General features: G+C 53.5%; 103 protein-coding genes, 1 tRNA gene, 3 rRNA genes and 1 other annotated feature (2 of these 108 running past the window's edge). Of the genes, 63 read left to right on the forward strand and 44 right to left on the reverse strand.

Annotated features, from left to right (window positions below; genetic code table 11):
- The 3 genes from bamE to nadK all read right to left on the reverse strand — a co-directional run.
- On the reverse strand, positions 1-256 hold the 5' portion of the coding sequence (gene bamE, locus HV352_RS05775; RefSeq protein WP_003826401.1) for an outer membrane protein assembly factor BamE. The gene continues 89 nt to the left of window position 1, outside the view; the window shows 256 of its 345 coding nt (coding positions 1-256); it begins with the start codon at positions 254-256; its stop codon lies off the left edge, out of view.
- A gap of 149 nt (positions 257-405) precedes the next feature.
- Positions 406-2,067, reverse strand: coding sequence for a DNA repair protein RecN (recN, locus tag HV352_RS05780; protein ID WP_019077416.1), 1,662 nt, complete (start codon positions 2,065-2,067; stop codon positions 406-408).
- A gap of 85 nt (positions 2,068-2,152) precedes the next feature.
- Positions 2,153-3,031: an NAD(+) kinase gene (gene nadK / locus HV352_RS05785; protein ID WP_016154073.1), complete on the reverse strand. Its 879-nt coding sequence runs from the start codon at positions 3,029-3,031 to the stop codon at positions 2,153-2,155.
- Positions 3,032-3,153: 122 nt separating this feature from the next.
- Here nadK and grpE point away from each other — a divergent pair, with 122 nt between their 5' ends.
- A complete protein-coding gene (gene grpE, locus HV352_RS05790) occupies positions 3,154-3,747 on the forward strand; it encodes a nucleotide exchange factor GrpE (protein ID WP_003031221.1) in 594 nt (197 codons plus the stop codon).
- Positions 3,748-3,797: 50 nt separating this feature from the next.
- Here the strand turns inward: grpE and HV352_RS05795 are convergent, their stop codons facing one another.
- Positions 3,798-5,087: an HlyC/CorC family transporter gene (locus tag HV352_RS05795; protein ID WP_008785520.1), complete on the reverse strand. Its 1,290-nt coding sequence runs from the start codon at positions 5,085-5,087 to the stop codon at positions 3,798-3,800.
- 18 nt (positions 5,088-5,105) lie between these two features.
- Positions 5,106-5,897 (reverse strand): inner membrane protein YpjD, encoded by a 792-nt coding sequence (locus HV352_RS05800; RefSeq protein ID WP_003031224.1) that lies wholly within the window; start codon positions 5,895-5,897, stop codon positions 5,106-5,108.
- Between the two features lie 165 nt (positions 5,898-6,062).
- On the opposite strand from HV352_RS05800, the gene ffh reads away from it, so the two are divergent.
- From ffh to rplS, 5 genes are all read left to right on the forward strand, one after another.
- Positions 6,063-7,424: a signal recognition particle protein gene (gene ffh, locus HV352_RS05805; RefSeq protein WP_003031226.1), complete on the forward strand. Its 1,362-nt coding sequence runs from the start codon at positions 6,063-6,065 to the stop codon at positions 7,422-7,424.
- Positions 7,425-7,677: 253 nt separating this feature from the next.
- On the forward strand, positions 7,678-7,926 hold the full coding sequence (rpsP, locus tag HV352_RS05810; protein WP_003031228.1) for a 30S ribosomal protein S16: 249 nt from the start codon (positions 7,678-7,680) through the stop codon (positions 7,924-7,926).
- A gap of 18 nt (positions 7,927-7,944) precedes the next feature.
- Entirely contained in the window at positions 7,945-8,493 is a 549-nt protein-coding gene (rimM, locus tag HV352_RS05815; protein WP_003031230.1) for a ribosome maturation factor RimM, read from the forward strand.
- Between the two features lie 44 nt (positions 8,494-8,537).
- Positions 8,538-9,305 (forward strand): tRNA (guanosine(37)-N1)-methyltransferase TrmD, encoded by a 768-nt coding sequence (trmD, locus tag HV352_RS05820; RefSeq protein WP_016157187.1) that lies wholly within the window; start codon positions 8,538-8,540, stop codon positions 9,303-9,305.
- A 41-nt stretch (positions 9,306-9,346) separates the two neighbouring features.
- Positions 9,347-9,694 (forward strand): 50S ribosomal protein L19, encoded by a 348-nt coding sequence (gene rplS / locus HV352_RS05825; protein ID WP_002914145.1) that lies wholly within the window; start codon positions 9,347-9,349, stop codon positions 9,692-9,694.
- A gap of 127 nt (positions 9,695-9,821) precedes the next feature.
- Here rplS and HV352_RS05830 read toward each other — a convergent pair whose 3' ends face one another.
- The 4 genes from HV352_RS05830 to HV352_RS05845 form a co-directional block, all read right to left on the reverse strand.
- Complete coding sequence (locus HV352_RS05830; protein WP_109018339.1) at positions 9,822-10,304, reverse strand: OmpA family protein; 483 nt, start codon at positions 10,302-10,304, stop codon at positions 9,822-9,824.
- A gap of 10 nt (positions 10,305-10,314) precedes the next feature.
- Entirely contained in the window at positions 10,315-11,541 is a 1,227-nt protein-coding gene (dgcN, locus tag HV352_RS05835) for a diguanylate cyclase DgcN (RefSeq protein ID WP_047414892.1), read from the reverse strand.
- Complete coding sequence (locus HV352_RS05840) at positions 11,534-12,052, reverse strand: YfiR family protein (RefSeq protein WP_016157185.1); 519 nt, start codon at positions 12,050-12,052, stop codon at positions 11,534-11,536. Before HV352_RS05840 ends, dgcN begins: the two co-directional genes overlap by 8 nt.
- Positions 12,053-12,210: 158 nt before the next feature.
- The gene (locus tag HV352_RS05845) at positions 12,211-12,585 is read right to left on the reverse strand and encodes a DUF2799 domain-containing protein (protein ID WP_049271065.1); all 375 of its coding nucleotides are present in this window, start codon (positions 12,583-12,585) and stop codon (positions 12,211-12,213) included.
- Between the two features lie 215 nt (positions 12,586-12,800).
- Here HV352_RS05845 and aroF point away from each other — a divergent pair, with 215 nt between their 5' ends.
- The gene (gene aroF, locus HV352_RS05850; RefSeq protein ID WP_016154067.1) at positions 12,801-13,871 is read left to right on the forward strand and encodes a 3-deoxy-7-phosphoheptulonate synthase AroF; all 1,071 of its coding nucleotides are present in this window, start codon (positions 12,801-12,803) and stop codon (positions 13,869-13,871) included.
- A 10-nt stretch (positions 13,872-13,881) separates the two neighbouring features.
- Positions 13,882-15,003, forward strand: coding sequence for a bifunctional chorismate mutase/prephenate dehydrogenase (gene tyrA, locus HV352_RS05855; protein ID WP_016154066.1), 1,122 nt, complete (start codon positions 13,882-13,884; stop codon positions 15,001-15,003).
- A 101-nt stretch (positions 15,004-15,104) separates the two neighbouring features.
- On the opposite strand, the gene pheA is transcribed toward tyrA, so the two are convergent.
- The 4 genes from pheA to bamD all read right to left on the reverse strand — a co-directional run bounded on the left by pheA (position 15,105) and on the right by bamD (position 17,860).
- Positions 15,105-16,265 carry a bifunctional chorismate mutase/prephenate dehydratase gene (gene pheA / locus HV352_RS05860; RefSeq protein WP_016154065.1) on the reverse strand — a complete coding sequence of 387 codons (1,161 nt, stop codon included), beginning with the start codon at positions 16,263-16,265 and terminating at the stop codon, positions 15,105-15,107.
- A gap of 22 nt (positions 16,266-16,287) precedes the next feature.
- Positions 16,288-16,413: a sequence feature (Phe leader region), on the reverse strand.
- Complete coding sequence (pheL, locus tag HV352_RS05865) at positions 16,365-16,412, reverse strand: pheA operon leader peptide PheL (RefSeq protein WP_100250063.1); 48 nt, start codon at positions 16,410-16,412, stop codon at positions 16,365-16,367. It overlaps the preceding feature by 48 nt.
- A gap of 102 nt (positions 16,414-16,515) precedes the next feature.
- Complete coding sequence (gene raiA, locus HV352_RS05870) at positions 16,516-16,854, reverse strand: ribosome-associated translation inhibitor RaiA (protein WP_003031244.1); 339 nt, start codon at positions 16,852-16,854, stop codon at positions 16,516-16,518.
- Positions 16,855-17,122: 268 nt separating this feature from the next.
- The gene (bamD, locus tag HV352_RS05875; RefSeq protein WP_016154064.1) at positions 17,123-17,860 is read right to left on the reverse strand and encodes an outer membrane protein assembly factor BamD; all 738 of its coding nucleotides are present in this window, start codon (positions 17,858-17,860) and stop codon (positions 17,123-17,125) included.
- A 131-nt stretch (positions 17,861-17,991) separates the two neighbouring features.
- Here bamD and rluD point away from each other — a divergent pair, with 131 nt between their 5' ends.
- From rluD to rrf, 7 genes are all read left to right on the forward strand, one after another.
- Positions 17,992-18,972, forward strand: coding sequence for a 23S rRNA pseudouridine(1911/1915/1917) synthase RluD (gene rluD, locus HV352_RS05880; RefSeq protein ID WP_016154063.1), 981 nt, complete (start codon positions 17,992-17,994; stop codon positions 18,970-18,972).
- Positions 18,969-19,700 carry a purine nucleoside phosphorylase YfiH gene (yfiH, locus tag HV352_RS05885; protein WP_181635282.1) on the forward strand — a complete coding sequence of 244 codons (732 nt, stop codon included), beginning with the start codon at positions 18,969-18,971 and terminating at the stop codon, positions 19,698-19,700. Before rluD ends, yfiH begins: the two co-directional genes overlap by 4 nt.
- 129 nt (positions 19,701-19,829) lie before the next feature.
- A complete protein-coding gene (clpB, locus tag HV352_RS05890; RefSeq protein WP_047499529.1) occupies positions 19,830-22,403 on the forward strand; it encodes an ATP-dependent chaperone ClpB in 2,574 nt (857 codons plus the stop codon).
- Between the two features lie 416 nt (positions 22,404-22,819).
- A 16S ribosomal RNA gene (locus HV352_RS05895) occupies positions 22,820-24,361 on the forward strand.
- A gap of 85 nt (positions 24,362-24,446) precedes the next feature.
- Positions 24,447-24,522 (forward strand) — tRNA-Glu (locus tag HV352_RS05900).
- A gap of 220 nt (positions 24,523-24,742) precedes the next feature.
- Positions 24,743-27,649, forward strand: a 23S ribosomal RNA gene (locus HV352_RS05905).
- A 94-nt stretch (positions 27,650-27,743) separates the two neighbouring features.
- A 5S ribosomal RNA gene (gene rrf, locus HV352_RS05910) occupies positions 27,744-27,859 on the forward strand.
- Together the 16S, 23S and 5S rRNA genes with 1 tRNA gene alongside form the textbook arrangement of a ribosomal RNA operon.
- Position 27,860: 1 nt before the next feature.
- Here the strand turns inward: rrf and HV352_RS05915 are convergent.
- Positions 27,861-28,001 (reverse strand): hypothetical protein, encoded by a 141-nt coding sequence (locus tag HV352_RS05915; RefSeq protein ID WP_168188435.1) that lies wholly within the window; start codon positions 27,999-28,001, stop codon positions 27,861-27,863.
- Positions 28,002-28,142: 141 nt separating this feature from the next.
- Here HV352_RS05915 and HV352_RS05920 point away from each other — a divergent pair, with 141 nt between their 5' ends.
- Complete coding sequence (locus tag HV352_RS05920; RefSeq protein ID WP_016154060.1) at positions 28,143-29,441, forward strand: MFS transporter; 1,299 nt, start codon at positions 28,143-28,145, stop codon at positions 29,439-29,441.
- On the opposite strand, the gene HV352_RS05925 is transcribed toward HV352_RS05920, so the two are convergent.
- The 5 genes from HV352_RS05925 to trxC all read right to left on the reverse strand — a co-directional run bounded on the left by HV352_RS05925 (position 29,438) and on the right by trxC (position 35,160).
- Positions 29,438-29,761, reverse strand: coding sequence for a YfiM family lipoprotein (locus tag HV352_RS05925; RefSeq protein ID WP_047418353.1), 324 nt, complete (start codon positions 29,759-29,761; stop codon positions 29,438-29,440). The genes HV352_RS05920 and HV352_RS05925 overlap by 4 nt on opposite strands.
- A 44-nt stretch (positions 29,762-29,805) precedes the next feature.
- The gene (gene pssA, locus HV352_RS05930; RefSeq protein WP_003835350.1) at positions 29,806-31,161 is read right to left on the reverse strand and encodes a CDP-diacylglycerol--serine O-phosphatidyltransferase; all 1,356 of its coding nucleotides are present in this window, start codon (positions 31,159-31,161) and stop codon (positions 29,806-29,808) included.
- 114 nt (positions 31,162-31,275) lie between these two features.
- Positions 31,276-33,936 (reverse strand): protein lysine acetyltransferase, encoded by a 2,661-nt coding sequence (gene pat, locus HV352_RS05935; protein WP_016157179.1) that lies wholly within the window; start codon positions 33,934-33,936, stop codon positions 31,276-31,278.
- Between the two features lie 36 nt (positions 33,937-33,972).
- On the reverse strand, positions 33,973-34,671 hold the full coding sequence (gene tapT, locus HV352_RS05940; protein WP_019077411.1) for a tRNA-uridine aminocarboxypropyltransferase: 699 nt from the start codon (positions 34,669-34,671) through the stop codon (positions 33,973-33,975).
- Positions 34,672-34,740: 69 nt separating this feature from the next.
- The gene (gene trxC, locus HV352_RS05945) at positions 34,741-35,160 is read right to left on the reverse strand and encodes a thioredoxin TrxC (RefSeq protein ID WP_003037559.1); all 420 of its coding nucleotides are present in this window, start codon (positions 35,158-35,160) and stop codon (positions 34,741-34,743) included.
- A gap of 207 nt (positions 35,161-35,367) precedes the next feature.
- Here trxC and HV352_RS05950 point away from each other — a divergent pair, with 207 nt between their 5' ends.
- Positions 35,368-36,447: a tRNA/rRNA methyltransferase gene (locus HV352_RS05950; RefSeq protein WP_016157178.1), complete on the forward strand. Its 1,080-nt coding sequence runs from the start codon at positions 35,368-35,370 to the stop codon at positions 36,445-36,447.
- A 32-nt stretch (positions 36,448-36,479) separates the two neighbouring features.
- Here the strand turns inward: HV352_RS05950 and ung are convergent, their stop codons facing one another.
- Positions 36,480-37,169, reverse strand: a complete 690-nt coding sequence (gene ung, locus HV352_RS05955; RefSeq protein WP_016154055.1) for a uracil-DNA glycosylase — start codon at positions 37,167-37,169, stop codon at positions 36,480-36,482.
- Positions 37,170-37,486: 317 nt separating this feature from the next.
- On the opposite strand from ung, the gene grcA reads away from it, so the two are divergent.
- Positions 37,487-37,870, forward strand: a complete 384-nt coding sequence (gene grcA / locus HV352_RS05960) for an autonomous glycyl radical cofactor GrcA (protein WP_003037563.1) — start codon at positions 37,487-37,489, stop codon at positions 37,868-37,870.
- 112 nt (positions 37,871-37,982) lie between these two features.
- Here grcA and srmB read toward each other — a convergent pair whose 3' ends face one another.
- Positions 37,983-39,311, reverse strand: coding sequence for an ATP-dependent RNA helicase SrmB (srmB, locus tag HV352_RS05965; protein ID WP_016157176.1), 1,329 nt, complete (start codon positions 39,309-39,311; stop codon positions 37,983-37,985).
- Positions 39,312-39,441: 130 nt separating this feature from the next.
- On the opposite strand from srmB, the gene trmN reads away from it, so the two are divergent.
- On the forward strand, positions 39,442-40,179 hold the full coding sequence (trmN, locus tag HV352_RS05970) for a tRNA(1)(Val) (adenine(37)-N(6))-methyltransferase TrmN (protein ID WP_029139626.1): 738 nt from the start codon (positions 39,442-39,444) through the stop codon (positions 40,177-40,179).
- On the opposite strand, the gene nadB is transcribed toward trmN, so the two are convergent.
- Complete coding sequence (nadB, locus tag HV352_RS05975; RefSeq protein WP_047358259.1) at positions 40,164-41,786, reverse strand: L-aspartate oxidase; 1,623 nt, start codon at positions 41,784-41,786, stop codon at positions 40,164-40,166. The two genes, trmN and nadB, sit on opposite strands and share 16 nt — an antisense overlap.
- 305 nt (positions 41,787-42,091) lie before the next feature.
- On the opposite strand from nadB, the gene rseD reads away from it, so the two are divergent.
- The 12 genes from rseD to acpS all read left to right on the forward strand — a co-directional run bounded on the left by rseD (position 42,092) and on the right by acpS (position 51,730).
- Entirely contained in the window at positions 42,092-42,214 is a 123-nt protein-coding gene (gene rseD / locus HV352_RS05980; protein ID WP_223306697.1) for a rpoE leader peptide RseD, read from the forward strand.
- Positions 42,211-42,786: an RNA polymerase sigma factor RpoE gene (gene rpoE, locus HV352_RS05985; RefSeq protein WP_003037573.1), complete on the forward strand. Its 576-nt coding sequence runs from the start codon at positions 42,211-42,213 to the stop codon at positions 42,784-42,786. Before rseD ends, rpoE begins: the two co-directional genes overlap by 4 nt.
- 31 nt (positions 42,787-42,817) lie before the next feature.
- Positions 42,818-43,468: an anti-sigma-E factor RseA gene (rseA, locus tag HV352_RS05990; RefSeq protein WP_019077408.1), complete on the forward strand. Its 651-nt coding sequence runs from the start codon at positions 42,818-42,820 to the stop codon at positions 43,466-43,468.
- Positions 43,468-44,424, forward strand: a complete 957-nt coding sequence (gene rseB / locus HV352_RS05995) for a sigma-E factor regulatory protein RseB (protein ID WP_016154050.1) — start codon at positions 43,468-43,470, stop codon at positions 44,422-44,424. Before rseA ends, rseB begins: the two co-directional genes overlap by 1 nt.
- Positions 44,421-44,885: a SoxR-reducing system protein RseC gene (rseC, locus tag HV352_RS06000; protein WP_016157173.1), complete on the forward strand. Its 465-nt coding sequence runs from the start codon at positions 44,421-44,423 to the stop codon at positions 44,883-44,885. The genes rseB and rseC overlap by 4 nt, the downstream gene beginning before the upstream one ends.
- A 215-nt stretch (positions 44,886-45,100) precedes the next feature.
- Positions 45,101-46,900: a translation elongation factor 4 gene (gene lepA, locus HV352_RS06005; protein WP_003037577.1), complete on the forward strand. Its 1,800-nt coding sequence runs from the start codon at positions 45,101-45,103 to the stop codon at positions 46,898-46,900.
- A 15-nt stretch (positions 46,901-46,915) separates the two neighbouring features.
- A complete protein-coding gene (lepB, locus tag HV352_RS06010) occupies positions 46,916-47,890 on the forward strand; it encodes a signal peptidase I (protein ID WP_016154048.1) in 975 nt (324 codons plus the stop codon).
- A gap of 269 nt (positions 47,891-48,159) precedes the next feature.
- Positions 48,160-48,840 carry a ribonuclease III gene (rnc, locus tag HV352_RS06015; RefSeq protein ID WP_003037579.1) on the forward strand — a complete coding sequence of 227 codons (681 nt, stop codon included), beginning with the start codon at positions 48,160-48,162 and terminating at the stop codon, positions 48,838-48,840.
- Positions 48,837-49,742: a GTPase Era gene (era, locus tag HV352_RS06020; protein ID WP_003037581.1), complete on the forward strand. Its 906-nt coding sequence runs from the start codon at positions 48,837-48,839 to the stop codon at positions 49,740-49,742. Before rnc ends, era begins: the two co-directional genes overlap by 4 nt.
- 132 nt (positions 49,743-49,874) lie before the next feature.
- Positions 49,875-50,603 carry a DNA repair protein RecO gene (recO, locus tag HV352_RS06025; protein WP_016154047.1) on the forward strand — a complete coding sequence of 243 codons (729 nt, stop codon included), beginning with the start codon at positions 49,875-49,877 and terminating at the stop codon, positions 50,601-50,603.
- Positions 50,604-50,618: 15 nt separating this feature from the next.
- Positions 50,619-51,350 (forward strand): pyridoxine 5'-phosphate synthase, encoded by a 732-nt coding sequence (gene pdxJ, locus HV352_RS06030; protein ID WP_016157172.1) that lies wholly within the window; start codon positions 50,619-50,621, stop codon positions 51,348-51,350.
- Positions 51,350-51,730, forward strand: a complete 381-nt coding sequence (gene acpS, locus HV352_RS06035; protein WP_003037588.1) for a holo-ACP synthase — start codon at positions 51,350-51,352, stop codon at positions 51,728-51,730. The genes pdxJ and acpS overlap by 1 nt, the downstream gene beginning before the upstream one ends.
- 40 nt (positions 51,731-51,770) lie before the next feature.
- Here acpS and HV352_RS06040 read toward each other — a convergent pair whose 3' ends face one another.
- Both HV352_RS06040 and HV352_RS06045 read right to left on the reverse strand, forming a co-directional pair.
- Positions 51,771-52,031, reverse strand: a complete 261-nt coding sequence (locus tag HV352_RS06040) for a YfhL family 4Fe-4S dicluster ferredoxin (protein WP_003037590.1) — start codon at positions 52,029-52,031, stop codon at positions 51,771-51,773.
- Positions 52,032-52,086: 55 nt separating this feature from the next.
- The gene (locus tag HV352_RS06045) at positions 52,087-52,935 is read right to left on the reverse strand and encodes a MurR/RpiR family transcriptional regulator (protein ID WP_016154045.1); all 849 of its coding nucleotides are present in this window, start codon (positions 52,933-52,935) and stop codon (positions 52,087-52,089) included.
- 117 nt (positions 52,936-53,052) lie between these two features.
- Between HV352_RS06045 and murQ the strand changes: the two genes are divergently transcribed.
- From murQ to tadA, 4 genes are all read left to right on the forward strand, one after another.
- A complete protein-coding gene (murQ, locus tag HV352_RS06050; RefSeq protein ID WP_016154044.1) occupies positions 53,053-53,946 on the forward strand; it encodes an N-acetylmuramic acid 6-phosphate etherase in 894 nt (297 codons plus the stop codon).
- Positions 53,947-53,955: 9 nt separating this feature from the next.
- On the forward strand, positions 53,956-55,320 hold the full coding sequence (locus tag HV352_RS06055; RefSeq protein WP_101700139.1) for a PTS transporter subunit EIIC: 1,365 nt from the start codon (positions 53,956-53,958) through the stop codon (positions 55,318-55,320).
- A gap of 3 nt (positions 55,321-55,323) precedes the next feature.
- Complete coding sequence (gene yfhb / locus HV352_RS06060) at positions 55,324-55,959, forward strand: phosphatidylglycerophosphatase C (RefSeq protein WP_016157167.1); 636 nt, start codon at positions 55,324-55,326, stop codon at positions 55,957-55,959.
- Positions 55,960-56,049: 90 nt separating this feature from the next.
- A complete protein-coding gene (gene tadA / locus HV352_RS06065) occupies positions 56,050-56,514 on the forward strand; it encodes a tRNA adenosine(34) deaminase TadA (RefSeq protein ID WP_231040546.1) in 465 nt (154 codons plus the stop codon).
- 48 nt (positions 56,515-56,562) lie between these two features.
- On the opposite strand, the gene mltF is transcribed toward tadA, so the two are convergent.
- Positions 56,563-58,113 (reverse strand): membrane-bound lytic murein transglycosylase MltF, encoded by a 1,551-nt coding sequence (mltF, locus tag HV352_RS06070; protein WP_016157165.1) that lies wholly within the window; start codon positions 58,111-58,113, stop codon positions 56,563-56,565.
- A 257-nt stretch (positions 58,114-58,370) separates the two neighbouring features.
- Between mltF and purL the strand changes: the two genes are divergently transcribed.
- The 5 genes from purL to glnB all read left to right on the forward strand — a co-directional run bounded on the left by purL (position 58,371) and on the right by glnB (position 66,748).
- Positions 58,371-62,258 (forward strand): phosphoribosylformylglycinamidine synthase, encoded by a 3,888-nt coding sequence (purL, locus tag HV352_RS06075; protein WP_103766628.1) that lies wholly within the window; start codon positions 58,371-58,373, stop codon positions 62,256-62,258.
- 560 nt (positions 62,259-62,818) lie between these two features.
- On the forward strand, positions 62,819-64,249 hold the full coding sequence (qseE, locus tag HV352_RS06080) for a two component system sensor histidine kinase QseE/GlrK (RefSeq protein WP_049282310.1): 1,431 nt from the start codon (positions 62,819-62,821) through the stop codon (positions 64,247-64,249).
- Between the two features lie 22 nt (positions 64,250-64,271).
- On the forward strand, positions 64,272-65,015 hold the full coding sequence (gene qseG / locus HV352_RS06085) for a two-component system QseEF-associated lipoprotein QseG (protein ID WP_016157162.1): 744 nt from the start codon (positions 64,272-64,274) through the stop codon (positions 65,013-65,015).
- Positions 65,015-66,349, forward strand: coding sequence for a two-component system response regulator GlrR (gene glrR / locus HV352_RS06090; RefSeq protein WP_304412487.1), 1,335 nt, complete (start codon positions 65,015-65,017; stop codon positions 66,347-66,349). Before qseG ends, glrR begins: the two co-directional genes overlap by 1 nt.
- A gap of 60 nt (positions 66,350-66,409) precedes the next feature.
- A complete protein-coding gene (gene glnB, locus HV352_RS06095) occupies positions 66,410-66,748 on the forward strand; it encodes a nitrogen regulatory protein P-II (RefSeq protein WP_002914032.1) in 339 nt (112 codons plus the stop codon).
- 95 nt (positions 66,749-66,843) lie between these two features.
- Here the strand turns inward: glnB and hmpA are convergent, their stop codons facing one another.
- The gene (hmpA, locus tag HV352_RS06100) at positions 66,844-68,034 is read right to left on the reverse strand and encodes an NO-inducible flavohemoprotein (protein ID WP_047358255.1); all 1,191 of its coding nucleotides are present in this window, start codon (positions 68,032-68,034) and stop codon (positions 66,844-66,846) included.
- 326 nt (positions 68,035-68,360) lie between these two features.
- Here hmpA and glyA point away from each other — a divergent pair, with 326 nt between their 5' ends.
- A complete protein-coding gene (gene glyA / locus HV352_RS06105; RefSeq protein ID WP_181635283.1) occupies positions 68,361-69,614 on the forward strand; it encodes a serine hydroxymethyltransferase in 1,254 nt (417 codons plus the stop codon).
- A 78-nt stretch (positions 69,615-69,692) separates the two neighbouring features.
- Here the strand turns inward: glyA and hcaD are convergent, their stop codons facing one another.
- From hcaD to hcaE, 5 genes are read right to left on the reverse strand one after another with little or no spacing between them, the layout of a single operon-like run.
- Positions 69,693-70,895: a phenylpropionate dioxygenase ferredoxin reductase subunit gene (gene hcaD / locus HV352_RS06110; protein WP_181635284.1), complete on the reverse strand. Its 1,203-nt coding sequence runs from the start codon at positions 70,893-70,895 to the stop codon at positions 69,693-69,695.
- Positions 70,896-70,904: 9 nt separating this feature from the next.
- The gene (gene hcaB / locus HV352_RS06115; RefSeq protein ID WP_104651148.1) at positions 70,905-71,717 is read right to left on the reverse strand and encodes a 3-phenylpropionate-dihydrodiol/cinnamic acid-dihydrodiol dehydrogenase; all 813 of its coding nucleotides are present in this window, start codon (positions 71,715-71,717) and stop codon (positions 70,905-70,907) included.
- A complete protein-coding gene (gene hcaC, locus HV352_RS06120; RefSeq protein ID WP_016154025.1) occupies positions 71,714-72,034 on the reverse strand; it encodes a 3-phenylpropionate/cinnamic acid dioxygenase ferredoxin subunit in 321 nt (106 codons plus the stop codon). Before hcaC ends, hcaB begins: the two co-directional genes overlap by 4 nt.
- Positions 72,034-72,552, reverse strand: a complete 519-nt coding sequence (gene hcaF, locus HV352_RS06125) for a 3-phenylpropionate/cinnamic acid dioxygenase subunit beta (protein ID WP_016154024.1) — start codon at positions 72,550-72,552, stop codon at positions 72,034-72,036. The genes hcaC and hcaF overlap by 1 nt, the downstream gene beginning before the upstream one ends.
- Positions 72,549-73,910, reverse strand: coding sequence for a 3-phenylpropionate/cinnamic acid dioxygenase subunit alpha (hcaE, locus tag HV352_RS06130; protein WP_047416457.1), 1,362 nt, complete (start codon positions 73,908-73,910; stop codon positions 72,549-72,551). Before hcaE ends, hcaF begins: the two co-directional genes overlap by 4 nt.
- Positions 73,911-74,045: 135 nt before the next feature.
- Between hcaE and hcaR the strand changes: the two genes are divergently transcribed.
- Positions 74,046-74,927, forward strand: a complete 882-nt coding sequence (hcaR, locus tag HV352_RS06135) for a DNA-binding transcriptional regulator HcaR (protein ID WP_019077393.1) — start codon at positions 74,046-74,048, stop codon at positions 74,925-74,927.
- A 4-nt stretch (positions 74,928-74,931) separates the two neighbouring features.
- Here the strand turns inward: hcaR and HV352_RS06140 are convergent, their stop codons facing one another.
- The 4 genes from HV352_RS06140 to HV352_RS06155 form a co-directional block, all read right to left on the reverse strand.
- On the reverse strand, positions 74,932-76,014 hold the full coding sequence (locus HV352_RS06140) for a fimbrial protein (protein ID WP_131379782.1): 1,083 nt from the start codon (positions 76,012-76,014) through the stop codon (positions 74,932-74,934).
- Positions 76,005-78,500 carry a fimbria/pilus outer membrane usher protein gene (locus tag HV352_RS06145; RefSeq protein ID WP_075847641.1) on the reverse strand — a complete coding sequence of 832 codons (2,496 nt, stop codon included), beginning with the start codon at positions 78,498-78,500 and terminating at the stop codon, positions 76,005-76,007. Before HV352_RS06145 ends, HV352_RS06140 begins: the two co-directional genes overlap by 10 nt.
- Positions 78,501-78,552: 52 nt before the next feature.
- Complete coding sequence (locus HV352_RS06150; RefSeq protein ID WP_016154019.1) at positions 78,553-79,245, reverse strand: molecular chaperone; 693 nt, start codon at positions 79,243-79,245, stop codon at positions 78,553-78,555.
- Positions 79,246-79,321: 76 nt separating this feature from the next.
- Positions 79,322-79,894 carry a fimbrial protein gene (locus tag HV352_RS06155; RefSeq protein WP_016157146.1) on the reverse strand — a complete coding sequence of 191 codons (573 nt, stop codon included), beginning with the start codon at positions 79,892-79,894 and terminating at the stop codon, positions 79,322-79,324.
- 489 nt (positions 79,895-80,383) lie between these two features.
- On the opposite strand from HV352_RS06155, the gene HV352_RS06160 reads away from it, so the two are divergent.
- Positions 80,384-81,532 carry a 3-phenylpropionate MFS transporter gene (locus HV352_RS06160; RefSeq protein ID WP_019077391.1) on the forward strand — a complete coding sequence of 383 codons (1,149 nt, stop codon included), beginning with the start codon at positions 80,384-80,386 and terminating at the stop codon, positions 81,530-81,532.
- Here the strand turns inward: HV352_RS06160 and csiE are convergent.
- From csiE to HV352_RS06195, 7 genes are all read right to left on the reverse strand, one after another.
- Positions 81,527-82,804 (reverse strand): stationary phase inducible protein CsiE, encoded by a 1,278-nt coding sequence (gene csiE, locus HV352_RS06165; RefSeq protein ID WP_181635285.1) that lies wholly within the window; start codon positions 82,802-82,804, stop codon positions 81,527-81,529. The two genes, HV352_RS06160 and csiE, sit on opposite strands and share 6 nt — an antisense overlap.
- A gap of 248 nt (positions 82,805-83,052) precedes the next feature.
- The gene (locus HV352_RS06170) at positions 83,053-83,652 is read right to left on the reverse strand and encodes an SIS domain-containing protein (RefSeq protein WP_047358248.1); all 600 of its coding nucleotides are present in this window, start codon (positions 83,650-83,652) and stop codon (positions 83,053-83,055) included.
- Positions 83,649-85,286, reverse strand: coding sequence for an FGGY-family carbohydrate kinase (locus HV352_RS06175; protein ID WP_003847100.1), 1,638 nt, complete (start codon positions 85,284-85,286; stop codon positions 83,649-83,651). The genes HV352_RS06170 and HV352_RS06175 overlap by 4 nt, the downstream gene beginning before the upstream one ends.
- A 17-nt stretch (positions 85,287-85,303) precedes the next feature.
- The gene (locus HV352_RS06180; RefSeq protein ID WP_003037658.1) at positions 85,304-86,257 is read right to left on the reverse strand and encodes an ABC transporter permease; all 954 of its coding nucleotides are present in this window, start codon (positions 86,255-86,257) and stop codon (positions 85,304-85,306) included.
- Position 86,258: 1 nt separating this feature from the next.
- Positions 86,259-87,248 (reverse strand): ABC transporter permease, encoded by a 990-nt coding sequence (locus HV352_RS06185; RefSeq protein ID WP_008785467.1) that lies wholly within the window; start codon positions 87,246-87,248, stop codon positions 86,259-86,261.
- Positions 87,241-88,749, reverse strand: coding sequence for a sugar ABC transporter ATP-binding protein (locus tag HV352_RS06190; RefSeq protein WP_016154014.1), 1,509 nt, complete (start codon positions 88,747-88,749; stop codon positions 87,241-87,243). The genes HV352_RS06185 and HV352_RS06190 overlap by 8 nt, the downstream gene beginning before the upstream one ends.
- A 103-nt stretch (positions 88,750-88,852) precedes the next feature.
- The gene (locus tag HV352_RS06195; protein WP_181635286.1) at positions 88,853-89,836 is read right to left on the reverse strand and encodes an autoinducer 2 ABC transporter substrate-binding protein; all 984 of its coding nucleotides are present in this window, start codon (positions 89,834-89,836) and stop codon (positions 88,853-88,855) included.
- A gap of 420 nt (positions 89,837-90,256) precedes the next feature.
- Between HV352_RS06195 and HV352_RS06200 the strand changes: the two genes are divergently transcribed.
- Together HV352_RS06200 and HV352_RS06205 are read left to right on the forward strand one after the other, a co-directional pair.
- Entirely contained in the window at positions 90,257-90,895 is a 639-nt protein-coding gene (locus tag HV352_RS06200; RefSeq protein WP_181635287.1) for a DUF1007 family protein, read from the forward strand.
- A complete protein-coding gene (locus HV352_RS06205; protein ID WP_181635288.1) occupies positions 90,886-91,866 on the forward strand; it encodes a nickel/cobalt transporter in 981 nt (326 codons plus the stop codon). Before HV352_RS06200 ends, HV352_RS06205 begins: the two co-directional genes overlap by 10 nt.
- Before the next feature lie 68 nt (positions 91,867-91,934).
- Here the strand turns inward: HV352_RS06205 and suhB are convergent, their stop codons facing one another.
- The gene (suhB, locus tag HV352_RS06210) at positions 91,935-92,738 is read right to left on the reverse strand and encodes an inositol-1-monophosphatase (protein ID WP_016157140.1); all 804 of its coding nucleotides are present in this window, start codon (positions 92,736-92,738) and stop codon (positions 91,935-91,937) included.
- 118 nt (positions 92,739-92,856) lie between these two features.
- On the opposite strand from suhB, the gene trmJ reads away from it, so the two are divergent.
- The 11 genes from trmJ (at position 92,857) to sseB (ending at position 101,666) form a co-directional block, all read left to right on the forward strand.
- The gene (gene trmJ, locus HV352_RS06215) at positions 92,857-93,588 is read left to right on the forward strand and encodes a tRNA (cytosine(32)/uridine(32)-2'-O)-methyltransferase TrmJ (protein WP_016157139.1); all 732 of its coding nucleotides are present in this window, start codon (positions 92,857-92,859) and stop codon (positions 93,586-93,588) included.
- 217 nt (positions 93,589-93,805) lie between these two features.
- The gene (iscR, locus tag HV352_RS06220; RefSeq protein ID WP_005120405.1) at positions 93,806-94,297 is read left to right on the forward strand and encodes a Fe-S cluster assembly transcriptional regulator IscR; all 492 of its coding nucleotides are present in this window, start codon (positions 93,806-93,808) and stop codon (positions 94,295-94,297) included.
- Between the two features lie 167 nt (positions 94,298-94,464).
- Complete coding sequence (gene iscS, locus HV352_RS06225; RefSeq protein ID WP_016154009.1) at positions 94,465-95,679, forward strand: cysteine desulfurase; 1,215 nt, start codon at positions 94,465-94,467, stop codon at positions 95,677-95,679.
- A gap of 26 nt (positions 95,680-95,705) precedes the next feature.
- A complete protein-coding gene (gene iscU, locus HV352_RS06230) occupies positions 95,706-96,092 on the forward strand; it encodes a Fe-S cluster assembly scaffold IscU (RefSeq protein ID WP_002913991.1) in 387 nt (128 codons plus the stop codon).
- A 20-nt stretch (positions 96,093-96,112) separates the two neighbouring features.
- Positions 96,113-96,436, forward strand: a complete 324-nt coding sequence (iscA, locus tag HV352_RS06235; RefSeq protein WP_003835203.1) for an iron-sulfur cluster assembly protein IscA — start codon at positions 96,113-96,115, stop codon at positions 96,434-96,436.
- A gap of 108 nt (positions 96,437-96,544) precedes the next feature.
- Positions 96,545-97,060: a co-chaperone HscB gene (gene hscB, locus HV352_RS06240; protein WP_016154008.1), complete on the forward strand. Its 516-nt coding sequence runs from the start codon at positions 96,545-96,547 to the stop codon at positions 97,058-97,060.
- A gap of 15 nt (positions 97,061-97,075) precedes the next feature.
- Entirely contained in the window at positions 97,076-98,926 is a 1,851-nt protein-coding gene (gene hscA, locus HV352_RS06245; protein WP_016157138.1) for a Fe-S protein assembly chaperone HscA, read from the forward strand.
- A 1-nt stretch (position 98,927) separates the two neighbouring features.
- Entirely contained in the window at positions 98,928-99,263 is a 336-nt protein-coding gene (gene fdx, locus HV352_RS06250; protein ID WP_003037690.1) for an ISC system 2Fe-2S type ferredoxin, read from the forward strand.
- Between the two features lie 11 nt (positions 99,264-99,274).
- A complete protein-coding gene (gene iscX / locus HV352_RS06255; RefSeq protein ID WP_003037694.1) occupies positions 99,275-99,475 on the forward strand; it encodes a Fe-S cluster assembly protein IscX in 201 nt (66 codons plus the stop codon).
- A 60-nt stretch (positions 99,476-99,535) separates the two neighbouring features.
- Entirely contained in the window at positions 99,536-100,819 is a 1,284-nt protein-coding gene (pepB, locus tag HV352_RS06260; RefSeq protein ID WP_016157137.1) for an aminopeptidase PepB, read from the forward strand.
- Positions 100,820-100,889: 70 nt separating this feature from the next.
- Positions 100,890-101,666, forward strand: a complete 777-nt coding sequence (gene sseB / locus HV352_RS06265) for an enhanced serine sensitivity protein SseB (protein ID WP_016157136.1) — start codon at positions 100,890-100,892, stop codon at positions 101,664-101,666.
- 221 nt (positions 101,667-101,887) lie between these two features.
- On the opposite strand, the gene sseA is transcribed toward sseB, so the two are convergent.
- Complete coding sequence (gene sseA / locus HV352_RS06270) at positions 101,888-102,739, reverse strand: 3-mercaptopyruvate sulfurtransferase (protein WP_047358240.1); 852 nt, start codon at positions 102,737-102,739, stop codon at positions 101,888-101,890.
- 206 nt (positions 102,740-102,945) lie between these two features.
- Here sseA and HV352_RS06275 point away from each other — a divergent pair, with 206 nt between their 5' ends.
- The 7 genes from HV352_RS06275 to hisS form a co-directional block, all read left to right on the forward strand.
- Positions 102,946-107,880: an alpha-2-macroglobulin gene (locus HV352_RS06275; RefSeq protein ID WP_181635289.1), complete on the forward strand. Its 4,935-nt coding sequence runs from the start codon at positions 102,946-102,948 to the stop codon at positions 107,878-107,880.
- On the forward strand, positions 107,881-110,193 hold the full coding sequence (gene pbpC, locus HV352_RS06280; protein ID WP_181635290.1) for a peptidoglycan glycosyltransferase PbpC: 2,313 nt from the start codon (positions 107,881-107,883) through the stop codon (positions 110,191-110,193).
- 136 nt (positions 110,194-110,329) lie between these two features.
- On the forward strand, positions 110,330-110,761 hold the full coding sequence (ndk, locus tag HV352_RS06285; RefSeq protein WP_003037710.1) for a nucleoside-diphosphate kinase: 432 nt from the start codon (positions 110,330-110,332) through the stop codon (positions 110,759-110,761).
- A gap of 256 nt (positions 110,762-111,017) precedes the next feature.
- On the forward strand, positions 111,018-112,184 hold the full coding sequence (locus HV352_RS06290) for a bifunctional tRNA (adenosine(37)-C2)-methyltransferase TrmG/ribosomal RNA large subunit methyltransferase RlmN (RefSeq protein WP_016154002.1): 1,167 nt from the start codon (positions 111,018-111,020) through the stop codon (positions 112,182-112,184).
- Between the two features lie 284 nt (positions 112,185-112,468).
- On the forward strand, positions 112,469-113,458 hold the full coding sequence (gene rodZ, locus HV352_RS06295) for a cytoskeleton protein RodZ (protein WP_181635291.1): 990 nt from the start codon (positions 112,469-112,471) through the stop codon (positions 113,456-113,458).
- Between the two features lie 26 nt (positions 113,459-113,484).
- Positions 113,485-114,603, forward strand: coding sequence for a flavodoxin-dependent (E)-4-hydroxy-3-methylbut-2-enyl-diphosphate synthase (gene ispG, locus HV352_RS06300; RefSeq protein ID WP_016154000.1), 1,119 nt, complete (start codon positions 113,485-113,487; stop codon positions 114,601-114,603).
- 110 nt (positions 114,604-114,713) lie between these two features.
- Positions 114,714-115,343, forward strand: the 5' end (the start) of a protein-coding gene (hisS, locus tag HV352_RS06305; RefSeq protein ID WP_019077380.1) for a histidine--tRNA ligase. 645 nt of this gene lie beyond the right edge of the window; the window shows 630 of its 1,275 coding nt (coding positions 1-630); its start codon is at positions 114,714-114,716; the stop codon falls past the right edge of the window.

Below are 115,343 nucleotides of genomic sequence, written 5' to 3' on the forward strand. Positions count from 1 at the left end.
CGCCTTCATGTCCAGGTTGCTGACGGAACACATAAAACCAGGTGTTAGTGCCAAAAGGATCGGACATCATTGGTGTACCCAGAGCATAAGCAACCTGCTGTTGCGTCATACCCGTGCGCACTTTAGCGACATCGGTAGGTGTCAGATAATTTCCCTGGTTGATGTCAGGGCGGTAAACCACTCGCTCCAGAGTGGAACAGCCTGCAGTCAACATCAGTAGTACTGCTGCAGCAGCAGTCAGCGTTTTACAGCGCATAGTGATTTGATTCCTTTTCGGGCCCGAGCAGTACGCGGCTCATATGTAATATGCCGATGATAATAGACCTTTCACCACTTTAAAACCTTTTGCTGTCGGGTCGGTCGGCGATTTTATGTTGAACTCAGACCTTCACAAGGTAAAAAAGTTTATGCCGCCAGCAGTTCTTTTGCATTTGCGAGGGTATTGCGCGTCACTTCGCTACCGCCAAGTAGACGGGCTAATTCCTGCAGGCGCGCGCGTTTATCAAGCGGCTGCATGTGTGTTTCCGTCATCGCGCCATCTGTTTCTTTGCTGACATAGAAATGTTGATGACCACAGCCCGCAACCTGCGGCAGGTGAGTAACACACATTACCTGCGTTGACTCGCCCAACTGTCGCAACATTTTACCCACTACCGCAGCCGTCGGGCCGCTGATACCAACATCCACCTCATCGAAAATTAGCGCAGGCGTTTCCATCTTACGTGCTGTAATGACCTGAATAGCCAGCGCAATACGTGACAGTTCCCCGCCGGAAGCGACTTTCGCAATTGGCTGTAACGGCTGACCTGGGTTAGTGGTTACTTTAAACTCCACGCGATCGGCACCGTCTGCGCTCAGATGATGCTCCTCAAATTTCACATCAATGCAAAAGACACCGTGCGGCATCGAGAGAGCATGCATGCTCTCTGTAATAAGTTGTCCCAGTTCCTGCGCATAATGCTGACGCTGTTGGTGCAGCATTTTTGCCGTTTCCAGCGCCTGCAGGTGGTGATTGTTCACTGCCAGGGTTAAGGTTTCGAGCGAGTCGGCCTGATCGTCCAGTTGCTGTTGTTCATCCAGCAGCGACTGATAGAACTGTGGCAGCACTTCAGGGGCAACATGATGCTTACGCGCCAACGAGATTTGCCTGGAGATACGCTGTTCGAGTTCGAACAAGCGGTTAGGGTCTAAATCCAGACGATCGCAATAGTGGCGCAGCTCGTCGCTGGCTTCGCTGAGCTGGATGGTGGCCTCTTCCAGCATATCCAGAATACCTGAAAGTTTGCCGTCCATGCCTGCCAGTTCAGTGACCAGGTGTTTTGCGGTGTACAGTTGGCTTTGCAGATTGATGTCTTCACCATCTGCCAGGATAGCCAGCGCCTGTTGGCTGGTAGTGAGCAATTGCCCACTGTTAGCCAGGCGCTTGTACTCTTCATCAATTTGCTCAAACTCACCCGGCTGCGGATTGAATTCGTTCAGTTCCTTTAACTGGTATTGCAACAATTCCGCCCGGGCTGCGCGTTCCAGGCTTTGTTGCTGATGATGCGCCAGGTCACGGCAACTTTGGTGCCATAGTTGGTAGCGCGCAGCCATTTCCTGGGTCAGAGACGCTTCATTGGCGTAACCATCAAGCAGGGATTTTTGGTGTTCTGATTTTGTCAGGAGCTGATGCGCATGCTGGCCATGGATTTGAATAAGTAACTGGCCCAGCTCGCGCAACTGCGATAACGGAACGGCGGTTCCGTTAATAAACCCACGGGAGCGGCCATCGCTGCTGATAACGCGACGCAGCAAACACTCACGGCCTTCCTCAAGCTGGTTCTCTTCCAGCCAGCGCAGGGCTGCGGGGGTATCTTTTAAGGCAAAACGGGCGCAGAGGTCGGCTCGCATGGCGCCTGCACGCACCATGTCTGCGTCTGCGCGTCCGCCCAGACACAAACCGAGAGCATCAATGGCAATGGATTTACCCGCACCGGTCTCACCGGTGATAACGGTCATTCCGTTCTGGAAATCGATCTCAAGTTCACGAACGATAGCAAAATTGCTGATGGTCAGTTGTGCCAACATAGCTGTTTTCCTGTATGAAAAACCATAACTGTGATTTCATACAGTATAAACTGGTTTTTTATACAGTAAAGAGGTTCGCGTTAAATTAGAATAATTTTTTTGACCAACCAAGCTTAGTGCTTAATGTGTTGAAATAGCTGTAATCTTTTGGATGTATCAGGTTCAGATGATAATCACAGCGGCGAATCAATACGTCTTCACCTTCCTGTATAGGCAGGGCGATTTGGCTGTCACAGCTGATCTCCAGATCGTTACGGCGATGAGAAAAGCGCAGGCGAATGGTGCTGCTACTGTTGATCACCAGCGGCCGCGCGGAAAGCGTATGCGGAAACATGGGGACCAGCGTAATGGCATCCAGAGAAGGCGTCAGAATTGGGCCTCCGGCAGAGAGCGAGTAGGCGGTAGAGCCGGTCGGCGTCGAGATAATCAGCCCATCTGAACGTTGGGAGAAGGCAAAAATTTCATCGATATAGACTTCAAATTCAATCATGTGCGCCACTTTCCCGGGGTGCAGCACAACTTCATTGATGGCAGTGCTAATGCGCTTCTGGCAATCCTGTTGACACACCTGAGCTTCGAGTAAAAAGCGCTTTTCGCTGATGTAGTGGCCTTCAAGCACGTCAGCTAACTGTTGCTGGGCATTGTCTGGGTCAAGGTCGGTCAAAAAACCGAGGTTGCCGCGGTTAATGCCAATAACCTTGATGTCATAACGTGCCAGGGTGCGAGCGGCGCCCAGCATATTGCCGTCGCCGCCGACTACCACGGCGAGGTCTGCCTGTTGGCCAATTTCTGCGAGCGTACCGGTTTTCACATTTTTCAGCTGCAGCTCGTGAGCGATTTGTTGCTCAACGATAACCTCATAACCTTTGGTGCACAGCCAACGGTAGAGCATTTCATGTGTGGTCAGTGCAGTGGGGTGACGTGGATGCCCCACAATGCCAATACACTTGAAATGTTTGTTCATTTTCTCGAGGTCCTTGTAACGAAGATTAGTGACAATGTGAGTACTTCCCTTGAATCCCTGAATCTGATCCCCATAATAAGCCAAGTTAGCGAGATGAATGCGAAAAAAACGCGGAGAAATTCATGAGTAGTAAAGAACAGAAAACGCCTGAGGGGCAAGCCCCGGAAGAAATTATCATGGATCAGCACGAAGAAGTTGAGGCGGTTGAATCAGACGCTTCTGCTGAGCAGGTGGATCCGCGCGATGAAAAAATTGCGAATCTGGAAGCTCAGCTTGCTGAGGCCGAAACTCGCGAGCGCGACAGCGTGTTGCGTATCAAAGCGGAAATGGAAAACCTGCGTCGTCGTACCGAACTGGACGTAGAAAAAGCGCATAAGTTTGCGCTGGAAAAATTCGTCAACGAACTGCTGCCGGTGCTGGATAGCCTGGACCGCGCGCTGGAAGTTGCGGATAAAGATAATGACGCTATGGCGGCGATGGTTGAAGGTATTGAGCTGACCCGTAAGTCAATGCTGGATGTCGTGGCGAAGTTTGGTGTACAGGTGGTTGCGGATATCGATGTGCCGATGGACCCGAACGTGCACCAGGCAATTGCAATGGTAGAGTCCGACGACGTTGCTGCCGGTAATGTGCTGATGGTAATGCAGAAAGGCTATACCCTGAACGGACGTACCATCCGCGCCGCGATGGTCTCTGTGGCTAAAGCCAAAGGCTAATCAGCCTTCAGGCCGGGTAATGCTCACGCGCTACCCGGCCTGAATTACTCTCACTGGTCCGACACGCTTTCCCGTAGCGGTTTGACCGGCAATACCTGCACCTGTTTAATCATATTGTCCTGCACGTCGAGAATATCGATATCGTACTGTCCAATGCGCACACGCGTGCCGGCAACCGGGATCTCTTCCAGTGCTTCAAGAATAATACCATTCACGGTACGTGCGTCATCTTCCGGCAGGTGCCAGTTAAACGCCTTATTGATTTCACGAACGTTGGCGCTGCCGTCAATGATCACCGAGCCATCATTCTGCGGCGTTACCTCTTCGGCAAGCGTGGGTGACATTGAAGTGGTGAAGTCGCCGACAATCTCTTCCAGAATATCTTCGACCGTGACCAGCCCCTGAATATCGCCATATTCATTAACAACCAGACCCACTTTCTTCTTGTTTCGCTGAAACTTAATGAGCTGGGTGCTGAGAGGCGTACCTTCCGGGACGTAATAAATTTCGTCGGCGGCACGTAACATGGTCTCTTTGGTGAACTCTTTTTTCTCTGCCATCAATCGCCAGGCTTCACGTACGCGCAGCATACTGATGGCGTCGTCCAGCGAGTCGCGGTACAGCACAATACGGCCGTGTGGAGAGTGCGAAAGCTGACGCACGATTGACTTCCAGTCATCGTTAATATCAATGCCGATGATTTCGTTACGCGGGATCATGATGTCATCGACGCTGACTTTTTCCAGATCCAGCACTGACAGCAGCATATCCTGGTTACGGCGTGAAATTTGCGAGCGCGATTCATTCACCAGCGTTCGCAGTTCATCTTTACTCAGCGAACCGCTCACCACGATATCCGTTTTGATGCCCATCATGCGCATAAGTAGCCGCGTGATGGTGTTGAGTAGCCACACCAACGGCATCATCAGAATCTGCAGTGGAGCCAGCAGTACACTGCTCGGATAGGCGACTTTTTCCGGATACAGCGCGGCAATAGTTTTGGGCAGTACTTCGGCAAAAACCAGCACGACAAACGTCAGTACCCCAGTGGCAATGGCGACACCCGCATCGCCATACAGGCGCATACCGACAATGGTGCCGAGCGCGGAGGCCAGAATATTCACCAGATTATTACCGATGAGCACCAGGCTTATCAGGCGGTCCGGCTTACGAAGTAGCTTTTCAACGCGTTTTGCCTGACGATTTCCCTGCTTGGCCCGATGACGTAGACGATAGCGATTCAGGGTCATCATTCCGGTTTCAGAACCGGAAAAATAGGCGGAAATGACCACCATGATGAGAAGCGTGATAATGAGCGTGGTGGTGGAGATGTGTTCCACGTAGGGTTCCTTAAAGATTTAACTCACGAACTGCTGCAGGATACGACTGCCGAAATAGGCCAGCGTTAGAATGCCTGCGCCTGCGACGTTAAACCATACGACGCGACGTCCGCGCCAGCCTTCATGGTAATGCCCCCACAACAGAACGATATAGACAAACCATGCCACGATAGAGAGAACGGCTTTATCAATGTTCTCGGTACTGAACAGGTTATGCATGTAAAACAGGCCAGTGCACAGGGTGAGCGTCAGCAGAACCACGCCAATTTGGGTGATATGAAACATTTTCCGCTCAATACTCATTAGCGGCGGCATCTCATTGCTGAAGGCCAGTTTTTTGTTTTTCAACTGGTAGTCGATCCATGCCAGTTGCAGCGCATACAGTGCGGCGATAATCAGCGTGGCGTAAGCGAATAGCGATAGCCCGATGTGAATCATCATGCCCGGTGTAGCTTCGAGATGGGTGATGAACTCGTTCGGCATAAACGTGGCGAAGGCCAGGTTGATCAGCGCAAAGGCGTAGACAATGGGCAGCAATAGCCAGCCACGATTGCGGGAAGCGACGATAGTCATTACCGTACAGATCATCAGGCTAACCAGCGAGCCGACGTTCAACAGACTCAGGTTTTGTCCGCTTTCACCGCCGGGCAGAATTCGCGCTTCCAGGGCGATAGCATGACTTACCAGCGCGACGACCGCAGAGAGAATAGCCATACGCCGCCAGCCGCTGTTTTTTTGCAGCAGAGCGGGAATAATCAGCGCAAGGCTGACTGAGTAGGCGACAAGGGCAAGCAGAGCAAAAACGGGCATATAGGTGTCGACAGTTGGCCAGTGATAAAGAAAAGCAGTATAGCGTTACGTGACCGCTGCTCCAACCGTTGCATAACAACAAAGGCGGCTTCATGTTATACTGCGACAAATTTCTGTTGATGTGTCGCTGTCGCGACCGACCGTTTCCACCCCAGGCGAGAGACAATGTTTGATAATTTAACCGATCGTTTGTCGCGCACGCTGCGCAATATCAGTGGCCGTGGACGCCTTACTGAAGACAACGTTAAAGAGACGCTGCGCGAAGTGCGCATGGCGCTGCTGGAGGCTGACGTAGCGCTGCCGGTAGTGCGTGAGTTTATCAATCGCGTAAAAGAGAAAGCGGTTGGTCATGAAGTTAACAAAAGCCTGACGCCGGGTCAGGAGTTCGTCAAGATTGTCCGTAACGAACTGGTTGCGGCAATGGGCGAAGAAAACCAGACCCTGAATCTGGCTGCACAGCCGCCAGCCGTTGTGCTGATGGCTGGTCTGCAGGGGGCGGGTAAAACGACCAGTGTCGGTAAGCTGGGGAAATTCCTGCGTGAGAAGCACAAGAAGAAAGTGCTGGTGGTCTCCGCGGACGTTTATCGCCCGGCGGCGATAAAACAGCTGGAAACGCTGGCCGAGCAGGTCGGTGTGGACTTCTTCCCGTCGGATGTCGGCCAGAAGCCGGTCGATATCGTTAACGCCGCGCTGAAAGAAGCCAAACTCAAATTCTACGACGTGCTGCTGGTGGATACCGCCGGTCGCCTGCACGTTGATGAAGCGATGATGGACGAAATCAAACAGGTCCACGCTTCTATTAAGCCGGTTGAAACGCTGTTTGTGGTCGATGCCATGACCGGTCAGGATGCCGCGAATACCGCAAAAGCCTTCAACGAAGCGCTGCCGTTAACCGGTGTCGTGCTGACCAAAGTTGATGGTGATGCTCGTGGTGGTGCGGCGCTCTCTATTCGTCATATCACCGGCAAGCCGATTAAATTCCTCGGCGTCGGCGAGAAAACCGAAGCGCTGGAGCCGTTCCACCCGGATCGTATTGCTTCGCGTATTCTCGGCATGGGTGACGTGCTGTCGCTGATCGAAGATATCGAAAGCAAGGTTGACCGCGCGCAGGCAGAGAAATTAGCCAGCAAGCTGAAAAAAGGCGACGGCTTCGATCTCAACGATTTCCTTGAGCAGCTCAACCAGATGAAAAACATGGGCGGCATGGCAAGCCTGATGGGCAAGCTGCCGGGCATGGGGCAGATCCCAGACAACGTGAAATCGCAGATGGACGATAAAGTGCTGGTGCGTATGGAAGCCATCATCAACTCGATGACGATGAAAGAACGCGCTAAGCCGGAAATCATCAAAGGTTCCCGTAAACGCCGTATTGCTGCCGGCTGCGGTATGCAGGTACAGGACGTAAACCGCCTTCTGAAACAGTTCGACGACATGCAGCGCATGATGAAGAAAATGAAGAAAGGCGGTATGGCGAAGATGATGCGTGGCATGAAGGGTATGATGCCGCCAGGCTTCCCTGGTAGATAAATATATCGGGCTACCTAATTTGCCTTTTTGACGTCGGGGTGGGCTCGAAATGCTCACGTACTGCATGTACGTTCCGCTTTCTGCGCGCACGCCGACGCCAAACTGGCTGCAATGGTAACGCCCTGGTATAAAGCCTCATCACATGTTGATTGCTTTTTTCCCAGAAATCAGTAAAATTTTCGGGCTTTTAATATGACACCCGGGCTCCGTTCCTCGATGGGGCCTGGGTGTTTTATTCACACAAGAGGATGTTATGGTTACTATTCGTTTAGCTCGTCACGGCGCTAAAAAGCGTCCGTTCTACCAGGTTGTTGTTACCGACAGCCGTAATGCACGCAACGGTCGCTTCATCGAGCGCGTTGGCTTCTTTAACCCAATCGCTAGCGAAAAAGAAGAAGGCACTCGCCTGGATCTGGATCGCATCGCTCACTGGGTTGGCCAGGGCGCGACTATTTCTGATCGCGTAGCTACGCTGATCAAAGCAGCAAACAAAGCAGCTTAATCTGTCACGGTGGTCATGATGAGCAAGCAACTCGCCGCGCAGGCTCCTGTGGAACCCATCGTTTTGGGGAAAATGGGGTCTTCTTACGGTATCCGTGGTTGGCTCAGAGTGTTTTCTTCCACTGAAGACGCCGAAAGCATTTTTGACTATCAGCCCTGGTTTATCCAGAAGGCGGGTCAGTGGCAGCAAGTACAGCTGGAAAGCTGGAAGCACCACAATCAGGATCTGATCATCAAGCTGAAAGGCGTTGACGATCGTGATTCGGCGAATCTACTGACTAATTGCGAAATTGTCGTGGATTCCTCGCAGTTGCCAGCGCTGGAAGATGGTTCCTACTACTGGAAAGACCTTATGGGCTGCCAGGTAGTGACCACTGAAGGTTACGATCTCGGTAAAGTCGTCGATATGATGGAAACCGGTTCGAATGACGTCATTGTCATTAAGGCAAACCTGAAAGATGCGTTTGGTATCAAGGAACGTCTTGTACCGTTCCTCGATGGGCAGGTTATCAAGAAAGTCGATCTCGCTACTCGTACTATCGAAGTAGATTGGGATCCTGGTTTTTAAACCACCGGATAAACGGTAAAAGTCGGCGTTATGGGGATTGGCTTGTGTTTATAGGTATCGTTAGCCTGTTTCCAGAAATGTTCCGCGCAATTACCGATTACGGGGTAACTGGCCGGGCAGTAAAAAATGGCCTGCTGAACATCCAGAGCTGGAGTCCTCGTGACTTTACTCATGACCGGCACCGTACCGTGGACGATCGTCCTTACGGCGGCGGACCGGGGATGTTAATGATGGTGCAACCTTTACGGGACGCCATTCATGCAGCAAAAGCTGCGGCTGGTGAAGGCGCAAAGGTGATTTATCTGTCACCTCAGGGACGCAAGCTTGATCAAGCGGGCGTTAGCGAACTGGCCACGAATCAAAAGCTGATTCTGGTGTGTGGTCGCTATGAAGGAATAGATGAGCGCGTGATTCAAACCGAAATTGACGAAGAATGGTCAATCGGCGATTACGTTCTCAGCGGTGGTGAGTTACCGGCAATGACGCTGATCGACTCCGTTTCTCGGTTTATTCCGGGAGTTCTGGGTCATGAAGCTTCGGCAATCGAAGATTCGTTTGCTGACGGGTTGCTGGATTGCCCGCACTATACCCGACCTGAAGTGTTAGAACAGATGGAAGTACCGGCAGTGTTACTGTCGGGGAACCACGCTGAGATACGTCGCTGGCGTTTAAAACAGTCGCTGGGCCGGACCTGGCTTAGAAGACCTGAACTTCTGGAAAACCTGGCTCTGACTGAAGAGCAAGCAAGGTTGCTGGCGGAGTTCAAAACGGAACACGCACAACAGCAGCATAAACATGATGGGCTGGTCTGAGACCCCCAAATATCAGTTTACCCAGGATAAGAGATTAAATTATGAGCAACATTATTAAGCAACTTGAACAAGAGCAGATGAAGCAGGACGTACCTTCCTTCCGTCCGGGTGATACCGTGGAAGTGAAAGTATGGGTTGTTGAAGGTTCCAAAAAACGTCTGCAGGCATTCGAGGGCGTGGTTATCGCTATTCGTAACCGCGGTCTGCACTCTGCATTCACTGTTCGTAAAATTTCCAACGGCGAAGGCGTTGAGCGTGTCTTCCAGACTCACTCTCCGGTAGTTGACAGCATTGCTGTTAAACGTCGTGGTGCTGTTCGTAAAGCTAAACTGTACTACCTGCGTGAGCGCACTGGTAAGTCTGCTCGTATCAAAGAGCGTCTTAACTAAGATTCGCGCAAGCGACATCCTGTTAGAAAAGGGCTGGCCGAAAGGCTGGCCCTTTTTTTATTCCGACCTTACTCTTTTGTTTTATTGCAATTGGATGACTGCGCGGCGCGCAGCCAGTTGAAGACTTTTACGGCGTAGCGATCACGACTGCAACCCGGCGGTTTTCAGCACGACCTTTTGACGTCTGATTACTGGCGATCGGGTATTTTTTCCCGAGTCCCTGCGTTGTCAGATTAGTGCGGGGAATGTTGGCGCCCTGTGCCCACGCATCGGCAACCACATTCGCGCGTTTGAGCGACAGCGCTTCGTTGTAGCTGTCTTCGCCGTAGTTATCGGTATGACCATCCATACGCGCATGGTTTAGCCCGGTAGCTGCCAGTTTGGATGCCATTTCCTGGATCTGCTTTTCACTTTCAGGGCGGAGCTTATAGTCGTTTTTGTCAAACAGGATGTTGTCAGACAGACCAAGAGACCAGTCTCCGGAAGCTTCGGTAAATCCGTACGATTTCATGGCTGCAATTTGCTCCGGGGTAAATTTTCCCTGAGGTGCCTGACAGCCTGCCAACATCAGTAAAAGCAGAAGGAAAGGGGATGATAGACGTTTTAGCATGTGTAAGTCCTTATTTTTTAATAATGCGTTCAGAACGCAAATTTTTGGCCTGATACATATTTTTATCGGCAAGTTCTTGTAATTTCTCGGCAGAGGCATGTTCCCACGTCAGCGCAAAACCAATGCTGAGAGTCATGCTTGCCTGATGACCGTTATGCAGGTCAAAAGGTCGGTTAAACTCGTGTGACAGTGCCGCACATATCCGCTGAACTTCGTATTCAGAGTGAACGCTGTACAGCACCATAGCGAACTCATCGCCGCCAAGTCTGTAGGGGTGATGTCGATTACCACCAAACTCGGACAGCCTGTTTGCAACTTCAATCAGGACCCGATCCCCCGCTGCGTGGCCCCAGGTATCATTAATAAATTTAAAATTATCACCATCAAGGAATAACAGTGCGGAGCTGCTGTGGGCGGCATGGTCATTCATCAGGGCGTTAATGCTGCTGCGAAATGCGGCGCGATTCGCCAGGCCGGTCAGCGGATCGTGTAGCGCCGTACGCAAAAGCTGGGCGTTCTTTGCCTGCAGTTTAAGTTGCCACTCCTCCATCTCGTCCAGCAGACTATTAAAATCCTGGGCAAAAAGGTGAAACTCTTCAATGCGCTCTTCTGAAACGCGCCGTGAAAAGTTACGGTTGGTACGAACATCATGTACCACCTCGGTTATATTTTGCAGGGCTTCCACGACGCCATTATGTAAATAACGAGTGAGCATTAATGCAATGCCAGAGGCCAACAGAATGCACCCGGTAAGGACAGCCAGCGACAAATAGATGAAATGGCTGATAACGCTATCGCGCGCAGTCAATCGTACTTCGCCGATGACGTTGCCATTATGCAAAATAGGTTGAGTGACCGGTTGTGGGAACAGCCAGTGGCTGATAAGTCCGCTGATTTTTTCAGTGGTATCCTGCGCGTTATAGCGCCAGGTGGCGATCACCTTCTGGTTTTTATTACGAACTTCTGCAACGGAAAATTGCCCCTGCTGGCCTAGTGCTGCCAGCGTTTCAGTTGCTGCGACGCCATCAGAAAAAACTAATGCTGCTTCAAGCGTGCGGGTCATGGTTGCAGCGGTCAGATCCAGGTTCTTTTGCGCATACTGTCTCAATGCCAGCACCGAAGAAATGCTGAGCAGCAGCCAGATCAGCGTCATAGTTACCAGAACGCTGATTATGCTGATACGCCGTAATGTCCGCTTAAACGTCGGGCGTGTTATGGGAGAATGGCCCTTATCCATGCTTCTGATTCCGTGCAAGCATTAATACGTCCGGACTGACCCTTACGCCACTGCGTGAAAGGGAATCCATATTTACGGAAAATCTCACATCTTCATCTTTAATTATGAGGCAAAAGGCGCTGCCAATAACGCATTCGGGGTTCTGTTCGGCAATTAATAGCAATGCCTTAGACGGATATTTATTCTTTAATTCCACCTGATAAGTAGGGGATTCTTTTCCAAAATAAAAACCGTCACACTGCGAAACTAATATTTCTTGTTCCGTACGAATGATGACGGGAAGATAGGGTAATGCTCCGGCACTGGTATCTCCCAGGACACTGGAAAAACGCGATGAAGAGAAAATACACAGTTTGGGGGGCCCGGACAGTGCAGGCCAGCGCGTATAACTGACGATGCCGGAAACCATAGCGCGTACAGATTTTGCTTCTTCCGTAACGCTTTGGGCGTACAGCGGTAATCCGGTCAGGAGCAGTGCCAGTAGAAGTATGAGTCGGTAAGAATAGCTCATGAATAGTTACCTACCAGCGTTTGCCGTAAAACGTCGAAATACATTCAAGATTATTTAGGACAAAATAACATTATTTTCCTAAGCCGTCATTATGCCAGGTGGAAAGCTATTAGTGATTTAAGTTAAATCTTAGTAATTTATAAAATATAAGCTATTGTTTAATTTAATCTTATTGAGGTGGCACCTTCGTTTGCTCCTTTTTGCCAGGCACTGTGTAACTGGTCAATATTTTCGACCGTATCACAACTTGGGGGAAAGGTTTTCCCGGTCAAACCTCTGGCGTAAACAAAATCCGGCTGGCAGATTTTACGTTGTCCCTCGGCATAACCCTTAAGATATTCCGTACGATCGACTTCGGGGTCATTGTAGTTGTCGGCAAGAGTTTCATTATCTTTAACGGCATACCCCGAAATGGCATCTTGTATTCCGGCGTCGTACCAGGCGGTTCCCGTCCATGTGGGGGCGTGGGTATAAGGATCTATCTGACATCCGCTAAGAAGTAATAGAAATAGGGTGCCGATGAGTTGCTTCATTGCCTGTACTCCCTCGTTTTTTTAAGCATAGTGGATCTCAATACCGGATGGTGTAAATTTTAATGTACGCAATGGAGGGCGTATTCTGTCATTAAAGTGTGTGTTGTAAATTAAAATTTACGGTTTGTGGATTGAAATCTTTACCTGTTGTGTTATCGTTATCACCTCCTCGCTGAGGATCAACTATCGCAAACGAGCTAAACAGGATCACCACCATGCAAAAAGACGCGCTGAACAACGTACATATTACCGACGAACAGGTTCTGATGACTCCAGAGCAGCTGAAAGCTGAATTCCCGCTGAGCCAGGCGCAAGAAGCGCAAATCTCCCAGTCGCGTAAAACCATTTCAGATATTATCTCTGGTCGCGATCCGCGCCTGCTGGTGGTATGTGGTCCGTGTTCCATTCACGATCCTGAAATGGCTATTGAGTACGCTCGTCGGTTTAAAGCCCTTGCCGCAGAGGTCAGCGATAGCCTCTACCTGGTGATGCGCGTCTATTTTGAAAAACCCCGTACCACCGTCGGCTGGAAAGGGTTAATTAACGATCCTCATATGGATGGCTCTTTTGATGTTGAAGCCGGCCTGAAAATTGCGCGTCAGCTGCTGCTTGAACTTGTGAATATGGGACTACCGCTGGCAACTGAAGCGCTGGATCCCAATAGCCCGCAATACCTGGGCGATCTGTTTAGCTGGTCTGCAATCGGTGCGCGTACCACGGAATCGCAGACTCACCGCGAAATGGCTTCCGGTCTTTCGATGCCGGTCGGCTTTAAGAACGGTACTGACGGTAGCCTGGCGACCGCCATTAACGCGATGCGCGCGGCGGCACAGTCGCACCGCTTTGTTGGTATTAACCAGGCTGGACAGGTTGCACTGCTGCAAACTCAGGGTAACCCGGACGGTCACGTGATCCTGCGCGGTGGTAAAGCGCCGAACTACAGCCCGGCAGATGTCGCCCAGTGCGAAAAAGAGATGGAGCAGGCGGGACTACGACCTTCTCTGATGGTAGATTGCAGTCATGGTAACTCCAATAAAGATTACCGCCGCCAGCCTGCCGTGGCTGAATCCGTGATTGCACAAATCAAAGATGGCAATCGCTCGATCATTGGCTTGATGATTGAAAGTAATATTCACGAAGGCAACCAGTCTTCTGAACAGCCGCGTAGCGAAATGAAATACGGCGTGTCTGTAACTGATGCCTGCATTAGCTGGGAAATGACGGATGCGCTACTGCGTGAAATTAGCCAGGATTTAAACGGCCAGCTGTCGGCGCGTGTAGCATAAGAGGTTGGTTATGGTTGCTGAATTGACCGCATTACGCGATCAAATTGATGAAGTCGACAAGGCGCTGCTGGGTTTACTGGCACGTCGCCTGGAGCTGGTGGCCGAAGTCGGTGAAGTAAAAAGCCGCTTTGGGCTGCCTATCTACGTGCCGGAACGGGAAGCCTCAATGCTGGCCTCCCGCCGGGCGGAAGCGGAAGCCCTTGGCGTGCCGCCGGACCTGATTGAAGATGTGCTGCGCCGGGTTATGCGCGAGTCTTACTCCAGTGAGAACGACAAAGGATTTAAAACGCTTTGTCCTTCTCTGCGACCGGTGGTGATTGTCGGCGGCGGCGGTCAGATGGGACGTCTGTTCGAAAAAATGCTCACCCTGTCAGGTTATCAGGTACGGATCCTGGAACAGCAGGACTGGGATCGTGCGCCGGAGATCGTCTCTGATGCTGGCATGGTGATCGTCAGCGTGCCGATCCACGTCACTGAGCAGGTGATCGCCAAATTACCGCGTCTGCCGTCCGACTGCATCCTGGTGGATCTGGCTTCGGTGAAAAATGGTCCTTTGCAGGCGATGCTGGCGGCGCACGACGGCCCGGTGGTGGGATTACACCCTATGTTTGGCCCGGACAGCGGCAGTCTGGCAAAGCAGGTCGTCGTCTGGTGTGACGGACGTCAGCCGGAAGCCTATCAGTGGTTTCTGGAACAGATTCAGGTGTGGGGTGCGCGACTGCATCGGATCAGTGCTGTTGAACATGACCAGAACATGGCATTTATTCAGGCATTGCGTCACTTTGCGACCTTTGCTTACGGTCTGCATTTAGCGGAAGAGAATGTTCAACTGGAGCAGTTACTGGCACTCTCTTCGCCAATTTATCGCCTTGAACTGGCGATGGTCGGACGTCTGTTTGCCCAGGATCCGCAGCTCTATGCCGATATCATTATGTCGTCTGAGAGTAACCTTGCGCTGATCAAACGCTACTACCAACGTTTTGGTGAGGCGATCGGTTTACTGGAGCAGGGCGATAAGCAAGCGTTCATCGACAGCTTCCGTAAGGTGGAGCACTGGTTTGGTGATTATGCGAAACGCTTCCAGAACGAAAGCCGTACTTTGTTGCGCCAGGCTAACGATAGTCGCCAATAAATACGATGATTGATGGCAACGCTGATGCGTTGTATCAGTCATACAAGGATCGGCTAAATAGAATGCCGGATAAGCGTAGCGCCATCCGGCATTGTCAAACGTTAGCTTGGATCGACCGGCACCACATTCTCACTTGGATAGCAGCCAAGTACTTTCATCGAGCGCGTAATCTCACCTAACTCCTTCAATGCTTTTTGCATCTGGGGTGATTCCAGGTTGGCCTGGATATCAAGATAAAACATTTCCTCCCACGGATTGCCGTGAATCGGGCGTGACTCCAGTTTAGTCATAATCAGATTATGGTTGCGCAGTACCAGCAGCGCTTCTACCAGCGCACCGGCTTGTTGTCCTGTCGCCATCAGCAACGTGGTTTTTGCTGGCACCTGATCGGAAACATTGATTGCCTTGCGCGCCAGTACCACGAAGCGGGTGATGTTTTGCGTCTGATTAGCTTCGATATGCTCAAGAACCTGCAAACCGTATAGTACGCCTCCGGCTTCGCTCCCCAGAGCCGCCACGCGCGGTGAGTTAGCCTGCGCAACTTTTTCCATCGCCGCCGAGGTGCTTTCGGTGTACTCAATCTTCCAGTGCGGGTAACGACTCAGGAATTTGCTGCACTGCTGGAATGGCTGCGGATGGCTATATACCGTTTCAATGGTCTCGAGATCTGTCGTGCCGGACACCAGTAGGCAGTGGTCAATCGTGATAGTCATCTCGCCAACGATAGACAGGCTGGTGTGCTGCAGCAGGTCGTAAACATCATTAATCCCACCGGAACTGGTGTTTTCAATCGGAACCACGGCGTAGTCAGCTTGTCCGGTTTCGACCTGATTAAAGATATCGGCAAATTTCGCGCAGCCGCTTTCTATAAATTGTTCAAAATGGCGGGCAGCATACTGACGTGCGGCAAGATGAGAATATGACCCTTTTGGCCCGAGGAAAGCAACGCGTGCTGAGTGTGGGTTAATTTTGTTCAGATGCTGCTGGAGCAGTGCCTGCTGAGTCAGGACGGAGTCTTCGATTATGAGCTGGAACAGGCGAGTGATGTAGTGAGCATCAAGATGATGTGCTTTGCCAAGCTGAATCAGTCGGTCCAACAGATCGCGCTCACGGTCGATATCACGAACTGGACGATGCGAAAGCAGCTTAGCTTTGCCAACTTCTACGGCCAGTCCACGTCGCTCAGCCAGCAGGGCCAGTAATTTTTCATCCAGCGTGCTGATCTTATCGCGCAGCGCCAGCAATGGGTTTTCCGATGTCATAGTGTTGCCTTTCTTGTTATCAATAAAAAAGGCCCCCCGTTGTGGGAGGCCTTATTGTTCGTCTTCGCATTCTTTATCACACGACGAAACGCCTCCCATTCAGGGGAAGGTAAAAAAGAATGCGAAGAAGAACGGGACAAGTTTCATGTAATTTTCCTTTGGCTACGTCAGTAAAGTACCCGTACTGTTTTCACCCTGTCAACAAAAAACGCGCCCGGAGGCGCGTTGGCGATACACTCAATGTAAGGGACTACTCTTCTTCTGCTTCGACGAAGTTGGCGTCTTTGACTGAAGTTGTTGCACGACGGGCTTCGCCTTTGTGCTGCACTTTATTGAGCTGCCGTTCCAGCTTGTTGATCAAATCGTTAATTGCGGTGTACATATCCTCGTGTTTTGCGCTGGCGACCAGATGTCCGTTCGGTGTATTGATGGTGGCATCAGCAATGAAACCCTGCGGCTCCTTAGACAGAATGATATGTGGATTAATCAGATGAGTTTGCCATTTTTCGAGTTTGGCGAGACGGTCTGCGACATGCTGGCGAATTGCCGGAGTAATTTCCATTTGTTTACTGGTAATGTTCATTGTCATAAATTTTACCTCTTGTCTTTCCCGTCTTGGTGATTCCAGCATACCGTTCCTAATGTCAAAATGTGTGATATTAATCACATTTTTTTGTCGCTTTTTGTCAAGAAAACCTTTTTGTGAGGCACCGCAGGAACAAGCGATTTTTTACTTGAGGAATACCTGAAAGCAGGCCATATTTGATGAGATGCGTTGCAGCTAAACCGCTTCAGTTGTGACGTTTACGGATAAAAAAACGGCAGCCTTTGGGCTGCCGTTTGCATTCTGAGATAAATCAGGTATTGCTGCTGTTGGCGGCAATGATTTTCGCTACTTTTTCTGCCTGCGCATTCATCTGCATCTGGCGATAAGCATTTTCCATTAACGGCAGGGCATTGCGTGTTGCCTGGGTATCCGGGAAGTCGCGCAGCATGCCTTCCACACGGTTTACCACGGCAACCCATGCACCGCGGGCAGTGTAGTATTCCACAACGGAATATTCATACTTCGCCAGACGGTCTTTCAGGAATACCAGACGTTTGGTGGCGTCGGTGGTGTACTGGCTGTTTGGATAGCCACGTACCAGTTTGGAAAAGTCATTAAACGCAGCTCGGGCATGTTGCGGATCGCGATCGCTGCGATCAACACCAAAGAATCCTTGCAGTGCGCTATCATCCAGCGCCATATTGGTCAGGCCACGCATATACATGACATAATCAATGTTAGGGTGTGTCGGGTTAAGACGAATAAAACGATCGATGGCAGCCTGAGCAAGTGGCAGATCGGCGTTTTTGTAGTAGGCGTAGATGAGATCTAATTGCACCTGCTGAGAATACGGTCCAAATGGATAACGGTTATCCAACGCTTCTAATTGCGTTATTGCCTGTTTCCAGTTACCGTCCTGCAGCTTTTGCTGAGCAGTCGCGTAGATTTCATTTGGCGGATTATCGGGCACCTCTTCCTTTGAACCAGAGCAACCCGCCAAAAACAGGCTCAACGTGGCTGCTGCCACCAGATATTTCATGCGCGTCATGACGTTTTGACTTTCCTCAAAATGTTTTACGGGAGATTCTCTGTTCCTGCTCCCGGTTAAGACCAGCTACAATAGCACACTATATTAAACGGCAAAGCCGTAAAACCCAACGTTAAACGAAGAAGCAGTTTATGGCACAACGAGTAGAACTCACCGCAACAGTCTCCGAAAATCAGCTCGGTCAACGCTTAGATCAGGCTTTGGCCGAATTGTTCCCTGATTATTCGCGATCGCGCATAAAAGAATGGATCCTTGACCAGCGCGTACTGGTAAATGGCAATCTTTGCGATAAACCGAAAGAAAAAGTGTTGGGTGGAGAGCGCGTCTCCATCACTGCAGAAATTGATGAAGAGGTTCGTTTTGAACCTCAGGATATCCCACTGGATATCGTTTATGAAGATGACGATATTCTTGTCATCAACAAACCCCGTGACCTCGTAGTGCATCCGGGGGCCGGTAATCCTGATGGCACGGTATTGAATGCATTACTGCATTACTACCCGCCAATCGCGGATGTTCCACGTGCTGGTATCGTGCACCGTCTGGATAAAGACACGACTGGATTAATGGTGGTGGCAAAAACCGTTCCGGCGCAAACGCGTCTGGTGGAGTCGCTGCAACTGCGTGAAATTACCCGTGAGTACGAAGCCGTGGCGATTGGTCATATGACGGCAGGCGGAACCGTTGAGGAACCGATTAGCCGCCACCCGACCAAGCGTACGCACATGGCGGTACACCCGATGGGGAAACCGGCGGTGACGCACTATCGCATTATGGAACACTTCCGTGTGCACACGCGTCTGCGGCTGCGTCTGGAAACCGGACGTACGCACCAGATCCGCGTGCACATGGCGCATATCACCCATCCGCTGGTGGGCGATCAGGTCTACGGCGGTCGTCCGCGTCCACCGAAAGGCGCTTCTGACGAATTTATCTCCGTTCTGCGTAAGTTCGATCGTCAGGCGCTGCACGCGACTATGCTGCGTTTATATCACCCAATTTCAGGTATCGAAATGGAATGGCACGCACCGATTCCACAAGATATGGTGCAATTGATTGAAGTGATGCGCGCTGATTTCGAAGAACATAAGGATGATATTGCCTGGCTATGAGTAAGCTAATTGTCCCGCAGTGGCCGATACCGCAAGGTGTTGTGGCGTGTAGTTCTACCCGTATTGGCGGTGTTAGCATGCCGCCTTATGATTCGCTGAATCTGGGCGCCCATTGCGGCGACAACCCGGAGCATGTTGAAGAGAACCGCAAGCGGCTGTTTGCTGCGGGCAATCTGCCGTCAAAGCCAGTCTGGCTGGAGCAGGTCCACGGTAAGGATGTCCTGAAACTGACCGGCGAGCCTTATGCCTCCAAACGTGCGGATGCTTCTTACAGCAATACGCCTGGCACCGTGTGTGCAGTGATGACGGCCGACTGTCTGCCGGTGCTGTTTTGCAATCGCGCTGGAACGGAAGTCGCGGCGGCACATGCGGGTTGGCGCGGATTATGCGCAGGCGTGCTGGAAGAGACGGTGGCGTGTTTTGCCGACAAACCTGAAAACATTATTGCCTGGCTAGGCCCGGCGATTGGCCCGAACGCGTTTGAAGTGGGAGCAGAAGTTCGCGCAGCGTTCATGGCGAAAGATCCGCAAGCGGACCTCGCATTTGTACCGCATGATGATAAATATCTGGCGAATATTTACCAGCTTGCGCGTCAGCGTCTGGCAAATATCGGAGTAGAGAACATCTACGGCGGCGACCGTTGCACGTTCAGCGAAAGTGAGACGTTCTTCTCTTATCGTCGCGACAATACCACGGGTCGTATGGCAAGTTTTATTTGGCTGATATAACCTAAAGAATCAAGACGATCCGGTACGTGTAATTTTCTTTTCACATAATTCAGGTCATTCACCTTGAATAATTGAGGGATGACCTCATTTAATCTCCAGTAGCAATTTTGACCTGTTATGGGAGGAGTTATGCGTCTGGATCGTCTTACTAATAAATTCCAGCTTGCTCTTGCCGATGCCCAGTCACTCGCATTGGGGCACGACAATCAATTCATCGAACCACTTCATCTAATGAGCGCCTTGCTGAATCAGGAAGGGGGATCGGTACGTCCTTTATTAACGTCTGCTGGCATTAATGCTGGCCAGTTACGTACAGCCATTGACCAGGCGTTGAGCCGGTTGCCGCAGGTAGAAGGTACCGGCGGTGATGTGCAGCCTTCTCAGGATCTGGTGCGTGTACTGAATCTTTGCGACAAGCTGGCGCAAAAACGTGGGGACAACTTTATTTCGTCAGAACTGTTCGTACTGGCGGCGCTTGAGTCACGCGGTACGCTGACCGATTTACTAAAATCAGCAGGTGCGACGACCGCGAATATCACTCAGGCAATTGAACAAATGCGTGGAGGTGAAAGCGTGAATGACCAGGGGGCTGAAGACCAACGTCAGGCCTTGAAAAAATATACCGTCGACCTGACCGAACGTGCCGAGCAGGGCAAACTCGATCCGGTTATCGGGCGTGATGAAGAAATCCGCCGTACCATTCAGGTACTGCAGCGTCGTACTAAAAATAACCCGGTGTTAATCGGCGAACCAGGTGTTGGTAAAACGGCCATCGTTGAAGGGCTGGCCCAACGAATTATCAATGGTGAAGTGCCGGAAGGCTTAAAAGGTCGCCGTGTGCTGGCGCTGGATATGGGTGCGCTGGTGGCTGGGGCCAAATATCGTGGTGAGTTTGAAGAACGCTTAAAAGGCGTGCTGAACGATCTCTCGAAACAGGAAGGCAATGTCATCCTGTTTATTGATGAGCTGCATACCATGGTTGGGGCGGGTAAAGCCGATGGCGCAATGGACGCCGGGAACATGCTGAAACCTGCGCTGGCACGCGGGGAACTGCACTGTGTAGGCGCAACAACGCTTGATGAATATCGCCAGTACATCGAAAAAGATGCGGCACTGGAACGTCGTTTCCAGAAAGTATTTGTAGCCGAACCTTCAGTAGAAGACACCATCGCGATTCTGCGTGGCCTGAAAGAACGTTATGAGCTGCACCACCATGTGCAGATCACTGACCCGGCGATTGTTGCGGCAGCTACGCTGTCTCACCGCTATATTGCCGATCGTCAGTTGCCGGACAAAGCTATCGACCTTATCGATGAGGCGGCATCCAGCATTCGTATGCAGATTGACTCCAAGCCGGAGGAACTCGACAGACTCGACCGCCGTATTATCCAGCTCAAACTGGAACAGCAGGCATTAATGAAAGAGTCTGATGAGGCGAGTAAAAAACGTCTCGAGATGCTCAACGAAGAGCTGGACGATAAAGAGCGCCAGTATTCTGAATTAGAAGAAGAGTGGAAAGCTGAAAAAGCATCCCTTTCGGGAACGCAAACTATCAAGGCTGAGCTGGAGCAGGCGAAAATCGCTATCGAACAGGCGCGTCGTGTCGGCGACCTGGCGCGGATGTCTGAACTGCAGTACGGCAAAATTCCTGAACTGGAAAAACAACTGGAAGCAGCCACCCAGTCTGAAGGCAAAACCATGCGTCTGCTGCGTAATAAAGTCACGGATGCAGAAATTGCAGAAGTGCTGGCGCGCTGGACCGGGATCCCGGTTGCTCGCATGCTGGAAGGCGAACGGGAAAAACTGTTGCGTATGGAGCAGCAGTTGCACAGCCGCGTGATTGGCCAGAACGAAGCGGTGGAAGCCGTTTCTAACGCCATCCGTCGTAGCCGTGCTGGCTTGTCCGATCCAAATCGCCCGATTGGTTCATTCTTGTTCCTCGGCCCAACCGGTGTCGGTAAAACTGAACTGTGCAAAGCGCTGGCAAACTTTATGTTCGACAGTGATGATGCCATGGTGCGTATCGATATGTCCGAGTTTATGGAGAAACACTCGGTGTCTCGTCTGGTCGGGGCGCCTCCGGGATATGTCGGCTATGAAGAAGGTGGATATCTGACAGAAGCGGTACGTCGCCGTCCTTACTCTGTCATCCTGCTGGATGAAGTGGAGAAAGCGCACCCGGATGTGTTCAATATTCTGTTGCAGGTGCTTGACGATGGTCGTCTGACTGACGGGCAGGGGAGAACGGTCGACTTCCGTAATACGGTTGTCATCATGACCTCGAACCTGGGGTCCGATCTGATTCAGGAACGCTTCGGTGAGCTGGACTACGGCCACATGAAGGATATGGTCCTGGGCGTCGTGAGCCATAATTTCCGCCCGGAATTCATCAACCGTATAGATGAAGTTGTTGTATTCCATCCGTTGGGTGAGCAGCACATTGCTTCTATTGCACAGATCCAACTGCAACGTCTGTACAAACGTCTGGAAGAGCGTGGCTATGAAATTCATATCTCTGACGAGGCGCTTAAACTGCTGAGTGCGAATGGTTACGATCCGGTGTATGGCGCACGTCCACTCAAACGTGCTATCCAGCAACAGATCGAAAACCCGCTGGCGCAGCAAATTCTGTCTGGTGAGCTGATTCCTGGCAAAACGATTCGGCTGGAAGTGAATGACGATCGCATTGTGGCAGTGCAGTAAGTCACAAAACGACAATAAACGAGCCCTGCGGGGCTCGTTTTTGTTTAAAAACAAAGCAAAAATCAATGTAATGGTTGAAAAGTAGTCGCTTGATAAGTTTTTTGTATTTTTAACTTGTCAGCCTGAAATAACTCCCTATAATGCGCCTCCACTGACACGGAACAACGGATTACAAACCGCCGGGTCAGCGGAGAAAAGCGAAAATAAACGCTTGACTCTCCAGCGGGATGGCGTAATATGCACACCCCGCGCCGCTGAGAAAAAGCGAAGCGGCACTGCTCTTTAACAATTTATCAGACAATCTGTGTGGGCACTCGAAGATACGGATTCTTAACGTCGCAAGACGAAAAATGAATACCAAGTCTCTGAGTGAACACGTAATTCATTACGAAGTTTAATTCACGAGCATCAAACTTAAATTGAAGAGTTTGATCATGGCTCAGATTGAACGCTGGCGGCAGGCCTAACACATGCAAGTCGAACGGTAGCACAGAGGAGCTTGCTCCTTGGGTGACGAGTGGCGGACGGGTGAGTAATGTCTGGGAAACTGCCCGATGGAGGGGGATAACTACTGGAAACGGTAGCTAATACCGCATAACGTCGCAAGACCAAAGAGGGGGACCTTCGGGCCTCTTGCCATCGGATGTGCCCAGATGGGATTAGCTAGTAGGTGGGGTAACGGCTCACCTAGGCGACGATCCCTAGCTGGTCTGAGAGGATGACCAGCCACACTGGAACTGAGACACGGTCCAGACTCCTACGGGAGGCAGCAGTGGGGAATATTGCACAATGGGCGCAAGCCTGATGCAGCCATGCCGCGTGTATGAAGAAGGCCTTCGGGTTGTAAAGTACTTTCAGCGAGGAGGAAGGTGTTGTGGTTAATAACCGCAGCAATTGACGTTACTCGCAGAAGAAGCACCGGCTAACTCCGTGCCAGCAGCCGCGGTAATACGGAGGGTGCAAGCGTTAATCGGAATTACTGGGCGTAAAGCGCACGCAGGCGGTCTGTCAAGTCGGATGTGAAATCCCCGGGCTCAACCTGGGAACTGCATCCGAAACTGGCAGGCTAGAGTCTTGTAGAGGGGGGTAGAATTCCAGGTGTAGCGGTGAAATGCGTAGAGATCTGGAGGAATACCGGTGGCGAAGGCGGCCCCCTGGACAAAGACTGACGCTCAGGTGCGAAAGCGTGGGGAGCAAACAGGATTAGATACCCTGGTAGTCCACGCCGTAAACGATGTCGACTTGGAGGTTGTGCCCTTGAGGCGTGGCTTCCGGAGCTAACGCGTTAAGTCGACCGCCTGGGGAGTACGGCCGCAAGGTTAAAACTCAAATGAATTGACGGGGGCCCGCACAAGCGGTGGAGCATGTGGTTTAATTCGATGCAACGCGAAGAACCTTACCTACTCTTGACATCCAGAGAACTTAGCAGAGATGCTTTGGTGCCTTCGGGAACTCTGAGACAGGTGCTGCATGGCTGTCGTCAGCTCGTGTTGTGAAATGTTGGGTTAAGTCCCGCAACGAGCGCAACCCTTATCCTTTGTTGCCAGCGGTTCGGCCGGGAACTCAAAGGAGACTGCCAGTGATAAACTGGAGGAAGGTGGGGATGACGTCAAGTCATCATGGCCCTTACGAGTAGGGCTACACACGTGCTACAATGGCATATACAAAGAGAAGCGACCTCGCGAGAGCAAGCGGACCTCATAAAGTATGTCGTAGTCCGGATTGGAGTCTGCAACTCGACTCCATGAAGTCGGAATCGCTAGTAATCGTGGATCAGAATGCCACGGTGAATACGTTCCCGGGCCTTGTACACACCGCCCGTCACACCATGGGAGTGGGTTGCAAAAGAAGTAGGTAGCTTAACCTTCGGGAGGGCGCTTACCACTTTGTGATTCATGACTGGGGTGAAGTCGTAACAAGGTAACCGTAGGGGAACCTGCGGTTGGATCACCTCCTTACCTTAAAGAACCGACCTTTGTAGTGCTCACACAGATTGTCTGATGAAAAGTAAATAGCAAGGCGTCTTGCGATTGAGACTTCAGTGTCCCCTTCGTCTAGAGGCCCAGGACACCGCCCTTTCACGGCGGTAACAGGGGTTCGAATCCCCTAGGGGACGCCACTTGCTGGTATGTGTGAGTGAAAGTCGCCGACCGAAGTATCTCAAAACAGACTTTCGAGTCTTGTTTGAGATATTTGCTCTTTAAAAATCTGGATCAAGCTGAAAATTGAAACGACACACTGTTTCATTTCTCCGTAAACAAGAAATGAAAAGCGGTGTGTTCGAGTCTCTCAAATTTTCGCAACACTGAAGTGTTTTACGAAACATCTTCGGGTTGTGAGGTTAAGCGACTAAGCGTACACGGTGGATGCCCTGGCAGTCAGAGGCGATGAAGGACGTGCTAATCTGCGATAAGCGTCGGTAAGGTGATATGAACCGTTATAACCGGCGATTTCCGAATGGGGAAACCCAGTGTGATTCGTCACACTATCATTACGTGAATACATAGCGTAATGAAGCGAACCGGGGGAACTGAAACATCTAAGTACCCCGAGGAAAAGAAATCAACCGAGATTCCCCCAGTAGCGGCGAGCGAACGGGGAGCAGCCCAGAGTCTGAATCAGCATGTGTGGTAGTGGAACGGTCTGGAAAGTCCGACGGTACAGGGTGATAGTCCCGTACACAAAAGTGCATGTGTTGTGAACTCGAAGAGTAGGGCGGGACACGTGGTATCCTGTCTGAATATGGGGGGACCATCCTCCAAGGCTAAATACTCCTGACTGACCGATAGTGAACCAGTACCGTGAGGGAAAGGCGAAAAGAACCCCGGCGAGGGGAGTGAAAAAGAACCTGAAACCGTGTACGTACAAGCAGTGGGAGCCTCTTTATGGGGTGACTGCGTACCTTTTGTATAATGGGTCAGCGACTTATATTCTGTAGCAAGGTTAACCGAATAGGGGAGCCGAAGGGAAACCGAGTCTTAACTGGGCGTTAAGTTGCAGGGTATAGACCCGAAACCCGGTGATCTAGCCATGGGCAGGTTGAAGGTTGGGTAACACTAACTGGAGGACCGAACCGACTAATGTTGAAAAATTAGCGGATGACTTGTGGCTGGGGGTGAAAGGCCAATCAAACCGGGAGATAGCTGGTTCTCCCCGAAAGCTATTTAGGTAGCGCCTCGTGAATTCATCTTCGGGGGTAGAGCACTGTTTCGGCTAGGGGGTCATCCCGACTTACCAACCCGATGCAAACTGCGAATACCGAAGAATGTTATCACGGGAGACACACGGCGGGTGCTAACGTCCGTCGTGAAGAGGGAAACAACCCAGACCGCCAGCTAAGGTCCCAAAGTCATGGTTAAGTGGGAAACGATGTGGGAAGGCACAGACAGCCAGGATGTTGGCTTAGAAGCAGCCATCATTTAAAGAAAGCGTAATAGCTCACTGGTCGAGTCGGCCTGCGCGGAAGATGTAACGGGGCTAAACCATGCACCGAAGCTGCGGCAGCGACACTATGTGTTGTTGGGTAGGGGAGCGTTCTGTAAGCCGTTGAAGGTGTGCTGTGAGGCATGCTGGAGGTATCAGAAGTGCGAATGCTGACATAAGTAACGATAATGCGGGTGAAAAACCCGCACGCCGGAAGACCAAGGGTTCCTGTCCAACGTTAATCGGGGCAGGGTGAGTCGACCCCTAAGGCGAGGCCGAAAGGCGTAGTCGATGGGAAACAGGTTAATATTCCTGTACTTGGTGTTACTGCGAAGGGGGGACGGAGAAGGCTATGTTAGCCGGGCGACGGTTGTCCCGGTTTAAGCATGTAGGCGGAGATTCCAGGTAAATCCGGAGTCTTGTTAACGCTGAGGTGTGATGACGAGGCACTACGGTGCTGAAGTAACAAATGCCCTGCTTCCAGGAAAAGCCTCTAAGCATCAGGTAACACGAAATCGTACCCCAAACCGACACAGGTGGTCAGGTAGAGAATACCAAGGCGCTTGAGAGAACTCGGGTGAAGGAACTAGGCAAAATGGTGCCGTAACTTCGGGAGAAGGCACGCTGATATGTAGGTGAAGTGATTTACTCATGGAGCTGAAATCAGTCGAAGATACCAGCTGGCTGCAACTGTTTATTAAAAACACAGCACTGTGCAAACACGAAAGTGGACGTATACGGTGTGACGCCTGCCCGGTGCCGGAAGGTTAATTGATGGGGTTATCCGTAAGGAGAAGCTCTTGATCGAAGCCCCGGTAAACGGCGGCCGTAACTATAACGGTCCTAAGGTAGCGAAATTCCTTGTCGGGTAAGTTCCGACCTGCACGAATGGCGTAATGATGGCCAGGCTGTCTCCACCCGAGACTCAGTGAAATTGAACTCGCTGTGAAGATGCAGTGTACCCGCGGCAAGACGGAAAGACCCCGTGAACCTTTACTATAGCTTGACACTGAACACTGGTCCTTGATGTGTAGGATAGGTGGGAGGCTTTGAAGTGTGGACGCCAGTCTGCATGGAGCCAACCTTGAAATACCACCCTTTAATGGCTGGTGTTCTAACGTAGACCCGTGATCCGGGTTGCGGACAGTGTCTGGTGGGTAGTTTGACTGGGGCGGTCTCCTCCTAAAGAGTAACGGAGGAGCACGAAGGTTAGCTAATCCTGGTCGGACATCAGGAGGTTAGTGCAAAGGCATAAGCTAGCTTGACTGCGAGAGTGACGGCTCGAGCAGGTGCGAAAGCAGGTCTTAGTGATCCGGTGGTTCTGAATGGAAGGGCCATCGCTCAACGGATAAAAGGTACTCCGGGGATAACAGGCTGATACCGCCCAAGAGTTCATATCGACGGCGGTGTTTGGCACCTCGATGTCGGCTCATCACATCCTGGGGCTGAAGTAGGTCCCAAGGGTATGGCTGTTCGCCATTTAAAGTGGTACGCGAGCTGGGTTTAGAACGTCGTGAGACAGTTCGGTCCCTATCTGCCGTGGGCGCTGGAGAATTGAGGGGGGCTGCTCCTAGTACGAGAGGACCGGAGTGGACGCATCACTGGTGTTCGGGTTGTCATGCCAATGGCATTGCCCGGTAGCTAAATGCGGAAGAGATAAGTGCTGAAAGCATCTAAGCACGAAACTTGCCCCGAGATGAGTTCTCCCTGACCCTTTAAGGGTCCTGAAGGAACGTTGAAGACGACGACGTTGATAGGTCGGGTGTGTAAGCGTAGCGATACGTTGAGCTAACCGATACTAATGAACCGTGAGGCTTAACCTTACAACGCCGAAGGTGTTTTGGCGAAGAGACACGATATTCAGCTTGATTACAGATTACATCGACATGCGAAAAGTGTGTTGATAAACAGAATTTGCCTGGCGGCTGTAGCGCGGTGGTCCCACCTGACCCCATGCCGAACTCAGAAGTGAAACGCCGTAGCGCCGATGGTAGTGTGGGGTCTCCCCATGCGAGAGTAGGGAACTGCCAGGCATCAAATAAGTGAAGAAGCCCATCCTGCCGGATGGGCTTTTTTGCGTCTGCAGAGAATGGAACTGCCGGATGCAGCATACCATTTTATCCAGCCCATAAAAGCCCACTCTATTTCAAACCGATTTTTCTCTTTCTCGAACATATCTGAATCCTTTCTCTGCTAATGAAAACCGTGATCTTTCTCTCATAATAAATTATAACAATTATATAACATTTATTTCACCAAAAAAGACACAACCACCATTGATAAATTAATGCAATCGTTGGCAGGGGTACAATTCTAATGGCTGATAGCAGTGTAACTGAGAACGGGGCGCTGGCAGACGGCGATACTCGGCGTCGTATATGGGCGATTGTCGGAGCATCATCAGGGAATCTGGTCGAATGGTTTGATTTCTATATCTATTCTTTCTGCTCTCTCTATTTTGCTCATATCTTTTTTCCATCAGGAAACACCACCACGCAACTCTTACAAACAGCCGGAGTTTTTGCTGCAGGCTTTCTGATGCGACCGATTGGCGGCTGGCTGTTTGGTCGCATCGCGGATAAGCACGGGCGTAAAAAGTCGATGCTGCTGTCAGTTTGTATGATGTGTATGGGATCGCTGGTGATCGCTTGTCTTCCGGGATATGAAACCATCGGTACCTGGGCTCCTGCTCTATTGCTGCTGGCTAGGTTATTTCAGGGGCTGTCTGTCGGTGGTGAATACGGGACCAGCGCTACCTATATGAGTGAAGTAGCCGTTGAAGGGAAGAAAGGTTTTTATGCTTCCTTCCAGTACGTGACGTTAATCGGCGGGCAGTTACTGGCACTGCTGGTTGTGGTCATATTACAGCAAACGTTAGAAGACTCAGCGCTAAGATCGTGGGGTTGGCGTATTCCATTTGCGTTGGGCGCCGTACTGGCTATTGTTGCGTTATGGCTGCGTCGACAGTTGGATGAAACCTCGAAACAGGACGTTCGCGCGCTGAAAGAAGCTGGTTCTCTGAAAGGTCTGTGGCGTAATCGCAAAGCCTTCATCATGGTGCTTGGCTTTACCGCTGCTGGCTCGCTGTGTTTTTACACGTTCACAACCTACATGCAGAAGTACCTGGTTAACACTGCCGGTATGCATGCCAACGTAGCCAGTGGGATTATGACGGCGGCACTGTGTGTGTTTATGCTGGTGCAACCGTTGTTCGGTGCCTTGTCAGATAAAATTGGCCGACGTACTTCAATGCTGTGTTTTGGCGCGTTGGCCGCGATTTTCACCGTCCCCATTCTGACAGCGTTGCAAAGCGTGACGTCCCCGTATATGGCGTTTGCTCTGGTGATGTGTGCCTTGCTGATTGTGAGTTTCTATACGTCAATCAGCGGTATTCTAAAAGCTGAGATGTTCCCGGCACAGGTGCGCGCTCTGGGGGTTGGATTATCTTATGCGGTGGCCAATGCTCTGTTTGGTGGCTCAGCCGAATATGTTGCGTTATCCCTGAAGTCTGTCGGTATGGAAACAACATTCTTCTGGTACGTTACAGCACTGGCAATAGTCGCATTTTTGGTATCGCTGATGCTGCATGGGAAGGGGAAAGGTCTGCGCCTCTAGTGATGTGCCAGTTGCCAGACCGCATAGCCGGTAGACGCACCTGCAACATCCCAGGCGAAGTCTTTCCAGCTCCAGCCGCTCCCAGCGGGACGGCTGTCCCATAACTCTTTTGATGCGCCCAGGCTGACAGAGAACATCAGGCCGATAGCCGCGCTGCGATCGCGGCTGTTGCCCTGATGTTGAGCATATTCGTTTCCAGATGCGGAGAGCATAGCGGAGGCGATAAAGTGTTGAGCCTTGTCTTGTCCGCTCCAGCGGTCGTTTGCCATGTGGCTGCAGCCAGAAATGGCCAGGATACTGAAAAGAATAAACAAGCGCACCGTTGCCTCCATAGGAAAAACCCCGTCACTGGACGGGGTCTTGGTTACAGAATACGGCTAATTAGTCTGTCGATACGGATACGGCGTAGTCGACGGATGAGCTTACGCACTTTGACTGGATAGTCGGCAATGCTTTGCAGGTCGCGATAGTGCTTAACGACGGTGGTATGCGTGCGAATAAGCTCCAGCTCTTTATCTCGCTGGGGAGTCAGCTCTTGCTTCGGATCGTGGATAAGGATGGCGTTTTCCAGATCCAGACGCCAGGCGCGAGGGTTAAGGTTGTTGCCGGTGAGCAGCATCCATTTATCATCAACCCACATGCCTTTCAGATGATAGGTGTTGTCATCATCTTTCCATAAGCGCACGACCAGTTGGTCGGTATTCACGTAATATTGCAGTCTGCTCAGGAAACGGCGCAGGTTAATTTCATACAGGTAGGGCAGCGCGCCGATGATTTTAAATGGCTCATCTTCTGGAATGAAAAAGTCGTTGGCGGTTTTATCACCGACAATGATCTCGACCTTTTTGCCTTCACGCAGCAGCTGAATGATATTGCGCACCAGTATAGCGGGCAGGTTGAAATAAGGGGTACAGATTGTGAGCTTGTGCTCCGCGCAGGGCATAAGGTGGAAAATGGTCTTATTTAACAGACTGGATTTTCCAAGGCCTACCAGAGGCGTTACCGAGAGCTGTTCATTATCCGCATCACCCTGAAAATGGAATGACGCATCGCGCAGTTCCTGACGGTAAAGGCGGATGTCGTTTTTAATTTCCGGGCTTTTAGGGCGATTAATATCATCAAGACGATTAACGCCGCGACCGTTCATCAGGTTCTGCGTGACCCAATCGAACATGATATCGGCCATTTGCGCGTTGCGAATCAACTGATAACGGTCATAGCGATATTTATCATGCTGATGCAGATAAACATCATTCAGGCTGGCCCCGCTGTACAGGACGCTGTCATCGATGATAAAGCCTTTAAAATGCAGGACGCCAAGCGCTTCTCGGGTGTTAATCGGAACACCGTAGACAGGAATATCAATACCTGGGTTTTCTTGTGCCATTCGGCAATACCAGTCAGCGTTGGTATTCGATGCCGCAGCACCAATACGTCCGCGCTGGGCTCGGTGCCAGTCGACAAGCACCCGGACATCCAGTTCAGGACGCTGCCGTTTTGCCGCATAGAGCGCGTCGAGTATGCCTTTGCCACCGTCATCCTGTTCCAGGTACAGCGCAATAATGCAGATCCGTCGCGTCGCGCTGGCTATTTTTTCCAGCAGAGTCTCCCTGAAATTAGCGGGAGCATAAAAGAAATCTACATCATCAACTGACTGAGAAATCTTGGGTAGTTGGGCAAGGTGTTGTTGATGTTTATTACGCTTAAATTTTGACAACATCACAGTGCATTTCTTCTCTGTTCATTGAAGGGTCCTCTGTGCTATGCAGACGACATAAGCGGGTAATGATACCACCAGTACCTATTAATGTGGTCAACATTTCCAGTACCTTACTCACGATTCCTCAAATTGGGCCAGATTAAGCGTTAGCCCAACAATTCCCTCTTCGAGTTGGACGTCAACAGCGAACCCGAGTTTCCGGGCCAGGGCGACCATCCCACGATTGTTTGGCATCGTAATACCATTCAAACGTCTAAGTCCGTGATCTCGGGTATATGCAATTAATTTTTCCATCAACCGGCGACCCAGTCCAAGCCCTTTGAGATCTGAACGAACCAGCACGGCGAACTCGGCGTCAATGTTATCAGGATCCGAGATTGCTCGCGTTACGCCGAGGATCTCTTGCTGATTGTTTTTACAGCGTACCGCAACAAAGGCCATTTCCCGATCGTAGTCGATCTGCGTCATATTGGCTAAATCTTCGTGGGTAAATTCGTTGATCTCACTGAAATAGCGATAATAAAGATCTTCTTTTGTTACCTGAGAAATGAACTGCTGCAGATGAGGTTCATCCTCGGGCAAAATAGGGCGGAACAAGCAACGCTCGCCGTTCTTCAACTCCACCCATTCTTCAAGCTGATGAGGGTAGGGACGTATAGCCAGTCTGCTTTCGTTATCGCCCGTGAAAGGGGCAATGTCCAGCGTGACATCCAGCGCGGTAAATTCACCGGCGGAGGCCAACAGCGGATGAATATCCAGACGCTGAATTTCCGGGCAATCGACGATCAGATTGGAGACCTGCACCAGAAGCTGACTTAACCCGGCGATATCCAATGGGCGTAATGCGCTGCGAGCGCGGATCTTTTTATTTTTGATCCCCTGGATCACCAGATAACGCGCCAGATTCATGTTCAATGGCGGCAACGCAACCACGGCTTGTTCTTCTGGTCGCCACTCAACTCCGCCTTCACCAAGCATAATCAACGGGCCAAATACCGGGTCGTGTTCAACGACGACGCGCAGCTCCTGAGCGCCAGCGCGATTCGCCATACTTTGTACTAATAAACCGTGAATGCGCGCCTGCGGCCAGGCCATTTTTACCCGATCAAAAATCGCATTGGCTGCCTGCTGCACCTCTGTTGCCGTCCGCAGGTAGAGCATTACCCCCTGAACTTCTGATTTATGCGGGATATCAGGAGAACGCAGCTTTAGCGCCACCGGGTAACCGATTTGCTCCGCGATGTGTACGGCTTCAGCGCTGTCGCTGGCGATCCACGTCGGCAGCGTGTGTAAGCCATAGGCTTGTAAAATCGGCTGCACTTCATGGGTATCCAGCGACGTTGCTCCTTCAGCAATCGCCTGCTGTAACAGATTATGCGCCTCGGCGGTATTGGTGGTCAGGTAGTCGGGCAGCGCAGGGGTTTCCCGCAGTTGCTTCTGGTTACGCCGGTACTCCACCATATGCATAAACGCGGTGATGGTGCCTTCTGGCGTGCGGTAGGTAGGTAATCCGGCTTCGCTAAACAGTCTACGGGCTTCCTGGGAGGAAAACTCTCCGCACCAGTTGGTCAGCAACGAGACGAACTTACCGCGGGGATGACGTTTTACCGCCTCGATTAACGCTTGTGCGCTTTCTGTTCCCGGGGCGGCTGCGCTGGGTGAGTGAATCACCATCAGTGCGTCGAAATCCTGGCTGGCGAGCAAGATATCCAGCGTCTTAACGTAGTGTTCGCTGCTGGCGTCGTCACGCAGATCCAGCGGGTTGGCGATATCAATATGTTCAGGTAACGCATCGCGTAATTTCTGGCAGGTATCTTCACTCAATGTCGCCAACTTGCCATTTTTTGACCACAGCTCATCTAATGCCAGTGCGGCAGGCGCGGCCCCATTGCTGATGATCATCAGCCTGTCGCCGCGCAGTGGACGCATGTGGCTCAGGGTTTCTACCGCAGAGAACAGCTCGTGAGTGTCTTGTACGCGTAATAAACCGGCGCGCTGGATAGCTGCGTCCCACGCAGGGTCCATCCCTGCACTGGTATGCAGTAAACGCTGTGCCGCCGGACTACGACCACTCTTAATCACCAGAATGGGTTTATTGCGCGAGGCGCTACGGGCGGCGGAGACAAAGCGCCGGGCATCACTTAAATGTTCGAGATAAAGTAATATCGCGCTGGTTTTACTGTCGCGCGCCAGGTAATCCAGCAGTTCATCAACGTCGATATCAAGGCTGTCGCCCAGCGCGATAAACCAGGAAAAACCCATGTCGCGCTGTTGCGCCCAGTCCAGAATGGTGTTGGAAATCGCCGCTGACTGGGAAATAAATGCCAACTTACCGCGCTTGATGGGAACGGGGGAAAAGCTGGCGTTAAGCCCCTGCCAGGGCGCGAGAAGTCCCAGGCTGTTTGGGCCTAGCAGACGTATGTTGTAGCGTGCGGCGCAGGCCAACAATTCCAGGTGCTGCGATGCGGGAGCTGAAAGAATAATGCAGGTTTTACAGCCTTTCTCGCCAAGCGCTTCGAGTAATGCCAGGTTGCGGCTGGCATTGGTGCACAACACGGCAAGGTCTGGGCTAAAAGGCAGGCTGTTGATATTGGGCCAGGCCAGGACGCCCAACACCGCTTTCCATGCTGGCGTCACTGGTAAAACAGGTCCATTGAAACCGCCGGCAAGCAGGTTACGCATCATCAGGTAACCTGCGCGATTAGGCTTCATTGACGCCCCAATCACCGCAATGGATTTCGGTCGCAGTAGTGCTTCCAGACCACGCTGACTCATATCGGCTTCCTTAATGACACCAGTGACCGAATGATTTTAAACGCTTTCTGGCGAGTCTGCTGTGACGCTTCCCTGATGTTGAGTTTTTCCTGCCAGGTAGCGGGTTTTAAAGCGAGTGAAATGATCGCTCAACCCCTCCGCGGCTTGCGTATCGCCCGCCAGATCCAACAACGCGATGGCCACTTCGGCAGTACAGTATTGCCCTTCTGCGTGAATGCCACGCAGGTGGTAAGCGGAAAGTCGCGATAAATCAACGGAGATTACCGGCAGGTTATCAAGATACGGGCTTTTGCGGAACATTTTACGCGCTTCAGGCCAGGTACCATCAAGCATGATAAACAACGGTGGTTTACCGGCTGGTGGCGCGAAAATCACTTCACGCTCTTCGCCCGCATAGGATGCCGGGAATACAACCATCGGCTGGTAATCCGGATTTTTCACCAGTTCGAGCAACGCCTGCGGCGGTTCGGTGCGTGACCACTGAAAAGCCGTGGTATCGGGCAAAATATCGGCAATCAAACGTCCCGTGTTGCTGGGCTTCATCGGCTCGGTATCAAACATCACCAGACAAAAGCGGCTTTTGGCCTCAGACGGCACCAGCGTTGCGCACAAGCAGAGCTTCAGTGGCAACAGGCAGCGCTGACAGCGGCGAATGCGATTACCTCGGGCAAGGAAAGGACGCGTGGCGCGCGCGAGGCGCTCAGCGCGTAACTGAAGAACAGCGTTATCGGTCATGGGAGAACACGTTGAAAAACGCTATTGTCGCAGAGGTGAAAACGGGGCACAAGATGCGCCCCGTAGAGATTATAATGATTCGTTAAGCCAGCTATCAAACGGGGCTTTAGGTACGGCGCCATTAAGCATGTCGACGATTTCACCTTTTCTGAAGATCATAATGGTCGGGATGCTGCGGATACCGAAACGGGCGCTGAGTTCACGCTCGGCTTCTGTATTCACTTTAACAAAACGCACTTTACCGCTACGCTCTTCCGCGACATCTTCAAAAATCGGGGCGAAGTTACGGCATGGACCACACCAGGGGGCCCAAAAATCAACCACCACCGGGAGATCGTCTTTTAACAGTTTATCCAGTGTTTCACCGGTCGCATTGATCACCTCCCCATCAAACAGGTCGTGACCACAGCGTCCGCATTTAGCCGCTTCCTGGACACGATCGTCGGGGATGCGGTTGATAGCCTGGCAGCTGGTACAAACGGTATTCATAACTAACCTCTGGATGAGTGGAGTGGACTTCACGGCAGTAACGCCAGTATGTTTCTATTATGTTACATATTATCGGGGAGTCTGTTCTAAACAACAATGCGTTTTATTCAATGAGTACAATAGTCCTTAGCTTTTAAATGAAATAATGGCTAACGACGTGCACATCGGGTAATCTTCGCGCTTCGCGCAGAGCAGGTGGAGAAAAACATGAGCGACGAACTGAAGAATAAAAACGGCAAGGTCAAAGTGATGTACGTCCGCAGTGACGATGACTCGGACAAACGCACCCAAAATCCACGTACTGGTAAAGGCGGCGGTCGCCCCGGTACTTCCCGAGCCGAAGGCGGTCGTCGCCCTGCCCGTGATGACAGAAAGGGTCCGAACAGCGAACGTGGTCGTGAACGTGGTCGTGGCCGCGATGTAGAACGCGACCGTGGACGTGAAGATTCACCATGGCGTACCGTGTCCCGCGCACCGAATGATGATGCAGCAGACAAAGCCGATCACGGTGGTATCAGCGGCAAAAGCTTTATCGATCCTGAAGTATTACGTCGTCAGCGCGCGGAAGAAACCCGCGTTTACGGTGAGAATGCCTGTCAGGCTCTGTTCCAGAGTCGTCCGGACGCTATTGTTCGCGCCTGGTTTGTTCAGAGCGTAACCCCGCGCTTTAAAGAAGCATTACGCTGGATGGCGGCGAACCGCAAAGCCTACCACGTGGTTGACGAAGCCGAGCTGGCGAAAGCCTCCGGCACTGAACACCATGGCGGCGTCTGTTTCCTGATCAAAAAACGTAACGGTACCACTGTTAAGCAGTGGGTTGGTCAGGCCGGGGCGCAGGATTGCGTGCTGGCCCTGGAAGACATTGCTAACCCGCACAATCTGGGCGGCATGATGCGTAGCTGCGCGCACTTCGGTGTGAAAGGCGTAGTGGTACAGGATGCGGCGCTGTTGGAATCAGGTGCGGCTATCCGCACTGCTGAAGGCGGAGCTGAGCACGTTCAGCCGATCACCGGTGACAGTATTGTCGATGTGCTGGACGACTTCCGTAAAGCGGGTTACACGGTAGTGATGACCTCAAGCGTGAAAGGCAAGCCGCTGTTTACTACCACGTTGCCGGAAAAAATGGTGCTGGTATTAGGGCGTGAGCGTGAGGCTCTGCCAGAAGCAGCATGCTCAGCCGACGACCTGTGCGTGGCGATAGACGGTACGGGCAACGTAGAAACGCTCAACGTTTCTGTCGCGACCGGCGTGCTGCTCGCGGAGTGGTGGCGTCAGAACAAAGCCTGATAATAAAAATGCCAGCGATTCGCTGGCATTTTTTACTCGCTTTCTGCTGGTAATACCGGCGTCCAGTCAATCGGCTTTTCACCTCGCTGTTCCAGCCACTCATTAGCCAGTACAAAATGATTGCAGCCAAAGAAACCGCGATGCGCAGAGAGCGGTGATGGGTGCGGCGCTTTCAATACATGGTGACGCTGCGCATCAATAATCGCACCTTTCTTTTGTGCGTGTGAACCCCAGAGCAGGAATACCACGCCTTCCCGATGTTGGTTAATCAGGCTGATGACTTTATCGGTAAATGTTTCCCATCCCAGACTGGCGTGCGAATGTGCCTGCCCGGCACGGACGGTAAGCACGGTGTTGAGTAACAGCACACCCTGGCGTGCCCAGCTTTCCAGATATCCGTGCGTTGGGCGTGTGAAGCCAGGAATCGTTGCTTCCAGCTCTTTGTACATGTTCAGCAACGAGGGCGGGGTGGCAATACCGGGGCGGACAGAAAACGCGAGACCGTGTGCCTGGCCCGGACCGTGGTATGGATCCTGCCCCAGGATGACGACTTTCACGTCGCCAAGTTCGGTAAAGCGAAAAGCGTTGAATACATCTTTTTGTGGCGGATAAATTGTCATACCTGACTGACGCTCGCCCGCCACAGTATGCAGCGTGTTAACAAAATAAGGCTGCTGTTTCTCTTCTGCCAGCACATCGTGCCAGGTTAATTCGGTGGCCATCTCGCTCTCCTGCGAATTTTCAATCCCCCTAGCTTAACTGCTTCTTTCGGCGTCGCAAAATTCTGTACGTTTCTCAAGGGTCTACCCCTTAAAGATAGTTGAAAATTTATGTAAAAAGTTTAGCTGCGCATGTGGCGTAAGTTGATGTAAAACAATAAAATCCACCTATCACCACTTTTCATGTGTGGTTTTTATTGATTTAAATCAAAGATTCAAGGGTGTGTGAGGGGTATATATACACTCAAGCAACAATGGTTTTACCAATTGGCCGGAAGACGGCCAACCGAGATCAAATAATTTTGCCGGGGAGGCATCAAATGATTACAGGTATCCAGATTACTAAAGCTGCAAACGACGACCTGCTGAACTCTTTCTGGCTGCTGGACAGCGAAAAAGGCGAAGCACGCTGCATCGTTGCGAAAGCAGGTTTCAATGCTGATGAAGTCGTTGCTGTCAGCAAACTGGGTGAGATCGAATACCGTGAAGTACCGGTAGACGTACAGCCGGAAGTCCGTGTGGAAGGTGGTCAGCACCTGAACGTGAACGTTCTGCGCCGCGAAACTCTGGAAGATGCGGTTAAGCATCCGGAAAAATATCCGCAGTTGACCATCCGTGTTTCTGGTTATGCCGTGCGTTTCAACTCTCTGACGCCAGAACAGCAGCGCGACGTTATTGCTCGTACCTTTACTGAGAGCCTGTAAGGCTCACGGGGAATAACCCCGTCTGGCAGAGAATCTGAAAGCGGAAGATGCCAACGTATCTTCCGCTTTTTTGTGCACAAAAAATGCCGGGCTAAACGGCCCGGCATTCGGTTTACTCTTTGTCGGACTGCTGGGTAGCAGCTCCGCTCGGCTTACGGCGTTTGCCGACATTTTTGGCGTCGCGGTGACGTTTTTTCACCCGCGGTTTCTCTTTCTCTTTCGCTTTTTGCTCGGCGCGCTTCGCCAGCACTTTCTTGGATGGCTTACCGTTAGATTTCTCACTTGGCGCGCGCGTGGTTGGACGCAGTTCGTCGATGACGCGTGCTTTCAGTGGCTCGTCAATGTAGCGGCTCGCTTTGCCGAGCAGCAGATGGTCGTGGGCTTCAACCAAAGAGATCGCAGTACCTTTACGGCCTGCACGACCGGTACGGCCAATGCGGTGCAGATAGGCATCGCCACTGCGCGGCATGTCGAAGTTAAACACGTGGCTGACGTCAGGAATATCGATCCCACGAGCGGCAACGTCGGTTGCTACCAGCACGTTCACACGACCATCGGTCAGGCGTTTGATCGCTTCATTACGTTTGTTCTGCACCATCTCGCCTTCGAGATAGCAGTTATTAATGCCCGCCTGGCGCAACCAGCCTGCCAGCTCGTGCACACGCTCGCGTTTACGTACAAAAACAATCGAGCGGGTCGCTTCCGGCTGTTTTAACAAATGGATCAGCAGGGCCGTTTTGTGCTCGATGTCATCGGCACGGTAGTAAAACTGATGAATCTTCTTGCGTTCGCGGGTAGACGGATCCGCCGAAACTTCAACCGGATCCTCCAGCAGACGCTCAGCAAAATCTTTAATCGCATCGCCTTCCAGCGTGGCGGAGAACAGCATAGTTTGCTTACGCCAGCGGGTTTCTCCAGCGATATGCTCGATGTCCTGGGCAAAGCCCATGTCCAACATGCGGTCTGCTTCATCGAGGATTAGTGTCTCAACCGCATGGCAGTCAAAGTTTTCTTCTTTAATGTACTGCAGCAGACGACCGGTAGTGGCGACCACGATGTCCTGGTTTTCGCTAAAGACTTCCATGTGGTTCATGTAAGCCACGCCGCCGGTAATCGTGGCGATATCCAGATGCGTATTCTTCGCCAGTTCACGGGCGTGTTCGGCAACCTGCATCGCCAGTTCGCGCGTCGGTGTCAAAATCAAAATGCGCGGCGGGCCAGATTTCTTGCGCGGGAAGTCGAGCAGGTGCTGCAACGCTGGCAGCAAATATGCCGCCGTTTTACCGGTGCCTGTCGGCGCAGAACCGAGTACATCACGGCCATCGAGCGCAGGCGGAATGGCGGCAGCCTGAATGGCGGTCGGGCGAGTGAAACCTTTTTCCTGGAGGGCATCCAGAAGGCTTTCATCGAGTTCAAGTTCGGAAAAAGTCGTTACAGTCATGTTCTACCTCTGAGTGGGGCGCTGATTATAGACGTTACGGCTGCAATCTTCATCTGTTTGTATGGATATACCTTCTCAGGTATTGTTTTTATCCTATGTTATCGTTTTTTTTCCAGGAAGGTTGTTCTTCATGCCCCAGTCTACATCCGTACTTAGACGTAATGGATTTACTTTTAAGCAGTTTTTTGTGGCACACGATCGTTGTGCAATGAAAGTCGGAACGGACGGCATTTTATTGGGGGCCTGGGCCCCTGTTGCTGGCGTAAAGCGGATCCTGGATATTGGTACCGGGAGCGGCCTGTTGGCGCTGATGCTGGCCCAGCGCACAGATGAAAACGTCATCATTGACGCTGTGGAGCTTGATGTTGATGCCGCGCAGCAGGCGCAGGAGAACATCGCGCAATCCCCGTGGATGCATCGCGTGAACGTTCATACGGAAGATGTGCAGCAGTGGCTACCGCGCCAGACCGTGCGCTTTGATTTGATCATCAGCAACCCTCCCTATTATGAACAGGGAGTGGAATGTGCCACGCCGCAGCGCGAGCAGGCTCGCTACACCACCACGCTCGATCATCAAGTATTGCTGACGCTGGCGGCAGACAGCATTACGGAAGAAGGTTTTTTCTGTGTGGTGCTGCCCGAACAGATTGGTAACGCCTTTTCCCAGCAGGCACTGGGCATGGGCTGGCATCTGCGATTGCGCACGGATGTAGCAGAAACTGAGGCCCGACTACCGAATCGGGTACTGCTGGCATTCTCCCCGCAGGCCGGGGAGTGCTTTAGTGACAGGCTGGTGATCCGTGGGCCAGACCAACGTTACTCTGAAGGTTACACGGCGCTGACCCAGGCGTTTTATCTGTTCATGTGATGACTTAGCGGTGAGAGAATGGACGGGCCCGCCTCTGGAAGCTGTTCTGGATAATCCAGCGTATAGTGCAGGCCCCGACTCTCTTTACGCATCATCGCGCAGCGGACAATCAGCTCAGCAACCTGCACCAGATTGCGCAGTTCCAGCAAGTTGTTCGACACGCGGAAATGAGCGTAATACTCGTCGATTTCCTGTTGCAACATGGTGATACGGCGTAGGGCGCGCTCCAGACGTTTAGTTGTGCGCACGATACCGACGTAATCCCACATAAATAGCCGCAGCTCATGCCAGTTATGCTGAATCACAACCAGTTCATCCGGGTTTTCTACCCGGCTTTCATCCCAATCCGGGAGGGTGCTGACGCTGCGAGCATAAGGCATTCGCCTGTCGATATCTTCAGCCGCGGACCAGCCGTAAACCAGGCACTCCAGTAATGAGTTTGACGCCATCCGGTTGGCTCCATGCAGGCCGGTGTAACTCACTTCGCCGATCGCATACAGCCCGTCGACATCCGTACGGCCAAAGTCATCCACCATCACGCCGCCGCAGGTATAGTGCGCGGCAGGAACGATGGGAACCGGCTCTTTGGTCAAATCGATGCCCAGTCCCAGCAATTTTTCATAAATCATCGGGAAATGCTGACGAACAAATTCTTCCGGTTTATGGCTGATGTCGAGAAACATGCAGTCAGCGCCCAGGCGCTTCATTTCGTGGTCAATGGCGCGGGCAACAATATCGCGGGGAGCCAGTTCGCCACGCTCGTCAAAATCGGGCATAAAGCGCGAACCGTCCGGGCGCTTCAGATGTGCGCCTTCGCCACGCAGCGCCTCGGTTAGCAGAAAGTTGCGCGCCTGCGGATGATACAGCGCCGTCGGGTGAAACTGGTTAAATTCCAGGTTGGCGACACGGCATCCCGCGCGCCAGGCCATCGCAATCCCATCACCCGAGGAAATATCTGGATTGGTGGTGTATTGGTACACCTTTGACGCGCCGCCGGTGGCCAACACTACTGACTTGGCATGGCAGGTTTCTACGGCTTCTTTATTACGGTTCCAGATCCAGGCTCCGACAACCCGACGCGTTCCCGGCAGACCGATTTTATCGGAGACAATCAGATCGACGGCATTACTGCGCTCAAGAACCCGTATGTTTGGGTGATTTTGTGCCTGGCTGACGAGGGTGGTTTCGACTTCTTTACCGGTGGCATCCGCAGAGTGCAGAATGCGTCGATGGCTATGACCGCCTTCACGGGTCAGGTGATAGCTCTCTTCACCGTTGGGCTGAACCTGCGTATCAAATAAAACGCCCTGATCGATAAGCCACTGAACGCAGGTGCGGGCATTGCTGGCGACAAATTCAACCGCATGGCGATCGCACAGGCCGGCCCCGGCAATCAGAGTATCTTCAACGTGGGAATCGATGCTGTCGGTTTCATCAAACACCGCGGCAATACCGCCCTGGGCATAAAATGTCGAGCCTTCGCTGACCGGACCTTTGCTCAGGACAATAACCTGATGTTTTTCGGCCAGGCGCAGCGCCAGTGAGAGTCCGGCAGCCCCGCTGCCAATGATCAGCACGTCACAGGATAATTCAGGAGTCGTATTCATGATTTTTGTTTAATTTACTAAACAGTGTTTGGTCACCATAGCACCACATTGCGCGATACTGCACGTTTTATTTTTAAATGTGTTGCAGTGACTAAACATGAAAAAAAAGCATGACGAGGACGAAATGAGCAAAAATATTTTGTGAAGCAGGCCGTTAGCACCAGATTATGTGATGAAATAAAGTGGCCGTTGGGTTACTCTGCAAGCGGTGAAATGGGCATTTCTAAACAGATAGTGCGTCGATCGGATTATGTAGACTTATAATGAGAGATAAGACCTGTCTACAACATGACAAACAAAAAACAATGCGTAACGGAACTTTACGAAACTTGAGCACTCTAAGCATTTGCTTGCTCATAGTGAAGCTGATGGAGTGGCGTTTCGAAGGCGCGTGGAAATTTGGTTTGGGGAGACTTTACCTCGGATGAGCGAGCAGTTAACGGACCAGGTCCTGGTAGAACGGGTCCAGAAGGGAGATCAGAAAGCCTTTAACCTACTGGTAGTGCGCTATCAGCATAAGGTGGCGAGTCTGGTTTCTCGCTATGTACCGTCGGGCGATGTACCCGATGTAGTACAAGAAGCATTTATCAAGGCCTATCGTGCGCTGGACTCGTTCCGGGGAGATAGTGCTTTTTATACCTGGCTGTATCGTATTGCAGTCAATACAGCGAAGAATTACCTGGTCGCTCAGGGGCGTCGTCCACCTTCCAGTGATATTGATGCGATTGAAGCAGAAAATTACGAAAGTGGCGGTGCGCTGAAAGAAATTTCGAACCCTGAGAACTTAATGTTGTCAGAAGAACTGAGACAGATAGTTTTCCGGACTATTGAGTCCCTCCCGGAAGATTTACGCATGGCAATAACCTTGCGGGAGCTGGATGGCCTGAGCTATGAAGAGATAGCCGCTATCATGGATTGTCCGGTAGGTACGGTGCGTTCACGTATCTTCCGAGCGAGGGAAGCTATTGATAATAAAGTTCAACCGCTTATCAGGCGTTGACGATAGCGGGATACTGGAAAAGGTATTAGGCATGCAGAAAGAAAAACTTTCCGCTTTAATGGATGGCGAAACGCTGGATACTGAGTTACTCAAAGAGCTGACTCAGGACCCGGAAATGCAAAAAACCTGGGAGAGTTATCACCTGATTCGCGATTCTATGCGAGGTGATACCGCCGACGTTCTCCATTTCGATATTTCCGCCCGCGTAATGGCTGCCATCCAGGATGAGCCAGTACGTCAGACGGTGCCATTGATTCCTGAGGCCCAGCCAGCACCGCACCAGTGGCAGAAAATGCCATTCTGGAAGAAAATGCGTCCATGGGCCGCGCAGCTTACCCAAATGGGTGTGGCCGCGTGTGTATCACTTGCAGTTATTGTTGGCGTCCAGCACTATAATGGGCAATCTGAAACGTCCCAGCAGCCCGAAACGCCGGTATTTAATACATTACCGATGATGGGTAAAGCCAGTCCGGTAAGCTTGGGTGTACCCTCTGACGCGACGGCCAGCGGTGGTCAGCAACAGCAGGTACAGGAGCAGCGTCGTCGTATTAATGCCATGTTGCAGGACTACGAACTGCAACGTCGACTGCACTCTGAACAGCTTCAGTTTGAGCAGGCCCAAACACAGCAAGCCGCTGTGCAGGTGCCAGGAATTCAAACTTTAGGAACGCAATCGCAGTAATGAAGCAACTTTGGTTTGCCATGTCACTTGTGGCTGGTAGCCTGTTTTTCTCTGTAAACGCCTCGGCCAATCCTGCGTCCGGGGCGTTGTTGCAGCAGATGAATCTGGCCAGCCAGTCGCTAACCTATGAGCTGTCATTTGTCAGCATCAATAAGCAGGGTGTTGAATCCCTACGTTATCGCCATGCCCGCTTGGATAACCGTCCGCTAGCGCAACTGTTGCAAATGGATGGACCGCGCCGGGAAGTGGTGCAGCGTGGCAATGAAATTAGCTATTTTGAGCCTGGTCTCGAACCGTTCACGCTGAACGGCGACTATATCGTTGACTCTCTGCCCTCTCTGATTTACACCGACTTCAAACGTCTTGCTCCCTACTATGACTTTATCTCAGTAGGTCGCACCCGCATTGCCGATCGGCTCTGTGAAGTGATCCGCGTAGTCGCCCGTGACGGTACGCGTTACAGCTATATCGTCTGGATGGACACGGAGACTAAGCTGCCGATGCGCGTCGATCTTCTCGACCGTGATGGTGAGACGCTGGAACAGTTCCGTGTTATCGCGTTTACCGTAAACAACGGCGTTAGCGATAGCATGCAGGCGCTGGCGAAAGCCAATCTACCGCCGTTGCTGTCAGTTCCTGCGGGTGAGAAAACCAACTTCAACTGGAGTCCGTCGTGGTTGCCGCAAGGCTTCAGCGAAGTTTCCAGCAGTCGACGTCCGCTGCCGACGATGGATAACATGCCGATCGAATCGCGCCTATATTCTGATGGCCTGTTCAGTTTCTCCGTGAACGTAAACCGTGCGATGCAAAACAGCGCCGATCAGCTGTTGCGAACCGGGCGTAGAACGGTTAGCACCAGCGTGCGTGATAACGCAGAAATTACGATTGTGGGCGAGCTTCCACCGCAAACGGCGAAGCGTATCGCGGACAATATTAAGTTCAGGGCTGCACAATGATTAAAGAGTGGGCGACAGTCGTCTCCTGGCAAAATGGTCTGGCGACGGTCAGCTGTGATGTTAAAGCATCATGTAGCAGCTGTGCTTCGCGGGCCGGATGCGGGAGCCGCGTGCTGAACAAACTTGGGCCGCAGACCACGCATACCATCGTGGTGCCCAGCGACGAACCCTTAGCGCCCGGTCAAAAAGTTGAACTGGGTATTGCCGAGGGTAGCCTGCTGGGTTCAGCGATGTTGGTCTACATGTCTCCGTTGGCGGGGCTCTTTCTCTTCGCGGCGTTATTCCAGGTGCTGTTTGGTTCCGACCTTGCGGCATTAAGTGGTGCCGTGCTGGGGGGCGTGGGCGGATTCCTGATTGCCCGTGGATACTCTCGTAAGCTTGCTGAGCGCGAAGCCTGGCAGCCGGTCATTCTGAACGTTGCTCTCCCACCCGATCTCATTCGCGTCGAAACCCAACAGTGATAGCTTTGCCGGATGGCGCTTGTGTCGCCATCCGGCAAAAGTTTCACCGACTTTGCAAAGTTGTTTCCAGTTCCCGCTATCCTTGCTCTATGAACATTTCCTCGCCTCAGCGTTGTAGTGTAGAATGCGGCGTTTCACTTAAACAGACGTTAAGCTCAGATCAGCGACTTCTCAGAGCCTGCTCAGGCGGGCGTAAGGCACAATAATTACACTATATGAAGAACATACGTAACTTTTCAATCATAGCTCACATCGACCACGGTAAATCGACGCTGTCTGACCGTATTATCCAGATCTGCGGTGGCCTGTCTGACCGTGAAATGGAAGCGCAGGTTCTCGACTCGATGGATCTTGAGCGTGAGCGCGGTATTACTATCAAAGCGCAGAGCGTGACGCTCGATTTCAAAGCATCTGATGGTGAAACCTATCAGCTTAACTTTATCGACACCCCGGGCCACGTTGACTTCTCGTATGAAGTTTCCCGCTCGCTTGCTGCCTGTGAAGGCGCACTGCTGGTGGTTGATGCCGGACAGGGCGTCGAAGCACAGACCCTGGCTAACTGCTATACCGCCATGGAAATGGATCTGGAAGTGGTGCCGGTACTGAACAAAATTGACCTGCCAGCCGCCGATCCTGAGCGTGTGGCGGAAGAGATCGAAGATATCGTCGGTATTGATGCGACGGATGCCGTTCGCTGTTCGGCGAAAACCGGCGTAGGCGTCACTGACGTTCTTGAACGTCTGGTGCGCGACATCCCGCCGCCGGAAGGCGACCCGGAAGGTCCGTTACAGGCGCTGATCATCGACTCCTGGTTCGATAACTACCTGGGCGTCGTATCACTGGTGCGTATTAAAAACGGCACCATGCGTAAAGGCGACAAAATTAAAGTGATGAGCACCGGTCAGGTCTATAACGCTGACCGTCTGGGTATCTTCACGCCAAAACAGGTTGACCGTACCGAGCTGAAATGCGGCGAGGTGGGTTGGTTGGTTTGTGCGATTAAAGACATCCTGGGCGCACCGGTTGGCGATACCCTGACGCAGGCGCGTAACCCGGCGGACAAGCCGCTGCCAGGCTTTAAAAAAGTGAAGCCGCAGGTTTACGCCGGTCTGTTCCCGGTGAGCTCTGACGACTACGAAAACTTCCGTGACGCGCTTGGCAAGCTGAGCCTCAACGACGCCTCCCTGTTCTATGAACCGGAAAGCTCAACCGCGCTGGGCTTCGGCTTCCGCTGTGGCTTCCTCGGTCTGCTGCACATGGAGATCATTCAGGAACGTCTGGAACGTGAATACGATCTGGATCTGATCACTACCGCGCCGACCGTAGTCTACGAAGTCGAAACCACGGCGAAAGAGACGATCTACGTCGATAGCCCGTCCAAGCTGCCGCCGTTGAACAACATTTACGAACTGCGTGAGCCGATTGCTGAGTGTCATATGCTGCTGCCGCAGGCTTACCTCGGTAACGTCATCACGCTGTGTATCGAGAAGCGCGGCGTACAGACCAACATGGTTTACCACGGTAACCAGGTGGCGCTGACCTATGAAATTCCGATGGCGGAAGTGGTACTCGACTTCTTCGACCGTCTGAAGTCAACTTCTCGCGGCTATGCGTCGCTGGACTATAACTTCAAACGTTTCCAGGCGTCTGACATGGTGCGCGTTGATGTTCTCATCAACAACGAACGTGTCGATGCGCTGGCGCTGATTACCCACCGCGACAACTCCCAGAGCCGTGGTCGTGAACTGGTCGAGAAGATGAAAGATCTGATCCCTCGCCAGCAGTTTGATATCGCGATCCAGGCGGCCATTGGTACGCACATCATCGCGCGTTCAACGGTTAAGCAGCTGCGTAAAAACGTTCTGGCGAAATGCTACGGTGGCGATATCAGCCGTAAGAAAAAGCTGCTGCAAAAACAGAAAGAGGGTAAAAAGCGCATGAAGCAGATCGGTAACGTTGAACTGCCACAGGAAGCCTTCCTCGCCATTCTGCATGTCGGTAAAGACAGCAAATAATCTTAAGGAGTTGGCATGGCGAACATGTTTGCCCTGATTCTGGTGATTGCCACACTGGTGACGGGCATTTTATGGTGCGTAGATAAATTCATCTTCGCGCCAAAACGCCGGGAGCGTCAGGCAGCAGCGCAAGCTGCTGCAGGTGATTCACTGGATAAAGCAACGCTGAAAAAAGTGGCCCCTAAGCCGGGCTGGCTGGAAACAGGGGCATCCGTTTTCCCGGTTTTAGCTATTGTGCTGGTGGTGCGTTCATTTATTTATGAGCCGTTCCAGATCCCGTCTGGTTCGATGATGCCGACACTGCTTATCGGTGACTTTATCCTGGTGGAGAAATTCGCCTACGGGATTAAAGATCCGATTTACCAGAAAACGCTGATCGAAACCGGCCATCCGAAACGTGGTGATATCGTGGTGTTTAAATACCCGGAAGATCCGCGTCTGGACTACATCAAACGTGCTGTCGGTTTACCGGGAGATAAAGTGACGTACGATCCGGTGGCGAAAGAGGTAACTATTCAGCCAGGATGCAGTTCCGGTCAGGCGTGTGAAAACGCGCTGCCGGTAACGTACTCTGATGTTCAGCCAAGTGATTTTGTGCAGACATTTGCGCGTCGTAACGGCGGTGAAGCGACCAGCGGCTTCTTTGAGGTTCCGCTGAATGAAACGAAAGATAACGGTATTCGCCTCTCCGAGCGTAAAGAAACGCTGGGTGAGGTAACGCACCGCATTCTGACCGTGCCAATCGCGCAGGATCAGGTGGGGATGTATTACCGCCAGCCAGGCCAGCAGTTGGCAACCTGGATCGTCCCGCCGGGACACTACTTCATGATGGGTGATAACCGTGACAACAGCGCGGACAGCCGTTACTGGGGATTTGTGCCGGAAGCGAATCTGGTTGGTAAAGCAACCGCTATCTGGATGAGTTTCGATAAGCAAGAAGGCGAATGGCCGACCGGTGTGCGCTTAAGCCGTATTGGTGGCATTCACTAATCGCTGATAATCGTTCACGTTGTCGTCATTATGGCGACAGCGTGAATTATTTCTCGGATAAATTCCCGCAGACTAACGACATCCCTTGTCGTTGTGTATAGAATATTCCCCCGAAGTTTGAGGTTGGCACCGACAGGTTGCCACGGCACACGAAACAGCGTTGGTTTGTGTATAAATGCATTCAGCCGAAGCGGGATGGCTAAGCGAAATGCGTATATCAGGTCTGTTTCGTGTGCTGAATTGTTGACGCATTCATTTATTGGTATCGCATGAACCCCATCGTAATTAATCGGCTTCAACGGAAGCTGGGCTACACTTTTAATCATCAGGAGCTGTTGCAGCAGGCATTAACTCACCGTAGCGCCAGCAGCAAACATAACGAGCGTTTAGAATTTTTAGGCGACTCTATTCTGAGCTTTGTTATCGCTAATGCGCTGTATCACCGTTTTCCGCGTGTGGATGAAGGTGATATGAGTCGCATGCGCGCGACGCTGGTTCGCGGCAATACGCTGGCTGAATTAGCCCGTGAGTTTGACCTCGGTGAATGTTTACGTTTGGGGCCAGGCGAGCTGAAAAGCGGCGGTTTCCGTCGTGAATCGATCCTGGCAGATACCGTTGAAGCTTTGATCGGCGGCGTCTTCCTCGACAGCGATATTCAAACCGTTGAACAACTGATCCTGAACTGGTATCAGACTCGTCTGGATGAAATTAGCCCAGGCGATAAACAAAAAGATCCGAAAACGCGCCTGCAGGAATATTTGCAGGGTCGCCACCTGCCGCTACCGTCCTATCTGGTGGTGCAGGTTCGTGGTGAAGCACACGATCAAGAATTTACTATCCACTGCCAGGTCAGCGGCCTGAGTGAACCGGTGGTTGGCACAGGTTCGAGCCGTCGTAAGGCTGAGCAGGCTGCCGCCGAACAGGCGTTGAAAAAACTGGAGCTGGAATGAGCGAAGAGAAAACTTACTGCGGATTTATTGCCATCGTCGGTCGCCCGAACGTCGGCAAATCCACCCTGTTGAATAATCTGCTTGGGCAGAAGATTTCCATTACCTCACGTAAGGCTCAGACAACACGTCACCGTATTGTTGGCATCCATACCGAAGGTGCGTATCAGGCGATTTATGTTGATACCCCGGGCCTGCATATGGAAGAAAAGCGGGCGATCAACCGCCTGATGAACAAAGCGGCAAGCAGCTCGATTGGTGATGTTGAACTGGTTATTTTCGTTGTGGAAGGCACCCGCTGGACGCCGGACGACGAAATGGTGCTCAACAAGCTGCGCGACGGTAAAGCCCCGGTTATTCTGGCTGTGAACAAAGTGGACAACGTTCAGGAAAAAGCCGATTTACTGCCGCACCTGCAGTTCCTGGCAAGCCAGATGAACTTCCTTGATATTGTCCCGATTTCTGCCGAAACCGGCCTGAATGTTGATACCGTTGCGGGCATCGTGCGTAAGCACCTGCCGGAAGCCATTCATCACTTCCCGGAAGATTACATCACCGACCGTTCTCAGCGCTTTATGGCTTCTGAAATCATCCGTGAAAAGCTGATGCGTTTTCTGGGGGCTGAACTGCCGTACTCCGTTACCGTGGAGATTGAACGTTTTATCTCTAACGAACGCGGTGGTTACGATATTAACGGGCTGATCCTCGTTGAACGTGAAGGGCAGAAGAAGATGGTTATTGGCAACAAAGGGGCCAAAATTAAAACCATCGGCATCGAAGCGCGTAAAGACATGCAGGAGATGTTCGAAGCGCCCGTTCACCTCGAGCTGTGGGTGAAAGTGAAATCCGGCTGGGCCGATGACGAGCGCGCGTTGCGTAGCCTCGGTTACGGCGACGACGTCTAATTTTTCATAGGTTATGGCTTTCGAGGTGCAGGAAGGCGGCAAGACCGCAGATCCTCGGGAGCTTACTCAAGTGAGTGACTGGGGTGAGTGGGCGCAGCCAACACACCTGCAGCTTGAAAGACGGCGGGTATGATGGAAGGATGGCAACGCGCTTTTGTCCTGCATAGCCGCCCGTGGAGCGAAACCAGTCTCGTGCTGGACGTCTTCACGGAAGAATCGGGTCGTGTGCGCCTGGTGGCTAAAGGCGCGCGCTCCAAACGTTCTAATCTCAAAGGCGCGCTCCAGCCTTTTACTCCGTTGTTGCTTCGCTTTGGTGGACGTGGTGAGGTCAAAACCTTACGCAGTGCCGAAGCCGTTTCTCTGGCTCTCCCCCTTAGCGGTATCACACTGTACAGCGGCTTGTATATCAACGAGCTTATCTCTCGCGTACTTGAGTATGAGACCCGCTTTTCTGAACTCTTTTTCGACTACCTGAACTGTATTCAGGCGCTGGCTGGCGCGACGGGTTCGCCAGAGCCTGCGCTGCGTCGCTTTGAGCTGGCCTTACTTGGACATCTGGGGTACGGCGTCGATTTTACCCACTGTGCGGGTAGTGGCGAGCCGGTGGACGACACCATGACCTATCGTTATCGGGAAGAAAAAGGGTTTATCGCAAGCGTAGTGATTGATAACGCCACCTTTACCGGACGCCATCTGAAAGCACTCGAATCGCGGGAATTTCCGGATGCTGATACGCTTCGCGCCGCGAAACGCTTTACCCGCATGGCGTTAAAGCCGTATCTTGGTGGTAAGCCGTTAAAAAGCCGGGAACTGTTCCGGCAATTTATGCCAAAACGCGCAGTAAAAACAAAAAATGATTAACGAGGATGGATTGCCATGGCCGAATTACTGTTAGGCGTCAACATTGACCACATTGCCACTTTACGTAATGCACGCGGCACCGCATACCCTGACCCGGTTCAGGCGGCGTTTATCGTTGAGCAGGCGGGCGCAGACGGCATTACCGTGCACTTGCGTGAAGACCGTCGCCATATTACCGATCGCGACGTGCGCATTTTGCGCCAGACGCTGGATACGCGTATGAATCTGGAAATGGCGGTAACCGAAGAGATGCTGGCGATTGCCGTTGAGACTAAGCCGCATTTTTGCTGCCTGGTGCCGGAAAAACGCCAGGAAGTGACGACTGAAGGTGGCCTGGATGTCGCGGGTCAGCGTGACAAGATGCGCGATGCCTGCAAACGCCTGGCGGACGCAGGCATTCTGGTTTCGCTGTTTATCGATGCTGATGACGAACAGATTAAGGCCGCTGCTGAAGTCGGCGCGCCGTACATCGAAATTCACACCGGCTGTTACGCCGATGCGAAAACCGACGCTGAACAGGCCAGCGAACTGGCGCGTATCGCCAAAGCGGCGACCTTTGCCGCCAGCCTTGGCCTGAAGGTTAATGCGGGTCACGGCCTGACGTACCACAACGTTAAAGCCATCGCCCGGATCCCGGAAATGCACGAGTTGAACATTGGCCATGCCATTATCGGCCGCGCGGTGATGAGCGGTCTGAAAGATGCAGTAGTCGAAATGAAGCGCCTGATGCTGGAAGCGCGTGGCTAATGGCGATTCTGGGATTAGGTACGGATATCGTGGAGATTGCCCGCATCGAAGCGGTGATCTCCCGTTCCGGCGACCGTCTGGCAAGACGCGTGCTCAGCGACAACGAATGGGCAATCTGGGAGACGCATCAGCAACCGGTGCGCTTTCTGGCGAAGCGTTTTGCGGTCAAAGAGGCGGCAGCAAAAGCCTTTGGTACCGGTATTCGCAACGGTCTGGCGTTTAATCAGTTTGAAGTCTTTAACGACGAACTCGGTAAGCCGCGTCTGCGGTTATGGGGGGAGGCGTTAAAACTGGCGGAAAAACTCGGCGTCGCACATATGCATGTGACGCTGGCCGATGAGCGTCACTACGCCTGCGCCACGGTGATCATCGAGAGCTAACGTTTCGTCGGCCTGATAAGCATAGCGTCATCAGGCAACGTTACAGCTTATCGGCGTGGTGCATTAGTACAAACTTATCCCACAGCTGCTCTTCCGTTTCGACATGTGCCGGATCTTTCAAAATAGTATTGGGGATCGGGCACACCTTCTGGCAGGTTGGCGTGTCGTAATGGCCTACGCATTCCGTACACTTGTCGCTGTTAATCTCGTAAATGCTGTCACCCATCGAAATCGCCTCATTCGGGCATTCGGGCTCGCACATATCGCAATTGATACACTTTTTAGTGATTAACAGGGCCATCAGGAAACTCTCAAAACATCACAAATCGGGCGGGCATTATACGCGCATTCTTTGCTCAGACCAGTTTTTTTACCAGTGCTTCGCTGTGGCGAATGCGTTCCGGAGCATGCTCCAGATCTTGCTGCACCAGCGCCATAAATAGTAAATCAGTGAGCATCATTTGCGCATGGGTAGAGGAAATCGCTGCGCTGCGTGTGGCCTGTTCTTCAGCAATCGTGTACAGACAATGAGTTGCGCGCTGTTGCAGGGCGTTAGGGGTAAATCCGGTGATGGCGAGAATTTTGGCTCCGGCGCGCAACGTTTCATCCGCAGCCAGGTTGAGTTCGCGGCGTTCTCCGGTATACGAAATGGCCAGCAGCAGATCGTTGGGTGAAAGCGCCTGCACCGCCGCCAGCAGGGCGTGCATATCGCGTTCAACCACCGCGTTAAACCCAATCTTTAGCAGTTTCCAGGCAAAATTCTGCGCTACCAGACCCGATGCGCCAATCCCGGTCAGGATAATGCGCCGGGCTGAGCGCAGCATCGTGACGCTCTCTATCAGTTTCTCTTCGCTGTTGACGTCCAGCGTCGCATGCATCGCCGCCACGTTCTCTTTAATCAGTTTTTCGCCCACCATACGCATGGGGTCGTCACCGCGAATCTGATTATGCACCGGAATGGAATGAGGGTTGGGATTGCTGGCCAACGCTTCGCTAATCGCCAATTTCAGCGCCGGAAACCCTTTAAAGCCCATCTTTTGCGCGAACTTCACCACGCTGGACTGGCTGACGCCTGCTTCAAAGGCCAGCTGCTGTGAGCTGAGATGACGCGCGGTATCCGGCTGAGCAAGAAGATAATCCGCAAGTTTTTTATCGCTTTGCGCGAGGTCCGGGTAACGCTGACGAATGCGAATTAAACAGTTCATGCTGTCTCCTGGCGAAAACGTGATGGCGATTGCAAAACAAAATTTCACTCGCCTGGATGAATATAATATTCCATTATGACAGATTATTATGAATTAAAAATTCCTAAGGAACAAAAAATGAATCTCGGTGCATTAGTTTCAGAAACCCGCAATCCACAGACCATGGATCTGGATGCGCTCTCAACGTTGGAGTTGGTTCATCGATTTAATCAACAGGATACGCTGGTAGCGGAAGCAGTAAAAGCAACTCTGCCTCAAGTTGCGTGTGCGGTCGATGCGGCAGCCAACGCGTTAAAAGCCGGTGGACGCATTATTTACATGGGCGCAGGTACCAGCGGACGTCTTGGAGTGCTGGACGCGTCTGAGTGCCCACCGACCTTCGGTGTACCGCATGGTCTGGTGGTTGGGCTGATTGCCGGGGGGCCGGGCGCGCTGCTCAAGGCGGTAGAAGGCGCGGAAGATAACCCGCAGTTAGGCGAGGACGATCTGCGCGCACTCAACCTTACCGCACAGGATCTGGTGGTTGGTCTGGCGGCTTCAGGTCGCACGCCGTATGTGATTGGCGGGCTGAAATATGCGCGTTCGGTGGGTTGTACGACGGCGGCTATTTCCTGCAATCCGGATTCTCCTGTCGCGCATGAAGCGGATATTGCGATCTCCCCGGTGGTGGGACCGGAGGCGTTGACCGGGTCAACACGGCTGAAATCCGGCACCGCGCAAAAACTGGTGCTCAATATGATCTCCACCGGTGCGATGGTGAAATTTGGCAAGGTGTACCAGAACCTGATGGTGGATATGCAGGCAACCAACGTCAAACTGGTCGATCGGGCGTGCCGTATGGTGGTTGAAGCCACCGGCATTGCGCGTGAACAGGCGCAAGCGCTGTTAAAGCAGACTGATTTTGACGTTAAGCCAGCGATTTTAATGGCGCTCACCGGCCTGGATGCCGCTGCCGCCCGTGAAAAGCTTGCCGCTCACCAGGGTTTTTTACGCGCGGCGTTAGAACACTAAGAGGTGTATATGGATAAGACGGCGGTGCTGGCCAGCGACATTCTGCTGGGCGTAGGTGGAGAGCAAAATATTCTGCGCCTGGAAAACTGTATGACTCGTGTCAGGGTGGAAGTTCAGGATGACGGTCAGATTGATATTCCCCGTCTCAGGCAACTGCCCGGTGTTAGCGGTTACGTGAAGCAGGGCGCGCAGCATCAGATAATCGTCGGCCCCGGTAAAGCTGCCAAGGTGGTGGATGCCATGCGCTCCCTGATTGCCGGTGGCGGCGAGCGTGCAGATGTGAATAATATCGAGCGCACCAAATCAGAGGCCAAAGCGAAGTACAAAGCGCCAATGAGCGATGCGCTGCGCAAGCTGGCGAACGTCTTTATCCCTCTTATTCCTGCGTTTATCGCCTCCGGTTTGATCACCGGCATTATAAACATCCTTAAGCGACCGGATATCGTGGGGGATTTTGCGACCCATTATCCGAATATGCTGGGGCTGATGGGCATATTTGGCAGCGCCGTGTTTGCCATCATGAATATTCTGGTTGGGGTGAATACCGCCAAAGTCTTCGGCGGCTCTCTGGCGATGGGCGGGGTGATGGCGGGGATCCTCTCCAGTCCGCAGCTGGCGCAGATTACCCTGTTTGGCGAAGCGTTGCAGCCGGGGCGCGGCGGGGTGATCGCAGTGCTGCTGGTGGTTGCGCTGATGTGTTGGATCGAGCGCAAATTCCGCGAGCTGTTGCCGGAATCGCTGGAGCTTATTCTTAACCCGCTGCTGACCACCATCATTACCGGGGCCATCGCGATTGTGGCGCTACAACCGCTTGGAGGCTGGATTTCTGAATCTATCGCTCACGGCGCATCCTGGGCTATCGACCGCGGCGGTTTCCTGGTTGGTGCCATACTAGCGGGAACTTTCCTGCCATTGGTGCTCACCGGACTTCATCAAGGGTTGGTGCCCATCCACGTTGAGCTGGTACAGGCACACGGTTATAACGCGCTCTTTCCTATCCTGGCGATGGCAGGCGTTGGACAAGTAGGGGCTGCGATAGCGGTGTTGATGAAAACCCGCAATGCGCGGCTAAAGAAAGTGATCAAAGGAGCGCTGCCGGTCGGGCTGCTGGGCATTGGCGAGCCGCTTATTTTTGGCGTCACGCTGCCGTTGGGTAAACCGTTTATCGGTGCCTGCCTTGGCGGAGCGGTAGGCGGGGCGCTGATTAGCTACTGGAAGGTGGCGACGGTTATCACCTTTGGCATCTCCGGTTTGCCGCTGGCACTGACGATTGTTGCCGGAAAAGTGATGTTCTATCTGTTAGGCTATCTGGTAGCAGTTATCGCCGGGTTCCTGTTTACCTGGCTATTGGGGTTCAACGATCCAGAGGAATAAGGTTTGACCAATCACCAGCGCCGCGTTGTTTTTTTTGATTTGGATGGCACGTTACATCAGCAGGATATGTTCGGTAGCTTTATACGTTATCTGCTGCGTCGCCAGCCGCTGAACGCGTTGCTTGTGCTGCCTCTGCTACCGGTGATTGCGCTGGCGCTGCTGATACAAGGGCGCGCCGCCCGCTGGCCAATGAGCCTGCTGTTATGGGGATGCACTTTTGGTCGTAGCGAGGCGCGTCTGAAAGGGCATCAGGCTGACTTTGTGCGCTGGTTTCGCAGTAACGTGACGGCCTTTCCGCTCGTGCAGCAGCGGCTGACAACCTACCTGTTAAGCTCTGACGCCGAAATCTGGCTTATCACTGGCTCCCCGCAGTCGCTGGTCGAGCAGGTGTACTTCGACACGCCGTGGCTACCGCGTGTCAATCTGATCGCCAGTAAAATGGCGCGGGGATTCGGCGGGTGGGTACTGCCTCTGCGCTGTCTGGGCCATGAGAAAGTGACGCAACTGGAACGCCACATTGGTGCGCCGCTTCAGCTTTACAGTGGCTACAGCGACAGTAATCAGGACAATCCTCTGCTCTCTTTTTGCCAGCATCGCTGGCGCGTCACGCCGCGCGGAGAGCTGCAACAACTCGAATAGAGTAAACGATAGCGTCTGTGTATAATGCGCCCGCTTTGATTACTGGAGTTACCCCCTTTGTCTGAAGTTGAATTTAGCCACGAATACTGGATGCGTCATGCTTTAACGCTGGCTAAGCGCGCCTGGGATGAGCGTGAAGTCCCGGTGGGCGCGGTATTGGTACATAACAACCGCGTGATTGGCGAAGGCTGGAACCGTCCGATTGGTCACCATGATCCGACTGCCCACGCTGAAATTATGGCGCTGCGTCAGGGCGGCCTGGTGCTGCAAAACTACCGTCTGTTGGATACCACGCTGTATGTCACTCTGGAGCCGTGTGTGATGTGCGCAGGCGCGATGGTGCACAGCCGTATCGGCCAGGTCGTTTTTGGCGCGCGCGATGCGAAAACGGGGGCAGCCGGGTCATTAATGGATGTACTGCATCACCCTGGAATGAATCATCGGGTGGAGGTGACCGAAGGGGTGCTACGAGATGAATGCGCCACGTTGCTCAGTGATTTCTTCCGCATGCGTCGTCAGGAAATCAAAGCGCTGAAAAAAAACGCCAATTTGTAAATGCCGGTCTGATTGCCTGATGACGCTGCGCTTATCAGGCCTACGAGGCTACTTGTCCTCTTTTTTCTGCGGTGAAAACAGCAGGGAAGGGGAGTGCGACAGGTAATTTGACGACGTCTGAGACAGAAACGCCGAAAGCGGCAATTCATCTTTACCTATTAGCTCTGCCGGCGTCACCGCCGGGTAATCCTGCGCCAGTTGCTGCGTTTCAAGCGCCCGTTTTTCTTTCTCCTGCAGATACCCCACCAGGCTAATCTGGTACTTACGGATATTTTCTACATAAGCGTAGGCTTCGTGGCCTCGCGCATAACCATAGGTCAGCTTGTTGTAATACGGCTTTTGGCTGAGCAGCGGCAGACGCTGTTTTACGTCGGACCAACTGTTCGGATTGCCTTTGGTTTTCACTGTCAGCGCCCGTGCATCCAGCATGTGCGCATAACCCATGTTGTAGGCTGCGAGCGCAAACCAGATGCGTTCCCCTTCGGGGACGGTATCGGGCACTTTACTCATCATATCCTGCAAATACCGTGCACCGCCGCTGATGCTTTGTTCGGCATCGGTACGGTCGGTCAGTCCGAGACTTTGAGCGGTATTTTTGGTCAGCATCATCAACCCGCGTACGCCGGTCGGGGAAGTGGCCTGCGCGTCCCAGTGCGACTCCTGATAAGAGATTGCGGCGAGCAGTCGCCAGTCTATCTCCTGCGCATATTTCTCAAACAGCGGCTTAAGGTCCGGCAATACGCTGTCTACGGCGCGTAAAAAGGTGCGGGTATCAACATAGTCAAAATCATCGCCATGTCCGAGATACTTTTCTTCTAGTCGCGCCAGAGAGCCGTCTTCATTCATGGTGTTAAAAAAATCCAACAGGGCGGCAGACAGCGTGTTGTCATCGTCCAGGCGACTAAACCAGGTCACCGGCTGTTCGTCAGATACGTCCAGCGCTACGGCCAGTTCAGGATGTACGCGCTGGTATAAGCTGATGGCGACGGAATCAGCAATGGTGTAATCCAGCTTCCCGGCGATAACATCATCAAGCAGTTCAGTAGTGCCCTTTTTGTCATCCACCTTCCAGCTCAGATCGGGAAATTTATTCTCTTTAAGTAACTGGAGATCGTTAACCACCACGTGTCCCGGGGCGATGGTCAGCTGATTTTCGTTCACAGTGGCAAGAGTGCGCGGGCGGTATTGCCCAACCCGATACACCAACTGTTGTGAAACCGAATAGTAGGTTGGGCCGGGCTGGTAATTTTTCACCCGCTCGCTGTTATATACCAGGCCTGCGGCTAACAGATCGGCATGGCCGTTATCCAGGTCGTCAAAGAGCTGGCTGATGTTCTGGCGCACGGTGACTTTTAACTTCACGCCCAGGTAGTTGGCGAACGCCTGAGTCAGTTCATAATCCAGGCCGAATTTCTTACCGTTGAGGGTCGCGTAAGTTAACGGCGAGTCGAGGGTACTGACGCGCAGTTCTCCCCGCGACTGAATGGCGGCGATACGATTTTCGGCTTTACCGAACCAGGGAATAGATGGCCAGAGGGCCGCTGCCAACAACAGCGTTAATATGCCGATGAACAGATAATTAATCTTTAATTTTTTCAATTAGTTAATTCTCTGAACCGTACGTTGTCTCTGCCTGCTGTGGTGATGATTAAGAAGTGAAGTCGTCATTAATGAGCGGCATTTTGCTTAAACTTGCGTCAGTTGGCAACTTATTCAGAAACCAGACCGCATTTGATGATAAGAGACGGTCGTGATTTTATTTCGACGCAAACGGTTTCGTCGGCGCGGTAGATTCTTTATAATGACGCCCGTTTCCCCCACTTGGGCACACCGAAAGCTTAGAAGACGAGAGACTTATGATGGAAATTCTGCGTGGTTCACCTGCACTGTCTGCATTCCGTATTAACAAACTGCTGGCACGTTTTCAGGCTGCCAACCTCCAGGTCCACAATATTTACGCCGAGTACGTCCATTTTGCCGATCTGAATGCACCGTTGAATGAGGATGAGCACGCCCAGCTTGTACGCCTGCTGAAATATGGTCCTGCTCTTCACAGCCATGCCCCTGAAGGCAAACTGCTGCTGGTTACGCCTCGCCCTGGCACCATCTCCCCGTGGTCTTCTAAAGCGACTGATATTGCCCACAACTGCGGCCTGCAACAGATTAGCCGTCTGGAACGTGGCATTGCCTGGTATGTAGAAGCCTCTACGCTGACCGCTGAGCAGTGGCAGATGGTTGCCGACGAACTGCACGACCGCATGATGGAAACGGTTTTCTCTGCGCTGAACGATGCCGAAAAACTGTTTGTCCATCACCAGCCTGCGCCGGTCTCCAGTGTTGATCTGCTGGGTGAGGGACGCCAGGCGCTGATCGACGCTAACCTGCGTCTGGGTCTGGCGCTGGCGGAAGACGAAATCGACTATCTGCAGGATGCGTTTACCAAACTGGGACGCAACCCGAACGACATTGAACTGTACATGTTTGCGCAGGCTAACTCCGAGCACTGCCGCCACAAAATTTTTAACGCCGACTGGGTTATCGACGGTAAACAGCAGCCCAAGTCGTTGTTCAAGATGATTAAAAACACTTTCGAAACCACGCCGGACCACGTGCTGTCTGCCTATAAAGACAACGCCGCGGTAATGGAAGGTTCTGAAGTGGGCCGCTACTTTGCCGACCACAAAACCGGCCGCTACGATTTCCATCAGGAGCCAGCCCACATCCTGATGAAGGTTGAAACCCACAACCACCCGACGGCTATCTCTCCGTGGCCGGGCGCGGCTACCGGCTCCGGCGGCGAAATCCGCGACGAGGGTGCAACCGGTCGTGGTGCAAAACCGAAAGCCGGGCTGGTGGGCTTCTCCGTTTCCAACCTGCGTATTCCTGGCTTTGAACAGCCGTGGGAAGAAGACTTTGGTAAGCCGGACCGTATTGTTACCGCGCTCGATATCATGACCGAAGGTCCGTTGGGCGGCGCGGCGTTTAACAACGAATTCGGTCGTCCGGCGCTGACCGGCTACTTCCGCACCTACGAAGAAAAGGTCAACAGCCACAACGGCGAAGAGCTACGCGGTTACCATAAACCGATCATGCTGGCGGGGGGGATCGGTAACATCCGTGCCGATCACGTGCAAAAAGGTGAGATCGTCGTTGGCGCCAAGCTGATCGTCCTCGGCGGTCCGGCGATGAACATCGGGCTTGGCGGCGGGGCGGCCTCCTCTATGGCTTCCGGCCAGTCTGATGCCGATCTTGATTTCGCTTCGGTACAGCGCGACAACCCGGAAATGGAACGTCGTTGCCAGGAAGTTATCGACCGCTGCTGGCAGATGGGCGATGCGAACCCGATCCTGTTTATCCATGACGTTGGCGCAGGCGGTCTGTCTAACGCCATGCCGGAGTTGGTAAGCGATGGCGGTCGCGGCGGTAAGTTCCAGCTGCGCGATATTCTTAGCGACGAGCCGGGTATGAGCCCGCTGGAAATCTGGTGTAACGAATCCCAGGAGCGCTATGTGCTGGCGGTTGCCGCTGACCAGCTACCGCTGTTTGACGAACTGTGTAAGCGCGAGCGCGCGCCGTATGCGGTGATCGGTGAGGCCACCGAAGAACAGCATCTCACACTGAGCGACAGCCACTTCGATAACCAGCCGATCGACATGCCGCTTGATGTGCTGCTGGGTAAAACCCCGAAAATGACCCGCGATGTGCAGACGCTGAAAGCCAAAGGCGACGCCCTGAATCGTGGCGAAATCTCGATTGCAGATGCGGTTAACCGCGTGCTGCATCTGCCGACTGTCGCTGAGAAAACGTTCCTCGTAACGATCGGCGACCGTACCGTTACCGGCATGGTGGCGCGTGACCAGATGGTTGGTCCGTGGCAGATCCCGGTAGCCAACTGCGCGGTCACCACCGCAAGCCTGGATAGCTACTACGGTGAAGCGATGTCTATCGGTGAGCGTGCGCCAGTTGCGCTACTGGATTTCTCGGCCTCTGCGCGTCTGGCGGTAGGTGAAGCGCTGACTAACATTGCGGCAACGCAGATTGGCGATATCAAACGCATTAAACTGTCGGCTAACTGGATGGCGGCTGCGGGTCACCCCGGTGAAGATGCCGGGCTGTACGAAGCGGTAAAAGCCGTTGGGGAAGAATTATGTCCGGCGCTTGGCCTGACTATTCCGGTGGGCAAAGACTCTATGTCGATGAAAACCCGCTGGCAGGAAGGTAATGAGCAGCGTGAAATGACTTCGCCGCTGTCGCTGGTGATCACCGCCTTTGCCCGCGTGGAAGACGTGCGCCACACGATAACCCCACAGCTCTCTACTGAAGACAACGCCCTGCTGCTGATTGACCTCGGTCTTGGTCACAACGCGCTGGGCGCGACGGCGCTGGCACAGGTTTATCGTCAACTGGGCGATAAGCCTGCCGACGTGCGTAACGTTGAGCAACTGAAAGGCTTCTACGACGCCATTCAGGCGCTGGTCGCGCAGCGTAAGCTGCTGGCCTACCATGACCGTTCCGACGGCGGACTGCTGGTTACGCTGGCGGAAATGGCCTTCACCGGTCACTGCGGTATTGACGCTGATATCCACTCTCTGGGTGACGATCGTCTGGCGGCGCTGTTTAATGAAGAGCTGGGCGCAGTGATCCAGGTTCGCGCTGCTGACCGTGAAGCGGTTGAGGTGTTGCTGGCACAACATGGCCTGGCAGATTGCGTGCACTATCTCGGCCAGGCGGTAACGGGTGACCGTTTCACCCTGAGCGCCAACGGTCAGCCGGTGTTCAGCGAAAGCCGCACCACGCTGCGCATGTGGTGGGCGGAAACCACCTGGCAGATGCAGCGTCTGCGCGACAACCCGGAGTGTGCCGATCAGGAACACGACGCGAAAACCAACGATGCCGATCCTGGCCTCAACGTTAAACTGTCGTTTGATATCAACGAAGATGTTGCCGCCCCGTACATCGCTACCGGCGCGCGTCCAAAAGTGGCCGTGCTGCGCGAGCAGGGCGTGAACTCCCACGTTGAAATGGCGGCTGCCTTCCACCGTGCGGGCTTTGACGCCATCGATGTGCATATGAGCGACCTGCTGGGCGGACGTATCGGTCTGGGTAACTTCCAGGCGCTGGTCGCTTGTGGCGGGTTCTCTTATGGCGATGTGCTCGGCGCAGGGGAAGGCTGGGCGAAGTCGATTCTGTTCAACAACCGCGTCCGTGATGAGTTCGAAACCTTCTTCCATCGCCCGCAAACGCTGGCGCTCGGGGTGTGTAACGGTTGCCAGATGATGTCTAACCTGCGTGAACTGATCCCGGGAAGCGAGCTGTGGCCACGCTTTGTGCGTAACCACTCCGATCGTTTTGAAGCCCGCTTCAGCCTGGTCGAAGTGACGCAAAGCCCGTCTTTACTGCTTGCCGATATGGTTGGTTCGATGATGCCGATTGCCGTTTCTCACGGTGAAGGCCGTGTGGAAGTGCGTGACGGCGCACATCTGGCCGCGCTGGAGAGTAAGGGACTGGTGGCGCTGCGCTACGTTGATAACTTCGGTAAGGTGACCGAGACCTACCCGGCTAACCCGAATGGTTCGCCGAACGGAATTACTGCCGTTACTACTGAAAATGGTCGCGTCACCATTATGATGCCGCACCCGGAACGCGTATTCCGTACCGTGAGCAACTCCTGGCACCCGGAAAACTGGGGCGAGGACAGCCCGTGGATGCGTATCTTCCGCAACGCGCGTAAACAACTCGGGTAATCAGCTCGATAACCTTTAAGCCCCTCTGCGTGAGGGGCTTTTTTTTGTCAGTCATTTTGTATGCCGCTATCCGACAATGCGTTTAAGTGTCGGGAAATCCCGACATAGGTGGGGTTACGTTGTCGCTAAAAAGAGACATTTAATTATATGATTTACAATGAATTTGTTTTTAAGTGCTGTGGGTGTTGCTGATTGGCGACAGTAAGGGTGAAAAATAGCCAAAATCATTTTTCATATGAATAAGAACATTTTCTATATTTATCATTGTGTTAATAAAGTGTTTTGAATATTGGCACAGATGCTGCATAATATAGCCCAGTGGCTCATTCACCTTCTTATGTCAGCCCCTTCGGGACGTGCTACATAAACTTCGAATGACGCACAACAAGGTGCCTGCCGTCCAACATCTGATATTAGCATCGCTCATATCAACCTTCGGGCGAAACGTCGAGTTAGGCACCGCCTTATTCCACAACAAAGCCGGGTTAATCCCGGCTTTGTTGTATCTGACGTTCCCCTCAGTTAGCATCAACCTATTCCTGTCCATTGAGAGTAACGCCTTGAAGCGCTGGTCTGTTTTCCCCCGATCTTTACGTCAATTGGTTACGTTGGCATTTTTGCTTATCCTGCTGCCGTTGTTAGTTTTGGCCTGGCAGGCGTGGCAAAGTCTGAATGCCCTGAGCGCGCAGGCGGCGCTGACGAACCAAACCACGCTGATTGACGCCAGACGCAGTGAAGCGATGACCAATGCCGCGCTGGAGATGGAGCGTAGCTACCGGCAATACTGTGTGCTTGATGACCCAACGCTGGCTAAGGTTTACCAGAGCCAACGTAAACGCTACAGCGACATGCTGGATGCGCATGCGGGTGTGTTGCCGGATACCAAGCTTTATCAGGCACTGCGTCAGGACCTCAACGATCTCGCGCAGTTACAGTGCACCAACAGTGGTCCTGATAGCGTGGCGGCGGCGCGGCTGGACGCTTTCGCCAGTGCCAATACTGAAATGGTACAAGCGACGCGCACGGTCGTCTTTTCTCGTGGGCAGCAGCTACAGCAGGAAATCGCCGAACGTGGGCAGTTCTTTGGCTGGCAGGCGCTGGTGCTGTTTCTTGTCAGCCTGGCGATGGTGTTGCTGTTTACCCGCATGATAATCGGTCCGGTGAAGGGCATAGAAAAAATGATCAATCGTCTGGGGGAAGGGCGCTCGCTGGGCGATAGCGTATTATTTACGGGACCCCGGGAGCTGCGGTCCGTGGGCCAGCGCATTATCTGGCTGAGCGAACGTCTCTCCTGGCTGGAGTCACAACGACATCAGTTTTTACGCCACCTGTCCCATGAGCTAAAAACGCCTCTGGCGAGCATGCGCGAAGGTACCGAGCTGTTAGCCGATCAGGTCGTTGGGCCGTTAACGCCAGAGCAAAAAGAGGTGGTCGGTATTCTTGATGACAGTAGCCGCAACCTGCAAAAACTGATTGAGCAACTGCTCGATTACAACCGCAAGCTGGCGGATGACGAGGTTGAGCTTGAACGTGTGGAAATCGCGCCGCTAGTGGAAAGCGTTGTTTCTGCACATAGCCTGCCCGCTCGCGCCAAAATGATACATACTGATGTTGCGCTTGCGGTGAACGCCTGCCTGGCAGAACCGATGCTATTGATGAGCGTGCTGGACAATCTTTATTCCAATGCGGTGCACTATGGCGCTGAATCCGGTAACATTTGGATCCGCAGCAGTTTGCATGGCTCAATGGTATACATTGATGTAATGAATACCGGCACACCGATTCCAGAAGCAGAACAGACCATGATCTTCGAGCCTTTTTTCCAGGGTAGCCATCAGCGAAAAGGGGCGGTAAAAGGAAGCGGGTTGGGGCTGAGCATTGCCAGAGATTGCATCCGCCGTATGCGGGGCAAACTGTATCTGGTTGATGAGCATGCGCAAAACGTTTGTTTTCGCATAGAACTGCCGCTATCTGCAGCGAAAAATCACTAAAATAAACCTAAGTCTGGTGAGTATGCCATACGTTGTTGTCCGAATGCTTAAACGACATTTTTTCCGTCGCGTCATCCTCGCAAGCCTGCCGTGTCTGGCGCTGGTAGGCTGCGTCCCGAACGCGGTGAATCATATTATCGGCGACCCTTCGCAGGAGAAAATTCCGCCTCATCAACTGGCGGACTACCTTGCTACCGACTGTAGCGATATCTGGTCGCTGTCTGGTCAGCCCACAGAGACCAATCCGCTGTACTGGCTGCGGGCGATGGATTGCGCCAATCGCCTGATGCCGGTACAGGCGCGTAGTGAAGCCAGCACGATGATGCCTGATACCTGGCAGGGGGCTTTCAGGCGCGGGATCCTGCTTGATAACGCCAACATTACGCCGCCTGAAAGGCGGGAGACGGTTACGCGCCTCGACGCATTAAGCCCGCAAATTCCGCCACAGGTACGGCCGCTGTATCAGGTCTGGCGCAGCAGTCAGACGTTGCAGTTGCAACTGGCCGAAGAGCGTATGCGCTACAGCAAGCTTCAGCAGGCATCAGACAGCGATCTTGATACGTTACGTCAGCAGCAACAACACTTGCAGTCTCAGCTCGATCTCACGACCCGCAAGCTGGAGAATCTGACCGATATCGAACGCCAGCTTTCCACGCGCAAACCTGCCGGTAGTTACAACCCTGATGCGCCGCACGGGAACGATAAACTCACCCCACCTGATAACGAGGAAGGCGCAGCGTCGTCTGCCGATGAGGTCACGCCATGATAAGCCGTAAGCCCGCGCATCTGCTGCTGGTGGATGACGATCCCGGCCTGTTGAAATTACTTGGAATGCGCCTGACCAGCGAAGGCTACAGCGTCGTAACCGCAGAAAGCGGGCAGGAAGGGTTGCGGGTACTGAACCGTGAAAAAGTGGATCTGGTTATTAGCGATCTGCGCATGGATGAAATGGACGGCATGCAGCTGTTTACTGAAATCCAGAAAGTGCAGCCGGGAATGCCGGTTATTATCCTTACCGCTCACGGTTCCATCCCCGACGCCGTTGCGGCGACCCAGCAAGGGGTGTTCAGCTTTCTCACTAAGCCGGTGGATAAAGACGCGTTATACCATGCGATCGACGGGGCGTTGGAACAGTCTGCGCCTGCCGCTGATGACAGCTGGCGTGAGTCCATCGTCACCCGCAGCCCACTGATGCTGCGCCTGCTGGAACAGGCGCGCATGGTGGCGCAATCGGACGTAAGCGTATTGATCAACGGCCAAAGCGGAACCGGGAAAGAAGTTTTTGCCCAGGCCATTCACAACGCCAGCCCGCGCAGCCACAAGCCCTTTATTGCCATTAACTGCGGCGCATTGCCGGAACAACTGCTGGAGTCCGAACTGTTTGGTCATGCGCGCGGCGCCTTTACCGGCGCGGTGAGCAATCGTGAAGGGCTGTTTCAGGCCGCGGAAGGCGGAACGCTGTTTCTCGATGAGATTGGCGATATGCCCGCGCCGTTGCAGGTTAAATTGCTACGTGTATTGCAGGAGCGAAAAGTCAGGCCGCTGGGCAGTAACCGCGATATCGATATTGATGTGCGGATCGTTTCCGCGACCCACCGCGATTTACCCAAAGCGATGGCTCGGGGGGAATTTCGCGAAGATTTGTACTATCGCCTCAACGTGGTGAGCCTGAAGATCCCGGCGCTGGCCGAGCGTACGGAAGATATTCCGCTGCTGGCAAACCATCTGCTGCGCCAGTCTGCTGAACGACACAAACCGTTCGTGCGCGCCTTTTCGACCGATGCCATGAAACGACTAATGACCGCCAGTTGGCCTGGTAACGTGCGTCAGTTGGTTAACGTGATTGAGCAGTGCGTGGCGTTGACCTCTTCGCCGGTGATCAGCGACGCGCTGGTGGAGCAGGCGCTGGAAGGGGAGAATACCGCGCTGCCGACCTTTGTTGAAGCGCGTAACCAGTTTGAACTCAACTACCTGCGTAAGCTGTTGCAAATCACCAAGGGCAATGTGACCCATGCGGCGCGAATGGCGGGGCGCAACCGCACCGAATTCTACAAGTTGCTCTCTCGCCATGAGCTGGATGCAAACGATTTCAAAGAATAAATCTGCGGATTATGTTAGTTTTATTCGATCAAAAGACAGGCGACCTTTTCAAGGAATAGCATGAAAAAGATTGATGCGATTATTAAACCCTTCAAGCTGGACGACGTCCGCGAAGCGCTGGCTGAAGTCGGCATTACCGGTATGACTGTAACAGAAGTGAAAGGGTTTGGCCGTCAGAAAGGCCATACTGAGCTGTACCGTGGTGCGGAATATATGGTGGATTTTCTGCCGAAGGTAAAAATTGAAATTGTGGTCACCGACGACATCGTCGATACCTGCGTCGACACCATTATTCGTACTGCCCAGACCGGTAAAATCGGTGACGGTAAGATTTTTGTCTTCGACGTGGCACGCGTGATTCGTATTCGCACCGGTGAAGAAGACGACGCGGCAATCTAAGCCGCGCCGTGCTTGCCGGATGGCGGTGTAAACACCTTATCAGGCCTACAATATCCCGTAGGCCTGATAAGCGCAGCGCCATCAGGCATGAGTAATTACAAGACTTTATGCGGGCCGAAGCATTCGTAATGAATGTTCTCGTTTTTCACGCCCAGGCCGACCAGCTGCTTCGCGGCAAACTGCATAAAGCCAACCGGACCGCACAGATAAAACTGCATCGCCGGATCGCTGATTGCGCCTTCCAGTTTGTTCAAATCCATCAGACCAATACTATCAAACGCACCTTTCGCGCGATCGGCTTCGGTTGGCTCACGATACCAGGTGTGTGCGCTAAAGCGTGGCAGCGTTTTGCCCAGTTCATTCACTTCATCGGCAAAGGCATGTACATCGCCATTTTCTGCCGCGTGGAACCAGTTAACCTGCGCCGTATGATTCGCTTTTGCCAGCGTATCCAGCATCGCCAGCATCGGGGTTTGACCCACGCCTGCTGAAATCAGAGACACTGGGGTATCGGTCGCAACGTCCATAAAGAAATCGCCCGCAGGTGCAGCTAAGTGAACGACATCGCCCACATTCGCATGGTTGTGCAGCCAGGTGGAAACCTGACCACCGTCTTCACGCTTCACAGCAATACGGTAGCCTTTGCCATCGGGTTTACGGGTCAGTGAGTACTGACGAATTTCCTGATGTGGGAAACCTTCCGGCTTCAGCCAGACGCCCAGGTATTGCCCCGGATGATATTCAGCCACTGCGCCACCGTCGACAGGTTCAAATTCAAAGCTGGTGATAAGTGCACTGCGTGGGGTTTTTGCCACGATGCGGAAAGGACGGGTACCTTCCCAGCCGCCATTTTTATTGGCATTTTCACTGTAGATCTGCGCTTCACGGTTGATGAAAACGTTCGCCAGCACGCCGTATGCTTTGCCCCATGCATCCAGAACTTCCTGGCCCGGACTGAACATTTCGTCCAGCGTTGCCAGCAAATGGCCACCTACGATGTTGTACTGCTCCGGCTTAATTTGGAAGCTGGTATGCTTCTGCGCGATTTTCTCAACGGCAGGCAACAGCGCCGCCAGGTTCTCGATATTGCTGGCATACGCGGCAATAGCGTTAAACAGCGCTTCCCGCTGATCGCCATTACGCTGGTTACTCATGTTGAAGATTTCTTTCAGCTCTGGGTTATGCGTAAACATGCGATCGTAGAAATGGGCGGTCAGCTTCGGGCCTGTTTCAACCAGCAGGGGAATGGTGGCTTTCACTGTAGCGATGGTTTGTGCGTCAAGCATACGGTCTTCCTTTATCTGAAATTTTAATGATGTATGTCAAATGCATCTTATAAAAAATACCCCTGCATTGTAAATGGTTCTTTGTCACTTTGCGTTGTAAAGGTTACATCGTGAAAAATCTGCATCACAAACCTGAAAAGAAATCCGTTGAAATTCAGCAGACCTTTGTTCTCCAAAGCCTTGCGTGCCGTGAAGGTAATCGTTTGCGTAAAATCCTTTGTCAAGACCTGTTATCGAAGAATGATTCGGTTATACTGTTCGCCGTCGTCCAACGGGACTGCCTTTTTAGGCCGAAATTCTATTGTTAGCTGAGTCAGGAGATGCGGATGTTAAAGCGTGAAATGAACATTGCCGATTATGATGCCGAACTGTGGCAGGCTATGGAGCAGGAAAAAGTACGTCAGGAAGAGCACATCGAACTGATCGCCTCCGAAAACTACACCAGCCCGCGTGTTATGCAGGCGCAGGGTTCTCAGCTGACCAACAAATACGCTGAAGGTTATCCGGGCAAGCGCTACTACGGCGGTTGCGAGTACGTTGATATCGTTGAGCAATTGGCTATCGATCGTGCAAAAGAGCTGTTTGGCGCTGACTACGCTAACGTACAGCCGCACTCCGGCTCCCAGGCTAACTTCGCTGTTTACACCGCTCTGCTGCAACCGGGTGATACCGTTCTGGGTATGAACCTGGCGCAAGGCGGCCACCTGACTCACGGTTCCCCGGTTAACTTCTCTGGCAAGCTGTACAACATCATCCCTTACGGTATTGATGAGTCCGGTAAAATTGACTACGAAGATATGGCTAAGCAGGCCAAAGAGCACAAGCCGAAGATGATCATCGGCGGCTTCTCTGCTTACTCCGGCGTTGTTGACTGGGAAAAAATGCGTGAAATCGCCGACAGCATTGGCGCATACCTGTTCGTTGACATGGCGCACGTTGCGGGCCTTATCGCCGCAGGCGTTTACCCGAACCCGGTTCCACACGCACACGTAGTGACCACCACCACCCACAAAACCCTGGCGGGTCCGCGCGGCGGCCTGATCCTGGCGAAAGGCGGTGACGAAGAGCTGTACAAAAAACTGAACTCCGCGGTGTTCCCAAGCGCGCAGGGCGGCCCGCTGATGCACGTGATCGCGGCGAAAGCCGTGGCGCTGAAAGAAGCGATGGAGCCTGAGTTTAAGGTTTACCAGCAGCAGGTTGCCAAAAACGCCAAAGCGATGGTGGAAGTGTTCCTGAACCGTGGCTACAAAGTGGTATCTGGCGGTACTGAAAACCACCTGTTCCTGCTGGATCTGGTTGATAAAAACCTGACCGGTAAAGAAGCTGACGCCGCACTGGGCCGCGCTAACATCACTGTTAACAAAAACAGCGTGCCGAACGATCCGAAGAGTCCGTTTGTGACTTCCGGTATCCGTATCGGTTCTCCGGCTGTAACTCGCCGTGGCTTTAAAGAAGCGGAAGTGAAAGAGCTGGCTGGCTGGATGTGTGACGTTCTGGACAACATCAATGACGAAGCCGTTATCGAGCGCGTCAAAGGTAAAGTTCTGGATATCTGCGCACGCTTCCCGGTTTACGCGTAATTCTGCTTTACGCAAAACGAAAGGCCGCTGATGCGGCCTTTTTTAATGCCTGATAGCGCTGCGCTTATCAGGCTGCTATCACAACGACTTCAGCGCTACGCCTTCATCGCACAGCGCTTCCTCGCTTACCACTCGTCCTGAATGAATTAACTTACGCAGTGCGCGCACTTCGCGTCCGTTGTTGAGCGCTACTGCGCCAATTAGCTTCCCATCACGCAGGTGGAACCAGATAGCCTTGCCGTCATCCGGATTGCCACGACATAACCATGTTTGCCCTTGCATATCGCCAACAAATTGCAGATTGTCATTAAATTGGTCGGTCCAGAACCAGCCTGGCGTCTTCTCCGGCAACGGCAGATTAAGCATTGCGGCAGCGGCAATCTGTGCCTGGTTATTGGCATTTTCCCAGCTTTCTACTCGTTCTAACGAACCGTCGGGCTGGCGCGTTATCGCCACATCACCGGCGGCAAAAATCGCGGGATCGGAGGTGATGCAGGCGGAGTCAACGATAATACCGTTAGCCGTCTCCAGCCCCGCTTCGCGAGCCAGCGCATCATTCGCCACGATGCCGATGCCATAAACCAGCGCATCGGCCTGTAGCGTCTCGCCGTTTTGCAGGGTAAGCGAGAGAAACTCTCCCGCTTCAGCGTGCTCAATGGCGCTGTTGAGCAGCACCCGCACCCCTGCCTGTCGGTGGCGGTTTAGCAGATAGTCGCGCACCGGAGCTGGGGCGTTGCGACCCATTACCGTTGAGGCCAGCTCCACTAACGTCACCCGACAGCCGCGTTGGATCGCGCTGGCCGCTAATTCCAGGCCAATGGTGCCCGCACCGACAATCACAATCGACTTGCCCGGCAGCAAGGCACCGCGCAGACGCTCGGCATCTTTGGCGTGACGCAGGGTAAAGCAACGTTCGCCCAGGTTATCCAGTAACGGCAGCGGTCTGGCGGCGGCCCCGGTCGCCAACAGCAACTGCGACCAGCGGTAAGACTGACCATCGGCGAGCATCAGCGTGCGCGAGGTGCGGTCAATCTGACGCAGCGTGACGCCAAGATGCAGCTGTACGTTGTTCTCCCGCCACCAGTCAGCGTTCAGGATCGGCTGTCGCTGTGGATTTTCGTCCAGCAGCATCGCTTTGGAGAGCGGAGGGCGTTCATAGGGCAGATACGGCTCATCGGAAAACAGATGCAATTCGCCGTTAAATCCTTGCTGACGCAGTGCGACGGCGGCCATTGCCGCAGCCTGACCACCGCCGACGATAGCGATAACTTTATGGCTCATAACGCCTCCTCAGAGATCCAGTCCGGCGGCAACGTGACGAATACCGCGAATGCCCAAACCGGCATCGGCATTGATCATCACGCCACTCAATGTGCGATTGTTGCGCTTTGACGCCAGCATCACATACGGGCCGGTAAAATCCGCTGGCTCAGGAAAAAACTGCAACGGCAAAATGGCGGCGATTTTTTCCGGCGTCAGCGACTGCATAATCGACGTATCGCCCTGGCCCAGCGCCTGTGGGCCGCGCAGATCGGTCGCCATACCGCACGGACCGACGCCGTTGACGCGCACCTTTGGCGCCAGCTCGTAGGCTAACTGGCGAATCAACCCGGTGGCGGCATGTTTAGAGGCGGTATACAACGGACCGCCGCCGCCGGGATACCACGCCGCGTTGGAAAGGGTAAAGATGATGTTGCCTTCGCTGGCGATAAGCGCAGGGGCGCAGGCTTTTGCGCCCAGCAGATAGCCCAGCACGTTGACGTTAAACAGCTCATGAAAGCCGCTCTCCAGCGCGTCTGCTGGCGTATTGACCAGCGAGGCGTTGTGATCCCATATCCCGGCGTTGCCGATCAAACAGTCCAGCGTGCCGTAGCGCGCCAGAATTTGATCCACCGCGCGCTGATAGTCGGCGTAGTAGGTGACGTTGCCTTCTACTGCCAGCACATGTTCGCCAAAACGTTGGCGCAGGCTGGCGACTTTGGCTGGCGAAAGTTCCAGCGTGGCGACCCGCGCGCCTTCCTCAATGAAACGCTCGACCAGCGCCAGGCCAAGACCGGAGCCGCCGCCGGTGATAAAGACCACGTTATCGCGTAAATCGCTCATCTCGCGTCCTCTGGAATATCAACGAACACATCGCTACCTTCCACGTACACCGCGTAGGTGGTCAGCGGATCGGTGGCAGGTAAACACAACGCCTTACCGGTTTTCAGGCAGAAACTGGCGGCATGCAGCGGGCATTCCACCGTCGCGTCGTCTTCCAGATAACCTTCCGACATCGAGGCATTACCGTGGCTACAGCGATCGTTAATGGCATAAAACTCGCCGCCAACGTTGAACAGCGCGATGACGGGCGAAGTGTCGAGCCGGAGCGCTTCACCCTCCGGCAAATCCCCTACGGGGCAGGCATAAATACGACTCATCAGAACAATACACTCAGGTTATGGGAGGTGATCACCGCTTGATCCAGCACGATCTCACGCTCCAGTAAGCGCCACTCATCGCCCGGTAAACGGCGCACTTTGTCCATGCGCATGCCGACGTAAAAGGTTTCATCGCGCTCTTTTTGCGCGCGATACAGCAGATAGTTAAGGCGCACGGCGAATACATCCGGCACTTCGGTTTCACTGACCTGGCAGTTGCTGATCAGGTGTCGGGTACGCGACGGCGGCTCCTCTGCCCAGGCCATTCCGGTTTCCAGTCGCGCAATACGGCGTTCAAGCTGATCTTTATTGTCGTTAAAAATCCAGGTGGTTGGCGGCTGCACGCCTTTGCGACGATCGCGCGTCTGGGCATTGACCGTTGTGCGCATGGTATAGCGAATGTCGTCATCCAGCTGTGCCAGCCAGTCGCGAAACTGCCAGTCATCCAGCAGGCTGGCTTCATGGTAGAGAAACTGCGTAATGCGGTGATGCAGTTCCAGGGAAACTAAAGCACTCATTTCATCACCTCCTGCTGGTAAGCGGCGGTTTTTTCCTGCACTTCCTGCCAGCTTTCGCTGCTGAGTAAATCAGCCCAGCGCTGATACATGCCGCGGGCGGCGGTTTCTGAGAAGATGTAGTTGGTGATCCCCGGAATGCCGTCTTCACGACGTTTCTCCTGACCTAACCCCATTTCCAGGCACAGTTTGCTATTACGCGCCCGATGGCCCTTCAACAGTTTTTGAATTTCACTCCAGTTTTCCGAGTCGTCCTGCTCAAGGAATCCGGCGGGGCCAAAAGCGCGCGTAGCGCTGTTTTCAAATGCGGCTTTCACTTCATCAGAGGCGGCTTTATCGGTAATACAGAACGCCCACACTTCAACCTGATCAGGACCGCGCGGATGCCAGACGCGCAACGTAGCGGTACCATTGAGCCAGGAAAGCGTTGGAAAAATGTTGTTGTGACCGGCCAGACGCAGAGCACGAACCTTACCCAGACGCTGTTCAGCTTCTGCGTAGGTGTCGCGGTAGTAGCTGGAGACTTCGCCGTCGACCCACACGTTGGCATCCGGCTTTTCGGTAAAGAAGAAGCCGCTGCCGTGCCCGTCCTGGCCGAACTGTAGTGCATCTTTGGCGGTTTCCCACACAGGGCGAGCGGTTTGTCCGTCACCGAGGCGTTTATCGCTACCGTCGTCTTTTGCCCCCAACACCTGCACAGCGGAGGCATGGCTGAACAATGCGTGATACTGATCGCTGGCAAACTGTTCGGCGGGGAATTTCCAGTTACAGTCGATGGTCCACTTCTGTACGCCGCCGACGATTTCTGTGCCGCCTTCGCGGCGGTCAAGCACGCCGTCGAGATACCACGCGATGTCACCGAGATAATCGCGCAGCGTGGGCGCGGTGGTGTCCCAGTTGCCGAAAATCAGCCCTTTATAGCTCTCTACGCCAGGAACTTCGTTCAGTCCCCAGTGCGATTTGCATAGCCCTTGCGGGTAAGCGCGAGGCTCCAGCGGGACGTCGATCAGCTCGCCATTGATACCGTACGACCAGCCGTGATACGGGCAGGTAAAGGCGCGAGTGTTCCCGCAGTCGGCGTAGCTGACGCGCATCGCCCGGTGGCGGCACTGGTTGAGAAACGCTTTGATGCTGCCGTCTTTCTGGCGAACCACCACGACCGCATCCTCGCCCATGTAGGTGTTAAAAAAATCACCGGCTTTGGGGATTTGGCTTTCGTGGGCGAGAAATAGCCAGCAGCGCCCGAAGATGCGCTCCAGCTCCAGTTGGTAAATTTCTGGGTCAGTATAAATCCGTGGGGTTACACGACCGTTTTGCGTGTCGATCAGTTGGTAGATGTCTAAATTTGAGGGTGTGGTCATATTTTTTAATCCTGAAAGATAAGATGTATTGACCTTCTATTTTTGTGCCATAAGGATGTTGCTGGTTAGTTATCAATCTGTGAAATAGTAAATTTCTACCAGTTGAGACATTTTTTCGATAACAAGGAGAAGGGCATGGAACTGAGGCACTTACGCTATTTTGTGGCGGTGGCGCAGGCGCTGAATTTCACCCGGGCGGCAGAAAAGCTGCATACCTCTCAGCCGTCGTTAAGCAGCCAGATCCGCGATCTGGAAACCTGCGTGGGCGTTCCGTTACTGGTGCGGGACAAGCGAAAAGTTGCGCTGACGGCGGCCGGGGAGTGCTTTTTACAGGATGCGCTGGCGATCCTTGAGCAGGCGGAAAATGCCAAAGTTCGCGCCCGTAAAACGGGGCAGGAAGATAATCATTTCGCTATTGGTTTTGTCCCTTCCGCTGAGGTGAATTTGCTCCCGAAGGTGCTACCCTTATTTCGTTTAAAACAACCGGATACGCACATTGAGCTGGTAAGCCTGATAACCACCGAACAGGAAGAAAGGATCCTCAACGGAGAACTGGACGTGGGCTTAATGCGTCACCCGGTGTACAGCCCGGAGCTGGATTATCTGGAGCTGATTCATGAGCCGCTGGTCGTGGTGTTACCGGTGAATCATCCGTTAGCCAATGAGCAAGCGATCTCCGCAGAACAGTTACACGGCGTAAATTTTGTCAGTACCGATCCCGCTTATTCCGGGGCGCTAGCGATGATTGTCAAAAACTGGTTTCAGCAGCAGGAAAGCCAGCCCAATATTGTGCAGGTAGCGACCAATATACTGGTGACCATGAATCTGGTCGGCATGGGACTGGGGGTGACTTTGATACCCGGTTATATGAATAATTTTAATACCGGGCAGGTGGTTTTTCGGCCAATCGTCGGTGAAGCGCCAACGCTGGCATTGTTGATGGCATGGAAGAAGGGCGAGCTAAAGCCCGCCCTGCAGCAATTCATCGAACTGGCACAACGCCAGAGGATAGAGTAAAGCGCTATTTCACGAGAACGGTAATCGTGGCTGTACCGCTAAATTTACCTGGGGCTGGCGTTCCACCGAGGAGATTGATCGGCCATGCCTCCAGGCTGATGACCCCCCGGCCGGAAGGATGGATACCGATTAACCCATTTGTGAACGGGATATTGATGTGGGTGTCGTCGATACGAGCCATTCTCACGCCGATGTCCGGGGTATTATCGGCCTCCCGGCGGCGGGCGACTAACGTGTACTGATCAAGCAGATCATCGCCATCAATCCTCATTTCCATCTTATTGTTGATGCTTGATGTATCGCCACAGTCGTAGACAATATCAAAATTGACTGGTGTATAGCCGTCCGGCATCTCATTACGGGTAGTGAAACGGCTGGTGTTGATATAACCGAGATCGACCTGAATGACGTCGCCCTGGTTGATTTTACAGTCCTGAGGCACGGTAATGCTCCCCTGGATGCGCAGTTCGGCGATATCTCCCAGGCTGTTCATTGACGGAGGGGAGGTCGTCGTGCTCCATCCGGCCCGTACGGAGGCGATTAGGGTATCTGGAATCACCAGTTCACCTAAGAAGGGTTTGGTGACGTACAGCGTAAAACGGGTACGTGCGCCTATCGTCACCGGCGCGGCGCGATTCTCCGCCGGATCGTCGGTACACACGCTGCCTTTGGGGTTGTTTATTTCATACGAGCCATTTTCTCTCAATGGGTCACGGTTTGTCGGTAAGACGGCTGTGGCGCCGGGAATATCGTCAACTTCGGTTTTAATATCCAGATTATCATTCAGATGGTAAAAGCCGCTGAGTTGACCGATTCCGGGTAGCGCGCTGGTGACCGTATAGAACAGCGCCACTCTGCTACCCGCGCCACAGTCACAATCAATTTGATAGGCACCGCCCGAGAGCGGTGTCGGCAGCTCCAGCGAGGTTCCGGCGACGTTCTGGGCTTGTGTCCAGTCGCTGGAGACATCGGCGTTAAAGCGACCTGCTGCGGCGCAGGACCCGTTCGCCGCGTAGACCGGGGCGATAGATAGCACCAGCAGCGCGGCGGCAATCCCATTTTTCATCCACGAATTCTTTATTGACATAGTGCGTTCCCATTATGTATTGCGGCGCTGCGAGCGGCATCTTCCTGCAGGCTGAAGGTAAACTGGCACTGTTGATCAGGCTGATTGCCCCAGCGCACGGACCACCTCTGCGGCTGATTGTTCACGCCGGTGATATACAGCACGCCGCCTTCATCGACGATGCTTTGCTGCGTCTGGCTGCTGGCTACTGCGCCGAAGGGCAGCGCATTCCCTCGCGCATCGGTGAGTTTCAACAGCACGCGGTAGCCGGTCTGGGCAATAAAGTGCGCCGTTACGGCGGCACCGCGATTAGGCACCACGGTACGCACGGTTTCGGTCACATCGACATTATCCGGCATCATAGTGGTATCGAGAGAGATGGCGTTTTCCTGATACGCGGTCAGATAGGGGATAATGGCATAGCCAAAATAGTCGGTGGCGATGCCCGGATAGTTTTTCACCCGGATACCTGCCGCGCCGTTGGCGTCAATCAGCGCAAAGGCATTACCCAGCGGCTGCGACAGCGTCACGCCGTGGGGATGGGCGACAATACCACCGGAGAGGCCGTAGCTCATCTGCTGGCTATCGCTGCTGTAGTCGTAGCCCGCATTCATGGTGCCATAGGCAGAGCGATAGCTGCCGTACAGGCTGCTGCTATCACCACCGCCGCCTTCGCTTTGCCGCTGTTTGAGGCTATAGCTCAGTCGACGGTCTTCCAGCATCGAGCCGTTGATACCCACTTCGTGCTGTGTGGCGCGATCGCGTTGATCGGTGGTGCGCCAGGTTGCCCGCGCATGCGACAGCCAGCGATCCAGCGGTACGCTCAGGCTGAGCGACAGCGTCCGATCGTTGTCGCTGTCCTGCGAATCGGTGAACTGGCCGCTGAGGTTATAGCTCACGCCCCATAGATTGCCGTTCAGGCCGATGGACAGGTTTTTATCCTGCCCCCCGCGATCCCAGTACTTCTGCTGCGAGCCGGAGGCGTAGAAGCTGATACCAGAAAACAGCGACTGGCTGACGGTGAACTGAGCTTCATCGCGCAGGCGGTCGTCGGCGCTGATGTCCTTCTGGTTGGCGTCGGAGAAGTTGAAATAACCGCTGCTGGTGTAGCGATAGTAGCTTACTGACACGCTGGTGCCGCTTTCCGGTAGATCTTTGATGTACTGGGTACGCCAGCTGTAGCCGTGATAGTTTTCATCGTTATCAAGCTGGGTATTCGCACGGCTGACATCCATTGATACCGCCCCAAGTTCGCCGAGCGTAGAGCCGAGACCCAGCGCCAGCGCCCGATAGTCCTGCGAGGCATTCAGGCCACCGTACAGGGTCAACACGTTGTTCAGGCCATAGCTGGCGGTGCTTTCAAGGAACTCCGGCTCGTTGCTGTCCTGCGAGCTGGCGGCGCGAAAGCGCCCGGCGGTGGCGCTGTATTTGAGATATCCCGGCCTCTGCATCTGCGGTAGCGCGGAGAACGGCTGGACGAAGTGCCGCACGCTACCGTCGGCCTCTTCGATAGTGACGTCTAAATCGCCGCTGAAGGAAGAGGGGTAGAGGTCGTTGATTTCAAAAGCGCCGGCCGGGACATTGCTTTGATACAGGGTGTAGCCGTTTTGCCGTACCGTGACGATAGCGCTGGAGTTGGCGATACCGCGAATAGTCGGCGCAAAGCCGCGCTGGCTGTTGGGTAGCATGGTTTCATCGGAGTACAGCCGCACGCCGGTAAACTGATAGCTGGTGAATACCGTGCCTTCCGTTGCGCTCTCGCCCATTACCAGCTGCGATTTCAGACTTTTGATATCCCGCTGCAACCAGCTATTAATGCTCTCCCAGCGTGTGTCGTTATCGTTGTGCGTCCAGGTGGAATAATTGCGCAGCCGCCAGGGGCCGATATTGGCGCCGTTTTGCATATTCAGATACTGGCGCTGGGTGTTATCGCTGTCGTATTGGTTCTGCGAGCCGCTAAAGGCGTAGTTGGTAAACAGCACCGGCATACCGTCGTCCCAGCGGGAGGGGTCAATATAGCCGCGGGCGTCGCGGTACAATGCAATCTGCGGCACGCTGAGATTCAGCCGGCTATGGTTGAAGTCGAACTGAGAGACGCTGCCGGGGATGGCCTGCGCCAGATCGGCAATTATCGTACGGTTGTCCTGCTCCGCAAGCTGCGGATAGTTGTCGATCTTAAAGCCTAACTCACGTAGCTGCCCAAGGGTGAACTGAGGAATCAGCTGGTGGTCTTTACCGGCGATGAACGGCAGCGTACGTTGTACCGTTTTCTTTTTATTAATATAAATATCAACAATATATTCACCAGGGAGCTGGGCGTTATTCTGAGAAAATACGTTGAGATCCACTGCCCGCTGGCCACTTTTCTCCGTTTCCAGCAGCGCCGGGTCAAAATAGAGATCGCTGGCCCAGGCCTGGCATGCGCTCAGGCATCCGCTGACAATCGCGCAATGTATCCAGACAGAGAGCCGTTTCGTGGTTAATAAATGCGGTGTTAATTGCACCATTTCGCTTGTCATTCCTTGAGAGCTATTATCGTGTGGTCAACGTGGGGGACGGCTATTGCAGCGTTCGGGTTTCCGTTTTGGTGGCCCCGCCGTAGTCGTTAATGGCTGCCCACTGCACCGTTTTCCCTGCAGAAGCGGGAACCTCGATCTGTTTATGCTCGCCGGGAGCGATATAGTCGATTTTACTGGTGAGATCGGTTTTCCCGAGCGCAATACCGGCAAAGACGACGTGATAAGCTGATGGGTTATAGATGTCTAACTTATTATTGCTATATTTATATTCGAGAGATTTATAGGCATCGTAAGGTTTACCCGTTAAATTGGCTGGCCGATAGAATAGTTTGATACGCGTTTTAAATACCAGGGTCAGCATATTATTATCGCTGTCGGCAGACTGGCTTTTTGCCGGGATCGCGCGGACGTTAATAAAGAAAAGTGATTCTTTGTTATTAATGATGTTTTCAGATGATTTAATTATTCGTAGTGATGAATCGCTGCCCGAATCCAGACGAAATAGCGGTGGCGTAATAATAAAAGGACCACGCGCCGTTCCTTGCGCATTATCGACCCACGACTGTAATAAATAGGGCAGGTTCTCGCTGCGGTTAGCCACCGGCAGGGCGGCCTCTTTTTTCCCGGCATCGTAGATGACGCGAGTTCTCTCTAGCACAATTCCACCCGCGAGGCACTGGCTGACCCAGCCGCCAAGCAGCATCGATAATACGAGAATAGTGTGTTTTTTCATCACAGTCATCCTTAACCAGACGTCAGAAAACGTCTCTTTCCGTCCTTGCTGGAAGAAAAGAGACGACGTACGGGAATTAGCGGTAGTCTATGGTGACATCCACGCTGGCGTTGGCTTCCCCAGGGGTGATCAGTGATGAATCAACGGTGGAGACGTAATAGGCTTGCAGACCTACGGTAGTGGTGCCATCGGCTTCCGGGGTAAAACTAACTTTCGGCGTGGTGAGCTTATTCAGCGACATTTGTTGGCCGTCGCTGGCTCTGTCGATACGGATACCCACGCCGGTTGCAGGGGTATCCAGGCTGCTAACGGCGACCAGATCGTCGTGATTGGCCACGGTGCCGCCTGCACGCGTTTCCAGCCACACCTGGAACGAGTTGTCCGTTGTACCATCAACGTGTTCCCACGGGGTGGTTGGGCAATTTTTTAACGGAATATCAACCGGAATCGCCGGGGAACGGTCGCCGACGCTTTTAAACTGAGCAGCGGCGTAGTGACCCAGTTCTACGTTGATGACATCGCCATTAGAAAACTCACAGGTGCTGGTTAGAATTTCACCCGTAAATTCAATGGTGCCATCTGTCGCCCATGCGCTTCCCGCAGAAAGCGCTATCAGGCTAACTGCTATAGATTTTGTAATTTTGTTCATTAAATTCCCTCTTATCCGATAAACCTATTGACAATTAAATTTATGAAAACATACAGGTTAAAATTAATTGCGGGGCGATGGTATTCGATATTCGTGCATAAGCAAGTTAAGGCGTGATGTTTTCAGATTATATTTATTAAAAATAAGCGAATTAACTGTCATTGTATTAAATAATATTAAATTAGTGAGGGGTGAAATATTATAATAACGAATGTTTTTGCTAAGTATTATACTCGTGATGATATTAAGCCCTTAATATTCAGTTGCGTGTTTTTTAGCTAAATATTTTCCTTTCTTGCATTCCTGTTTACTCATCCCATCACATCTTCTGCTGTAAAATTGTACAGGTGTAAATGATTGTTGATTCGGATAGCCAACAGTGTTGGTTAAAAGTGATGTTTGTCACAATTATCTGGTAAATGTGAACAGTAGTACTCTTCAGAATGCGGCTTGTGTCATTAGACTAGGGCTTCTAAAACGGGAGGACCCATGGCTTTGCATTCCACGCGCTGGCTGGCGCTCGGTTATTTCACCTACTTCTTTAGCTACGGTATTTTTCTGCCTTTCTGGAGCGTCTGGCTCGAAGGGCTGGGGCTGACGCCGGAAACCATCGGTTTACTGCTGGGCGCGGGGCTGATTGCCCGTTTTCTCGGCAGTTTGCTGATTGCGCCGCGCGTAAGCGATCCCTCTCGTCTGATCTCCGCTTTACGTATTCTGGCCCTGTTGACGCTGGTGTTTGCGCTGGCCTTCTGGGCGGGCACCAACGTGGCGTGGCTGATGGTGGTGATGGTCGGCTTTAACCTGTTTTTCTCGCCGCTGGTGCCGTTGACCGACGCGCTGGCCAACACCTGGCAAAAACAGATAACCATGGACTACGGTCGGGTAAGACTGTGGGGATCCGTTGCCTTTGTGATTGGCTCCGCGCTGACCGGCAAGCTGGTGAGCCTGTTTGACTATCGGGTGATCCTGGTCCTGCTGTCGCTTGGCGTCGCGTCGATGCTATTGGGGATGATGATCCGCCCGAGCGTGCAGCCAGCGGGGGAAAACCGTCAGCAGGAGAGCGCGGGATGGCCCGCCTGGCGTGCGTTGATAACCCAAAGCTGGCGTTTTCTGGCCTGTGTGAGTTTGTTGCAAGGTGCGCATGCCGCTTATTACGGGTTCAGCGCCATCTACTGGCAGTCTGCCGGATATTCCGCTTCGGCGGTGGGCTATTTGTGGTCATTAGGCGTGGTGGCGGAAGTGATTATTTTTGCGCTCAGTCACAAGCTATTCCGCCGCTTTAGCGCGCGCGATTTGCTGCTGCTTTCCGCTGTTTGCGGCGTGGCACGTTGGGGGTTGATGGGCTGGAGCACTGAGCTACCGTGGCTGATCGTGGTGCAAATCCTCCATTGCGGAACCTTTACCGTCTGCCACCTGGCAGCAATGCGCTATATCGCGACGCGCCAGGGCAGCGAAGTGATACGTTTGCAGGCGGTGTATTCTGCGGTGGCGATGGGCGGCAGCATCGCCATCATGACCGTATTCGCAGGCTACCTGTACCAGAATCTGGGCAACGGCGTATTCTGGGTGATGGCGCTGGTGGCGCTACCGGCAATCTTTCTGCGCCCGAAGGTGGTGGCGCAGCCTGCAACGTTATGATTCGAGGATTTTGCGGATCTGCTGCTGCTGATGCGGCGTAAGTGCCAGATCCGCATGAATCAACGGCGGTGAAAACAGCGGCAGCGGCGTGGTATACGGCGTAATAATCAACGTGACTCCGCGCGGCGAACCCTGTTTTTGAAAGTCCTGCATCGGCATATGTTTTACGTTGAGCGGCAGCAGCGTCAGTTCGCGCAGCTGTTGCTCAATATGCGCTTCAAGTTGTTCATTGTTGCCGGTCAGCAGGATAATCTGCTTCTCGTGCAAATCCTTCTCCTGCATCAGCCAGGCACCGAAAATAACGGCGACCAGCCCGATCTCTTCTTCTGAAAACTGCACATCGTACTCCGCTTCGAAGCCATGTATCGCCTCGCGGGTAGTACGAACCAGACGGGGATAAAGTCGGCTGAACTCCTCCGGCAGCGTGTTATCTATGCCAATGGCAAACACGCTGCGGTTAAGCGCCTGGGCAAGGTGAATATACAGCTGATCGTTCAGTCCTTGCTCATCGCTGAAGTGCACATTGCCATACTCGCGAAAACGCAGCACCAGCCGTGCAATAGCAAGGCGCAGGCGACGATCCTGCTGGTGGTTATCGCGCACGGGGTCGGGGATACGGAGCATTGAGAACAGCAACGCCATAAACAGCGATTCGCCCGGCGGCGCACTCTGCATGACGTGGCGCTGCCAGTGGCGGCCAATTTCCTCAGCGAGCGGATACTCTGCGCAGGATTGCGCCCAGCGTTGCTGGAGCGGATTAAATTCCGGGGTGACTCCCGCGTGATGCTGTAGCAGACAATACTGTAAATACAGGCGCAGGAACTGGACGTCACGGTACTCAAACGGCTTCTGCAAGCGCCGGGAGCACAGATTAATGAGCGCATGCAGATTGGTGTCGTCATACAGCGTACGCGCGATACCTTGTTGTTTCAGCGCCATTTTTAATGCGGGTGTGAAATGCTGGGCGATAAAAGTCGGGCAGATCCGCAGACCGCGGCGCAGCCACTGCAACAGACACAGGCGCTGATTTAGCGGGGTCCCTTCGATCGTATAGCCGCCATTCAGCGCGGTGGTAATCGCGAGTCGGTGATAGCGCTGGATTTCGAGTCCTGCGCCAATAATATCTTCCTCAACAGTGGCATCATCAACGCCATTGAGGCTACTGAAGGTTTGAGCTGTAGCGATTTGCCCTGGCAGGAAAAGCGTCAGCAGCACCTGGCAACGGCGCTGGGGAGCGGAAAGTACAGATGGTGGAGCAAGCGTTGACATCATCTGTAGAATCTCCCGTAAGTATGTTTGATAAGAATAGCTAAAGTTTGCTCATAGATTTGGAGAATGGAATGCTTTCCACCAGGAATGCTGGAGAGCGTCACAGAATTTTTAACGTGCGGAACAGATAGCGGGAGTGGAACGCAGCGCGTTAACTGGCTTTTTCACTGTTTTATCTTCTATTGAGACATAAAAAAAACCCGCCTGAGGGTGACGGGTTGAGAAGACGAGTGGAAATGCGCGGTCTGGTGTTACTGCTCGCGGCTCAGCGTTAATCCCACATCACCGCCAGGATGTACAGACAATAGCGTCTCTTTTGAGTAACCGCTTTCGCTCATCAGACAGGCGCAGGCGGCGTCAAAGATAGCCAGGACCAGTAAAATTGAGGTGGTGGCCAACATGTTCAGCGGGTCGGCCTCACGCTGGACGCCGGTGGAAATCACCAGCCTCGACGCTTTAGCAATGGCTGAGTCGGCGTTTTCAGTCACGCTCAGGATGGGCACATTTCTCGCAGCCAGTCCGGGCAGCAGCCGAGTGAGTTCATCCGAATTTCCCCCGCGTGATAGCATAATGACCAGGTCATCGGCGCGTAAAAAACCGAGATCGCCATGCGCCGCATCCGTCGCGTTGAGGTAAATCGCCGGACGTTCCACGCAGGCGAGCATGTGCGCGACTTTACGCGCCGCAATACCGGATGTACCGACGCCAGTGACGACGATTTTCCCCTGGCAACCGCGCAGCTCCGCCATTAGCGACTGCCAGACCGGTTCAGTCAGATGCTGTCCCAGACCTGCGAGGGCATCGCTATAGAGCTGAAATACGCCGGTGGCCTGAGACCAGGAGTCACTCATGCGTCCTCCTGCATCAGTTGGCGGTATTTCATATGATCCTGATACATCTCGTGGAATACCCGATATTTGCGATCGTAGTACTGCTTAATGCGATTGGTCTGCGGGGTGACCGTTTTACCTATCCGGCTCATCGCCGACATCGCTTCCGGGAACGTGTCGAACACGCCTGCGGCGATAGTCCCCATCATCGCGCCGCCCAGCAGCATGGCTTCGCTCTCTTCAGGCAGCAGCATGGCGCAACCGGTGGCGTTGGCATGCTCCTGAACGAAGATCGGGTTTTTCGTCCCGCCGCCGCTGGCCATGATCGTATCGATGGTGTAGCCGCTTTGGTTCATCGTTTCAATGATATGGCGCGTTCCCAGCGCAATGGCCTGGATGGTTGCGAGGTACTGGAGCGCCATATCTTCCGGCGTGCGGGACAGCTTCAGTCCGGTGATTGCTCCCGTGAGCGTGGGGTTAGCGCGCGGCGAGCGGTTGCCGTGGAAATAGGGCAGGATGTGCATGTCACGGGTCAAAAAGGCGATATCTTCCGGCTCACCAGCCATTTTACGCAGCAGCGCATTCAGCACTTCATAAATGGTTTGTCCCTGAGACTTAGCCTGCGTCAGCAGGGTTTCGTAACACGGGTGCGACTGAATAACGTGGTCGATTAACGCCCCGGTTGCTGATTGTCCGCCTTCATTAAGCCAGTATTCCGGCAGTACGGCTGAGTAGTAAGGGCCCCAGACGCCGCCGATAAAGCGCGGCTCTTTGGAGATCGCCATGTGTCCGGTGGAGGTGCCACCAATTAGCGCGACACGACGGTCAAAATCCGCCACCTCGCCGGAAACTCCGCTTGCGCCGAGCGTACCGAGTGTGCCGGCGTGGGCATCGATTATCGAAACGCTGACCGCGGTCCCCGGAATCAGTCCCATTTCGCTGGCGGCGCGCGCGGACAGCCCGTGACCGAGCGGTTCACCCATGGTTTTCACGTAGCGACCAATTTTGGCAGCATCATGTTCCAGCAGGTCTTCCAGCCCAATCTGGCGGAAATAGCTGGCATCCCATTTGTCTTCATGGCCCATATAGGTCCATTTACACACTGTCGAACACAATGAGCGTGTGTCATCGCCTGTTGCGCGCCAGGTCAGGAAATCGGGCAGATCAAAGTAGTAACCCGCATTGGCCCAGGTATTGGGCATATGCTGCTTCAGCCACAGCAGCTTGGGCGTTTGCATTTCCGGGGAGATAATGCCGCCAACGTAGTCCAGCACCCGATGATGCAGGGCGTTAATGCGTTCAGCCTGGGTAATGGCGCGGTGATCCATCCACACAATGATGTTCTGTTCGCTGCGCCCGGACGGGCTGATGGTCAGCGGTTTACCTTCTTTATCCAGCACCACCAGTGAGCAGGTAGCGTCAAAGCCCAGACCTTTCACCTGGATTGGGTTGATATCCGACTGATTAATCGCATCGCGAACCGCGTTACACACCGCCTGCCAGATGTTATCGGAAGACTGCTCAACAAAATCGGCCTGCGGGCGGTAAATCTCGATAGCCCGACTGGCCTGGCCGACCATTCTGCCGTTGAGATCAAACACGCCGGCACGGGCGCTTCCGGTTCCGACATCCACACCAATAAAGTAACTTGCCATAATTTTTTCTCCTGAAATCAGGCTTTACGATTCTGTAATGCGATAAAGAGGATCAGCACCGCGCCCCACAGGGCCATCGTCAGATAGCTGCTGACCCCCAGCAAGTTAAGGCCGCTTTCCAGCATTTGCAGCACAATCAGCGCCAGTACCAGGCCGATAATGCGCCCGAAACCGCCATCCGGGTTGATGCCGCCGAGGACGGAGGCAAGGATGGTGACCAGCAGGTAGGACTCACCGTATCCGGCTTTTGCCGAGTTGAATTTCGCCATCATCAGAATGGCGGCGACCCAGCCGAGCAGGGCAGAAATCACGTACACGGAAATTTGTACCCGGACGGTATTTACGCCGCTGTAGCGGGTAGCCTGTTCATTGGAACCCACGAGATACAGACTGCGCCCAAGCGTGGTGTGCTCCAGCAGTACCCACAGCAGGATTGCCACCAGGAAAAAGAGCAGCAGCGCTACCGGAATACCGGCAATCGTGGCGTTACCAAGATATTGAATGGCGGTCGGGAAACCGGAAATCACTGTCCCATTGGAAAGCAGAATATTCAGCCCGGAGATAAGCGTCATCGTGCCGAGCGTGGCGAGAATCGGCGAAACCCCGACCCAGGCAATCAGCGCGCCGTTGAGCGTACCGATTGCGACCGCCACGGCAGCGCCTGCCAGCAGCGCCAGCACCAGAAACAGCGGGTTATCCGGATGGGTGACGATAATCGCCGCCATTACCAGCGAGCAGGCATTCGCTCCTGCAATTATCGACAGGTTTATGCCGCCGGTCAGCATGGTCATGCCCATCCCGAGGGCCAGCATGCCAAGGATCGGCAGTTGCGAGCCAATCGACTGGAAGTTAGCGACGCTGAAAAAACGGCTGCCGAGCAGGGCCGAGAAGACCAGGGCGACGACCACAATAATGACGCATTGCAGACGAATGATGGCATCACCGGGTAAAAATCTGGCGATTGTTTTCATCTCAAAGCTCCCTTGCCAGTTTGCGTTTTTCATTCCAGGCCGTGGCGCTAATGCTGACCAGGATAATGGCGCCGCTGAACACGGTGTGCCAGTAAGAGGAGACGCTGAGCAGCGTCAGGCCATTTTGTAAGAAGGCCAGCAGAACCACGCCGAGCAGTGTTCCGGTTAATGTTCCGCGTCCGCCGCTCATGCTGGTTCCGCCGAGCACGACCGCCGCCAGCACCGTCAACTCAAAGCCGAGCAGCGAATTGGGCGCAACTGACTGGGTGATTTGCGCCTGAACCACGGCGGCAACGCCTGCCAGAATGCCCATGTAGCCATACACGTAGAAATGCAGCTTCAGCAGATTCAGTCCCAGACGCGAGGCCGCATCACGATTACCGCCCATGGCGTAAACCTGACGGCCAAGACGGGTATAGTTCATCAGCACGGCGGTAAAGATGATCACAGCCGCAAGGCACAGCAGGGGCAGTGTCAAGCCGTAGTCGTAGCCATCCGCCGCGGTGAACGAGAACCAATTGATGCCGTTCATAAACCAGTCCGGAAAGCCGTACAGCCAGGTGCCTTTGGTGGCGTACACCAGCAGACCGTAGTAAACGTTCAACGTGGCGATGGTAATGATGATGGCCGGAACGCGCAGCCAGTAGACCAGGAAGCCATTAATAAGTCCCAGCAGCAGACCCACCGCAATCGCGATGATTAACGCCAGCGCGAAGTTGCCGCCGTGGCCGATAACCCAACTGGCCATCGCATACTGGGCTATCGCGGTCATCGCCGGAAATGAGATGTCGATCCCGCCGGAAATCAGTACCACAAACAGCCCGCAGGCAAGGATGCCGAGAATCGCATAGCTGGTAGCCACATCCGTCAGGTTCCCCAAAGACAAGAACTCATCGGTGCTGATGCTCAGCCCAACGGCAAGGGCCACAACCAGCAGGCCCAGCCAAAACTCATGTTGCCCGATTAAACGGGAGAGATGCATCTTATTCATTGATTACCTCGACCACTTCAGCAATCTCCTCTTCACGGCACTGATGAGGATTAAATTCCGCCACCAGCCTGCCGCGACGCATCACCAGCACGCGGTGGCTGTTGTAATACGCTTCCGGGATTTCATCGCAAATCATCAGCACCGCCATACCCTGTTCCGCCAGATCGCGGGCTATCTGGTAAATACCCTCTTTGTTGGCGATATCTACGCCTACGGTAGGGGAGTCGAGGATCAGGATGCGGGGATTAGTCGCCACCCATTTGGCAATGGCGATACGCTGGGCATTACCGCCGGAAAGGGTTTTAACCGGCAGGTGTGGATCGGACACTTTGATATTCAGCTCGCGGATCAAGTCGGCGACCAGCTTTTGCGCTTTACGATGATCGAGCAGGCCGCTGCCAGTATGCAGTTGATCAAACACCGTGACGATGGTGTTGTCGTAGATCGACTGCTCCATGATCAGCCCCTGCGTCAGGCGATCTTCTGAGACGTAGCCGATCCCATGTTTGATGGCATCATGGTTATTGCGAAGAGTGACCGGCTGGCCGTTAATGCGAATCTCACCGCTTTCTGGGTGCGTCATGCCAAACAGGCTCAGACAAAGTTCGGTGCGTCCGGCGCCCAGCAGCCCCACAATGGAGACAATCTCGCCGCCGTGCAGCGACAGATTAATGTTTTGGTATTTGCCTCTGCGGCTGAGGTTGCGCAGCTCCAGCAGGGGCTCTTGCTCAATAGCGGGTCTTTCCGGCAGCGGGCTATAGTGGAAGCGTTGTCCGGTCATCAGGAAAGCCAGCTCGTGGCTGTCGAGTTCGCTGGCAGGATAAGTGCCCACCAGTTTGCCGTCGCGCATCACGCTGATGCGGTCAGCCACTTCCATCACTTCATCCAGACGGTGGCTGACAAACACTACACAAATTCCGGCAGCTTTTAGTTCGTTAACGACCCGTAGCAGGCCATTAACCTCCTGACGGGTTAGTGAGGCGGTAGGCTCGTCCATAATCACCAGACGCGCATCGGCGGCAATCGCCCGGCAAATGGCGACCAGTTGTCGGTCGGCAATCGAGAGTTTTTCAACCTTTTTATCGGGATCGATGTTCACACCGATGCGCTTCATGGCTGCCAGCGCCTGCTGCTTCATGGCGCCACGACGTACCCAGATATCGCCACCGGGCAGATAGCGGTTGACCGCGATATTCTCCGCGACGCTAAAGTTAGGGAACAACGACAGGTCCTGGTAAATAACCTGAATGCCATAATGGGAAGAGAGCTGCGGCGTCAGGTGATGGAACAATTTGCCATCGAGTAAAATCTGCGCGCCTTTTTCCGGATGATAAACTCCGGAGATCACTTTAATAATGGTACTTTTACCACAGCCGTTTTGACCCGCCAGACAGTGAACTTCGCCTTTTCTCAGCGTCAGATTCACGTTATCCAGCGCCAGCACGCCCGGGAATTGTTTGCTGATATTCTCAAGAGTGATAAATGCGGTGGTGTCTGCCATGGACAATACCCCTGCGAGCGCCCGGATGGACGCTGAGTGTTAGTTTGGTTGATAGCGCCGGCCAGACGGCCGGCGTTAAGGTTCCCTGGTGTTGGCTAAAGCCTTAGAAACCAAGTGATTGTGCGTTGTCTTTGGTGACTTCGAGGATCTTGTTAAAGCGGATCACTTTCTTCTCCGTGTCGATATCGGCTTTCCCTAAACCATCGATACTCAGGTCGGCGTTAACTTCTTTGCCCTGCAACAGCTGATCGGCAACCGTTACCAGCGCGTAGCCCGCGTCTTTTGGATCCCACAGCAGCGCTTTTTTGATATTACCGCGCATCAGGTAAGGTGCAGCCTGTGCTGGCATTGCGATCCCGACAACGGCGATTTTATCTTTGGCGCGTTTTTTCTGCACAGCCTGACCCGCACCGATTGGACCCAGCGAGCCGAAACCGATAATGCCTTTCATCTGCGGATAAGTTTTCATGAGGTCCAGCGTCGTGGCGTAGGATTTATCGATGCTTTCCGCAACCGGCAGACGTGAAGTGACCTCAAACATTTCCGGATATTTTTCTTTCTGGTACTTAATTGCATAATCCGCCCACGCGTTATGCAGCGGCACCGTCAGTGAACCGACATAGATGGCGTAACCCCCTTTGCCGCCCATGTTTTTTGCTAACTCATCGACGTTGGCCTGTGCGTATTTTTCACTATCGATGGTTTCGATATCCCATTGGCCAATTTGCTCATCCGGGGATTCGTGCGTCAGAACGACAATGCCTTTATCGCGCGCTTTTTTCAGTACTGGCTCAAGGACCTTGGCGTCATTCGGTACCACGATGATGGCGTTGACGTTTTTGGCGATCAGATCCTCAATCACTTTGACCTGCTGTGCCGGATCCGGCGTGGAAGGCCCGGTCTGGTAAGCATTCACATCCAGTTTTTTTGCTGCTTCATTAACACCGGTTTCCATCCGGTTAAACCACGGAATCCCGGTGACTTTGGCAACCACAGCAATTTCATATTTTTCCGCCGCAAAGGACGTGCCGGACAACATGCATGCAGAAACCAGGGTTGCACTGAGTAATGCGAGTTTGAATTTCATAGTTGTACCTTTCGTAGGGGGCAGGACATGTCACGGCGTGAAGTTAACAACGAATGGAAGAGGGAATGAATCACAAGTTTGGTGAATGTGATCTATGCCCATTATTGTAATTTTATGGAAAATAAACGGTTAAATATTGGTTAAATTGGAACGGAAATACACTCAGTAATTTAAATTCAGTGTTAACAAAACATTAAAATGAAACCATAAATTAACAAATTGTTATCATTTTACTTAAGTTGTGGCGACGAAAAGGTATTTGGGAGGATGTTGCTGAAGAAGAAATTGTTGAAATTGAGAACTGAATCGATACCGGAAAAGGAGGCTCAACATTTTTTCGTTCAATGGTATCCTCAGCACACTTTCGCCAAACACAGCATCATTATTTGTGGCGGTGTAGATTTTTCTCGTGGAGAACTCATGCAAGGCGTTAAACGTATCATTATGACGTTGTTTCTCGCGATCCTGTCCTTTGGCGCAGGTGCGCATCCCCACAGCTTTATCCATTTGAAAACCGAGATAGTGAGCGAGAATGACCAGTTCGTCGCGCTAAAAATGCGCTGGACGATGGATGAAATCACCTCGGCAGATCTGCTTTACGATGCGGGAAATGCCAAACCTGGTGATGAGATCTGGAAAAAACTGGCGGCAGAAGTGATGGCCAACGTCCTCGGGCAGCACTATTTCACCGAAGTGTGGCACGACGGGAAAAAGGTAAAGTTTAAAAACAGGCCGACGGAATATGGCATGGAGCGTGAAGAACATCAGGCAGTGCTGAAGTTCGTGTTGCCGCTGGCGGAAGCTCAGCCGCTGAGCGGTCAAAAATATACCATTTCAACCTTCGACCCCACCTACTACGTTGATATGAGCTATGACAAAGACAGCGATGCCAGGCTGGCGCAGGCCATAAGTCAGCAATGCCGTATCTCAGTACATACGCCGACGCCGAATGAACAAATGCTGAGCTTTGCGCAGTCGCTGGATAAAGAAGACGCACCGCCGGAGGATATGGAGTTGGGTAAACAGTTTGCACAGACGGTGACGCTGCAATGTCCGTAGTTTATCAACAACGCGCCGCCAGACGCCGCTGGTTCACGCTATGGCCGCTGGCGGTGTTTTTACTGCTGGCTGCAGTCGGCATACTGTGGCTATGGCAGGCCTGGCCGCAGGTGATGATGAAAAGTGTCGTCTGGCAGCGCGACGTTAACCAGCAGATGAGCGGTTTGCTGAAAGCCGTTGCCGCCAATCCGGCCCAGGCCGGGGGATCGCTGCTGCTGTTTAGTTTTCTTTATGGTGTGCTGCATGCGTTGGGACCAGGACATGGAAAAGTCGTCATTACCACCTGGCTGGCAACGCATCCCTCGAAGCTGAGGTCGAGTATTGGCCTGACGCTGGCCTCATCTTTATTACAGGGACTGGTCGCCATCGGGCTGGTGGTTGTGGTGCTCACCATTTTGCAGTTGCCTGCGCGACAGCTACATATGAGTAGTTTCTGGCTGGAGAAAGGGAGTTATGCGCTGGTTGGCGTGTTGGGCATTTTATTGTGCGTCCGTGCGCTGAAGAAATTGCGCCAGTTGCTGTGTCGCCCGAAATTTATCGCCTTCACGCCGCAGCATGTGCATCACGAGGGCTGTGGCTGTGGGCATCAGCATTTGCCTGATCCTGAACAGCTGCAAAGCGGTGATGACTGGCGCGCCCGGCTGATGATCGTTTTGTCTATGGGAATGCGGCCATGCTCCGGGGCAATTATGGTTTTACTGTTTAGCAAAGTGGTTGGCGTTTTTAGCTGGGGCATGGCGTCGGCGCTGGCGATGGCGGCAGGAACCTCTTTGACGATTACGTCACTGGCTTTGCTGGTACACAGTTTCCGCTCGCTGGCGGTGAGACTTAGCGGACATAAAGCGCCGGTGCTGTGGCGACAGATTGGCTGGACGACGCTGGCATTAGCCGGTGGTGCGGTGCTGATTGCTGCTGCGGTAGTGATGTGGGTGAGCGCGGTGCCGGTGGGGCGAGGGATTAGACCGTTTTAATCAAAGCCGGATGGCGGCCTGTATCAACACGTAAGCCCGGTAGCATGACACCACCGGGCTGTACTGAATTAACGCTTCAGCGCGTCGCTCAGTTCGTCACGCATGTTAGCCAGCATGGCTTTCACTACGCGCGGATTACCTGCAACGATGTTGCCAGTCGCCATGTAGTTATGACCGCCGGTGAAGTCGCAAACCAGTGCGCCTGCTTCACGAGCAATCAGCTCACCTGCGGCGAAATCCCATGGTTTCAGACCGATTTCGAAGTAACCGTCAACACGTGCAGCGGCAACGTAAGCCAGATCCAGCGCAGCAGAACCTGTGCGGCGGAAGTCAGCGCACTCGGTAAACATCTTGCCAAGAATTTTCATGTAAGACGTGGCGTGCTGTTTCGCTTTGAACGGGAAACCGGTGGCGATGATGGTACCGTCCAGATCGCGTGCAGTGCTGCCACGCAGACGGTAGCCGTTCAGCTGTGCGCCCTGGCCGCGGGTTGCGGTAAACAGTTCGTTACGCATTGGATCGTAAACAACGGCGACTTCAGTACGGCCTTTAATGCGTACTGCGATGGAAACCGCGAAGTGCGGCAGACGTTTTACGAAGTTGGTGGTGCCATCCAGTGGATCGATAACCCATTGAACATCCTGATCTTCACCAACATGCTCACCGCTTTCTTCGGTGATGATGGTGTGCTGTGGGTAAGATTTGCGAATTGTTTCGATAATAATCGCTTCGGCGGCTTTATCGACATTAGTCACGAAATCATTGCTGCCTTTCTGGCTGGTTTCTACAGAGTCTGGCGTTTCGTAGTGTTTGGCAATTACATTACCCGCCTTGCGCGCTGCGCGCACGGCGATGGTCAGCATCGGATGCATCGGTCTCTCTCACTGGATGTTAAAGAACGGGAAAACGGCGCAGAGTATAGCAGCGAGTTCGGAATATGTCTTCGTTTTATGGTAATATGCCCGAATAATCTTTAGCCGAAGAAATACAATGCTGCAAAATATTCGAATCGTGCTGGTGGAAACCTCTCACACTGGCAACATGGGCTCTGTGGCCCGCGCAATGAAAACCATGGGTTTAACTAATCTGTGGCTGGTAAATCCACTGGTTAAACCGGACTCCCAGGCCATCGCCCTGGCGGCAGGTGCCAGCGATGTGATCGGCAGCGCGCAGATCGTCGATACTCTCGATGAAGCGCTGGCGGGTTGCAGCCTGGTGGTGGGTACCAGCGCGCGCTCCCGTACGCTGCCGTGGCCAATGCTGGATCCGCGTGAATGCGGTTTAAAAAGCGTCTCTGAAGCAACGAACTCGCCGGTGGCGCTGGTGTTTGGACGTGAACGCGTTGGCCTGACCAACGAAGAGCTGCAGAAGTGTCATTATCACGTCGCCATTGCCGCGAACCCGGAATACAGCTCGCTCAACCTGGCGATGGCGGTGCAGGTCATCTCTTATGAAGTTCGCATGGCCTGGCTGGCAACGCAGGAAAGCGACAAGACCGCAGAATACGAAGAAGCTGAGTATCCGCTGGTCGATGATTTAGAGCGTTTTTACGGTCATCTGGAACAAACGCTGCTGTCGACCGGGTTTATCCGCGAAGGACATCCGGGGCAGGTGATGAACAAGCTGCGCCGTCTGTTCACTCGTGCGCGTCCTGAGAGCCAGGAGCTGAACATTTTGCGCGGAATTTTAGCTTCTATAGAGCAGCAGAATAAAGGCAAGTAAGCGTCCTGATGCCGGATGGCTGCACGATTTCCAGGCCGGATTAGCGAAGCGCCATCCGATAAATGAAAATGGCACTGAAGGTTAAATACCTGACTAAATTAGTCAAGTAAATAGTTGACTGATTTAGTCGGGAATGTCAGACTTGCCCCTGCTATGCAATACCCCCATTTTACAATAAAAAACCCCGGGCAGGGGCGAGTTTGAGGCTAAGTAAGACATGAGACTGACATCAAAAGGGCGTTATGCCGTGACCGCAATGTTGGACGTTGCGCTCAACTCCGAAACGGGCCCGGTACCGTTGGCTGATATTTCTGAACGTCAGGGAATTTCCCTGTCATATCTGGAGCAGCTGTTTTCCCGTTTGCGTAAAAACGGTCTGGTTTCCAGCGTACGTGGACCAGGCGGCGGGTATCTGCTGGGTAAAGATGCCGGCAGCATCGCAGTAGGTGAAGTGATTAGCGCTGTTGACGAGTCTGTAGACGCGACCCGTTGCCAGGGCAAAGGCGGTTGTCAGGGCGGCGATAAATGCCTGACCCACGCGCTGTGGCGCGATCTGAGCGATCGTCTGACCGGTTTCCTCAACAACATTACGTTGGGCGAACTGGTGAATAATCAGGAAGTCCTGGATGTGTCTGGTCGCCAGCACACACATGACGCTCCACGCAGCACCCGCACGCAAGACGCTATCGACGTCAAACTGCGTGCCTAATAAAAATTACGCAATAGCTTCTGGTTGCATTAAGGCAGCCAGAAAGATGAAGCGTAAAAAGTATTTCAGAATCAGGCCGGGGTGCCAGACGCCCCGTTAACTCGGTCGTACATCCAGCCGGTTGCCTGATTCCTTGCATTGAAGCGATGTACGGAGTTTATAGAGCAATGAAATTACCGATCTATCTCGACTACTCCGCAACCACGCCGGTGGACCCGCGTGTTGCCGAGAAAATGATGCAGTGTCTGACCTTGGACGGAAACTTTGGTAACCCAGCTTCCCGTTCACACCGTTTCGGCTGGCAAGCTGAAGAGGCGGTAGATATCGCCCGCAATCAGATCGCTGATCTGGTCGGTGCCGATCCGCGTGAAATCGTCTTTACTTCCGGTGCGACGGAATCCGATAACCTGGCGATTAAAGGTGCAGCCAACTTTTACCAGAAAAAAGGCAAGCACATCATCACCAGCAAAACCGAACACAAAGCCGTGCTGGACACCTGCCGTCAGCTGGAGCGCGAAGGGTTTGAAGTGACCTACCTCGCCCCGCAGCGTAATGGCATTATCGACCTGAAAGAACTTGAAGCGGCAATGCGTGACGACACCATTCTGGTCTCCATCATGCACGTTAACAACGAAATCGGCGTGGTACAGGATATCGCAACCATCGGCGAAATGTGCCGTGCCCGCGGTATCATCTATCACGTTGATGCGACTCAGAGCGTGGGCAAACTGCCTATCGATCTGAGCCAACTGAAAGTTGACCTGATGTCCTTCTCCGGCCACAAAATCTATGGTCCGAAAGGTATCGGCGCGCTGTACGTTCGTCGTAAACCGCGTATTCGTATTGAAGCGCAGATGCACGGCGGCGGTCACGAGCGCGGTATGCGTTCCGGTACGCTGCCTGTGCACCAAATCGTTGGGATGGGTGAAGCTTACCGTATCGCCAAAGAAGAGATGGAAACCGAGATGGCGCGCCTGCGCACTCTGCGTAACCGTCTGTGGAACGGCGTGAAAGATATGGAAGAGGTGTACCTCAATGGTGACCTCGAGCAGGGCGCACCGAACATTCTCAACGTTAGCTTCAACTTTGTTGAAGGCGAGTCGCTGATTATGGCGCTGAAAGACCTGGCTGTGTCCTCCGGTTCTGCATGTACCTCTGCAAGCCTGGAGCCATCCTACGTGCTGCGCGCGCTGGGGATGACCGACGAGCTGGCACATAGCTCAATTCGTTTCTCTTTAGGTCGTTTTACTACCGAAGAAGAGATTGACTACGCCATCAATCTGGTTCGCAACTCCATTGGCCGCCTGCGCGACCTTTCCCCGCTGTGGGAAATGTTCAAACAGGGCGTGGATTTGAACAGTATTGAATGGTCTCATCACTAATTCGGCGCACATAAGGAGAATTCAACATGGCTTACAGCGAAAAAGTAATCGATCATTACGAGAATCCACGTAACGTGGGCTCTTTTGACAACAGCGACGAGAACGTGGGCAGCGGCATGGTGGGTGCACCGGCCTGTGGCGACGTGATGAAGTTGCAGATCAAAGTCAACAATGAAGGTATCATTGAAGACGCGCGTTTCAAGACTTACGGCTGCGGTTCCGCTATTGCCTCCAGCTCTCTGGTTACCGAATGGGTAAAAGGGAAATCTCTGGACGAAGCACAGGCGATCAAAAATACCGATATCGCCGACGAGCTTGAACTGCCACCAGTGAAAATTCACTGCTCTATTCTGGCTGAAGACGCGATTAAAGCCGCGATTGCGGATTACAAAAGCAAACGTGAAGCAAAATAATTAAGAGTTGAGGTTTTATTATGTCGATTACCTTAAGCGACAGTGCAGCAGCGCGTGTAAATACCTTCCTGGCAAACCGCGGTAAAGGGTTTGGTCTGCGTCTGGGCGTGAGAACCTCCGGCTGCTCAGGTATGGCTTATGTACTGGAATTTGTTGACGAGCCGGCGGCTGAAGATACCGTGTTTGAAGACAAAGGCGTAAAAGTCGTGATCGACGGTAAGAGCCTGCAATTCCTCGACGGTACGCAGTTAGACTTCGTCAAAGAAGGTCTGAACGAAGGGTTTAAGTTCACTAACCCGAACGTGAAAGACGAATGTGGATGCGGCGAAAGCTTCCACGTGTAACGCGCTTACTGATAACCCCACCGTGGTCGCCTGCGCGTGGGGTTTGTTTTACCTGACTCTCTGGTTTTGCCTCATCGAACAACAGAGAATCGATGCCCTGAGAATGTTATGGACTACTTCACCCTCTTTGGCTTACCGGCCCGTTATCAGCTCGATACTCAGGCGCTGAGCCTACGTTTTCAGGATCTGCAACGTCAGTATCATCCTGATAAATTCGCCAGCGGTTCTCAGGCGGAACAACTTGCTGCGGTTTCGCAGTCCGCCACTATCAACCAGGCCTGGCAAACGCTGCGTCATCCTTTGATGCGCGCCGAATACTTGTTGTCTTTACACGGCTTTGATATCCGCAGCGAGCAGCACACGGTGCGCGATACCGCGTTTCTGATGGAACAACTGGAGCTGCGTGAAGAGCTGGACGAGATTGAACAGGCAAAAGACAATCAACGGCTGGATGCGTTTATGCAACGCGTCAGCGAAATGTACAACGTTCGCCATCAACTGATGGTGGAACAGCTGGATAGCGAGACGTGGGACGCAGCGGCAGATACCGTGCGTAAGCTGCGTTTTCTCGATAAACTGCGAAGCAGTGCAGAACAACTCGAAGAAAAACTGCTCGATTTTTAATTTCCGGAAGCGAAAATGGCCTTATTACAAATTAGTGAGCCTGGTCTGAGCGCCGCGCCGCACCAGCGTCGTCTGGCGGTCGGTATCGATTTAGGCACCACCAACTCCCTGGTTGCGACCGTACGCAGCGGCCAGGCCGAAACGCTGGCAGATCATGAAGGTCGCCACCTGTTGCCGTCAGTGGTTCACTATCAGCAGCAGGGCTACTCGGTCGGTTACGATGCCCGCGCCAATGCTGCGCTGGATACGGCAAACACCGTCAGCTCGGTAAAACGCATGATGGGCCGCTCTCTGGCGGATATCCAGGCGCGTTACCCACATCTGCCTTATTCATTCCAGGCGAGCGAAAACGGCCTGCCGATGATTGAAACCGCTGCCGGTTTGCTTAATCCGGTGCGCGTATCCGCTGACATTCTGAAAGCGCTGGCCGCGCGGGCAACCGAATCGTTGTCCGGCGAACTGGATGGCGTAGTGATCACCGTTCCGGCTTACTTTGACGATGCACAGCGTCAGGGGACGAAAGACGCCGCGCGTCTGGCGGGCCTGCACGTATTGCGTCTGCTGAACGAACCGACCGCTGCGGCGATCGCTTATGGCCTGGATTCCGGTCAGGAAGGCGTGATCGCGGTCTATGACCTTGGCGGCGGTACTTTTGATATTTCTATTCTGCGCCTGAGTCGCGGCGTGTTTGAAGTGCTGGCGACCGGTGGTGATTCCGCGCTTGGCGGCGACGATTTTGACCATCTGCTGGCCGATTACATTCGCGAGCAGGCGGGCGTTGCCGATCGCAGCGATAACCGCGTACAGCGCGAACTGCTGGATGCCGCGATTGCAGCGAAAATCGCACTCAGCGACGCCGATTCTGTGACGGTTAACGTGGCAGGATGGCAGGGTGAAATCACCCGTGAAACCTTTAATGAACTCATTTCCGCACTGGTTAAACGTACGCTGCTGGCCTGCCGCCGTGCGCTGAAAGATGCGGGCGTTGAGCCGCAGGATGTGCTGGAAGTGGTAATGGTCGGTGGTTCAACGCGCGTGCCGCTGGTACGTGAACGCGTCGGTGAATTCTTTGGCCGTACGCCGCTGACCTCTATCGACCCGGACAAAGTGGTCGCCATCGGTGCGGCAATCCAGGCGGATATTCTGGTCGGGAATAAACCGGACAGCGAAATGTTGCTGCTGGACGTTATCCCGCTGTCTCTGGGACTGGAAACCATGGGCGGTCTGGTGGAGAAAGTGATCCCGCGTAACACCACTATCCCGGTGGCGCGTGCGCAGGACTTCACCACGTTTAAAGATGGCCAAACCGCGATGTCCATTCACGTGATGCAAGGCGAGCGTGAGTTGGTGCAGGACTGTCGTTCACTGGCGCGTTTTGCGCTGCGCGGTATCCCGGCGTTGCCGGCAGGCGGCGCGCATATCCGCGTGACCTTCCAGGTCGATGCTGATGGGCTGCTGAGCGTCACCGCTATGGAGAAATCCACCGGCGTTGAGTCCTCGATTCAGGTCAAACCGTCCTACGGTCTGACCGACAGTGAAATCGCCTCCATGATTCAGGATTCGATGAGTTTTGCCGAGCAGGACGTTAAAGCTCGTATGCTGGCAGAACAGAAAGTCGAAGCGGCACGCGTACTGGAGAGTTTATCCGGTGCGCTGAACGCTGATGCCGCGCTGTTAAGCGCCGCAGAACGTCAGGCTATCGACACCGCCGCCGCGCACTTGAGCGAGGTAGCACAGGGTGACGATGTTGACGCGATAGAACAAGCCATTAAAAACGTAGACAAACAAACCCAGGAATTCGCCGCTCGCCGTATGGACAAATCCGTCCGTAGCGCGCTGAAAGGCCATTCCGTGGACGAGGTTTAATATGCCAAAGATTGTTATTTTGCCTCATCAGGATCTCTGTCCCGATGGCGCAGTTCTGGAAGCTGAGACCGGCGAAACCATTCTCGACGTTGCCCTGCGTAACGGTATCGAGATTGAACACGCCTGTGAAAAATCCTGTGCCTGCACGACCTGCCACTGCATTGTACGTGAAGGTTTTGATTCTTTGCCGGAAAGCACAGAAGAAGAAGACGACATGCTGGATAAAGCCTGGGGACTGGAGCCGGAGAGCCGTTTAAGCTGTCAGGCACGGGTAACCGAGGACGATTTAGTGGTCGAAATCCCACGTTACACAATCAATCATGCACGTGAGCATTAACAGAGGGTAGTATGGGACTGAAGTGGACCGATAGCCGCGAAATCGGCGAGGCGTTGTACGACGCGTTCCCCGATCTCGATCCCAAGACCGTTCGTTTCACCGATCTGCACCAATGGATCTGTGACCTGGAAGAGTTCGATGATGATCCACAGGCATCGAACGAAAAAATCCTTGAGGCCATTTTACTGGTCTGGCTGGACGAAGCCGAATAAGTCAACGGGCTGCCCACGGGTGGCCCGTTTTCCTGTATGCGCGAAATAAGGATAAATAAAATGACAGAAGCCATGAAAATTACGCTTTCCACGCAACCCGCTGATGCTCGCTGGGGTGAAAAGGCGACATACAGCATTAATAATGACGGTATTACCCTGCACCTGAACGGAAAAGATGATCTCAGCCTTATCCAGCGCGCCGCGCGTAAAATTGACGGCCTGGGTATTAAACATGTCCAACTGGATGGTGAAGGCTGGGATACCGAACGTAGCTGGGCGTTCTGGCAGGGTTACAAAGGACCAAAAGGCACCCGCAAAGTTGAGTGGGCCGCTCTGGACGAGGCGCAGCGCAAAGAGCTGGATAACCGTCTGAAGATTATTGACTGGGTGCGCGATACCATTAACGCACCTGCAGAAGAGCTGGGCCCGGAACAGCTGGCGCAACGCGCGGTAGACCTGCTGTGCGGCGTGGCCTGCGACAACGTCTCGTACCGTATCACCAAAGGTGAAGATCTGCGCGAGCAGAACTACATGGGGCTGCATACCGTAGGTCGAGGCTCTGAACGCCCGCCGGTGCTGCTGGCGCTCGATTACAACCCGACTGGCGACAAAGAAGCTCCAGTTTATGCCTGCCTGGTTGGCAAGGGAATTACCTTTGACTCCGGCGGATACAGCATCAAGCAAAGCGCATTTATGGACTCAATGAAGTCCGATATGGGCGGTGCGGCAACGGTCACCGGCGCGCTGGCGTTTGCCATCACCCGTGGCCTGAACAAGCGTGTAAAGCTGTATCTGTGCTGCGCGGATAACCTGATCAGCGGCAACGCCTTTAAGCTTGGCGATATCATTCACTATCGCAACGGTAAAAAAGTTGAAGTGATGAATACCGATGCTGAAGGGCGTCTGGTACTGGCCGATGGCCTGATCGATGCCAGCGCGCAAAAACCTGAATTGATCATTGATGCTGCCACGCTGACCGGCGCGGCGAAAACCGCACTGGGCAACGATTACCACGCGCTGTTTAGCTTTGATGACCAACTGGCCGCGCGTTTGTTGGCAAGTGCGGCGCAAGAAAACGAGCCGTTCTGGCGTTTGCCGTTGGCAGAGTTCCACCGTAGCCAACTGCCGTCAAATTTTGCCGAGCTGAACAATACCGGCAGTGCGGCCTACCCAGCGGGTGCAAGCACCGCGGCGGGCTTCCTGTCCCATTTCGTGGAAAATTACCAGCAAGGCTGGCTGCACATCGATTGCTCTGCAACCTATCGCAAAGCGCCGGTTGAGCAGTGGTCTGCGGGCGCAACTGGTCTGGGTGTGCGCACCATCGCGAATCTGCTGACCGCATAATTCACGACTGTATTGCCGGATAGCGCTAAGCTTATCCGGCTTACATGTATTCATCCAATTTGTGATACTTATGTCCGAAACAAAAAATGAATTAGAAACGTTGCTGGAGCAAGCAGCGACAGAGCCTGCGCATCGTCCGGCATTTTTCCGTACTTTACTGGAATCCACCGTCTGGGTGCCGGGTACTGCCGCAGAAGGCGAGGCGGTAGTAGAAGACAGTGCCCTCGACCTTCAACACTGGGAAAAAGAAGACGGCACGACCGTGATCCCGTTCTTCACCTCCCTGGAAGCCCTGCAACAGGCGGTTGAAGATGAGCAAGCATTTGTCGTTATGCCGGTGCGTACGCTATTTGAAATGACGCTTGGCGAAACGCTCTTTCTCAACGCTAAACTGCCGACCGGCAAAGAGTTTATGCCGCGTGAAATCAGCCTGCTGATGGGGGAAGAGGGTAATCCGCTAAGCACCCAGGAAGTACTGGAAGGTGGTGAATCGCTGATCCTTTCTGAAGTCGCCGAACCTCCGGCGCAGATGATTGACTCACTGACCACGCTGTTTAAAACCATTAAGCCGGTAAAACGCGCATTTCTCTGCTCAATCAAAGAAAGTGCGGAAGCCCAGCCGAATCTGCTGATTGGTATTGAAGCTGAAGGTGATATTGAAGAGATCATCCATGCTGCGGGTAGCGTCGCGACCGATACGTTGCCGGGTGATGAACCCATTGATATCTGCCAGGTGAAGAAAGGTGAGAAGGGCGTGAGTCACTTTATCACTGAGCACATCGCACCGTTCTACGAACGCCGCTGGGGCGGTTTCCTGCGCGATTTCAAACAGAACCGGATTATCTGAGTGAAGGAAAGCCGCCACGAAGGATAATACCTCGCGCACTGAATAATTTTGCCGCTAACTCAGTTGGCTTTTTCTCCCTCAAAAGGGAGTATTAGTGCGCTACGATGAGCCTGCGTTGCTAAAGCAGCACAGCCTGCTGGAAAGGCCGCGAACCGGATAGGCACAAAAAACCGCTCATTGAGCGGTTTTTTTGTGGGTGAAAAAGATGAGTAAATCAGATTTTATTGAGTCTCAGCCGGTTCTACCGGTAAATCGTTACGCGCGCCCCATTCGCTCCATGCGCCGTCATACAATGCGACGTTAGAAACGCCCAGCGTGGCAAGCGCCAGCACAACCACCGCCGCCGTGACGCCTGAGCCGCAGCTGGCGATAATGGGACGGTCAAAGCTTACGCCATGGCTGAAGAAAATAGCATCCAGTTCGTCGGTAGTTTTCAGTTCACCGTCACGAACCAGCTCTGTCCACGGTACGTTAAGCGCACCAGGCACATGGCCACGCTTGAGGCCTGGACGCGGCTCGTCAACTTCGGCATTAAAACGCGCAGCCGGTCGGGCATCGACGATCTGCGCCGTTTTTTCATGACTGGCCAGCAGTACGTCGGTAACGCGCACAACCGCTTCAGGCGTAAATGCCACGTTAAATTCACCTTCCGGTAAATCCTCATTTCCTTCTTGGAGCATTAGCTCATCGCGCTGCCAGCCAGCCAGACCGCCCGCCAGAATGGAGACATTCTCGACACCAAATGTCCGCAGCATCCACCATGCGCGTGGCGCGGAAAACAGGTTGCCGTCATCGTAGACAACCAGGTGTTTATCCTGATGAACGCCCAATTCGCGCATCGCTACGGCAAAGGCTTCCGGTCGCGGCATCATATGCGGTAGCGGTGACGTATGGTCGGAAAGCGCTTCAATATCAAAAAAGACTGCGCCAGGAATATGGCCCGCGCGATACTCCTCGCCAACATCGCGATCTTCCTGTCCTGGAGGTGCCATCCGGGCATCAAGAATTTGTATTTCCGGATCGTCAATGTGTTCGGCAAGCCAGTCGGCAGCGACAAAAAAGGCGGTGGTCATAGGCATCTCCATTTTTACCAGGTTTTGGCAAATTGTCGGATGTTTAGTGCAATGCGACAAGTAAAAGAGGCTGATTTGTCAGGCGAATCCACATTAATCACGAAAAATAGGACAACGTAGAATAGTTACTGGCTTCCACAGCCGAAAATCTGACGCATAATAGTTGTTCTACGTAGCTAACGGGCCACTACGGCCAGGGATGAAAAATGAAACATTTACGCGTAGCGGCCTGTATGCTGATGCTGGCACTGGTTGGGTGCGATAATAATAACGAAAAATCACCGACGGCTGCGAAGCCTGATGCGCCTGCACCGCAGACTGCGCCAGCAAAAGATAAGGCCCAATTACAAAAGCTGATTCAGCAAAGCCAGGGCAAGTCGCTGACGTTGCTTGATGCCTCCGAGGTCCAACTCGACGGCGCGGCAACGCTCGTTTTGACCTTTTCCATTCCCCTCGATCCGGAACAAGATTTTTCTCGCGTAGTGCACGTTGTTGATAAAAAAAGCGGCAAAGTGGATGGTGCCTGGGAGCTGGCACCAAATCTAAAAGAGCTACGCTTACGCCATCTCGAACCTAATCGAGAACTGGTGGTTACCATTGAGCGTGATTTACTGGCGCTGAATAAAGCGACGTTCGCTATCGATTATGAAAAAAACATTACCACCCGCGACGTCCAGCCAAGCGTAGGGTTCGCTAGTCGCGGCTCGCTGCTGCCGGGAAAAGTGATTGAAGGGTTACCGGTGATGGCCCTTAATGTTGATAGCGTGGATGTGAACTTCTTTCGCGTGAAGCCTGAATCGCTCGGTGCGTTTGTCAGCCAGTGGGAATACCGTAATTCGTTGTCAAACTGGGAGTCAGACAATCTGCTGAAAATGGCGGAACTGGTTTATACCGGACGCTTTGACCTCAATCCTGCGCGTAATACCCGAGAGAAGCTGCTACTGCCACTGAGCGATATTAAGCCGTTGCAGCAAGCAGGCGTTTACATTGCGGTGATGAATCAGGCCGGACACTATAACTACAGCAATGCTGCTACGCTGTTTACGCTCAGTGACATTGGTGTCTCTGCGCACCGTTACCACAATCAACTGGATGTCTTTACGCAGAGTCTGGAAAACGGCGCTGCGCAGCAGGGTATTGAGGTTACGTTACTCAACGAAAAAGGGCAGACGCTGGCGCAGGCTACCAGCGACGCGCAGGGTCACGTCAAGCTGGAAACTGATAAAGACGCGGCCTTATTGCTGGCCCGCAAAGATGGGCAAACTACGCTGCTGGACCTGAAGCTCCCGGCGTTGGATCTGGCTGAATTTGATATTGCCGGCGCGCCGGGATACAGCAAGCAGTTCTTTATGTTTGGCCCCCGAGACCTCTATCGCCCTGGCGAAACGGTGATCCTCAACGGATTACTGCGAGATAGCGACGGCAAAACGCTGCCTGACCAGCCGGTGAAGCTGGAGGTCGTTAAGCCCGACGGACAGGTGTTACGCTCGGTAGTGAGCCAGCCGGAAAACGGTCTGTATCGCTTTAGCTGGCCGCTGGACAGCAGCGCGCCAACCGGCATGTGGCATATTCGTGCCAATACTGGCGACAACCAGTCGCGGATGTGGGATTTCCACGTCGAAGATTTCATGCCTGAGCGGATGGCGCTCAATCTCACCGCCAATAAGATGCCGGTGGCTCCAACTGATGAAGTGAAGTTCTCGGTGGTGGGCTACTACCTGTACGGCGCGCCCGCCAACGGCAATGCTCTGCAAGGGCAGCTTTTCCTGCGCCCGTTGCGGGAAGCGGTGCAGGCATTACCGGGGTTCCAGTTTGGTAATATTGCCGAAGAAAATCTTTCTCGCAGCCTCGATGAGGTTCAGTTGACGCTGGATGACCACGGTCGCGGCGAAGTGACTACCAACAGCCAATGGCAGGAGACGCATTCTCCGTTACAGGTGATTCTGCAAGCCAGCCTGCTGGAGTCGGGTGGCCGTCCGGTGACGCGTCGGGTTGAACAAGCCATCTGGCCTGCGGATACGCTGCCAGGTATTCGTCCGCAGTTTGCGGCGAGAGCCGTTTATGACTACCGCACCGATACTACCGTCAATCAGCCTGGCGTTGATGAAAACAGCAATGCCGCTTTTGATATTGTGTATGCCGATGCGCAAGGCGAGAAAAAAGCGGTGTCCGGTTTACAGGTGCGTTTGATTCGTGAACGCCGTGATTATTACTGGAACTGGTCTGAAGGCGAGGGCTGGCAATCGCAGTTCGATCAAAAAGATCTGGTTGAGGGTGAGCAGACCCTGGATCTTAAGGCCGATGAGACCGGTAAAGTCAGCTTCCCTGTCGAGTGGGGTGCCTATCGCCTGGAAGTGAAAGCTCCGAATGATGCGGTGAGCAGCGTGCGCTTCTGGGCTGGCTATAGCTGGCAGGATAACAGCGACGGCAGCGGGGCAGTACGTCCCGATCGCGTGACCCTGAAACTGGATAAACCCGGCTATCGTCCCGGCGATACCATGAAGCTACACATTGCCGCACCCGCTGCAGGCAAAGGTTACGCGATGGTGGAGTCCAGCGAAGGCCCGCTGTGGTGGCAAGAGATAGACGTACCGACGGATGGTCTTGATATCTCCATCCCGGTCGATAAAACCTGGAATCGCCATGATTTGTATCTCAGCGCGCTGGTGGTTCGTCCTGGCGACAAGTCTCGTTCGGCAACGCCAAAACGGGCAGTCGGCTTACTGCATTTGCCGTTAGGCGATGAAAACCGTCGTCTGGCGCTGGCGCTGGAAAGTCCGGCAAAAATGCGTCCAAATCAGCCGTTGACCGTCAAGATTAAAGCCAGCGTTAAAAATGGCGACGAGCCAAAACAGGTTAACGTGCTGGTCTCAGCCGTTGACAGCGGGGTGTTGAACATTACCGATTACGCCACGCCGGATCCGTGGCAGGCGTTTTTCGGGCAAAAACGCTATGGCGCGGATATTTATGATATTTACGGCCAGGTGATCGAAGGGCAAGGACGTCTGGCGGCGCTGCGCTTTGGTGGTGATGGCGATGAGTTAAAACGCGGCGGCAAGCCACCGGTTAATCACGTCAATATCGTGGCGCAACAGGCGCTGCCGGTGACGCTTAACGAGCAGGGCGAAGGTACGGTGACGTTACCAATTGGTGATTTCAACGGCGAGCTGCGGGTAATGGCGCAAGCCTGGACGGCGGATGACTTTGGCAGTAGCGAAAGCAAAGTGATTGTCGCCGCGCCGGTAATTGCTGAACTGAACATGCCGCGCTTTCTGGCGGGGGGCGATACCTCGCGCCTGACGCTGGACGTGACCAATCTGACTGACAAACCGCAAACGCTGATTATTAATCTCGCGGCCAGCGGTTTACTGGAGCTGATGGGGCAAGATCCCGCCCCGGTGAATCTGGCGCCAGGCGTACGGACTACGCTGTTTATTCCGGTGCGTGCGCGGGAGGGCTTTGGCGATGGCGAAATTCAGGCGCAAATTAGCGGTCTGAATCTACCGGGTGAAACGCTGCCTGTTCAGCATAAACAGTGGAAAATTGGCGTGCGACCGGCGTTCCCGGCGCAAACTGTTAATTACGGCGTCGCACTTCAGCCGGGCGCAACCTGGCAGCTTCCGGGCGAAGAACTGACGAATTTCTCTCCTGTGACGATGCAGGGACAACTGCTGTTCAGCGGTAAACCACCGCTGAATCTGGCGCGCTATATCCGTGAACTGAAAGCTTACCCTTACGGTTGCCTCGAGCAAACGGCGAGCGGGTTGTTCCCATCCTTATACACCAATGCCGCGCAGTTGAAGGCGTTAGGTATCGCGGGCGACAGCGATGAAAAACGCCGTGCGGCAGTAGAGATTGGCATCTCTCGTTTACTGCAAATGCAGCGTGATAACGGCGGTTTTGCGCTGTGGGGTAAGAACGGGTCGGAAGAGTACTGGCTGACCGCGTATGTGATGGATTTCCTCGTTCGCGCGAATGAACAGGGCTATAGCGTTCCGGCAGAGGTGATTAACCGGGGTAACGAGCGGCTGCTGCGCTATTTGCAGGATCCGGGCATGATGTCGATTCGCTATACCGACGACGCATCAGCAAGCCGGTTTGCCGTACAGGCCTACGCCGCGCTGGTGCTGGCTCGTCAGCAGAAAGCCCCGCTCGGCGCGCTGCGTGAGATCTGGGAGCGTCGTGCACAGGCGGCTTCCGGTTTACCGCTGTTGCAACTGGGGATAGCGCTGAAAAACATGGGCGACGCCAACCGCAGTGAACAAGCGTTGACGCTGGCGCTGAATACGCCACGCCGTGATGCGCAGCAGTGGATGGCGGATTACGGCAGTCAGCTACGTGACAACGCGCTGATGCTGGCATTGTTGGAAGAGAACAAGCTTAAACCTGACGTGCAGAATACGCTGCTGAACACCTTGTCAGAACAGGCCTTTGGGCAGCGCTGGCTCTCTACTCAGGAAAACAATGCGCTGTTCCTTGCCGCGCGTACGTTGCAGGACTTGCCAGGCTCGTGGCAGGCGCAAACGTCACTCTCTGAACAGGCGTTAGCCGGGGAGAAATCACAAACGCGTAATCTGGATGCTGACGCGCTGTCTACGCTGAACGTCACCAATACCGGTAATCTGCCGCTGTGGCTGCGTCTGGATGTGAGTGGTTACCCGCAAACCTCGCCGACGCCTGCCAGCAACGTCCTGCACATTGAGCGTCAGATCCTGGGACTCGACGGGAACAGCAAAGCGCTGGATTCTCTGCGCAGCGGCGAGCTGGTACTGGTCTGGCTGGAGGTGAAAGCCAGCCAGAACGTACCGGATGCATTGGTGGTTGACTTACTGCCAGCCGGCCTGGAGCTGGAAAACCAGAATCTGGCCAACGGCAGCGCCAGCCTGCAGGACAGCGGCAGCGAGGTAGCGAATTTGCTCAATCAGATGCAGCAGGCGGATATCCAGCACGTTGAGTTCCGTGACGATCGCTTTGTCGCCGCGGTAGCGGTCAACGAAGGACAGCCTGTGACGCTGGTCTATCTGGCGCGGGCGGTAACGCCGGGGACCTATCAGGTTCCTGTGCCGCAAGTGGAGTCAATGTATGTTCCGCAGTGGCGCGCGACCGGTGCGACAGAGGGGCTTTTGATTGTCAGACCGTAAATGATGCGCGGGTTGGGGAAACGCGGCTGCTGGCTCTGGCTGGCAGCCGTTGCGCTATTGCTGGTAGCGTGGGTTTGGGCGGCAGATAAAATCTGGCCGCTGCCGCTTCACGAAGTCGATCCGGCACGTGTCGTAGTGGCTTACGATGGTACGCCGCTATGGCGCTTCGCCGACGCGGACGGCATCTGGCGTTATCCGGTGACTATTGATGAGGTGTCCCCCCGTTACCTTGAGGCGTTAATCAACTACGAAGACCGCTGGTTCTGGAAACATCCCGGCGTCAATCCGTTTTCAGTGCTGCGCGCGGCATGGCAGGACCTCTCCTCAGGTCGCGTCGTTTCAGGCGGCAGTACGCTCACCATGCAGGTCGCACGATTGCTCGATCCCCACCCGCGAACTTTCGGCGGCAAGTTCCGCCAGCTCTGGCGCGCATTGCAGCTGGAATGGCATCTTTCTAAGCGCGACATCCTGACGCTATATCTTAACCGTGCGCCGTTTGGCGGCACGCTGCAGGGCGTGGGTGCTGCGAGCTGGGCCTACCTTGGTAAATCACCCGCACAGTTGAGTTATTCCGATGCCGCGCTGCTGGCCGTGTTGCCGCAGGCACCGAGCCGTCTGCGCCCGGACCGCTGGCCGGACCGCGCTGAAGCGGCGCGCAATAAAGTGCTTGAGCGCATGGCGACGCAGGGCGTTTGGCCTGCCAGACAGGTGCAGGAGTCACGCGAAGAACCGGTCTGGCTGGCGCCCAGACAAATGCCGCAGTTAGCGCCGTTATTCTCGCGCATGATGCTGGGAAAAAGCCGGAGCGATAAAATCGTGACCACCCTTGACGCCGGATTGCAGCGCCAACTGGAAGAGCTGGCGCAAAACTGGAAGGGCCGCTTACCTGCGCGCAGTTCGCTGGCGATGATTGTGGTCGATCACACTGATATGAGCGTGCGTGGCTGGGTGGGGTCGGTAGATATGAATGACGACTCCCGCTTTGGCCATGTGGATATGGTGAATGCGATCCGCTCGCCGGGCTCGGTGCTGAAGCCGTTTATCTATGGTCTGGCGCTGGATGACGGATTAATTCATCCTGCTTCATTGTTGCAGGATGTGCCGCGTCGAACCGGAGATTATCGACCAGGGAATTTTGACAGTGGTTTTCATGGTCCGGTGAGTATGAGCGAAGCGCTGGTGCGCTCGCTGAATTTACCCGCCGTGCAGGTACTTGAAGCCTATGGCTCGAAGCGTTTTGCCGCATCGTTACGTAACGTTGGCTTACCGTTGTATCTGCCCGCAGGTGCCGCACCGAATCTGTCGCTGATTTTGGGCGGGGCAGGGGCCAGACTGGAAGACATGGCGGCGGCGTACAGTGCGTTTGCCCGTCAGGGAAAAGCGGGGAAACTGCGCCTGCAGCCAGACGATCCACTGCTGGAGCGTCCGTTGATGTCGGTGGGCGCGGCGTGGATTATTCGCCGCATTATGGCCGACGAAGCGCAACCGCTGCCGGATAACGCGCTGAGCAGAGTGGTTCCGCTGGCGTGGAAAACGGGTACCAGTTATGGTTATCGCGATGCGTGGGCGATTGGCGTTAACGCCCGTTATGTGATGGGTATCTGGACTGGCAGACCCGACGGTACGCCGGTGGTGGGCCAGTTTGGTTTTGCCAGCGCCGTGCCGCTGCTCAATCAGGTCAACAATCTTTTGCTCTCTCGCGGGACAAATCAGCCAGAGGATCCGCGCCCTGAATCCGTTAGCCGCGGCGTAGTGTGCTGGCCGGGCGGGCAGTCACTTGCGCCCGGAGACAGTAACTGTCGACGCCGTCTGGCAACCTGGCTGCTGGAGGGCAGCCAGCCGCCTACGTTGTTATTGCCCGAACAGGAGGGCGTGAGTGGTATTCGTTTCCCCGTCTGGCTGGATGATGAAGGCAAACGTGTGGCGGCGGATTGTCCGCAAGCGCGCGAACAAACGTTAATCGTCTGGCCTTTACCGCTGGAGCCATGGCTGCCGGAGTCAGAGCGCCGTGGGGCGAGATTACCGACGGTTTCTGCCACGTGTCCGCCGCTGGGGCAGGATGCTTCGCTGCCGTTGCAGTTGACAGGGGTTCGTGATGGCGCGATTGTGAAGCGTTTACCCGGCTCTGCGCTGGCCTCATTGCCGGTACAAACCAGCGGTGGGACTGGCGATCGCTGGTGGTTTCTTAACGGTGAACGGCTGGATGAACGCGGACGCCGTCTTACGCTACGGCTGGCGACCAAAGGGGATTATCAACTGCTGGTGATGGATGACGCCGGACAGGTGGCGACGGTGAGATTTTCGTTGCAGTAGACTACCAGGTGATTTTTGTTGCTAAAATTCATCTTATTTTAAAGAAATGTTATCTTCGTCAATAGTCAATTGCCGGGATGCTCTTTATAATCCGCGCCAGGTAAACAACAACAAAACATCTTTTTCAGAGGTAATCATGGCTATTGAACGTACTTTTTCCATCATCAAACCAAACGCGGTGGCAAAAAACGTTATTGGGAGCATCTTTGCGCGCTTTGAAGCAGCAGGGTTCAAAATTGTCGGTACTAAAATGCTGCACCTGACCGTTGAGCAGGCGCGTGGCTTCTATGCTGAGCATGATGGTAAGCCGTTCTTTGACGGTCTGGTTGAATTCATGACCTCCGGTCCAATCGTTGTTTCTGTTCTGGAAAGCGAAAATGCCGTACAGCGTCACCGTGATCTGCTGGGTGCAACCAACCCGGCGAATGCGCTGGCGGGTACTCTGCGTGCAGACTACGCTGATAGCTTCACTGAGAACGGTACTCACGGTTCCGACTCCGTTGAATCTGCCGCGCGTGAAATCGCCTATTTCTTCGGTGAAGGCGAGGTTTGCCCGCGCACGCGCTAATCTCCTGCGTTTTTCACATCGCATAGTTTTCTATGCTTTCAGGGAGGCTCGAACGTGCCGCTTTCCTGCGATGCGAAATCCTTTGGAGAGGAATTAGCGATTTACATATTATTTTCGCTAATGCTTCGTGCAAACGTGGCATCCCTGCGCCAGACTTTGTACAATGCAACGCCCCGGAAGAGCAGAACGCTTGCCGGGGCGTTTCTTTTTAACCCTCCACGGGCCACAACGTGTAACAACGAGGCCGGAAAAAATTATGTCTGAATTAGTTAACACCTCTGAAGTCGTCATTCCTGCGGTTCCAAATAAAAATGGAAAAATCAACCTGCTGGATCTGAACCGTCAGCAAATGCGCGAATTCTTCAAAGATATGGGTGAAAAACCGTTTCGTGCCGATCAGGTCATGAAGTGGATGTACCACTATTGCAGCGACAACTTTGATGACATGACTGACATCAATAAGGTGCTGCGTAACAAGCTGAAAGAAGTGGCTGAAATTCGCGCCCCGGAAGTGGTGGAAGAGCAGCGTTCCTCTGACGGTACGATCAAATGGGCCATCGCGGTTGGCGATCAGCGCGTAGAAACCGTGTATATCCCGGAAGACGATCGCGCGACCCTGTGTGTTTCTTCACAGGTCGGTTGTGCATTAGAGTGTAAATTCTGCTCTACGGCGCAACAGGGCTTTAACCGTAACCTGCGGGTGTCGGAAATCATTGGTCAGGTCTGGCGTGCGGCGAAAATCGTCGGCGCGGTGAAAGCAACGGGCGTGCGTCCTATCACCAACGTGGTGATGATGGGGATGGGCGAGCCGCTGCTCAACCTGACCAACGTGGTGCCAGCGATGGAAATCATGCTGGATGACTTCGGTTTTGGGCTGTCCAAGCGTCGCGTCACGCTCTCCACCTCAGGCGTTGTCCCTGCGCTGGATAAGCTGGGCGATATGATTGATGTCGCGCTGGCGATTTCTCTGCATGCGCCGAACGATGAAATTCGTGACGAAATTGTACCTATCAACAAAAAGTACAATATCGAAACATTCCTTGGCGCGGTTCGTCGTTATCTGGAGAAATCCAACGCTAACCAGGGTCGTGTGACCATTGAGTATGTGATGTTAGATCACATCAATGATGGTACTGAACACGCGCATCAGTTGGCAGAGCTGCTGAAAGATACGCCGTGTAAGATTAACCTGATCCCGTGGAACCCGTTCCCTGGCGCGCCGTATGGCCGTAGCTCTAACAGCCGTATCGATCGTTTCTCCAAAGTGTTGATGAGCTATGGTTTCACTACCATCGTGCGTAAAACACGTGGCGATGACATCGATGCAGCCTGCGGTCAGCTGGCGGGTGACGTTATCGACCGTACCAAGCGTACTCTGCGTAAGCGTATGCAGGGCGACGCTATCGATATCAAGACCGTTTGATGTTGAGTGCACTACGGTATAATTCATGTACCGTAGTGCAACGTAAGCCAAATGAGGTTCTTTGTTGTTTTCGTGAGGTCAATAATAACGGTGCGTTTTTGTCGACTTTAAGGCAGTATGTAACGGCGCAACAAGCCTTTAGCCCTCAGGTTTACGTTGTTTTGTCTTTGATAGTCTGACCGTTTTATACTGTCTGACGAAGGTTAACTGACCAGATGTTTCGCGGTGTGGGTGAGCATTGTGGCTCGCCGGCATCAGAACCCAAATTTACGCAGCTGTAGCGAATGAATACTGAAGCCACGCACGACAAAAATGAAGCACTATCCACCGGCGTTCGTCTGCGCAATGCCCGTGAACAACTCGGATTCAGCCAGCAGGCAGTCGCGGAGCGACTTTGCCTGAAGGTCTCCACGGTACGTGATATTGAAGAAGATAAGGCGCCAGCCGATCTCGCTTCAACATTCCTGCGCGGGTATATCCGTTCTTATGCGCGTCTGGTGCATATTCCTGAAGAAGAACTGTTGCCAGGGCTGGAAAAACAGGCTCCGATTCGCCCAGCCAAAGTCGCACCGATGCAGAGCTTCTCGCTCGGTAAGCGTCGTAAAAAACGCGACGGCTGGTTAATGACCTTTACCTGGCTGGTGCTGTTTGTCGTTGTCGGACTGACGGGAGCCTGGTGGTGGCAGAACCATAAAGCGCAGCAGGAAGAGATCACCACCATGGCCGATCAATCCTCCGCTGAGCTGAATGCCGGTAAAGATGGTGCGCAGAACGTACCGTTAGATACCAGCGCCGCAGCGGGCCAGGATACTACCCCGGCTCCAGACGATGGCGCGGTGGCGGACGCAGCGCCTACGCCAGATGTTGCTGCAACCTCGGCACCTGCCGCTGATGCGCAGCAGAATGCCGTTGTGGCACCTTCTCAGGCTAACGTCGATACCGCAACTGCAGCGCCAGCTACCGCGGCGCCGCTGCCAACTGACCAGGCGGGTGTCACTACCCCAGCAGCCGATTCTAACGCACTGGTAATGAACTTTACCGCCGATTGCTGGCTGGAAGTGACCGATGCGACCGGAAAAAAACTGTTCAGTGGTATGCAGCGTAAGGACGGCAATCTGAATCTGACGGGTCAGGCGCCGTACAAACTGAAAATTGGCGCTCCGGCGGCAGTGCAAATTCAGTTCCAGGGTAAACCTGTCGATCTGAGTCGTTTTATCAGAACTAACCAGGTTGCGCGTCTGACCGTTAATGCCGAACAATCACCGGCTCAGTAACAGACGGCAATGCGGGAGATTTTTTAATGCATAACCAGGCTCCAATTCAACGTAGAAAATCGACACGCATTTACGTTGGGAACGTGCCGATCGGCGATGGCGCGCCCATCGCCGTACAGTCTATGACCAATACGCGTACCACAGATGTGGAAGCGACGGTTAATCAGATCAAAGCGCTGGAACGCGTCGGCGCAGATATTGTTCGTGTCTCTGTACCGACAATGGATGCCGCAGAAGCGTTCAAGCTTATCAAACAGCAGGTTAATGTCCCGCTGGTTGCCGATATTCACTTCGACTATCGTATCGCGCTGAAGGTGGCGGAATACGGCGTCGATTGCCTGCGTATCAACCCAGGCAATATCGGTAATGAAGAGCGTATACGCATGGTAGTGGACTGCGCTCGTGATAAAAATATTCCTATCCGTATCGGCGTCAACGCCGGATCGCTGGAAAAAGATCTGCAGGAAAAATACGGTGAACCGACGCCGCAGGCGCTGCTGGAATCCGCTATGCGCCATGTGGATCACCTCGATCGTCTGAACTTCGATCAATTCAAAGTCAGCGTTAAAGCGTCTGACGTTTTCCTCGCCGTAGAATCCTATCGCCTGCTGGCGAAACAGATCGATCAACCGCTGCATTTGGGGATCACCGAAGCCGGTGGTGCACGCAGTGGGGCGGTAAAATCAGCGATCGGTTTAGGATTGCTGTTGTCCGAAGGGATCGGCGATACGCTGCGTGTCTCTCTGGCAGCGGATCCGGTGGAAGAGATCAAGGTTGGCTTCGATATCCTGAAATCGCTGCGCATTCGTGCGCGCGGGATCAACTTTATCGCCTGCCCAACCTGCTCGCGTCAGGAGTTCGACGTTATCGGTACGGTGAACGCGCTGGAACAACGTCTGGAAGATATCATTACGCCAATGGATGTTTCGATTATCGGCTGCGTGGTGAACGGTCCTGGCGAAGCGCTGGTTTCTACGCTGGGCGTGACGGGCGGTAACAAGAAAAGCGGTCTGTATGAAGACGGCGTGCGTAAGGATCGACTCGATAACGACGATATGATTACGCAGCTTGAAGCCCGCATTCGCGCCAAAGCGAGTATCCTGGACGAAGCGCGTCGTATTGACGTGCAGCAGCTTGAAAAATAACAACGTGATGGGAAGCGGCGTGCTTCCCGTGTATGATTGAACCCGCATGGCGCCCGCATTGTTCGGGTTAGCGCTGAGGGTTCATTTTTATATTCATAAAGAGAATAAACGTGGCAAAAAACATTCAAGCCATTCGCGGCATGAACGATTATCTGCCTGGCGAAACCGCCATCTGGCAGCGCATTGAAGGCACTCTCAAAAACGTGCTCGGCAGCTACGGTTACAGTGAAATCCGCTTGCCGATTGTAGAGCAGACCCCGTTATTCAAACGCGCGATCGGTGAAGTCACCGACGTGGTTGAAAAAGAGATGTATACCTTTGAGGACCGTAATGGCGACAGCCTGACGTTGCGTCCTGAAGGGACTGCGGGCTGCGTACGCGCCGGCATCGAACATGGTCTCCTGTACAATCAGGAACAGCGTCTGTGGTATATCGGGCCGATGTTCCGCCACGAACGTCCGCAAAAAGGGCGCTATCGTCAATTCCATCAGCTGGGTGTCGAAGTGTTTGGCCTGCAAGGTCCGGACATCGATGCTGAACTGATTATGCTGACCGCTCGCTGGTGGCGCGCGCTGGGTATTTCTCAGCATGTCAGCCTTGAGCTGAACTCAATTGGTTCGCTTGAAGCCCGCGCTAACTACCGTGATGCGCTGGTCGCCTACCTGGAACAGCACAAAGAGAAACTGGACGAAGACTGCAAGCGCCGTATGTACACTAACCCGCTGCGCGTTCTCGACTCC

The organism is Citrobacter sp. RHBSTW-01044 (assembly GCF_013781945.1).
Classification (GTDB): Bacteria; Pseudomonadota; Gammaproteobacteria; order Enterobacterales; family Enterobacteriaceae; genus Citrobacter; species Citrobacter braakii.

Coding starts and splice junctions, on each gene's coding strand:
- recN (WP_019077416.1), bottom strand. CDS start 2,067: ATGTTGGCACAACTGACCATCAGCAATTTTGCTATCGTTCGTGAACTT.
- nadK (WP_016154073.1), bottom strand. CDS start 3,031: ATGAACAAACATTTCAAGTGTATTGGCATTGTGGGGCATCCACGTCAC.
- grpE (WP_003031221.1), top strand. CDS start 3,154: ATGAGTAGTAAAGAACAGAAAACGCCTGAGGGGCAAGCCCCGGAAGAA.
- HV352_RS05800 (WP_003031224.1), bottom strand. CDS start 5,897: ATGCCCGTTTTTGCTCTGCTTGCCCTTGTCGCCTACTCAGTCAGCCTT.
- ffh (WP_003031226.1), top strand. CDS start 6,063: ATGTTTGATAATTTAACCGATCGTTTGTCGCGCACGCTGCGCAATATC.
- rpsP (WP_003031228.1), top strand. CDS start 7,678: ATGGTTACTATTCGTTTAGCTCGTCACGGCGCTAAAAAGCGTCCGTTC.
- rimM (WP_003031230.1), top strand. CDS start 7,945: ATGAGCAAGCAACTCGCCGCGCAGGCTCCTGTGGAACCCATCGTTTTG.
- rplS (WP_002914145.1), top strand. CDS start 9,347: ATGAGCAACATTATTAAGCAACTTGAACAAGAGCAGATGAAGCAGGAC.
- HV352_RS05830 (WP_109018339.1), bottom strand. CDS start 10,304: ATGCTAAAACGTCTATCATCCCCTTTCCTTCTGCTTTTACTGATGTTG.
- dgcN (WP_047414892.1), bottom strand. CDS start 11,541: ATGGATAAGGGCCATTCTCCCATAACACGCCCGACGTTTAAGCGGACA.
- HV352_RS05840 (WP_016157185.1), bottom strand. CDS start 12,052: ATGAGCTATTCTTACCGACTCATACTTCTACTGGCACTGCTCCTGACC.
- HV352_RS05845 (WP_049271065.1), bottom strand. CDS start 12,585: ATGAAGCAACTCATCGGCACCCTATTTCTATTACTTCTTAGCGGATGT.
- aroF (WP_016154067.1), top strand. CDS start 12,801: ATGCAAAAAGACGCGCTGAACAACGTACATATTACCGACGAACAGGTT.
- tyrA (WP_016154066.1), top strand. CDS start 13,882: ATGGTTGCTGAATTGACCGCATTACGCGATCAAATTGATGAAGTCGAC.
- pheA (WP_016154065.1), bottom strand. CDS start 16,265: ATGACATCGGAAAACCCATTGCTGGCGCTGCGCGATAAGATCAGCACG.
- raiA (WP_003031244.1), bottom strand. CDS start 16,854: ATGACAATGAACATTACCAGTAAACAAATGGAAATTACTCCGGCAATT.
- bamD (WP_016154064.1), bottom strand. CDS start 17,860: ATGACGCGCATGAAATATCTGGTGGCAGCAGCCACGTTGAGCCTGTTT.
- rluD (WP_016154063.1), top strand. CDS start 17,992: ATGGCACAACGAGTAGAACTCACCGCAACAGTCTCCGAAAATCAGCTC.
- yfiH (WP_181635282.1), top strand. CDS start 18,969: ATGAGTAAGCTAATTGTCCCGCAGTGGCCGATACCGCAAGGTGTTGTG.
- clpB (WP_047499529.1), top strand. CDS start 19,830: ATGCGTCTGGATCGTCTTACTAATAAATTCCAGCTTGCTCTTGCCGAT.
- HV352_RS05915 (WP_168188435.1), bottom strand. CDS start 28,001: ATGTTCGAGAAAGAGAAAAATCGGTTTGAAATAGAGTGGGCTTTTATG.
- HV352_RS05920 (WP_016154060.1), top strand. CDS start 28,143: ATGGCTGATAGCAGTGTAACTGAGAACGGGGCGCTGGCAGACGGCGAT.
- pssA (WP_003835350.1), bottom strand. CDS start 31,161: ATGTTGTCAAAATTTAAGCGTAATAAACATCAACAACACCTTGCCCAA.
- pat (WP_016157179.1), bottom strand. CDS start 33,936: ATGAGTCAGCGTGGTCTGGAAGCACTACTGCGACCGAAATCCATTGCG.
- tapT (WP_019077411.1), bottom strand. CDS start 34,671: ATGACCGATAACGCTGTTCTTCAGTTACGCGCTGAGCGCCTCGCGCGC.
- trxC (WP_003037559.1), bottom strand. CDS start 35,160: ATGAATACCGTTTGTACCAGCTGCCAGGCTATCAACCGCATCCCCGAC.
- HV352_RS05950 (WP_016157178.1), top strand. CDS start 35,368: ATGAGCGACGAACTGAAGAATAAAAACGGCAAGGTCAAAGTGATGTAC.
- ung (WP_016154055.1), bottom strand. CDS start 37,169: ATGGCCACCGAATTAACCTGGCACGATGTGCTGGCAGAAGAGAAACAG.
- grcA (WP_003037563.1), top strand. CDS start 37,487: ATGATTACAGGTATCCAGATTACTAAAGCTGCAAACGACGACCTGCTG.
- srmB (WP_016157176.1), bottom strand. CDS start 39,311: ATGACTGTAACGACTTTTTCCGAACTTGAACTCGATGAAAGCCTTCTG.
- trmN (WP_029139626.1), top strand. CDS start 39,442: ATGCCCCAGTCTACATCCGTACTTAGACGTAATGGATTTACTTTTAAG.
- nadB (WP_047358259.1), bottom strand. CDS start 41,786: ATGAATACGACTCCTGAATTATCCTGTGACGTGCTGATCATTGGCAGC.
- rseD (WP_223306697.1), top strand. CDS start 42,092: ATGCGTAACGGAACTTTACGAAACTTGAGCACTCTAAGCATTTGCTTG.
- rpoE (WP_003037573.1), top strand. CDS start 42,211: ATGAGCGAGCAGTTAACGGACCAGGTCCTGGTAGAACGGGTCCAGAAG.
- rseA (WP_019077408.1), top strand. CDS start 42,818: ATGCAGAAAGAAAAACTTTCCGCTTTAATGGATGGCGAAACGCTGGAT.
- rseB (WP_016154050.1), top strand. CDS start 43,468: ATGAAGCAACTTTGGTTTGCCATGTCACTTGTGGCTGGTAGCCTGTTT.
- rseC (WP_016157173.1), top strand. CDS start 44,421: ATGATTAAAGAGTGGGCGACAGTCGTCTCCTGGCAAAATGGTCTGGCG.
- lepA (WP_003037577.1), top strand. CDS start 45,101: ATGAAGAACATACGTAACTTTTCAATCATAGCTCACATCGACCACGGT.
- lepB (WP_016154048.1), top strand. CDS start 46,916: ATGGCGAACATGTTTGCCCTGATTCTGGTGATTGCCACACTGGTGACG.
- rnc (WP_003037579.1), top strand. CDS start 48,160: ATGAACCCCATCGTAATTAATCGGCTTCAACGGAAGCTGGGCTACACT.
- era (WP_003037581.1), top strand. CDS start 48,837: ATGAGCGAAGAGAAAACTTACTGCGGATTTATTGCCATCGTCGGTCGC.
- recO (WP_016154047.1), top strand. CDS start 49,875: ATGGAAGGATGGCAACGCGCTTTTGTCCTGCATAGCCGCCCGTGGAGC.
- pdxJ (WP_016157172.1), top strand. CDS start 50,619: ATGGCCGAATTACTGTTAGGCGTCAACATTGACCACATTGCCACTTTA.
- acpS (WP_003037588.1), top strand. CDS start 51,350: ATGGCGATTCTGGGATTAGGTACGGATATCGTGGAGATTGCCCGCATC.
- HV352_RS06040 (WP_003037590.1), bottom strand. CDS start 52,031: ATGGCCCTGTTAATCACTAAAAAGTGTATCAATTGCGATATGTGCGAG.
- HV352_RS06045 (WP_016154045.1), bottom strand. CDS start 52,935: ATGAACTGTTTAATTCGCATTCGTCAGCGTTACCCGGACCTCGCGCAA.
- murQ (WP_016154044.1), top strand. CDS start 53,053: ATGAATCTCGGTGCATTAGTTTCAGAAACCCGCAATCCACAGACCATG.
- HV352_RS06055 (WP_101700139.1), top strand. CDS start 53,956: ATGGATAAGACGGCGGTGCTGGCCAGCGACATTCTGCTGGGCGTAGGT.
- tadA (WP_231040546.1), top strand. CDS start 56,050: ATGCGTCATGCTTTAACGCTGGCTAAGCGCGCCTGGGATGAGCGTGAA.
- purL (WP_103766628.1), top strand. CDS start 58,371: ATGATGGAAATTCTGCGTGGTTCACCTGCACTGTCTGCATTCCGTATT.
- qseG (WP_016157162.1), top strand. CDS start 64,272: ATGCCATACGTTGTTGTCCGAATGCTTAAACGACATTTTTTCCGTCGC.
- glnB (WP_002914032.1), top strand. CDS start 66,410: ATGAAAAAGATTGATGCGATTATTAAACCCTTCAAGCTGGACGACGTC.
- hmpA (WP_047358255.1), bottom strand. CDS start 68,034: ATGCTTGACGCACAAACCATCGCTACAGTGAAAGCCACCATTCCCCTG.
- glyA (WP_181635283.1), top strand. CDS start 68,361: ATGTTAAAGCGTGAAATGAACATTGCCGATTATGATGCCGAACTGTGG.
- hcaD (WP_181635284.1), bottom strand. CDS start 70,895: ATGAGCCATAAAGTTATCGCTATCGTCGGCGGTGGTCAGGCTGCGGCA.
- hcaB (WP_104651148.1), bottom strand. CDS start 71,717: ATGAGCGATTTACGCGATAACGTGGTCTTTATCACCGGCGGCGGCTCC.
- hcaC (WP_016154025.1), bottom strand. CDS start 72,034: ATGAGTCGTATTTATGCCTGCCCCGTAGGGGATTTGCCGGAGGGTGAA.
- hcaF (WP_016154024.1), bottom strand. CDS start 72,552: ATGAGTGCTTTAGTTTCCCTGGAACTGCATCACCGCATTACGCAGTTT.
- hcaE (WP_047416457.1), bottom strand. CDS start 73,910: ATGACCACACCCTCAAATTTAGACATCTACCAACTGATCGACACGCAA.
- hcaR (WP_019077393.1), top strand. CDS start 74,046: ATGGAACTGAGGCACTTACGCTATTTTGTGGCGGTGGCGCAGGCGCTG.
- HV352_RS06140 (WP_131379782.1), bottom strand. CDS start 76,014: ATGTCAATAAAGAATTCGTGGATGAAAAATGGGATTGCCGCCGCGCTG.
- HV352_RS06145 (WP_075847641.1), bottom strand. CDS start 78,500: ATGGTGCAATTAACACCGCATTTATTAACCACGAAACGGCTCTCTGTC.
- HV352_RS06150 (WP_016154019.1), bottom strand. CDS start 79,245: ATGAAAAAACACACTATTCTCGTATTATCGATGCTGCTTGGCGGCTGG.
- HV352_RS06155 (WP_016157146.1), bottom strand. CDS start 79,894: ATGAACAAAATTACAAAATCTATAGCAGTTAGCCTGATAGCGCTTTCT.
- HV352_RS06160 (WP_019077391.1), top strand. CDS start 80,384: ATGGCTTTGCATTCCACGCGCTGGCTGGCGCTCGGTTATTTCACCTAC.
- csiE (WP_181635285.1), bottom strand. CDS start 82,804: ATGATGTCAACGCTTGCTCCACCATCTGTACTTTCCGCTCCCCAGCGC.
- HV352_RS06170 (WP_047358248.1), bottom strand. CDS start 83,652: ATGAGTGACTCCTGGTCTCAGGCCACCGGCGTATTTCAGCTCTATAGC.
- HV352_RS06175 (WP_003847100.1), bottom strand. CDS start 85,286: ATGGCAAGTTACTTTATTGGTGTGGATGTCGGAACCGGAAGCGCCCGT.
- HV352_RS06180 (WP_003037658.1), bottom strand. CDS start 86,257: ATGAAAACAATCGCCAGATTTTTACCCGGTGATGCCATCATTCGTCTG.
- HV352_RS06185 (WP_008785467.1), bottom strand. CDS start 87,248: ATGAATAAGATGCATCTCTCCCGTTTAATCGGGCAACATGAGTTTTGG.
- HV352_RS06190 (WP_016154014.1), bottom strand. CDS start 88,749: ATGGCAGACACCACCGCATTTATCACTCTTGAGAATATCAGCAAACAA.
- HV352_RS06195 (WP_181635286.1), bottom strand. CDS start 89,836: ATGAAATTCAAACTCGCATTACTCAGTGCAACCCTGGTTTCTGCATGC.
- HV352_RS06200 (WP_181635287.1), top strand. CDS start 90,257: ATGCAAGGCGTTAAACGTATCATTATGACGTTGTTTCTCGCGATCCTG.
- HV352_RS06205 (WP_181635288.1), top strand. CDS start 90,886: ATGTCCGTAGTTTATCAACAACGCGCCGCCAGACGCCGCTGGTTCACG.
- suhB (WP_016157140.1), bottom strand. CDS start 92,738: ATGCATCCGATGCTGACCATCGCCGTGCGCGCAGCGCGCAAGGCGGGT.
- trmJ (WP_016157139.1), top strand. CDS start 92,857: ATGCTGCAAAATATTCGAATCGTGCTGGTGGAAACCTCTCACACTGGC.
- iscR (WP_005120405.1), top strand. CDS start 93,806: ATGAGACTGACATCAAAAGGGCGTTATGCCGTGACCGCAATGTTGGAC.
- iscS (WP_016154009.1), top strand. CDS start 94,465: ATGAAATTACCGATCTATCTCGACTACTCCGCAACCACGCCGGTGGAC.
- iscU (WP_002913991.1), top strand. CDS start 95,706: ATGGCTTACAGCGAAAAAGTAATCGATCATTACGAGAATCCACGTAAC.
- iscA (WP_003835203.1), top strand. CDS start 96,113: ATGTCGATTACCTTAAGCGACAGTGCAGCAGCGCGTGTAAATACCTTC.
- hscB (WP_016154008.1), top strand. CDS start 96,545: ATGGACTACTTCACCCTCTTTGGCTTACCGGCCCGTTATCAGCTCGAT.
- hscA (WP_016157138.1), top strand. CDS start 97,076: ATGGCCTTATTACAAATTAGTGAGCCTGGTCTGAGCGCCGCGCCGCAC.
- fdx (WP_003037690.1), top strand. CDS start 98,928: ATGCCAAAGATTGTTATTTTGCCTCATCAGGATCTCTGTCCCGATGGC.
- iscX (WP_003037694.1), top strand. CDS start 99,275: ATGGGACTGAAGTGGACCGATAGCCGCGAAATCGGCGAGGCGTTGTAC.
- pepB (WP_016157137.1), top strand. CDS start 99,536: ATGACAGAAGCCATGAAAATTACGCTTTCCACGCAACCCGCTGATGCT.
- sseB (WP_016157136.1), top strand. CDS start 100,890: ATGTCCGAAACAAAAAATGAATTAGAAACGTTGCTGGAGCAAGCAGCG.
- sseA (WP_047358240.1), bottom strand. CDS start 102,739: ATGACCACCGCCTTTTTTGTCGCTGCCGACTGGCTTGCCGAACACATT.
- HV352_RS06275 (WP_181635289.1), top strand. CDS start 102,946: ATGAAACATTTACGCGTAGCGGCCTGTATGCTGATGCTGGCACTGGTT.
- pbpC (WP_181635290.1), top strand. CDS start 107,881: ATGATGCGCGGGTTGGGGAAACGCGGCTGCTGGCTCTGGCTGGCAGCC.
- ndk (WP_003037710.1), top strand. CDS start 110,330: ATGGCTATTGAACGTACTTTTTCCATCATCAAACCAAACGCGGTGGCA.
- HV352_RS06290 (WP_016154002.1), top strand. CDS start 111,018: ATGTCTGAATTAGTTAACACCTCTGAAGTCGTCATTCCTGCGGTTCCA.
- rodZ (WP_181635291.1), top strand. CDS start 112,469: ATGAATACTGAAGCCACGCACGACAAAAATGAAGCACTATCCACCGGC.
- ispG (WP_016154000.1), top strand. CDS start 113,485: ATGCATAACCAGGCTCCAATTCAACGTAGAAAATCGACACGCATTTAC.